Genomic DNA, 90261 nt, shown 5'->3' with positions numbered 1-90261 from the left:
ACCAGGACCTCGTAGAAGACGGCGCGCTTGAACCACTCGGGATCGCGGTCCTTGGCCGGGGTGTCCTCGAACGTATCCGGGACGGGCTCATTGACCATCATGCGGGGGACCCTCCGATCCGCGGTGCCGGGCCGACAGTGAAGACGTGTGCGCCGCCCGGACCCAGGCGCACAAAGTTGGTCCTGCCCCAGTTGTAGGTCTCGCCGGTGAGCTCGTCGCGCACCGGCACGCGCGCGTCCGGGCTCAGACCGAGGCGCGGCATGTCCAAGGACACTGTGGCTTGCCGGGTGTGGTGGGGGTCCAGGTTCGCCACGACGACCACCGTGTCGTCACCCGAACGCTTGCTGTACGCGATCAGGGAGTCCTCGTCGGCCTCGTGGAAGTGGAGGTTGCGCAGTGCGCGCAGGGCCGGGTGGTCGCGCCGGATCCGGTTGAGCCGGGTGATGAGCGGGGCGATGGTACGGCCCTCGCGGTCGGCGGCCGCCCAGTCGCGCGGGCGCAGTTGGTACTTCTCCGAGTGCAGGTACTCCTCACCGCCCTCCTGAGCCGTGGCGTTCTCGCACAACTCGTATCCGGCGTACACGCCCCAGGTGGGGGAGAGGGTCGCGGCGAGCACGGCCCGCACCTCGAAGGCCGGCCGGCCGCCGTGCTGGAGGTAGCCGGGCAGGATGTCCGGGGTGTTGGCGAAGAAGTTGGGCCGCATGTGCGCGGCCGCCTCACCGGAGAGCTCGGTGAGGTACTCCGTCAGCTCCTGCTTGGTGTTGCGCCAGGTGAAGTAGGTGTACGACTGCTGGAAGCCGACCTCCGCGAGGCGCCGCATGACCGCGGGCCGGGTGAACGCCTCGGCCAGGAAGATCACGTCGGGATCGGTCCGGTTGATCTCCCCGATGACCCGCTCCCAGAAGACGACGGGTTTGGTGTGGGGGTTGTCCACGCGGAAGATGCGGACGCCGTGGTCCATCCAGTGCCGCAGCACGCGCACCGTCTCGGTGATGAGGCCGGGCATGTCCTTGTCGAAGGCGATGGGGTAGATGTCCTGGTACTTCTTCGGCGGGTTCTCGGCGTAGGCGATCGTGCCGTCACAGCGGTGGTGGAACCATTCCGGGTGCTTCTCCACCCAGGGGTGGTCCGGGGAGCACTGGAGCGCGAAGTCGAGGGCGATCTCCAGGTTCAGGGAGGCGGCCCGGGCGACGAAGGCGTCGAAGTCCTCCAGGGTGCCCAGGTCGGGGTGGATCGCGTCGTGGCCGCCCTCGGGGGAGCCGATCGCCCAGGGCACGCCCACGTCCTGGGGGGCGGCGGACAGGGTGTTGTCGGGGCCCTTGCGGAAGGTGGTGCCGATGGGGTGGATCGGCGGGAGGTAGACGACGTCGAAGCCCATCTCCGCGATGGCGGGCAGCCGTTCGGCCGCGGTGCGGAACGTGCCGTGCGTCGGCGGGTCCAGCCGGCCGGACTCCGAGCGCGGGAAGAACTCGTACCAGGAGCCGTACAGCGCCCGCTCCCGCTCCACCAGCAACGGCAACGGAAGCGAACGGGTGAGCCGTTCGCGCAGGGGGTGACCGGCGAGAGCTCCGTCCACCTCCGGGCGGAGAGCCGCCGCGAGCCGGTCGGAGGGCGTGCGCGAGTCGTCGCGCAGTGCGTCGGCGGCGGCCCGCACACTGTCCCGGCCCGCGCCCTCGGGGACACCGGCGGCGGCCCGCTCGTACAGCGCGGCGCCCTCCTCCAGGACGAGACCGACGTCGAGGCCGGCGGGAATCTTCACCTCCGCGGCGCGTCGCCAGCCGGTCACCGGGTCGCTCCACGCCTCCACCTGGTAGGTCCAGCGGCCGACGGCCGTGGGGGTGACGTCGGCGCCCCAGCGGTCGGTGCCGGGGGCCAGTTCGCGCATCGGGGTCCAGGGGCCGGGGCGGCCGTCGGGATCGCACAGGACGACATCGGCGCCGACCACGTCATGACCTTCACCGAAGAGGGTGGCGGTGACCTGGAACGTCTCACCGGCGACGGCCTTCGCGGGCCGCCTGCCGCAATCGACGACCGGCCGCACGTCCACGACGGGGATACGGCCGGTGTCCGTGTGCGCGTCCATGGGTCTCGCCTCCGCGGTTTCTGGGCCCGACGCGTCACACTCGCCGCCGATGGTCCCTGTCGTGTGCGGTCCTGGTGACCGTCCTTCAGATCCGTGCCGGAACGTCCTGGATGTAGACCTCGGCGGCGTCGGCCGCCTCGCGCGCGCAGCGCTTCCCCATCAGGACGCACAGGGTGTAGCCGGTGTTCTCGAAATTCCCCCGCACCGCGTGGTCGGCGGGGGTCGCCAGATGCAGGCGTTCCCAGGCCCGGTAACGCTCCAGATGCCGGGCGACCTCGGATTTGGCAGGCAGCAGCATCACGCTGGTCACCTTCCCGATCTCTCGACCGCGCACGGCTCGCCTGGGCGGCGAGTGAGGGCCGTACGCGAAGGGGAGCCGGTCTGTCACGGACCGACACCCTCACTCATGGTGCCTGTGCGGGCACCGAGCGTCTTGTTGGCTCTTCAACTACGCAGAGGCTGCTCTCGGCACCCCCGGCCGCTCTCGAGTTGCACGGATGGAGTAGCACTCCCACTCTGGGAGTGACTCAGGAGCGACAGCCGCTCACGCTTCGTGTTCGGGGCCCGGTCCCGCAGGGATCCGGGAAGGGGCGAGAGCCTCGCCGGTGAGGAGCAAACGACGATGAAAGCCGCAGTTCCCTGCTACTACCACCTCGACGTGGAGCTCAGCCCCGAAAGGGTCGGACAGGTGAAGCGCATTCTGGCCGCGCACCTCCGGTACTGGAACCTGGAGAATCTCGTCGAGTCCGTCTGCCACTGTGCCGAAGCGCTGCTTCGCACGATCGAGCAGCACGCCACGGACAAGAACACGACCATCGAGATGTGGTGGAACGGCCAGCGCCTCATCGCCGCCGTCTCGGACAACAGCCAGGACATCCGCCCGCACGAGGAACCCCAGGGATGTCTGGCCCAGATCGCGGCGCTGAGCGACGGCTGGGGCGGCTGCGCCACCGACGTCGGCGGCAAGATCATCTGGTTCTCGTGGCGGGCCCGCGCCGCCGAACACGCCCCGCTGGACCCGCCGCTGCCGGCGCCCAGCCTGCGCGAAGCGCGCCGGCCCCCGCGGTACTTCGTCCTGCCGGACCCCGTCCTGTCCACCGCCCGCGACGACAGCGAGGCGGTCGCCGCCCGCGGATGAACCCGCCAGGACAGGCGGTCGTGATCACCGTACGGTGATCACGTGCTCACCACCTGGAACGGGCGCCCCTACCCGCTGGGGGCGACATACGACGGCGAAGGAACCAACTTCGCTCTGGTCACCGAAGTCGCCGAGCGCGTCGATCTCGTTCTGATCGACGCGCTCGACGACGTCCGGACGGTCCCGCTCACCGAGGTCGACGGCTTCGTGTGGCATGCCTACCTTCCGGACGTCGGCCCCGGGCAGCGTTACGCCTATCGGGTGCACGGCCCGTGGGACCCGGCCGCCGGGCACCGGTGTAACCCGGCGAAGCTGCTCCTCGACCCGTACGCCAAGGCGGTCGACGGGCAGGCCGACAACGACCCCTCCCTCTTCGAGCACGACCCCGGCGGCCCGTCCCCCGCCGACAGCGCCGGACACATCCCCCTCGGCGTGGTCACGGACCCGGCCTTCGACTGGGGCGACGACCGGCCGCCGCTGCGCCCCTACGCCGAGACGGTGATCTACGAGGCCCATGTCCGCGGCCTCACGCGGACGCACCCGGGGGTGCCCGAGGAACTCCGCGGCACCTACGCGGGCCTGGCCCACCCGGCGGCCATCGAGCACCTGACGACGCTCGGGGTGACGGCGGTCGAGCTGATGCCGGTGCACCAGTTCGCCCAGGACGGCTTCCTGCGCGACCGCGGCCTGTCGAATCACTGGGGCTACAACACGATCGGCTTCTTCGCGCCGCACAACGCGTACGCGGCCCACGGCACCCGCGGTGAGCAGGTCGCCGAGTTCAAGTCGATGGTCAAGGCGCTGCACGCGGCCGGCCTCGAAGTGATCCTCGACGTGGTCTACAACCACACGGCCGAGGGCAACGAGAACGGCCCCACCCTCTCCTTCCGCGGCATCGACAACGCCGCGTACTACCGCCTGGTGGACGGTGATCCGGCGCACTACTACGACACCACCGGCACCGGGAACAGTCTGTTGATGCGGCACCCCAACGTGCTCCAGCTGATCATGGACTCGCTGCGCTACTGGGTGACCGAGATGCACGTGGACGGGTTCCGCTTCGACCTCGCGGCCACCCTCGCCCGTCAGTTCCACGAGGTGGACCGGCTCTCGGCGTTCTTCGACCTGATCCAGCAGGATCCGGTGGTCGGCCGCGTCAAGCTGATCGCCGAGCCCTGGGACGTGGGCGACGGCGGCTACCAGGTCGGGAACTTCCCGCCCCTGTGGTCGGAGTGGAACGGCAAGTACCGCGACTGCGTACGGGACTTCTGGCGCTCCGGCGCCGGAACGCTGGGCGAGTTCGCCTCCCGGCTGACCGGCTCGTCCGATCTCTACCGGCACGACCGCAGACGGCCGCGCGCCGGCATCAACTTCGTCACCGCGCACGACGGGTTCACCCTGCGCGACCTGGTCTCGTACAACGACAAGCACAACGACGCCAACGGCGAGGGCAACCGCGACGGCGACAACGACAACCGCTCCTGGAACTGCGGCGCGGAGGGGCCCACCGACGACGAGGGCGTGCTGGAACTGCGCGGCCGGCAGCAGCGCAACCTCCTCGCCACCCTGCTCCTGTCCCAGGGCGTCCCGATGCTCTCCCACGGCGACGAGCTCGGCCGCACCCAGGGCGGCAACAACAACGCCTACTGCCAGGACAACGAGATCTCCTGGATCGACTGGCACCTCACCGACGAGCAGCGGGAACTCATGGAGTTCACCCGGCGCGCCATCGCCCTGCGCGCCGCCCATCCCGTCCTGCGCCGCCGCCGGTTCTTCCTCGGCGACACGGTGACGCACGACGGCCAGCCGCTGCCCGACCTGATGTGGCTGCGGCCCGACGCCCGCGAGATGACCGACGAGGACTGGACACGTTCCGACGCCCACGCCGTCGCGGCCTTCCTCAACGGCGACGCGATCGCCGAGACCGGCCCGCGCGGCGGCCGGGTGGTCGACGACTCCTTCCTGCTCCTGCTGAACAGCCACTGGGAGCCCGTCGTCTTCCGCCTCCCCGACACCACGTACGGCGAGCGGTGGACGGCACGGATCGACACCGCCGACCCCCGCGGCGAACCGGAGGAGTCGGAACGCAAGGCGGCCACCGACGTCCGGGTCGAGCCCCGCAGCCTCGTGCTCCTGTCCCGACCGCCCCGGACCGGGCGTCAGGCGTAGGCTTGTCGTGAATCGGGCTGGAACGGGCGCATCGGACCCATCGGCGGGACCGGCGACGGGCCCTGGGACCGGCACCGGAACCCCCGAGCGGTCCCCGGATGCGGTGAATCCATATGTCCATGACGTCGGCGGAAGCTGTACGCAAGGAACTCTCCGGTTTCGAGGGGCAGCTGATCGGCCCCGACGACTCCGGTTACGACGAGGCCCGTGCCGTCTACAACGGGATGATCGACCGGCGGCCCGCTCTGGTGGCGCGCTGCACCGGCCCGGAGGACGTCGCCCGGGTGATCGGCCTCGCCCGCGGCCAGGGACTCCCGCTCGCGGTCCGCGGCGGCGGCCACCACGGCGCGGGTCTCGGCACCTGTGACGACGGGGTTGTGCTCGACCTCTCCCCGCTCAAGGACATCGAGGTCGATCCGGCCGCACGCACGGTGCGGGTCGGCGGCGGCTGTGTCTGGGGCGAGGTCGACCGGGCCACCAACGAACACGGCCTGGCCACGCCGAGCGGCATCATCTCCACCACGGGCGTCGGCGGCATCACCCTCGGCGGCGGCCTCGGCCACCTCACCCGCAAGTTCGGGCTGACCATCGACAACCTGCTGGAGGCCGACCTCGTCCTGGCGAGCGGCGAGCGGGTCCGGGCGAGCGCCGACGAGAACCCCGACCTCTTCTGGGCGATCCGGGGCGGAGGCGGCAACTTCGGCGTCGTCACCTCCTTCCTGTTCCGGCTGCACGAGGTCGACACGGTCGTCGCCGGGCCCACCTTCTGGCCCGCCGAACTCGGCGCCGAGGTCCTCGCCGCGTACCGCGACTTCCTCCCCGACGCCCCGCGCGAGCTCGGCGCCTTCTTCCTGTTCGGCTCGGTCCCGCCCGGGCCGCCGTTCCCGGAGGAGATCCATCTGCGGAAGGTCTGCGGCGTGGTGTGGTGCCACATCGGCGAGGACACCGACGCGGCCGCCCGGGCCATGGCGCCGCTGCTCGACGCCCTGCCCGCCCCCCTGCTGCACGGCCCGGCGCCGATGCCGCACCCCGCGCTGCAGTCCGCGTTCGACGGTGTCTACCCGCCCGGCGACCAGTGGTACTGGCGCGCCGACTTCGTCGACGAGATCCCCGACGAGGCCGTCGGTCTGCACGCGCGCTACGGCTCCGAGCTGCCGACCTGGAAGTCGACCATGCACATCTACCCCATCGACGGAGCCGTCCACGACCATGCCGCGGAGGACACCGCCTGGAGCTACCGCGACAGCCGGTGGGCCTCGGTTTTCGCGGGGGTGGACTCCGACCCCGCCAACGCCGGCCTCGTCGAACAGTGGACCGTCGCGTACTCCGACGCGCTCCACCCGTACTCCGCGGGCGGCGCGTACGTGAACATGATGATGAACGAGGGACAGGAGCGGGTGCGGGCCAGCTACCGCGAGAACTACGACCGGCTGGCCCGGGTGAAGGCCGACCGGGACCCGCACAACCTGTTCCGTCTCAACCAGAACATCGAGCCGGCGTGACGCCCGGGAAACGTGATGTGCAGCACGCGCCGGATTAGCCCTCCCGGGTGACGCCGAAAGGTTCTGGCTGGGCACGGCTTGATCGCCGATCAAGGAAAGCGAATTACCTGGCCACAGGGTGTTCGGTCCATTTGACACGTCGTTCGGGGCACAGATAGGAACAGCTCTCTGAAGTGGAGAGGTGAACTGTGCGCGAGCCGAACGTGGTCGGGGACTGGCAGGAGTACGACGAGCAGGCCGGCCTGCGTGTCCGCGTCCACGGGGTGGAGAAGGCGGAGCCCCCGCGGGGGCGGGACGACGCCGCCGACGACCTCACCTATTTCCGGTTCCGGGTGACCGTCGAGAACCGCACCACCGAGCACTTCGGCATTCACCTCGAAGACGGCCAGATCGACATCCGCGTCGGGTCCGACGGCGAGAGTGCTTTCCTCGACTGGCGGAACTCCCAGTTCATCGAGGGCTTCGACATCTATCCGCTGCGCCGGGCCACGGCGGTCCTCTTCGCCGCGGGACCCGACACCGCGCTGCACCGCGTCGACATCCAGGTGGCGCTCAAGGTCGACGACGAGTGGGCCGAGCGCTACCTCTGGGCCGGCGGCGTGGAGAACGACGAGATCCCCGAAGCGGACGCCCGGCCCGACACGGCCAGGGACAGTCTGGCCTGTCAGGTGAGCAACTTCCTCCGGCGCGAAGCGGAGTCCTGAGCCCGCTCCCCGAGGCGGGGCTCCGCTCACCTCGGCCGGGGCGGCCGTCCCGGCGACACGCTGCCGGGCGAAACGTGCGCTTCGTCGTGCCGGGCTAGGGTCGGCGGATGAGCCGAACCGAAGCGCGCTCCGAAGGGGCGGGCCCGTTCACCACCCGGCTGACCTGGCGACTCATGGACGGGCGGACGGCGGTCTGGGAGTCACGCCGGGCGCGCAAGCGGGGCTTGCTCGGCGTCCGTGAACCGGGTGAGACGGCGGCTCGGTACCGGCGGGCGGACACCGTGTCGATCGGCCGGCTGCGGAGACTGAACACCGTCGCCGCCACCGCGTTCACGGTCGGCGGTGCCCTGTTCGCCCTCGGCGCCGGAGTCGCCCAGTACGGATCGCACGGCGCCTCGGGCGCCTGGATCTACTTCGTCGGCGGCCTCTTCTTCAACACCGGCGGCTACGCCTCCCTCCTCCAGGCGGTCAACGCCCCTCGCCAGGACGGCGCGTCAGGTGTCCTCGCCGGGCGGCGCTGGAGATGGTGGAGCTACGAGCCCGGCCGGATCGACTGGCTGAGCACCTTCGTGCTGTTCGTCGGAACGCTCGTGTTCGGCGTCAACCTGCTCGACTCGCTGCTGCGGGGCCTGTCGGTGCAGCAGGTGAACAGGCTGATCTGGGCGCCCGACCTCGTCGGCTGCGCGCTGTTCCTGATCTCCGGGCATCTCGCGCTGGTCGAGGTCTGCCACGGCCGTCCGCGTGTGCTCGCCCACGAGGTGGGCTGGTGGATCGTCGCGGTCAACCAGCTGGGATCGGTGCTCTTCCTCGTCTCGGCACTGGCCGCCTTCACCCGCCCCGAGACGGGCAGCCTCGTGAACATCGACATCGCCAACTGGGGGACCCTCGCCGGAGCGCTGTGTTTCTCGGCCGGGGGAGTGATCCAGTTCTTCGAGCGTCCCTGAGGCAGGGGGCGGCGGGGGCGCGGGTGCTCAGCGGTCGCCGGCCGGGTTGCCCTCGACCCACTGGATGAGCAGTTGCCGTACGTAGGGATTGCCCTCCTGGGCCGCGTTCGCCAGTCGCTCGGCGCCCGCCCGTGCCGTCCGCCAGCCCGTGGGGCTGTCCTCGTCGTGGGCGTGGTCCGCGGCGGACAGGGCGTCGGCCGCGAGAAGGCGCAGTTCCTCCGCCAGGTCGTCGTCCGCGGCGGCCCGGTACGCCTCCAGGCGCAGCGCGGCCAGGTCCGCGGGGGAGGGGGCGGGCCGCACGGGGGGCTGCGCGTAACCGCTCACCGCTATCACCACGCAGAAGGTGGCGACGTCCCGCCGGCTCTCCGACTGGCCCTTCGCGACGGCGGGCGCCAGCCAGGTGGGGGCCCGCAGGTGTGAGACCGCCGTGGCCACGACGAGGGCGACGGCCAGCAGCGTGAACGGGACCCAGCCACCGAGGAACCAGCCGATCGGCCCGAGCACCAGAAAGCAGACGGCACTGCTCATCCATATGCGGCGGCGGCCCAGTCTCAGGTGTCGTGGATCCATGGGCCTCAGTGTCGCAGGGGCGTGCGCGGCGCGAGGAGGGGGCGGGCGATTCGCACGGGCACGTCGTCTTTCGGCCCCCGTCGGGCCAGGTGTGAACGGCGGGCGCCGAATGGCCGGAGATGGTCCTGTCCGCCCCGGCCGGCCCTCCATACGATTCGGTCGCTCCCCGGGCTTCACGGCTCCTTCACAACCGGGGGCGGGCTGCGCCTGCCCGTATGTCATGCGCATGCTCAAGAGAGCCGGACGTGATCCAGCGCAACGGTCCGCGACGGTTCCCCGCACGCCGGGGAACCGCACCCCCCTCTCACCGCGGCGCACATCCGTGCCGCCGCCGGAACACTGACGCAACGGATTGGAACACCATGGCTGGTGGACTGCTTCTGGGCGGCGCGATCGCCGCCCTGTTCGCCGCGGCGCTCCCTCTGTCGGACCCGTCCTCCGGGATCGTCGACCCGCCCCCGGACAAGATCGTCATCAAGGTCGCCACGGTGAACGGCTCGGGCTGTCCCCAGGGGACCGCCGCCGTCGCCGTCTCTCCCGACAACACCGCCTTCACGGTGACCTACAGCGAGTACCTCGCCCAGGTCGGCGGCAACGCCGACCCCACCGCCTTCCGCAGGAACTGTCAGCTCAACCTGATCGTCCATGTCCCGCAGGGATTCACGTACGCCGTCGCCAGCGCCGACTACCGCGGGTTCGCCTCGCTCCAGCGCGGCGCCGCCAGTTCCGAGAAGGCCTCGTACTACTTCCAGGGATCCTCGAGCACGGCCGCGATCACCCATCCGTTCCGCGGCCCCTACGACGACAACTGGCAGACGACGGACACCACGGAGTGGTCCCAACTGGTCTGGGCCCCCTGTGGAGTTCAGCGCAACTTCAACATCAACACGGAACTGCGCGTCAACGCCGGCACCTCCACGCCGGGCAGCAGCAGCTTCATGACCATGGACTCGACGGACGGTGACATCAGCACGGTCTACCACCTGGCCTGGAAGGAGTGCCCCGCCTCCTGACCCGTCGCCCCGACGCGCGGTGGCCCGGCCTCCTCCTTCGTGCCGGAGCAGGCCGGGCCGCCGCGCGCTCACCGGCGCAGCCGGCGGAAGGCGTGCCTAGGGCAGCAGCTTGTCGATCGCCGCGGCCCCCTCCTTCTCGAGCTTGCGCTCCGCCCAGGCGAGGTTCTCCGGTGTGATGTCGCGGCCGGCGGCGAGCACCAGGTCCTCGGCCGTCACCGGTCCCTCGGTCCCGGTGTGCAGCAGCGTGTCGGGGGTCGCCCGGTCCTCGGGGGGTACGGACGCGTCGGGCTGGCTCGTTGACATGGTCTCTCCCTGTTCCGCCTGATCTGTCTCTCACGCTACGGGCATTCCGGACACCCCGCGCGATGCACCCGTACCCCTCCCCACCCGCGGACGGTCGCGAGCGGCGGTGCCCCCGTTCGGCCGAACTGCGATGTCCATCGCCGTCTCCGGAGGTGATGGTGGAGGAGCTCGCACCCCCACCATCGAAGGAGCTTGGAATGCGTATTCGTCTGATGGCAGCTGCCGGACTCGCCAGTGCCGCCCTGCTGGCCACCGCCGGGACCGCCGTCGCCGACCCCGGCCCGGACGTGGTCGGCGTCGCGGCGAACAGCCCCGGCGTCCTGTCCGGCAATGTCGTCCAGATCCCCGTGGACCTCGGTCTCAACGTCTGCGGCAACTCGATCGACGTGGTGGGGCTGCTGAACCCGGCGTTCGGCAACTACTGCGAGAACGGCTGACGATCGTGATCCGCCGGGCAGGGTCCGTCCCTGCCCGGCGTGCGGCAGGAGCCGGCGGGTGCGTCCCGCCGGCTCCTCGTCGTTCCCGGTGAACTCCTCCCGTGCGGTGAGTCGTTGCCCGGCGTCCACCTTCTTGGTCTGTACATGCCTATCCCGGCGGGGTCAGACTGTGCGCCGACCAGTCACCCCCCACCGAGGAGCAGACCTGATGCGCACGACCGCACGGCAACGTTGTCACCCTGTCCTGGCCGGTCTCGTCACACTCGCCACCGCCGCCGTCCTCTCCGTCGTCAGCGGCGGGCCCGCGACGGCCGCCGACACCTGGAACGAGGTGGGATCCGACCGCGCCGACCCGCTGACCGAGAGCCAGGGGCTCGCCTCCGTCGAGGTGCCCGCGAACAGCCCCAACCGCTACACCGGCATCGGCACTATCCCCGTCGGGGTGAGCAGCCGGGGCTGGAACCATGTCGGCGATCCCGACGCCTCCTCGGACGGGCACTACATCGAGCCGTACCAGAGCGACTCCGGCGGTTCGAAGATGTTCCGGGTGCAGGCGCCGGGCGGCGGCTGGTCGGAGTACGTGCACGCGCTGAGCGCGGGAGAGGCCCTGAACAACTCGTTCGTCGCCGTCACCCCGGGCGGCTCGTGGATGGTCTCCGGCGAGTACGGCACGATGGACCGCCTCCTGGTGTTCCCGACCCCCGGGGTCAACCCGGCCACCTCGCCCGGGGCGAACCTCCCGCAGGCCTCCACCGTCCACCTCGACCATGGCGTACGGGACGTACAGGGCTGCGACTTCGTCACGTCGACGCGGCTGCTGTGCTCGTCCGACGACCCGGCCGGCACCCTCTTCGGCATCACCAAGCCGCTCCTGCAGATCGACCTGACCGCCGAGCCGAACGGAACGGCGGACGTCTCCGGCCACGTCACCGCGCTGCGACAACTGCCCCTGCGCAGCTCCTGCTCGGGCACCTTCGAGGCCGAGGGCATCGACTACGACCGGCGGACCGGCACCCTGCGGGTGATCGTCGTGTCGCCGGGCTTCTGTGTTCTGACGGACAGCAAGACCTACCGGTTCACCAGGGGCTGACCCACACTTCGGTGACGGAGCGGGCGCGTACCCCTCGGACGGCTTCGCGAGCGAAGGGGGGCGTACGCGCCCGAGCTGGGTAGGTCTATGGTCAGAGGCAGATTCAGAGTGATGGGGGGTGGCCGGCTGTGGTGGAGGACGAAGCCGTGATCGGCTGCACGGGGGAACTGCTCATCGGCACGCGTGGATCCGCCGGTCCCGGCGAGATCCTGGTGCGAGTGAGAGGCGGATCCGAGACCTTCCTCGCCTGGTCTCGGGAGCCCCTGCCGACAGGGGCAACCGCGTTGGTGATCGAGTCCCGTGGATGCCGTGAGGTCGACGTCATCCGGTGGACGGATCCGCTGGACGCGCTCGACGGCGACGCCGTCGGCGCAGGCTGAGGAGGAGAAGTATGTTCGGTTATCGCGTTCCCGCTCCCGATGAGGCGATGTTGATCTCGGGTGGCAGGCGGGGACTGGGGGGCGCGCCGTTCCGCGTGGTGACGGGGCACGGCAAGTTCGTGCTGCCGGTCTTCCGCAAGACCCGCTTCCTGACCCTGTCGATGTGCGAGTCCGAGGTCACCGAGACCTGTGTGACCAAGCAGGGCATCTCCCTGCACGTGCGCGCCGTGATCGCGTTCAAGGTCGGCAACGACACCGAGAGCATCATCAACGCCGGGCAGCGGTTCCTGTCGGACCAGGACCAGATGTCGATCCTGACGGGCCGGATCTTCGCCGGCCATCTGCGGTCCATCATCGGCTCGATGACGGTCGAGGAGATCGTCACCGAGCGGCAGAAGCTCGCCGCCGAGGTCCTGGACACCTCGAAGCTGGAGATGGCGAAGATCGGCCTGATCGTCGACTCGCTCCAGATCCAGTCGATCGACGACGGTGACACCGGCTACATCGACGCGATGTCCGCGCCGCACAAGGCGGCCATCCAGCGCCAGGCGCAGATCGCCCAGGCGCAGGCCACGCAGGCATCCGTCGAGGCGCAGCAGGTGGCGGCGCGCAACCAGGCCGAGTACGCCCGGCAGACGGCCATCGTTCAGGCGGAGTACTCGGCCGAGGTGGACCGGGCGCAGGCGCAGGCCGCTCAGGCCGGCCCGCTCGCCCAGGCCCACGCCCAGCAGGAGGTGCTCGCGGCGCAGACCGAACTGGCCGAGCGTGCAGCCCAGTTGCGCCAGCAGCAGCTGGTCGCCGAGATCGTCCGGCCGGCCGAGGCCGAGGCCGAGCGCATCAAGGTGCTCGCCATCGCCGACGCCGAGCGCATGAAGATCCAGGCCGAGGCGGCCGCCTCGCACGACCGGGTCGCGCTCGACCGGATGCTGATCGACCAGCTCCCCCTCATCGTGAAGGAGGCGGCGGGCGGTCTCGCCGGAGCGAACGTCAACGTCCTCAACGGCGCCGACGGCCTCGGCGAGATAGCGGCCGGGCTGGTCGCGCAGGGACTGACGATCCTCGACTCGGTCCGTCAGAACCTGAGCGGTCAGAACGGCCAGAACGGCCAGGGTGCCGAGCAGCCGAGTGGCCGGCTCGAACTCCCCGGCTACTCCCGTCCGGAGAAGGAAGACGGTACGGAGGGCGGCTCGTCCTCGGCGAGCTGACCTGGAGTCCGGGCTCCGCCACGGCCGTCACCGCCGTGTCACGGCCCTCCGGGCCACCACAACCCCGTCGGGGCGTCTCGTGTCGAACCGGTCGCGGGTGACGGCACGTCGCTCTTGCGACCTTCACCCGCACGACCGGCATCCGACACGAGCGACGCGTTCCGACGGGGAGGCATCGCGAACAGCAGAGCGCGCACGGCCCGGCCGCCGTCCCTCCCCGGGGCGGCGGCCGCGTCGTTCCCGTCGGACACCCGCGCACCCTGAGCACCCCGAGCACCCCGTGTACCCGGCGCATCGGGGACCACGATCGAATCAAGAGGCTCCTGGGACGCCCAAGTCCCTTACACTCTGCGCAAGTTGATCGTTCGACGCGGCCGCCTCAGGAGTTGCGCATGCCCCGGAAACCCTCGCGACGTACCGCACTGCAGGGCCTCGCCGCCGCCGGCGCCGCCGTCATCGGGTTCGATCCCTTCACCCGGAGCTGGGCGGCCACCGACACCGGAAGGCCGCTCGCCCGCCTGCCCCGGCTCGACGGGAGCGTGCGCAGCGACGACGCCTCGCTCACGTCCGCCTCCGACGACTACGGCCACATCGTCCACCGGCGCCCGCTCGCCGTGCTCCGGCCGGGCTCGGTCCGTGACATCGTCGCGATGGTCCGCTTCTGCAATCAGCACAAGCTGTCCGTCGCCCCGCGCGGCCAGGGGCACGCCACGCAGGGTCAGGCCCAGGTCGACGGCGGACTGGTCATCGAGACGACCCCGCTCGCGGCCGTCGGACCGGTCCGGCGCGGCAGCAGGACGGTGACCGTCGGCGCGGGCGCCAAGTGGAGCGACGTCGTCAAGGCCACGCTGGCCCACGGGCTGACGCCTCCCACCTTCACCGACTACCTCGAACTCTCCGTCGGCGGAACCCTGTCGGTCGGCGGCGTCGGCGGCCAGACCCACCGGCAGGGTGCCCAGGTCGACAACGTGCGCGAGCTCCAGGTCGTCACCGGCGCCGGAGACCTTGTCCGCTGCTCACCGACCGAACACCGGGACCTGTTCCTCGCGGTGCTCAGCGGACTCGGCCAGTGCGCGATAATCGTCGGCGCCACGCTGCGCCTGGTCCCCGCGCCCGGAGCCGTACGCCACTACCTCCTCCCGTACACCGACCTGCGCACCTTCCTGGACGACCAGCGGCTGCTGGTCCAGGAGGGCCGGTTCGACTACGTCGAGGGCCAGGTGACCGCGGACGCCGACGGCGCCTTCAACGGCTATCTCCTCGAAGCGGTCGCCTACGGGCCGCCCGTCGGACCCGCCCCCGACGACGCGGCCCTGCTGCGCGGACTGCGCCACGACCCGTCGGGGGTCCAGGCGAGCGACCTCGCCTACTACGACTTCCTCGACCGGCTCGCGGCCGGCGTCGCCGCGCTCAAGGAGGCCGGCCTCTGGGCTTTCGCCCACCCGTGGCTGAACCTCTGGCTGCCGGGCCGTTCGGCCGCCGCGCTCACCGCGTCGCTGCTGGAGGACCTCACCCCGGCGGACCTCGGACCCGGGGTCGTCCTCGTGTACCCGGTACTGCGGAAGAACCTGCACACCCCGTTGCTGCGCACCTCCGACGACCCGGTGCCCTATCTGCTGGCCGTGCTGCGCACCACCCCGCCCGACGACACCGCGACCGTCGACCGGCTCCTCGCCGCCAACCGCGCCGCGTACGAGACGGTCCACGCGGCCGGCGGCACCCACTACCCGGTCGGTTCCGTCCCCTTCGGCCCGGCGGACTGGCGCGAGCACTTCGGTCCCGAATGGCGCCGGCTCGCCACGGCCCGCCACACCTACGACCCGCGCGGAATCCTCGTTCCCGGACAGGGCGTCTTCTGACGCTCCGCCGTCGCAGTCGAGCCCGGGCTCACCAGCGCCCGGGCTCGCTGCCCACGATCGGCACCGACGGCTTCGAGTCGACGCCCTCGGGGACGTCACCGGCCAGCATCACCCGGTGCATGACCCGGGGGTGGTCGACGTGGGCGGTGTCGCTCGGCGCCAGATGGATGGTCGCCCGGTTGTCCCAGAAGGCCACACTCCCCGGCTCCCACCGGAAGCGCACGGTGTACTCGGGCCTGACCGCCTGCTCCAGCAGCATGTCCAGGATCGCCCGGCTCTCCGGCCGGGACACGTCGAGGATCTGCTCGATGTAGTAGCCGTTCACGAACAGGACCCGCTCACCCGTCTCGGGGTGCACCCGCACCAGCGGATGCTCGGTGGCGATCTGCCGGTCGAGCAGATGGCGGGCGTACGCGTCGTCGCCGGGGCGCGTCTGGTAGCCGACGCCCAGCCGGTGCTCGGCGCGCAGCCCGTCCACGAAGGCACGGACGGGGGCGGACAGCCCCGCGTAGGCGGCGGCCAGGTTCGACCAGGTCGTGTCACCGCCGTACGGGGGCACGGTCTCGGCCCGCAGGATCGTCGCGGCCGGCGGGTCGACGCGGGCGCCGTGGTCGCAGTGCCAGCCGCGCAGCAGCGAGTGGCGGCGCCGGCGCAGCCACTCCTCGTGCTCCATGCCGTACCGCCCGCCCAGTTCGAGACGGTCGGCCGTCGTCTCGACCTCGGGGAAGTCCCCGGGCGAGGCGCTGCCGCGGGAACGCAGGCGCACCGGCTCGCCGAAGCGGCGGGCGAAGGCGACGTGGGTGGTGTGGTCGAGCCGCTGGCCGCGGAAGAACACCACCTTCCAGCGCAGCACGGCCGCCCGGATCGCGGAGACCACCTCGTCCGGCAGCTCCTCCGCCAGGTCGACTCCCGTGATCTCGGCGCCGATGTGCCCCGCCGCCGGCTTCACTTCGAGCGGTGTGACCTGGTGCGTCATGGTGGCTCCGTCGATCGTTTCGTCCGTGTCGGCTCCAGCATGACCGGTGGGCAGGACACCCGACAGGGCGCCTCGTACGGAAGGCGGTCGGCGCACACGGGAGGCGTGCCGCACACACGGGGTGTGCGCCGCGTCGCGCAGCCAGCCCGTCGCACTCCCTGGTGGCGGGGCGTGCCGGGTGTCGAGAATGAGGCACAGTGAACGGGCCCCACCCCCCATCCGCATAGGGGCGGGGTCCGTTCACCCGTCACGACATGCCAGGCGCGGAACGACGGTTCGCCGAACCGGGCCGTGGATCAGGCCTTGTGGTCGCGCAGTGCGGCGAGAGCGCGGTCGGCGTGGGCGCTCATGCGCAGTTCGCTGCGGACCACCTCCAGGACGGTGCGGTCCTGCGCGATGACGAAGGTGACCCGCTTCGTCGGGGCCAGCGAGAAGCCGCGCTTCACGCCGAACCGCTCCCGCACGGTGCCGTCGACGTCGGACAGCAGCGGGAAGCCGAGCGTGTGACGGTCGGTGAACTCCTTCTGCCGGTCGACCGCGTCACCGCTGATGCCGACCGGCCGGGCGCCCGCGCCGGTGAACTCGGTTGCAAGGTCGCGGAAGTGGCAGGCCTCGGCGGTGCAGCCGCTGGTGAGGGCGGCCGGGTAGAAGAACAGCACCACCGGGCCCTCGCCCAGCAGTTCGGACAGACTTCGGCTCGTGCCGGTCTCGTCCGGCAGCGTGAAGTCCTCGACGGTGTCGCCCACGTTCACCCGTGTCGTCATGACCGTCCCTCCCCGGCACGCGCGACGCCGCGTGCCCACATCACCAGCGGCACCTGGAGCGGGAGCCGCGCGAGAGCGGCCGCCTTGAGCGGTGCGGGGCGGTTCCGCCAGTCCACGGCCATCTGGACGTTCGCGGGAAACACCCCGACGAAGAAGGCGGCGGTGGCCAGGGCCGCGACCCGGCGGGTGCGGGGCAGCGCCACTCCGGCCGCGAGGGCGAACTCGACGACGCCGCTCGCCCGCGTCCAGTTCCGCGCCGCTCCCGGCAGAACACGCGGGACGGTGGCGTCGAACTGCCGTGGTACGGCGAAGTGGGCGACGCCCGCGGAGGCCAAGAGGCCTGCGAGCAACAAGGGTGAGCGTTCGGACCGTGGCACGGTTCCTCCTCAGGGGGCCTGTCGCGCGATATTACTGGAGGGTAAGTGTCCGTGGTGCGGGCGGGAAGCATCGATTGCGTGCCACTTGGTGCTGGCATGGCCGCCCGGTGCCGGACGCGCGAACGGCGCGGGAGTGGAGACCGCCCTCGGCGGGGGCGTCATTCGGCCCGTCGGGCGAAGTCCGCGGAATGCGGAGGTCTCCGGGTTTGGGCAATCGATTCACGGTCAGCCGTAGTACTGAATGGCATTGTCGAGCAGTGAGGACGTGAACTGCGATGGCCGAGAACGACAAGACCCGAGCCAGGATCGAGCAGGCGAAGGGCAAGGCCAAGGAGGCCGTCGGACGTGCGGTCGGCAATGATCGCCTGGCGGCCGAGGGCAAGATCGAACAGTCCAAGGGCGATGCCAGGCAGGCCAAGGAAAAGGCCAAGGACGCATTTCGTCACTGATGGCGGCCAATTCCACAGGGCCTGTCGTGTGCATTTCGCGACGGGCCCTGTGACATTCCGGGCAGGAGAGGCGGAGCGAAGAATGTGCGGGGAGTACCAGAGGTCGTCCACCGACACGGTGGCCGTTGCGCGGCACCTGACCTCGACGGGGCCCGACAGCCCGGCCGACGCGCGGCAGGCGGTCCGCCGCGCCCTCGCGGCGCGGCCCGGGAATCCCTCGTGGGCCGATGAGGACGCCGTCGGTGACGCGCTGCTCGTCGCCTCCGAACTGGTCAGCAACGCGATGCTGCACGGTGGCGGTGTCACGGGGTTCGAGGTGACGCCGACCGAGCGGGAGGTGCGGCTGTCGGTGAGCGACCGCAGCGATCAACGCCCCGCTTCCGCCGGACGGTTCGACGACACGGGACGGCTGCGGGTGGGCGGGCACGGCTGGATGATCGTCTGCACGCTCGCCAGCGACGTCGCCATCTCGCCGCTGCGGACGGGAGGCAAGCGGATCACCGCGGTGGTGCCGCTCTCACCGTCCCCCGCACGCCTCTGAACGCCCGCGCACCGCGGGACTATCGGCCCCGGTGTCGACGGCTCAGGCCGTCAGAGCGTGGGAGGACGCGGAGGACCTCCGCGACGGGCTCGTGTCCGCGGCCGAGGAGCGGGCCGCCGCCTGCACCTGGTACGTGGTCTTCGCCGGGTCGACCAGGGGGTTCCCGAGCACGATCCGGCCCGCGGCGTGCAGCGCGTCGCACTCGCCGGTGGGCAGGGCGACATAGCAGCCCCCGCGCCCCGTGGCGGGATCGAGGGGCATCCAATAGCCGTACCGGCGACGGCCGTTCGCGTGCACGGTGAGGCGGACGGCGAACCGCCGCTGGGTTATCAGACGCAGCACTTCGGCCCCGCCGGCGCTGAGCGGGGTGTGGGTCCGGGGGAGCGGCCGCAGCATGGTCACCATCCTCCGATCGGGCCTCGCGGCGCGATGGGGGAGAGCGGGGTGAGCGTCATGAACATGCGGCCTTTCGACGGACGGGTCGGATCACGCATCGCCCGGGGCGGTGACGTTCTCGCTGCTCGGCATTGTTCCGCAGCGCACTGACAACGCGGGCGGAGCGGGTTCAGCGGCGTCGCGCGGACGCCTGCGCACGGTTGGCGCGGGCGGTGAGCTGCCCCTGGACGAAGGGGTCCGCGGCAGGGTCGTACGACCCCGCGTGGTCGGCGAGCGTGTCGGTGATCCGCTCCCACTCGTCCAGTTCCGCCCGTGTCCCGGGCGACTCCCGCCCGTCGGACGCACCGTCCCCGGCCGCCTGCTCGGCCTTCTCGAAGGCCGCCTTCGCCTGGTGGTGATTCATTCCGGTGGCGGCGTCGCGGACCCGGTCCCAGGCGGCGTGCTCCTGTCCGGACGGCTCGTGTTCCGTGCTCAATGCGTCACCTTGATCGTGTGGGGGAACCGGTTCCTTCATCGGACCCGTGTGCCCTGTTCGAAGCAAAGGACACCTGCGGGTCCGTCGATGGTTCCCTCGACGGCCCATCTCACCAGGGCAGGAAGGCGTGGATGTCCTTGCCGTCCGGCCGGACGATCACGCTGACCTGGTCGCACAGAGCGTTGACGAGATGCCACCCGATGCCGCCCCCGCCCTCCGAGGGGCGGAAGCGGCGGGGGGCGGGCCGGGTGGTGCTGCTGTCGCGCACGGTCACGTGCACCCCGTCGAAGGTGGGACGCATGAGCAGTTCGAAGGGGCCGGGAGCGTACTGGATCGTGTTGGCGGCCAGCTCGGTGACCACCAGCAGGATGTCGTCCCAGTGCTCCTCCGCGGAAGGCGGCGTCGTCCGGGCCAGGGCGCGGAGATAGCCGTCCGCGGCCAGCCGCGCGTCGGTCACATTGCGCAGCTCTCCGCCGAACGCGGTGGTCAGCGTCCCGAACTCCTCGTATGACGGCTTCTTGTTCCCGCTCGGATCGATGTGCATCGCGCCCTTCGTTCGGATCTCGTCGGCGGTATCTCTTGCGCTGTGCCGCGACCCGGCCATCTGGATCCGTACCCGGTCCTGCTCCCGGAACCCGGCCTCTCCCCTCTTCCGGTCAGGCCGACGCGTCCTGCGTACGGCGGCGGGCCCGGCGGCGGGCCAGCGAACGGCGCTCGGTCTCACTCGTACCGCCCCAGACACCTACGCTCTGGCCCGATTCCAGTGCCCAGTCCAGGCACGCCTCGCGAACCGGGCAGCCTTCGCACACGGCCTTCGCCTCCTGGATCTGCAGCACGGCGGGACCGGTGTTGCCGATCGGGAAGAACAGGTCGGGGTCGACGCTGCGGCAAGCCGCGGAATCACGCCAGTTGTCCATTTCGGGCCTCCTGTGAGCGAAGCGGATGCGTTCTTCGGTGTTCGGTCCCCTCTCGGGTCACCAGTGATCGCCCCTGTGAAACGGGCCGGGCACGCAAAGATCCCGTGGATTCCGAAAAAGTCGCCCCGGGCGGCACCGGGCCGCCCCGGGGGAAACCGGACGTGGCTTGTCCACTCGCCCCCGATCGGCGCGGGGGCTGCGCCGGGGTGGCAAGATGGAACCCCGGGTGAACGGCGGTTGCGATTCGACGAATGAGCAGGTGGCCCATGGTGCAGGAGTCCGGCGACGTCTGGGAGAAATTTGCCGTCTCCCTGGCCGACATGGCACGCGACCTGCTGGCACAGGAGTCCGTGAAGGACACCCTGGACCGGATCGTGGAGCACGCGAGCGTGCTGATCAACGGCTGTGACGAGGCCGGCATCCTCACCGTGCGCCGCGGCGAGGTCAGCGCGCTGGCCGCGACCAGTGACGTCGTCCGCATGGCGGACCGCATACAGCAGGACCTGCGGGAGGGACCGTGCTTCGACGCGGTCACCGAGCGGCAGCAGCTGTACGCCATCGAGGATCTGCGGCGGCCCCACGAGAAGTGGTCCCGTTTCGCCCCCGAGCTGAGGAAGCTCGGTATGGGCAGCATGATGGGCTTCCTGCTGTTCACCGAGGACGACGAGCTCGGCGCCCTCAACGTGTACTCGCACCGGCCGAACATGTTCGACGAGACGGCCCAGCGCGCCGGCTGGATACTCGCCTCGCACGCGGCGGTGGCGCTCTCGGCCGCCCGGACCCACCAGCAGCTCGCCCACGCCCTGGAGACCCGTCACGAGATCGGCGAGGCGATGGGCATCCTCATGGAGCGCCACGGCCTCAGCGAGGACAACGCCTTCAACGTCCTGAAGAAGGCGTCCCAGGACCACAACATCAAGCTGCGGGAGATCGCCCGCAAGGTCTGCGAGACCGGCGAGCGTCCCACCTGACACCGACGGCCCGGCATCACTGCCGGGCCGTACGGCTCCCACGACCGTGTGCGTGCCCCCCTCCTCGGGGCTGCGCGGCGTCATCGACGGAGAGCGGCTAGAGGAAGCGGCGCAGGGGGGCGACCGCCAGCTCCTTGGCACGCTGGAACGGGGACCGGCGCCGCCAGCGCCCCGGCTCGATGGCCACGGCCTGCTCCCGGTCCTCGTCGAAGTCCCCGTCGAGGGCCGCGGTGAACGTCTCGTCCAGCACCGCGAGCATGACCTCCTCGTCGTGCTCCATCGACCGGCGGTTGAAGTTGGTGGAGCCGATCAGGGACGCCACCCCGTCCACGGTCATGATCTTGGTGTGCAGCATCGTCGGCTGGTACTGGCGGATCTCCACACCGGCGGCGAGCAGCGCGTCGTAGTAGTGCTGGCCGGCGAGCTGGCAGGCCCGCTGGTCGGTGTGCGGACCCGGCAGCAGGATCTCCACCCGCACCCCGCGGCGCGCCGTCGCGCACAGCAGGTCCACGAAGTACTCGTCGGGTGCGAAGTAGGCCGTCGACAGACGGAACCGCTCCTCGGCGGATTCGAGCACCACGCGGACGAGGGTCTGCATGTCCTGCCAGCCGAAACTGGCGGACCCGCGCACCACCTGGACGGTCGCGGTGCCCGGCTGGTCCTGCGCGGTGAACCGGTCACGGTCGTCGAACAGCTCGTCGTGGCACTCGGCCCAGTTCTGCGCGAACGCGGCGGCGATGCCGTCCACCGCCGGTCCCCGCACCTGGACGTGCGTGTCGCGCCACTCGGAGGGTCCGCGCGCGTCCCCGCACCACTCCTCGGCGATGCCCACGCCGCCGGTGAACGCGACGTGCTCGTCGATCACCAGTGCCTTGCGGTGACAGCGGTGGTTCTGCTTGAGGGGCGAGAGCCACAGCGGCTTGCGGAACCACGCCACCTGCACGCCGGCCGAGGTCATGGACTCCAGCAGCTCCCCCTCGATCCGCTTCGCCCCGAAGCCGTCCAGCAGCAGCCGTACGCGCAGCCCCGCGCGGGCCCGGTCGGCGAGGGCGGCCGCGAAGTCGCGGGCTATCTGCCCGCGCCAGTACACGAAGGTCATCATGTCGATGGTGTGCTCGGCGGACCGCACCGCGTCGAGCATCGCGGCGAAGATCCGGTCGCCGTTGCGCAGCGGCAGGAGTTCGTTCCCCTCGGTCGCGGCGATGCCGATGAGCCGCTCCAGTCGTCTTCGGAGCCGCTGCTTGCGCCGCCCCGCCTCCGCCGGATCCACCGGCCCGTTCCCCTCGACGCGTGCCGTGATGGTCTGGGACATCCACCGTCTCCTGTTGTCCGTGCCGTGTGCCGCCTCCTCACCCCGGGCGGTGCGAGGAGGTGTGGGGGAGTGGTGACCCTGTCCGGGACCTGCCCGTACGGGCCACCACCCCTCCCGCTCGACCGTGCCGGTCTTCGGGGTCGCCCGGCCCCTTCGCCCGCCACGGGAGCGACGCCGCGGAACGCCCGTGGGCGTTCGCGACCCGACCACAGGTGCCCCCGAAACGCCGCGCCACTCCTCGGCGGCCCCGACGGCCGGTCCGGCACGCGCCGTCCGGAGAGCCCGGCGACCTGCCACCTGTGATCGCGTTGTGAAGGTGCGTGAAGCCGTGACATGGCCTGCGGGGGTTCGGGAAGAAGGGGGACAGCCCGCCCCACACGCCGGTCAGAAACGGAGTGGCGCCGCGTCCTCGGCGTTCGGACGGGAAGCACGGCCAGAGAGGTGAAGGGATGACCACGGTAGAACAGCCCTCCGACGTCTGTTCCGTGTCCGGTGCGAGTCTGGAGAGAACTCCGGAGGCGGCTGTGCACGCCAGGGGAATGGCCCGGGCGTTTCTCGGCAGTCTGCCCCGGCAGGTGCCGCGCGAGGCAGCCGAGGCCGTCAGTCTCGTGGTCTCGGAACTGGTGACGAACGTGGTGCGCCACGCGCGCGGCCGGGACTGCAGCGTGGACCTGCGGGACATGGGCCACGGAGTCGGGATCTCCGTCTCCGACGACGACCCCGAGCCGCCGCGTCAGCGCCGGTTCGACCTGACCGGGAAGGGCGGCTTCGGCTGGCCGCTGGTGCGCCGCCTGTGCTCCGAGCTGACCGTTCTCTCCCGCCCGGACGGCAAGACCGTGCACGCCGTCGTGCAATTCTGACGATTCCGAGGAACGAGCATCATCCGCGATCCAGCCGCGACCGCCGACCGCGACCGAGTACTCCGTCCCGGCGGCAGGGCTCCCCATCCATGGAGTGGGCGATGCCGTGCGCACAGGACGGCCGACCGTCCGCGCGGCGGGCCCGCCGCGGCCGGGTTCGCAGGGAGCGCGTGATGACCCGTGGTGGATGACGGGGACACGAACCGCACGACGGAGACCGGCGGCCGTCCCGAGGCGGTCGCCGGACGGACGGCCGACGCCGTCGAGGAACTGGTGGAACTGTGGATCTCGGCCGGCCAGACGGTCGTCCCCCGCCTCTCCGCCCACCAGCTGAAAGCACTCAGGACCATCGGGCAGCGGCCCGAACTCACCCTCACCGGCCTGGCCGAACGCGTCGGCACCGCGCTTCCCGCCGCCAGCCGTCTCTGCGACCGGCTGGAGGCCGCGGGCCTGCTGCGACGCGTTCCGCACCCCGGCAACCGGCGCGCCCTGCACCTGCTGCTGACCCCGCTGGGCACCAGGGTCCTCACGGAGATCGGCGAGCGCCGGTCCCAGATCCTCGCGGCCGTGCTCGCGGGCATGACACCGTTCCAGCGGCGGTCGTTCGAGGAGGGACTGCGAGCCTTCCAGGGAGCGCGCGACACATCCTCCGCCGAGTTCCCGCCCGGCGCCTAGCGCTCGAACGCTGCACGCGCGCCGGGGGCCCGGCCGTGGGCGGCGCCGGACGTCAGACCGTCGTCCGTCCGGGATCCGGAAGCGCCCCGGTGTCGCCGACGTGGCACAGCAGCAGACAGACGTCGTCGTCCCGCTGCGAGTCGCGGAGCATCGGGTCCAGGATCCGGTCCGCGGCGCCCTCCAGATCGCGGTCCAGGTCCGCCGCGCGCTGCCCGCCGAGCGCCTCGGCCAGCCGCCGGATGCCCGGGTCGATGCCCTGGGCCCGCCGCTCCACCAGCCCGTCGGTGTAGAGCGCGAGCGTGGACCCCGCAGGGAGCTCGGCCGTGTGGTCGCGGATCTCCTGGTGCAGCGGAATGCCCAGCATCGCGCCGGGCTTGGCGTCCAGCACGCGCACACCTCCGCCGGGAGTGCGCAGCACGGGCGGCGGGTGCCCCGCGGCGGCCCAGGTGACGGTGGACTCGTCGGGGTGGAAGCGGGCGATGACCGCCGTGGCGTACAGGTCGGGCTGGAGATGGTGCAGGAACACGTGCAGCCGGGTGAGGAGCTGGCCCGGTGTGCCGCCGTCCACCGCGTACGCCCGCAGGGCGGTGCGCAGTTGGCTCATCATGACGGCGGCCCGCAGCCCGTGGCCCGTCACGTCGCCCATGACGGCGACCAGCCCCCCGTCCGGCTGCTGGAACGCGTCGTACCAGTCGCCGCCGATGTTCAGCCCGTGGGTGGCCGGGAGGTAGCGGGCGGCCAGGCTGAGCCCCGGTGTCGTGGGCAGGTCGGTGAGCAGCGCGCGCTGCAGGGTCTCGGCGATGTCGCGGTTGTGCTCGAACCGCTGGGCGTGGTCGATCGCGATCCCGGCCCGGCGGGCGAGTTCGACGAGCATGACGGCGTCGTCCGGGCTCCACGGGTCCTCCGGCGGCGTCAGCGTCACCACACCCAGCGGGGCGTGCCGGGTCGGCAGCGGGATGCACAGCAGCGGCAGGTCGGGGTGGAGCGCCGAGGGCGGCAGGTCGTCGACCCCGGGCAGACCGCCCGGACGGCCGGCGGCGTACTGCGGGCGTCCGGTGCGGGCCGCGGCGACGGCGGCGGCCGGACGGGGGGAGCGCTTGCGGGTGTCGTCGTCGGCGAAGAGCCATACGTCGACGCTCCGGGCGTAGGACGGGACGAGCAACTGCGGCAGCCGGCTGAGGATCTCCTCGTGGTTGAGGGAGGCCGTCAGGGCCGCGCTGGCGTCGGCGAGGAACGTCAGCCGCCGCCGTGCGCTCTCGGCCTCCGTGCGGGCCTTGCGCTCGGCGGCGAACAGCTCGCGCTGCACCCGCCCGGCCGCGTCGAGCTCCGCGTGCAGCGCGAGAACACCCTGGTTGGTCTGGTGCAGTTCCTCCCGGTGGAAGGAGACCAGCTGCTCCTGCTCACCGAGCCGGTCCAGGACCCGGGAGGTGTCCTCGTCCGCACTGAGCAGGGCGTCGGCGAACGCCTTGCGGTCGCGCGGCACCCGCACCGCGCCCTCGCCGCGTCCCGGCTCCTCGACGGCGACGCTCGCCTGCCAACTCGGCTCGCCCGCCGACCCGTTGGCCTCCGCGCCCAGCGTGACGGTGATCCTGCCGGGGCCGGACTCCGAGGGCGGGGTGCCGTGCAGGGCCATGACCCAGCCGCCGCCCTTGACCAGGGACTGCCGCAGCTGGGCGCTGAGAGCGGTGACCAGACGGGTGCGCTCCACCGTGGACACGCCGTGCGCGGCGGCGAGCCGGGCGGCGGCGATACGGGCACGCGCGGCGTCGTCGACCGTGGTGATCTGCCAGGTGTCGGTCATCAGCGGCGATCCTGCCGGGTGGGGGTCAGCACGGCCACGGTGGTGTCGTCCCGCACCGGACGGGCGGCACTGCTGGAATCCCGCACGATCACCGCGGCGGTGACCGCGGGGTCCCAGGCGGTCGGCGGAGCGACGGCCGGCGGCGCCCAGCGGCTGGGCAGACCGTCGCTGTGCAGCACGAGGAGGCTGTCGGGCGTCCACGGAACCCGGCACTGCGGCAGCCGCGCCGGCCGGTACGCGCCCACGATGCCCGGGTGGGACAGCAGCGGCCGCCAGGTGTCCCCGGTGAGCAGTCGGGCCCCGATGTTGCCGATGCCCGCGAAGTCGAGCTGGTCGGCGACCAGGTCGAGCCGGGCCACGGCGACCGCCGCCCCCCGCGTGTCGCGCAGCGCCCCGTGCAGCTGCCCGAGCAGCTCCGCGGGAGGCAGGTGCGCGAACAGGTGCAGCTGCTCGACCGCCGCCCCCGACGCCTTCGCGGCGGCCTCGCCGTGTCCGAGCCCGTCCGCGAGGAGCAGCGTGACGTGCTCGCCGGCCCGGACGCAGGCCCAGGCGTCGCCCGAGTGGTCGGCGGCCGCCAGCGGGATGTTGATCCCCCCGGCCCGGACCGCGGCACCGGTGTCGGGAAGCCGGTGTCCCGGCCGGTCCCTGCGCGCGGCGTGGACCCGCGCCAGGGCGACGGTGCCCTGCCCGGGCACGGAGTGCACCTCGAAGTGGTCGGCGATACGGCGGCAGGTGCCGAGCCCCGCGCCGAGCGAGGCCGTCGTCGAGAAGCCGTCACGCGACGCGGAGCCGAGGTCGGCGATGCCCGGCCCGTGGTCGATCGCGGCGATCTGGAGGGCCGGGCCGCGGCCGGTGCCGGGAAGCGCGAGATCGGCGTGCACGGTGTCGATCAGTATCTGTCCGCCGCCCCCGTGCTTGAGCAGGTTGGTCGCCAGCTCCGTCGCCACGAGCGCGGCCACGGCCGTACGGTCGCGGCTGAGCCCGGTGTGGCCGGCGGCCGCCTCGGCGGCCACCCGGACGTCCCGGACCCGGGTGGAGTCGTGGACGGGAACGTCCCAGACACGCGTCATCGGCTCTCCTGGCGGGGCGGTGGGGGACCGGCGGTCCAGCAGATCACGGTCACCGTGGTGCCCTCGCCGGGACGGCTGTCGATGGAGAACTCGTGCACCAGCCGGCGTGCTCCGCCCAGCCCGAGGCCGAGGCCGCCGCCCGAGGTGTAGCCGTCGCCGAGGGCGCGCTCGATGTCGGTGATGCCGGGCCCCTGGTCGGAGAAGGTCAGGCGCAGCCCCCGCGTCGCGCCGGTCCGCAGGACGGTGGACCCGACCTGACCGCCCCCGCCGTGCACCAGCGTGTTGCGGGCGAGTTCACTGGCGGCGGTGACGAGCTTCGTCTGGTCCACGAGTCCGAAGCCGAGCTCCGCGGCGGCCTGGCGCACGTGCTGGCGTACCCACGCGAGATCCATGTCGGAACGGATCGGCAGGCAGTCGGTGACGCGGCCGGAGGTCTCCGTCACAGGCGCTCCCGGCGTGCTGGACCGTGGTGAGGGGTCGTCGGCGCCGTGGTGAGCAGACGCATGGCCTCCTCGGCGTCGAGCGCGGTGCGCAATCCGGGCAGGGTGAGGCCCAGTTCGACCAGGGTGATGGCGACGGCGGGCCGCATGCCGGCGACGACGGTCTGCGCCGCGAGCAGTTTGGCGTGCGCGGCGACCTCCGCGAACACCCGTCCCAGGAACGAGTCGACGATCTCCACGCCGGAGATGTCGATGACGACACCTGTGACCGAACTCGCGGCGATGGCCTCGCCTATGTCCCGCTGCAGCCGCTCGGCCGCCTCGTCGTGCAGGTCGCCCTGCAAGGTGACCAGGAGGACGTCGCCGAGCTTCAGTACGGGGACGTGGGCGCCCGTCGGCCCGGTGATCGGGGCGTTCACCGCGCGCTCTGGCCGCTGCGGTCCTGGTCGACGATCGCGATGCCCTGGCGGTTCAGGGCGTAGGCGAGAGCGTCGGCGAGGCTGGCGCGGGTGACCACTTCGCCGAGGTCGATGCCGAGGTGGACGATGGTCTGCGCGATCGCGGGCCGGATGCCCGAGACGATGCACTCCGCGCCCATCAGACGGGCGGCGGCGACGGTCTTCATGAGGTGCTGGGCCACCAGCGAGTCCACGGTCGGCACGCCCGTGATGTCCAGGATGGCGAAGTGGGCCTGCTGGGAGACGACGGCGTCGAGCAGGCTCTCCATCACGACCTGGCTGCGGGCGCTGTCGAGGGTGCCGATGAGGGGGACGGCGACCACGCCGGTCCACAGCTTGATCACGGGCGTGGCCACCTCCAGCAACTGGAGGCGCTGGCGGTCGATGAGTTCCTGTCCCGCGCTGAGGGTGGTCTCCAGCACGACCAGGCGCAGGGTGCCCAGGAGCGCTGTGAGGGTGACCGCGCACACCTCGGCCCGCTCGCGGGAGCCGTCGGCGAGATCCGCGCTCAGCAGCTCGGAGGCCGCGGGGCGCAGTGCCGCCACCTCGTCCGCGATCTGCGCGGACGAGGCACCGGTCCGGGCCCGGGAGGCCGCCATGCGTCCCAACTGGTCGCGCACGGTGGCGAACCCGGCAGCCCCGAGGTCTTCGACGCGACCCGCGGCGGCGACCGCGGCGAGTGCTTCGACGACGGCCCGGCCGGCCTCCACCGCCTCGTCGCGCGAGACGGTGAAGACGGTGCGGAACAGTGCCTCGTCGGCCCAGCGCTGGGCGATCTGCTCACGGCGCGCGCGCAGGAAGTCACCGACCTCCTGAGCCGCCGAATCCTGTCGCACCGCTGCCTGATGTTCCGCCACGTGTTCTCCTTCGTTCGTGTGCCGCGCCGACGGGCGTGTTCCCGTCCGGGCGCGGTCTCTTGTCGTACGGCAACTGTAGCCATGGCCCGATCGCGTCCCGCACCCGCTCACGGCCAGGGGCCCGCGGCACGGGTGCCGGCCCGGTCGGCCGGGCCCGAAAGCCGTGGGCCCGCTACTCCGTCGCCGCCGGCCCGTGCCAGTCGAGGCACACCACGAGGGCGTCGTCCTCCGGCTTGGGCCTGCCCCGGTGCCCGGTGAGCTCGCGGAGCACGGCACGGGGCACCTCCGTCGCGGGCAGCAGCTGGGTGGAGGTGATCGCCATCGCGAGGGCCTTCTCCCCGTACTCCTCCCCGCCGGGACCGGCGACCGCGTGCACACCGTCACTGACGAACAGGAGCCGGTCACCGGGCTCCACCTGGAACTCCTGTACGAAGTAGTCGGTCTCCTCGAACATCCCGAGGGGCAGCTGGGCCTCGAAGCCGACCCGCTCGACGGACCTGCCCCGCAGCCGCAGCATCTGGGGCGAACCCGCGTCGATCACCCGCAGCCGGCCGGTCGACAGCTCGAAGTCGAGCATCAGCACGGACAGGTGCGAGGCGCCCCGGTACTGGGCGTAGATCGCCTGGTCGGCGAGGGCCGCCTGGTCCTGGAGGGAGATCCCCGCACGGCGCGCGTTGCGCAGCGCGTTGATACCGAGGTTCGTCAGCAGCGAGGCCTCGATCCCCTCGCCCATGCCGTTGGTGATGTACAGCAGCAGCCGGTCGGCGCTCGCGGACCAGTCGAAGTTGTCGCCGAAGATCGCGTAGGCGGGCTCCAGCTGGGCCCCGAGCTCGTACTCGGGGCGGGAGCAGGAACGGCCCGGCAGCAGCTGCCACTGCATCTCGGCGGCCAGCGTCAGCCGGTCCTTGCGACGCGCCTGCAGGTACAGGTCGGTGTCCCGCTCGGCGACGAGCACCTCGTGGGCGAGGACCTCCGCGACCTCGGAGAGCTCGGCGAGCGTCTCCCCGTCGCACGCCTCGGCGGGCAGCGTGACGGACAGGACGCCGAGCCGGTCGCCGCGCACCGTCACCGGGAGGTGCGCCCGCGCCCGCCGGCCGGTGCGCTCCTCGACGAAGGGTTCCTGGGCGCCGAAGGCCCGGCCCGCGGGGCTGCTGTGCACCGGGACCGGTTCCAGGGTGTGCGGAAGCACCGACACGGGCTGGAGCACGGTGAGGCCGTAGTCGGCCATGAAGAGCTCGACGGACTCGGCCGCGTAGCGATCGCACAGCACCGCACGGACGGCGTCGAGCAGTTGGTGGGGTGCCGCGGTGCGCAACGCCCGCTCCGCGGCCACGAATCTGTTCACGATGTCGGATACGCCATTCTTCGACTAGTACGATGCCGGGTCCGAGCTCCGGGAAGCCGGACCGGCATACGTGGGACCCGGTATCTACTGCTTTGTTCCTGTCCCAGCCCCTGACAGGTGTTTTGCTCCTGTCCTTGCCCCCGACAGGCTGACAGTGCCCGAGAAGACTGGGAGAGTGAAACCGTGACTTCCTCCGGCCCGCGTCCACAGCCCGGTGAGGTGGCTCGTGTGACCTCCGAGGCTGCCGAGCTGCTGGAGATTCTGTGGGGGAGGGCCTCGACGGCTCCTGTCTCCGCCTCCCAGCTGCGCGTGCTCTTCATCCTGGAGCACGACGAAGGCATCAACCTGCGCACGCTCGCCGACGCGCTCGGCTCCACGCCGCCTTCGACGAGCAGACTCTGCGACCGCCTCCAGGCCGTGGGATACATCGAGCGGGCGCCGAGTGCCATCAGCCGCCGGGAGCTGCGTCTGTTCCTCAGCGCGCGCGGCCGGATCTTCCTCACCGAGCTGCGCGCACGGCGCGAGCACGCCGTGGAAGCGGTGCTCGCCCAGATGCCGGCGGCGCAGCGGACCGCGCTCGCGGAGGGCCTCGCGGCCTTCTGCGCGACGGCGGCCGCGCAGCTCCACGAGGACGACGCGCCGGCCGTCCGTACGGCCTGAGCCGCGGGGCGGCGCGGACCGGGAGCCGGCGGCCGTGGGGGCCGCGCGGTGTGCGAGCCGTACGGGTCTCGTCTGCCTCACCCACTGCGTCATCTCGGGTCCTCTCCGCTCGTCGGGGCGATCACTTTGTTGTCTCACGTTCACAGTTGTCAAATGGCAACTATCGCTCGCATGATCTTGGTCTCACGTCTTTCCTCGCAGGTCGACGGTGCTCGTGAGGCGGATGGGCCGAGGCTCGCGTCGGGAACCGCGCGCGGTTCGGAACGGATCGGCCCGGCCTAGTGCCGCGAGATCCCGTCGCCCACGTGGGCCAGCGCCGCCTCGACACCGTCCAGCGACGCGATCGTGAGGCTGACGCCGGTGAGATCCAGGACGCGGCGGACCATCGGGGCGGGCGACACGAGGCACAGGCTCCCGCCGGCGCGGCCGGCCTCGTCGTGCGCCTTGAGGAGCGCGTTGATGCCGGAGGAGTCCATGAAGGGAACCTCGGACAGGTCCAGCAGCAGATGCCGCCGGCCGGCGCGTATCTGGTCGGCCAGCCGGTTCCGCAGCTCGGGAGCCGTCTCGACGTCCAGTTCCCCGGCGACGGTGACCAGGGCGATGCCGTCGCCGTACGGGGTCACCTCGATGGACACAGGAGCTGGTTCGGCCGGCACGCTTACCTCCAAAGGACACTGATCCGTCGGGAATCGTCCGGCGCCGGTGACGCCGGTGAGCAGGTCAACGGTTACCCCCCGAATCGGGCTGCACACCTTCGGCTTCCCGGTGGAGGGCGCCTGCGGACGCAGTGTTCCGGGTCACGCGGCGCGCGCTCCGGGGTGCGGCGCCCGCTCCGGCGCACGGGACGCCGGGGCGCCTACTGCTTGCCGCCTCTTGACCCTCCCTTTTCCGAAATACCTCTGACACAGAGCTAATCTCGAAGACGTGGAACCGGAGTCGGAACGCTTCCCCGAGGCACTGTCGGACGCCTTGGCCGGACTGCAGCGGCTGATCAGACGGCGGCTGCGCGGCGGCACGGACGGGCCGCGGCTGCGCGGTGCCGAGGTCGACCTGCTGCGGCTGGTCGCCGAGCGGCCCGGTCTCGGTGTGTCCGAGGCCGCCAAGGAGCTGTACCTGGCGGGCAATTCGGTCTCGACGCTGGTCAACCGGCTGGTCCGGGACGGCTATCTGGTCCGCGCCACGGATCCGGCAGACCGGCGGGCCGCCCGGCTGCTGACCACACCCGCCGCCGACACCCGGCTGCGCGACTGGCGGCGGCGGCGCGCGGTGCTGGTGCGCCGCCAGGTCGGCCGGCTCGACCCCGCCGAGCGCGCGGCCCTCGAAGCCGCCCTGCCGGCCCTGCGCAAGCTGGCGGCGAACCTGCACGAGGAGGCCGAGGAGTCATGAAACGGTACGAGAGCGGACCGGCGGAGCCCGCGCGGCGGGACGGTCCGGTGGCCACGGGGCGAGAGACACCCGCGGAGGCCGCCGGTGCGGAGAGGACGACCGGGGCGGCCGACGCTACGGGTGCCGACGTGACGGCTGCCGCGCCGAACGCGGTGTCGTGCTCCGGGCTCGTCTACGCCTTCGGTGAGACCACCGCGGTCGACGGCCTCGACCTCGACGTGCGCGACGGCGAGGTGTTCGGACTGCTCGGACCCAACGGCGCGGGCAAGACGACGGCGATCCGCTGCATCACCACCCTCCTGCCCGTCCCGGCCGGCAAGGTCCGCGTCTTCGGGCACGACGCCACCCGCGAACAGATGTCCGTACGCCGCCTGTTGGGCTACGTTCCGCAGCAACTGTCCGCCGACTCCGGGCTCACCGGCCGGGAGAACGTCGAACTGTTCGCCCGCGTCTTCGACGTGTCCCGCCGCGAGCGCGCCGCCCGGGTCGCGCAGGCGCTCACCGCGGTCGGCCTGACGGACGCGGCCGACCGGCTGGCCAAGACGTACTCCGGAGGCATGGTCCGCCGCCTGGAGCTCGCCCAGGCGCTGGTCAGCGCACCCCGGCTGCTGATCCTCGACGAGCCGACCATCGGCCTCGACCCGATCGCCCGCACCAGCGTGTGGGAACACATCAACGCCGTGCGCGCCGCCACCGGCATGACCGTCCTCGTGACGACCCACTACATGGACGAGGCCGACCAGTACTGCGACCGGGTCGCGCTGATGCATCACGGATGTGTCCGCGCACTCGGTACGCCGGAGCAGCTCAGGAGGGGCCTCGGCGAGCGGCGCGGGACCACCGGCGACGGTGAACTGCCCACGCTGGAGGACGTGTTCCGCGACATCGCCGGCAGTGGACTCGACGACAGTTCAGGAGAATTCAGGGATGTCCGAAGCACCCGCCGCACCGCTTCCCGTGTCGGCTGAAGCAACCCCGCTCGCGAGCCTCGACCTCCTCGTGGTGCCGCCCCGGGCCCGTACGGGCTGGCGGGTGCTGCCCGCCCGGGTCGCCGCGATGTGCGCGGTCGAACTCCAGAAGCTCCGGCACGACCGGACCGAGCTGTACACGCGGGCGATCCAGCCCGCCCTGTGGCTGCTCATCTTCGGGGAGACCTTCACCCGCATCCGCGCCATCCCCACCGGCGGCATCCCGTACCTCGACTACCTGGCGCCCGGGATCATCGCCCAGTCGGCCATGTTCATCGCCATCTTCTACGGCATCATGATCATCTGGGAGCGGGACGCCGGCATCCTGACCAAGCTCCTCGTCACGCCGACACCCCGCTCGGCGCTCATCACCGGCAAGGCGTTCGCGGCCGGCGTGAAGGCGCTCATCCAGGCCGTGGTGGTCGTGGTGATCGCCGCGCTGCTCGGTGTGGCCATGACCTGGAACCCGCTGCGGCTGCTCGGGGTGGCGGTGGCCGTCGTCCTCGGCTCGGCGTTCTTCTCGTGCCTCTCGATGACGATCGCGGGCATCGTTCTCACCCGCGACCGGCTGATGGGCATCGGCCAGGCCATCACGATGCCCCTGTTCTTCGGCTCCAACGCGCTCTACCCGGTGGCGGTCATGCCGGGCTGGCTCCAGGCCATCAGCAAGGTCAACCCGCTCAGCTACCAGGTCGACGCCCTGCGCGGGCTGCTGCTCGGCACCCACGCGCACCTGGCCCTCGACTACGGCGTCCTCGTCCTGGCCGCGGCCCTCGGCATCCTGTCCGCCTCCTCGCTGCTGGGGCGACTGGCCAGGTGAGAGGGGGTCCGGGGCGGAAGACGATGATCGATTGGTGAGGTCGGGCGCCCGGGCATAACGTCGGTTGGGTGACCATGCACGTTCATCGCCGACCCTAGATGCGGGGCCCTCTCCATGACGGCCGATCACGTGACATCCTCCGAGCCCTCCGACTCTCCGCAGCGGGGCAGAGGAAGCGGCATCGCCCTTCTCGTCATCGCCTCGTGTCAGCTGATGGTGGTTCTCGACATCACCATCGTGAACATCGCGCTGCCGCACATCCAGACGGCTCTCGGGTTCTCGACCGAGAACCTGTCCTGGGTCATCAACGCGTACACGCTGACCTTCGGCGGTCTGCTGCTGCTCGGCGGGCGGTCCGGGGACATCCTCGGCCGCCGCCGCATGTTCATGTTCGGTGTGCTGCTCTTCGTGTTCGCGTCCCTGCTCGGCGGACTCTCCCAGGAGTCCTGGCAGTTGCTCGCCGCACGTTCGCTGCAGGGCGTGGGAGGAGCCATCGCCTCACCGACCGCGCTGTCCCTCATCACCACGACGTTCCGCGAAGGCCCCGAACGCAACCGGGCGTTCGGGGTGTTCGCCGCCGTGTCCGCCGGCGGCAGCGCGATCGGACTGCTCGCGGGCGGCATTCTCGTCGAATGGCTGGACTAGCGGTGGGTCTTCTTCGTCAACATCCCCATCGGCCTGCTGATCGTGCTCGCCACCCCCCGCTTCATCAGGGAGTCCGAGCGCCACCCGGGCCACTTCGACCTCCTCGGCGCGCTCACTTCGACGCTCGGCATGGTGCTGCTCGTCTACGGCTTCATCCGGGCCTCCGAGGAGGGCTGGAGCGACTCCATCACGCTGGGCGCCTTCGGCGCGGCGGTCGTCTTCCTCATCGCGTTCATCGCCGTCGAACGCCGGTCGAGACAGCCCATCACCCCGCTGTGGATGTTCCGCGACCGCAACCGCGCGGGCGTCTACGCGATGATGCTGAGCCTCTCCGCGGCCATCTTCGGCATGTTCTTCTTCCTGACCCTCTTCGTGCAGAACATCCTCGGATTCAGCCCGCTCAAGGCCGGCTTCGCCTTCCTGCCGGTGAGCGTGGTCATCGCGATCGGCGCGGGCTTCGCCTCGAACCTGCTGCCCCGCTGGGGCCCCAAACCCTTCATGGCCGTCGGCGCGATCCTGGCCGCCGCAGGCCTCGGCTGGCTGACGCTCACCGACGTGAACAGCACCTACCTCGGCAGCATCCTCGGCCCCACGATCGTCTTCGGCTTCGGCATGGGCCTCCAGTTCGTGTCGCTGACCCTGATGGCGGTGTCGGGCGTCGCACCCAAGGACGCGGGCGCCGCCTCCGGCATCCTCAACGCCACCCAGCAGGTGGGCGGCTCCCTCGGCCTGTCGGTGCTGGTCACCGTCTTCGGCACGGCGAGCCGCAACGAATCCACGGACCAGGTCAAGAAGTTCCTGTCGACCGCGACCCCGGCGCAGCGGCTGGAGTTCCGCAGAACCGGACAGCTTCCGGCGCCCTTCAGCGACCAGGTGCTGACGTCCGGTATCACGGGCTCCTTCGTCGCCGCTGCCGCCTTCGCCGTCTTCGCGGCCCTGGTCGCCCTGATCGTCATCCAGGTGCGCCCCTCCGACCTGGAACGCCTCCAGGGCGGCGCGGCCTCGCTCACACCGGCTGACGGCTCCGGTGCCGGCGAGGGCGTGAGCGGCTCGGCGCACACACGGGACTCCCGCGAAGGGCCACCTCCGCCCGGTTGACGCGGAGCGCACCCCGGCCGGGCCCGGTCACCCGGGCCCGGTCACCCGGGCCCGGCCTTCACGTGCGCCGCCCGGGTCACCGCCCGCCCTGGTCGAGGCCCTGCCGGCCACGCTCAGGGCAGCGGCTGTTCCGCCCAGATCACCTTGCCCTCGGGGGTGTAGCGGGTGCCCCAGCGGTCGGCCATCTGCGAGACCAGGAACAGGCCGCGCCCGCCCTCGTCCGTGGACGCCGCGTACCGCAGGTGCGGTGAGGTGCTGCTGCCGTCGAGGACCTCGCAGATCAGGGTGCGGTCGTACAGCACACGTACCCCGATGGTGCCGTTGCCGTAGCGGATCGCGTTGGTCACCAGCTCGCTCAGGATCAGCTCCGTGGTGAACGCCATCTCGTCCAGTCCCCACTCCGCCAGCCGACGGGTGACGGCGGCACGCACCTCACCGACGGCGGCCGGCTCGGACGGCACGCTCCACTCCGCGATCCGGTCGGGGCCCAGCGCGTGGGTACGGGCGACGATCACGGCGATGTCGTCGCTCGGACGGGCCGGCAGCATGGCCTCCAGCACGGCCTGGCAGGTGTCCTCCGGGGAACGGTCGGCGCCGGCCAGCGCGGTGCGCAGCATTTCGAGACCGACGTCGATGTCCCGCTCCCGGTCCTCGACCAGGCCGTCCGTGTAGAGCACCAGCCGGCTGCCCTCGGCCAGCTCCAGCTCCGCCGTCTCGAACGGCAGACCGCCGAGACCGAGCGGGGGACCCGCCGGCACGTCCGCGAACTCCACACTCCCGTCGGGGTGGACCACCGCGGGCGGCGGATGCCCGGCCCGGGCGAAGGTGCAGCGCCGGGTGGTCGGGTCGTAGACGGCGTAGAGACAGGTGGCGCCGGTGACCGCGGCCGCGCCGCCCTCCGGCAGCTCGTCCTGGTCGATACGGCCGACCAGCTCGTCCAGAAGGCCCAGCAGCTCGTCCGGCGGCAGGTCGAGCGAGGAGAAGTTGTGCACCGCCGTACGCAGCCGCCCCATCGTGGCCGCGGCGAGCAGGCCGTGTCCGACCACGTCACCGACGACCAGGGCGACCCGCGCGCCGGGCAGCGGCAACACGTCGAACCAGTCACCGCCGACGCCCGCCTGCGCCGGCAGATAGCGGTAGGCGAGGTCGAGGGCGCTCTGCTCGGGCAGGCTGCGCGGCAGCAGACTGCGCTGGAGCGTCACGGCCATCGTGTGCTCGCGGGTGTAGCGGCGTGCGTTGTCGATGGACACCGCGGCGCGGGCCACCAGCTCCTCGGCGAGGGTCACGTCCTCGGAGTCGAAGGGCTCCGGCTTCTCGGATCGCCAGAAGTTCACCACGCCCATGATCATCGGCCCCACCCGCAGCGGGACGGTGATCAGGGAGTGGATCCCGTACTCCAGGATCTGTGCCGTACGCGGGCGGTCCTGGTCCAGCCACCCCGGGGCGCCCTCGAGCTCGGGCTCGACGACGGCCTCGCCGGTGCGCAGGCTGTGGGCCTGCGGCGAGGAGGGGATGAACCCGATGTGCTTGCCGACCGGGTACAGCGGGGCGTCCTCGCGGATGCCGCCGGACGCGGTACGCCGCAGACCGGCGGCCGTGTCCGGGTCCTGTCCGCTCAGCACGGCGTCGGCCAGGTCCACGGTGACGAAGTCCGCGAACCGCGGAACGGCGACCTCCGCCAGTTCCTCGGCGGTGCGCGTGACGTCCAGGCCGGTCCCGATGCCGACGCCGGCGTCGTAGAGGAGCTTGAGACGTTCACGGGCGGTCTCGGCGCGGCCGGAGAGCGCGCGCAGCTCGGTCGAGTCGCGCAGCGTGGCGACGCTGCCCGCCGGGCCGCCCCGCAGGTCCGTCGGGCGCTGGTTGATGGCCAGCAGGCGGTCGCCGACCAAGTGCACCTCGTCGGTGGCGACGCGTCCGGAGGCGAGCAGTTCGGCGGTGTCCGCGTCGAGGCCCAGTTCCTCGACGGACCGCGCCTCGGCGTCCGGGGGCAGGTCCAGCAGACGGTTCGCCTCGTCGTTGGCGAGCAGCAGCTGCCCCTCACCGCCGACGATGATCACACCCTCCCGGACGGAGTGCAGCACCGCGTCGTGGTGTTCGTACATCCGGGTCATCTCGTACGGGCCCAGGCCGTGGGTCTGGCGCAGCAGGCGTCGGGTCACGAGCGCCGTGCTCGTGGTGGCCAGGGCGAGCGCCACGCCGGCCGCGCCCAGCACGAGCGGCAGCTGGCGGTCGGCGGCGCCGCCGACGTTCTCCGTGGTGATGCCCGCCGACACCATGCCGACGACCTTGCCGTCGGGTGCCTTGATGGGGACGGTCGCCTGGACGAGCGGACCGATGGTCCCGTCGACCTGTTCGGTGATGGAGTGCCCGGCGAGGACGGGCGCGGTCGTCCCGACGAACTTCTTCCCGATCCGGTCCGGCTTGGGATGGGTGTAGCGGATGGCGTCGGTGTTCAGGACGACGATGAAGTCCACCTTCGACGCCTTGCGGGCCGCCTCCGCGCTGGGCTGGAGCACCGCGGTCGGGTTCGGGGCGCTGAGCGCCTCCCGGGTGCCCGGCGCGTTGGCGAAGGTCTCGGCCACGGCGAGTGACCGGTTGCGGGCCTCCTGTGTGCTGTCGTGCCGCACCTGGAGCACGAGGGCGACCACGGCGGCGACGACCAGGAGCAGCACGATGACCACTTGCAGCACGAAGACCTGTCCGGCGACGCTGCGCACGCCGAGTGCGGAGCGAAGCCCGTTGGACGGGCCGCGTCGGTGCTTGCCTTCGTGTGACCCACGCTCTTGGTGCGCTGTGCTGTGGCGGCGGGTCGACTGAGCCCGGGTTCGACCCAATAGTCCGACCATGTGCTATGTCTACACTGCCCGGCGGCCGGTGGCGAGGGGCGTCACCCACAGTGAGTGCCTCGTGTTGCGGCCGGGGGCCCTCCCGGAGGCCGGCCCGCGGGGGCGGCGCTGCTGTCACGGACAACTCGCGGCATCATGGACGAGTACCCCTTTTGTCTATTTTGCCGCTTCGGCGCGGGAGGCCTGCATGAAGACCGTGGACCGCTACCGGCTGACCTTCACCCATCCCGGACCGGACGCCAGCATGGTCGCGGACGAGGTGATCGTCGAACGGACGGAGGCCAAGGGTCCGGGCGGTCACCCCGTGTACAGCGATCCCACCGGCATCCTGCGCGCCGAGATCAGCGCGGCGGGCGAGGTACGCATGCTGGCCAGCGGCGCCTATCAGACGACGATCAACCCGGCCGCCGAACCGATGACATGACGCCGTCGCCCGTCCGGGCGGCCCTGTCCGCGGGCGGGAGTTCCAGCGCGAAGCGGAGCGCCGGGCGGCCGTTGAGGACGAGGTCACCGGCGGGCAGGAAGCCTGTGCGGGCCAGTACGGCGCGGGAGGCCGCGTTGTCGAGGGTCGCGGCGGCCCGCAGGGTGCGCAGTCCGTACGCGGTCGCGGCCAGGCGGGAGACCTCCCGGACGGCGGCCGTGGCGAGTCCCCGCCCCGCCGCACGCTCCGCGATCCGGTATCCGAGATCCGCCGTGCCCTCCGTCGCGTCCACCAGGTTCACGCGGCCCAGCACCGCGCCCGCGTCGTCCACCACGAGGTGGAAGAAGCACACGCCGGCCGCCTGCTCGGCCAGCCGTTCGCGGTGGAGGGCGTCGAAGCCGCTGAAGTAGGCGTCGCCGCGGTCGGGGATCGACGCGGCGAAGTAGGCGCGGTTCTCCCGCTCGAACGCGAGCAGCGCGGCGGCGTGGTCCAGGTGGAGCAGTTCGAGGCGGGGCACCGGGCCATGCTAGGGCCGGGTCTCCAGCGCGGCACCAGGGTTTTGCCGCCCCGCCCCGCCCCGCCCCCACCCCGCCATCGGCGCGGAACGGCGTACGGACCGCGTCCGGCGTCAGGGTTCGACGATGTGCCGCAGATAGGCCCGCGGATCGGCGAGATAGTGGCGCCAGTGGTTCACGAGGTCCAGGTCCGCCCAGTCGGCCCTGCGCATGCCGTGCTCGCCCACCTCGACGATGTCCGCGCCCGGCAGCGCCGTCAGCAGAGGGGAGTGGGTGGCGCAGACGACCTGGCCGCCCTCCTTCGCCAACCGGGCGACGTGGCCGATGAGTTCGAGGCACGAGGAGAAGGAGAGCGCGGCCTCCGGCTCGTCCAGGACGTAGAGCCCGGGCTGCGTGAACTTCCCCCGGAACGCCGCGAGGAAGCCCTCCCCGTGGCTGACCGACTCGGGCGCGAACCCTTCCCTGCCGAGCGCGTCCAGCGCGGTCTCGGCTCGCAGGAAGAAGCCTTTGCGGGCCGACCAACTGGCCGCCATGCGCCGCCCTCGGGGCGCCGCGTCGAACCGCAGGCGCTCGCCCAGCACCGACTTCTCGCGCGCCGAGGCGTAGCGCCAGTCGTGCGAACCGCCGTAGGAGTCGAGGCCGAACCCCTCCGCGAGCGCCTCGACCAGCGTCGACTTCCCGGACCCGTTCTCCCCGACCAGGAAGGTCACCGGCGCCGTGAACCGCAGGCCCTCATCGAGCAGTTGCCGGACACAGGGCACCGACCAGGGCCAGCCGGCCGGGTCGGTGCCGTCCTGGGTGCCGTGCGGGCCGTGCGCGGCGGGGAGATGGACGTACGCGCGGTCGACGATCACGCGGCCGGTGTCACCCGTCGGCCGGCGGCCGTACGGGATCCGCGGCGCGCAGGGCGGGGTCGCCCTCCGTGTCGATGTGCGGCATGATCCGGTCGAGCCATCGCGGGGTCCACCAGGCGTGGGAGCCGAGCAGCGTCATCACGGCCGGAACGAGGAGCAGCCGGACGACGGTCGCGTCGATCAGCACGCTCACGGCGAGTCCGAGTCCGAGCATCTTCACGACGATGTTGTCGCTCAGGATGAAGGCGGCGAAGACGCTCACCATGATGAGGGCCGCACAGGAGATCACCCGGGCGGTGATCTCCAGGGCGTGCGCGACGCTCGCCTTGGCGTCAGCGGTGCGCACCCACGCCTCGTGGACCCGCGACAGCAGGAAGATCTCGTAGTCCATGCTCAGCCCGAAGATGATCGCGAACATCATCATCGGCACGTAGCTCTCGATGGGCACCTTGCCCGACACCCCGAGCGACGGCCCGCCCCAGCCCCACTGGAAGACGGCGACGACGACACCGTAGGAGGCGGCGATGGACAGGACGTTGAGGACCGCCGCCTTGAGCGCGACGAGCAGTCCGCGGAAGACGATCAGGATGATGATGAACGCGAGCGCGACGACCACGGCGATGATCAGCGGCAGCCGGCTCGCGACGATGTCGAGGAAGTCGACCTGAGCGGCCGTGGTCCCGGTGACGTAGCCCTTCCCGGCGGTGCCGGACACGGCCTCGGGCAGCGTGTCGTCGACGAGGTGGTTCGTCAGGTCGGTGGTCACCTTGTCCTGCGGGGACTGCTTCGAGAAGACGGTGCCCACCAGCACGTCGCCGTCCTGGGTGGCCGTGAGCGGGGTGACGGCGGCCGCGCCGGGCACGTCGGTGAGCGCCTTCCCCGCCTGCGACGCCAGCGCCGAACGCTGGTCCGACGGCACGTTCGTCTGGTCGATGACCACGGTCAGCGGACCGTTGGAGCCGGGCCCGAAGGCGTTCGACATGATGTCGAACGCCCGTCGGTCCGTGAAGGACGTCGGGTCGGCGCCGTCCCCGATGTGCCCGAGCTGGATGAAGAACACCGGAATGGCCAGGACCACCACCGTCACCAGGCCGCCGGCGAGGAACCACCAGGGACGTCGCTCCACCCGCTGGGCGTAGCGGTGCCAGGTGCCGTGCGCGGGCTGCCCGGGATCGGCGTCGGTCTCTGCGACGGGCCTGCGCACGTGGTAGCGGTCGATGTGCCGCCCGATGAGTCCGAGCAGCGCCGGGACGATGGTGAGCGCGCCGGCGACCGCGGAGACGACCGTGACGGCCGCCGCGAGGCCCAGCTTGCTGATGAAGGAGACACCGGAGACGGACAGCCCCGCCAGGGCGATGATGACGGTGCAGCCCGAGACGAGGACGGCCCGGCCGCTGGTCGCGGTCGCCCGCCCCGCCGCGTGCACCGGATCGACGCCGTCGATGAGATTCTGCCGGTGACGGGTGATCAGGAACAGGGCGTAGTCGATGCCGACGCCGATTCCGATCATGGTGGCGAGGGTCGGCGACACGGTCGCGAAGGTGAACGCGGCGGCCAGCAGTCCCAGGCAGGCCAGCCCGCCGACCACGCTGATCAGCGCGGTCACCAGCGGCAGGCCCGCCGCGATCACACTGCCGAAGCCGACGAGCAGGACGACGATCGCCACCGCGAAGCCGATCGCCTCGCTGAGCCGGTCGTTGGGCGCGGGGCGGGCCAGCTCACCCAGCGGACCGCCGTACTCGACGTCGACGCCGGCCGACCGCAGCGGCTGCACGGCGCTGTCCACTCCGTGGAGGTAGTCGTCACCGAGCGTCGAGGGCTGCACGTCGAAGCGGACGGTGATGTACGCCGTCTTCCCGTCGTCGGACAGCGGCCCGACGTTCGGCTGCTGGGACTGTCCCGAGGACTGCGAACTCGGCGGCGGCAGCGGGTTCTGCGCCGACAGCACGTGCGGCAGCTTCTGCAGGCTGCCGACCGTCTGGTTCACCTGCGAGCTCAGTGACGTCAGCGGCTTCTGGGTGTCCCGCAGGACGACCTGGCTGCTGTAGCCGCCGGCCGCCGGGTCGTGCTCCTTGAGGACGTCGACGCCCTTCGTGGACTGCACTCCGGGGAGTGTGAAGTTGTCCGAGTAGTCTCCGCCGAACGAGCGATTCAGCACCTGAAGCACGGCCAGTACGACCAGCCAGGCCACGATCACGATCACGAAGTGCCGGGCACACCACTCGCCCAGCCGCCGTAGCATCCCGGGCTTGTCCTGCCCGCCCCCTGAAGTGGTGTGTGCCGCCGACATGCGCTGCTCCTGGGGGAAGACGACCCTCCGACGCCCTCATTAAATGACGGGACGATCATCGCGGCCCGGCGAGAGACGGGGCGCGAGGACGCCGTCGGCGTGCGACGGCACGACGGCCGACAGGGTGTTCCCTCACCGCGGCGTAGGGATAACCCTCGATCGGCGACGAGGCGATGTCATGCATCGGTCAACAGTGCAATCCTTCCCCCACCTGTACGGCAGGTCGCGTCCGACCTGCCCACGGTCGCGTTCCCGCACGCCCCTGCTCAGCTCGTCCCGGACAGCACATCCCGTCTGCCCGGTCTGTCACCGGCCGCCGACCGCGGCCGAAGCAGTAGGAGTACGAGTGAGACGTATCCCCCGTCAGGCGACCGCGGCCGGAGCCCTGGTGGCCACCGCCGCTTTCCTGGCCGTCGGCATACAGACGGTCCCGGCAGCCGCCAAGCCCGCCCCCCACACCAGCCCCCTGCGCACCGGGGGACTGGAGACGAAGCTTTCCCCCGCCCAGCACACCGCCCTGCTGAAGAAGGCCTCGCAGCGGACGACGGACACCGCCGGGCTCCTCGGCCTCGGCCCGAAGGAGAAGCTGGTCGTCAAGGACGTCGTCAAGGACAACGACGGCACCCTGCACACCCGTTACGAGCGCACCTACGCCGGGCTGCCGGTGCTCGGCGGCGACGTGGTCGTCCACACTCCGCCCGCCTCCCGGGCCACCGGAACGGTCGGCACGACCTTCAACAACAAGCACACCATCAAGGTCGCGACCACGACCGCGTCGTTCACCAGGACCGCCGCCGGCGCCCAGGCACTGAAGGCGGCCAAGTCGCTGAAGGCGCAGAAGCCCGCCGCGGACAGCGCCCGCAAGGTGATCTGGGCCGGCACGGGCACCCCGCGCCTCGCCTGGGAGACCGTGGTCAGCGGCCTCCAGGACGACGGCACCCCGAGCAAGCTGCACGTCGTCACGGACGCGACCACCGGCAAGGAACTCAGCCGCTACGAGGGCGTCCAGACCGGCACCGGCAACACCCAGTACAGCGGCACCGTGACGCTGAACACCACGCTGTCCGGCTCGACGTACCAGCTGACCGACAGCACGCGCGGCGGCCACAAGACGTACAGCCTGAACAACGCCACGTCAGGGACCGGCACCCTGATGACGGACGCCGACGACACCTGGGGGACCGGCGCCGGTTCCAACACCCAGACCGCCGGCGCCGACGCGGCCTACGGCGCCCAGATGACCTGGGACTTCTACAAGAACACGTTCGGCCGCAGCGGCATCAAGAACAACGGCGTCGCGGCCTACTCCCGCGTCCACTACAGCTCGGCCTACGTCAACGCCTTCTGGGACGACAGCTGCTTCTGCATGACCTACGGCGACGGCTCCGGCGGCACCCACGCGCTGACCTCGCTGGACGTGGCGGGCCACGAGATGAGCCACGGTGTCACCTCCAACACCGCCGGCCTGGAGTACTCCGGGGAGTCCGGCGGCCTGAACGAGGCGACCTCCGACATCTTCGGAACCGGCGTCGAGTTCTACGCGGCGAACTCCTCCGACGTGGGCGACTACCTCATCGGCGAGAAGATCAACATCAACGGTGACGGCACACCGCTGCGCTACATGGACAAGCCCAGCAAGGACGGCGGCTCCGCGGACAGCTGGTACTCCGGCGTCGGCAACCTGGACGTCCACTACTCCTCGGGCCCCGCGAACCACATGTTCTACCTGCTCTCCGAGGGCAGCGGCACCAAGGTCATCAACGGCGTCACCTACAACAGCCCGACCTCCGACGGCGTCGCCGTCGCCGGTATCGGCCGGGCCGCCGCCCTGCAGATCTGGTACAAGGCGCTGACGACGTACATGACGTCCAGCACCAACTACGCCAGCGCCCGCACTGCCGCGCTCAACGCCGCGACGGCGCTGTACGGGGCGAGTTCGGCGCAGTACGCGGGTGTGGCGAACGCCTTCGCCGGCATCAACGTCGGCAGCCACGTCACCCCGCCGAGCAGCGGCGTGACCGTCACCAACCCGGGCAGCCAGTCCGCCACCGTCGGCACCGCGGTGAGCCTGCAGATCGCGGCGAGCAGCACCAACAGCGGCTCGCTCAGCTACGCGGCGTCCGGTCTGCCGGCCGGTCTGTCGATCAACAGCTCGACGGGCGCCGTCACCGGCACCCCGACGACCGCGGGGACGTACAGCACGACCGTCACCGTCACGGACAGCACCGGTGCCACCGGGACCGCGACGTTCACGTGGACGGTCAGCTCCTCGGGCGGCGGGGGCACCTGCACCGCCAAGCAGTTGCTCGGCAACCCCGGCTTCGAGTCCGGCAACACCACCTGGACCGCCAGCAGCGGGGTCATCACGACCGACACCGGTGAGGCCGCGCACGGCGGTTCCTACAAGGCCTGGCTCGACGGCTACGGCTCGACCCACACCGACACGCTGTCCCAGTCGGTGGCCGTACCGAGCGGCTGCAAGGCCACGCTGACGTTCTACCTGCACATCGACACGGCCGAGACGACCACCAGCACCGCGTACGACAAGCTCACGGTCACGGCCGGATCGACCACACTGGCGACCTACTCGAACCTCAACAAGGCCACCGGCTACGTCCAGAAGACGTTCGACCTGTCCTCCTTCGCCGGCTCCACCGTCGCGCTGAAGTTCAGCGGCGTCGAGGACTCCTCGCTCCAGACCAGCTTCGTCGTGGACGACACCGCCCTGACGACCAGCTGACCGGCACCACCCGTACGGCCTGAAGGACAGTGACCGCGCCGTGGGTCCTCCGCGAGGACGACCCACGGCGCGGTTCGGCGTCCCGGCCCACTCGAACCCGACCTACTCGAACCGTGACGGGTCGCCCGCTCCGAGCCGTACGATCTCGGGCTCCCCGGAGGAGAAGTCGACGACGGTCGTCGGCTCCGTACCGCAGTCGCCGGAGTCGATCACGGCGTCCACCACGTGATCGAGCCGGTCCTTGATCTCCCAGCCCTGGGTCAGCGGCTTGTCCTCCTCCGGCAGGAGCAGCGTGCTCGACAGCAGCGGCTCACCGAGCTCGGCGAGGATCGCCTGCGCGACGACGTGGTCCGGGATGCGCACGCCGACCGTCTTCTTCTTCGGGTGCAGCAGCCGGCGCGGGGCCTCCTTCGTCGCGGGCAGGATGAAGGTGTAGCTGCCGGGGGTTGCCGCCTTGACCGTCCGGAAGACCGCGTTGTCGATCCGGACGAAGTGCCCGAGCTGCGCGAAGTCCTCGCACATCAGCGTGAAGTGGTGCCGCTCGTCGAGCTGGCGGATCGAACGGATGCGGTCGATGCCGTCCTTGTTGCCGAGCGCGCAGCCGAGCGCGAAGCAGGAGTCCGTCGGGTAGACGATCAGTCCACCGCCGCGGACGATCTCCACCGCCTGGCTGATGATGCGGCGCTGCGGGTTGTCCGGGTGCACGTCGAAGTACTTGGCCATGCACCCGAGCTTAGGTCCTGCCGGCCGGGACAGACTGGGCTCGCCCGGCCTCCGGGACGGGCCGGTCCCGAGCCGGAATCTTTTCCCCGGTCACGGCTATGGGAACCTCGCGGTCGGCTCGCTACCCTCCGCGCATGATTTCCACGGTGGTCTGGGGTACCGGCAATGTCGGCCGCGCGGCCATCCGCGCCGTCGAGGCCCACCCGAAGCTGACACTCACGGCCGTGCTCGTCCACGATCCGGGGAAGGTCGGCCGCGACGCGGGCGAACTCGCCGGGCTCGGTCACGGCCTCGGCCTCGCCGCGACCGACGACATCGAGGCCGTCCTGGCGCGGGGGCCGGGGGCCGTGGTCTACGCGGCCTCGGGCGACATCCGACCCGACGAGGCACTCGCCGACATCGCGCGGGCCATCCGGGCCGGCGCGGTCGTCGTCACCCCCGCTCTCTATCCGCTCTACGACCAGCGCAACGCGCCGCCGGAGTTCCGGGATCCGATGCTCGCCGCCATCGCGGACGGCGGCGGCTCCCTGTTCGTGTCCGGTGTCGACCCCGGCTGGGGCAACGACGTGCTGCCCCTGCTGATCAGCGGACTCGGCACGACGATCGACGCCATCCGCTGCCAGGAGATCTTCGACTACTCCACCTACGAACAGGAGGAGTCCGTCCGCTACCTGGTCGGCATGGGACAGCCGATGGACTACGAGCCCCTGATGCTCGCCCCGTCGATCCCGACGATGGTGTGGGGCGGGCAGATACGGCTCATGGCGCGGGCCCTCGGCGTCGAACTCGACGACATCCGCGAGACGTTGGAACGGCGTCCGCTCGCGACGACGGTGAACACCCGCACGATGGGGGAGTTCGCGGCCGGCACGCAGGGTGCCGTGCGCTTCGAGGTGCAGGGGATGGTCGGCGGCGAGCCCCTCATCGTCATCGAGCACGTCACCCGCATCCACGCGTCCTGCGCGCCGGACTGGCCGACGCCGCCCGACGGCGACGGCGCCCACCGCGTGATCATCGAGGGCAGCCCGCGGATCGAGGTCACCGTCGAGGCGACGGACGAGGGCGAGAACCGTTCCGCGGGAGGGAACGCCACCGCGGTCGGCCGGCTGGTCGGCGCCGTGGACTGGCTCGTGGACGCGGAGCCGGGCCTCTACGACGCACTCGACGTCCCGCTGCGACCCGCAGTCGGCCGACTCGGAAGGAAGTGACGACCATGACCATGCACATCGACATCCCCGAGGGTCAGGAGCCGATCGGGTACGTGTGGGGGGACATGGTGCCCGGCATCGGTATGGCGGCGGCGAACTTCTCGCTCTCGGTGTACGCCCACACGACGCTGGGGCTGCGCGAGTTCGAGGCGGCGCGGCTGCGTGTCGCGCAGATCAACGGCTGCATGTTCTGTCTCGACTGGCGCACGGAGCGGGACGGGCTGAAGGTCGAGGAGGAGTTCGCGGACGCGGTGACCCAGTGGCGTACCACCGACGCCTTCGACGAGCGGACCAGGCTGGCCGCCGAGTACGCCGAGCGGTACGCCCTGGACCACCACGGTCTGGACGACGAGTTCTGGGGCCGGATGACCGCGTGCTACAGCCAGCGGGAGATCGTGGAGCTGAGCATGAGCGTCGGCTCCTGGCTGGCGTTCGGCCGGCTCAACCACGTACTGGGCCTCGACAGCGTGTGCGTGCTGCCGACGCACTGAGAGGCGACCGACGGACGGAGGGGACCCGGGCCGCTCGGGCGGCCCGGACCGTCTCGGACGTCGACCGCCGGCTGCCGGCTAGAGGTCGGTGGCGATGATCTTCTCGATGTTGCGTTCGGCGAGCGCGGTGATGGTGACGAACGGGTTGACGCTGGTGTTGCCGGGAATGAGCGCGCCGTCGATCACGTACAGGCCCGAATAGCCCTGCAGGCGACCGTAGTTGTCGGTCGCCTTGTTGAGGACCGCGCCACCGAGCGGGTGGTAGGTCAGGTGGTCGCCCCAGATCTTGTACACGCCGAAGAGGTCGGTGCGGTAGATCGTGCCCTCCTTCGAGTTGATCTTGTCGAAGATGGACTTCGCCATGTTGATGGCGGGCTGCTTCCAGGCGGTCTGCCAGTTCAGGTCCACGTTGCCGGTGGCCGCGTTGTAGCTGAACTGGGCGCGGTTGGGGTTCTTGGTGATGGACAGGTAGAACGACGCGAAGGTCTCGATGCCGGTGGGCAGGGGCGCGACCTCGGCGAACGCCCCTCCCGCGGCCCAGTTGTCGATGCCGCCGCACGGAATGCTGGACTGCAGCGAACCGGTCGGGTCCCAGAGGTGGTTGGCCCGGCCGCACATGACGTTGCCGTTGTCGCCCCAGCCCTGGCCGACCTCGGCGTTGAGGGAGGGCAGCGCACCGGTCGCCTTCAACTTGACCAGGAGCTTGCTGGTGCCGACGCTTCCGGCGGCGAAGAACACGCGGTCGGCGGTCACCGTCTTGGAGGCCGTGGCTTCACCGCTGGTGTTCAGTTCGTCGATCAGGACGGTGTAGCCGCCGCCCGCCGCGGGGGAGACCGAAGTGACCTTGTGCAGCGGGGAGATGGTGACCCGTCCGGTCGCCCTGGCCTGGGCGAGGTAGGTCTTCTGCAGTGACTTCTTGCCGTAGTTGTTGCCGTAGAGGATCTCCGCGGCGAGCGCCGACTTGGGCACGGTGCCGGCGGCCTCCTGCTTCATGTAGTCCCAGTCGTACACGTCGGGCACGAACACGAACGGGAAGCCGGAACGCTGGGCCTGCTTACGACCGACCCGGGCGTACTGGTAGCAGTCGGTGGAGTCGAACCACGCCGGGTCCACCAGTCCCACGCCGAGATTCGTGTTGGCGCGCGGGTAGTACGTCGAGTACATCTCGTCGGCGTTCACGGACGGGAGGATGGCGCCGAAGTTCTCCCGCTTGGGTGTGACGGCCATGCCGCCGTTGACCAGCGAGCCGCCGCCCACGCCGCGGCCCTGGTACACGATGATCTGCCCCATCTCCTCGGCGTCCAGGATCCCCGTGTAGCGCGGGATCGACCGGTCGATGGGGAAGCCGAGGAAGTTGCTCAGGGGCTGTTTGGTCTTGGTGCGCAGCCAGTACGAACGGTTGTCCGGGCTGGTGGTGTTGGCGAAGATCTTGCCGTCCGGCCCGGGGGTGTCCCAGGCCATGCCCATCTCGACCATCTGCACGTCGACGCCCGCCTGGGCGAGCCTCAGCGCGGCGACGGAGCCGCCGTATCCGGTGCCGATCACGAGGACGGGGACGTGGGCTCCGGAGGGGATGGAGGCGGCGGCCGTGACGGTCGGCGCCGGGGCCGCGACGGCGCGTCCGGCGAGGCTCACGGCCCCAAGAATAGAACCTGTTCCAGCAATGAATCGTCGACGCGAGACACCTCTGGAATCCTTGCTGGGCTGGTTGATGTCACTCATGTGACGCTCCTCACTCTGAGATGAGTGGGAACACGTTCTACTGTTACTGGCTTGTTAAGTCACTACATACCGGTTGGTAACTTGTGTCCGATCTTGGGTGGTCCGACCGGGCTCGGCCCACTTGCTCTTGACTTCACAAGACCCTTGCGCGAAATTTCTGACGCTGCATCAGAACCGGTACGGCGGGGGCCAGTCGGGCCTCCGGAGCACGCAAGGCCCCCACCTTCCCCCGCCCTGCTGGAGCGACCTGCCATGTCCTCGAACACCGACCCCGCCAGACCTGCCGACTCCGCCCCGGCGCCCCGCCCGTCACGGCGCCGCGTGCTCGGCGCGGCCACCGGAACCGGGCTCGCGCTCGCCACCGGACTCGCCACGGCCACCGGCGCCACGGCGGCCGACCTGCCGGCCCTCGGAACGTACGACGTCGTCGTGGTCGGTTCCGGCGCGGCGGGCATGACCGCCGCCCTGACCGCCGCGAAACAGGGACTGAGCTGCGTCGTCGTGGAGAAGGCGGCCACCTTCGGAGGCTCGGCGGCGCGCTCGGGCGCGGGTATCTGGATCCCCAACAACGAGGTGATCCTCGCCGCCGGGGTCCCCGACACCCCGGCGAAGGCCGCCGCCTATCTCGCCGCCGTCGTCGGCCCGGACGTCTCCGCCGACCGGCAGGCGGCCTTCCTCGGCCAGGGGCCCGCGATGATCTCCTTCGTCCTGGCCAACAGCCCCCTGCGCTTCCGCTGGATGGACGGGTACAGCGACTACTACCCCGAGCTGCCCGGCGGCCTTCCGGGCGGCCGCTCCATGGAGCCCGACCAGCTCGACGGGAACATCCTCGGCGCCGAACTCGCCCGTCTGAACCCGGCGTACATGGCGGTCCCGGCCGGCATGGTCGTCTTCAGCGCCGACTACAAGTGGCTCACCCTCGCCGCCGTGAGCGTGAAGGGCGCGGCGGTCGCCACGGCATGCCTGGCCCGCGGGACGAAGGCCGCGCTGCTCGGCCAGAAGCCGCTCACGATGGGCCAGTCCCTGGCCGCGGGCCTGCGCGCGGGACTGCTCGCGGCCCAGGTCCCGGTGTGGCTGAACACCCCGCTGACCGACCTGTTCATCGAGAACGGCGCCGTCACCGGCGCCGTCGTCACCCGGGACGGCGTGCCCGGACTCGTCCGGGCCAGGCGCGCCGTCGTGGTCGGCTCGGGCGGCTTCGAGCACAACGCCGCGATGCGCGCCCAGTACCAGCGGCAGCCCATCGGGACCGACTGGACGGTTGGGGCCAAGGAGAACACCGGTGACGGCATCCAGGCGGGGCGGCGGGCCGGAGCCGCCCTCGACCTGATGGACGACGCGTGGTGGGGACCCGCGATCCCGCTCCCCGGCGAGCCCTATTTCTGCCTGGCCGAACGCACCCTGCCCGGCGGCCTGTTGGTGAACGCCGCCGGAGCGCGCTTCGTCAACGAGGCCGGGCCCTACAGCGACGTCGTGCACACCATGTACGAGCGGAACGCGAGCGCGCCGGACATCCCGGCCTGGCTGGTGGTCGACCAGAACTACCGCAACCGCTATCTGTTCAAGGACGTCGCGCCCACGTTCCCGTTCCCCGATTCCTGGTACACCTCCGGCGCCGCGCACAAGGAGTGGACCCTCGACGCCCTGGCCGGCCGGATCGGCGTCCCCGCGGCCGCGCTCCGCGCCACGGTCAACCGCTTCAACAGCCAGGCCCTGAACGGCAGGGACCCCGATTTCCACCGGGGCGACAGCGCCTACGACCACTACTACACCGACCCCGCCGTCCACCCCGACTCCTGCCTGGCCCCGCTGTGGCTGCCCCCGTTCCACGCCTTCAGGATCGTCCCCGGCGACCTCGGCACCAAGGGCGGCCTGCGCACGGACGCCCGCGCCCGCGTCCTGCGTCCCGACGGCACACCGATCCCGGGCCTGTACGCCGCGGGCAACGCCAGCGCGGCCGTCATGGGCCACAGCTACGCGGGCGCGGGCTCGACGATCGGGCCCGCGATGACGTTCGGCTACATCGCGGCACGGGACATCGCGGCGAACGCGGCACGCTGACCGGGCGCGGTGCGGGCAGGCGGGTCCGATGGCCGCTGTACGGTCACGTCCCGTCGGGCGGCACCGGTGCCAGTACGAGCATCGTGACGTCGTCGCGGATCGCGGGGCAGAAGGCGGTGAGGTCCTTCCAGACGCGGTCGGGGAGGGCGTTCGTGGTCTCGTCGGCGAACGTGGTGAGGCGGTCCGGCAGGGGATAGAAGGCGCCGGACGGATCGCGGCTCTCGCTCACGCCGTCCGACGCCAGGAACAGCCGGTCGCCGGGCTCCAGGTCGACGGTGCGGCACTCGGGAGGGGCCAGCCCGAAGAATCCCGTGCCGACCGGCGGCCCGGGCTCGCTGTCCAGTTCGAGGGTCTTCGTGCCGCGCAGCAGCAGTGGACGCGGATGCCCGCAGGACACCAGCCGCACCGCGTCCGCCGCGGGCGAGAACTCCAGCAGCAGCACGGTCGCGAACATCTCGGCGTGCTCGGAGGCCGACGAGTCCACGACCAGCCTGCGGTCGAGCCGTGCCGCCGCCTCGACGAGGTCGCGCTGGTCGAGGACGGTCTCCCGGAACGCCCCGAGGAGCGACGCGACCGTCCCCACCGCGGACAGCCCGTGCCCCTGCACGTCACCCATCACGGCCCGGACACCGAAGGGACCGTCACGCACCTCGAAGAAGTCGCCGCCCACCAGCGTCTCCCGTTGCGCGGGCCGGTACAGACCCACACAGCGCACCGGCCCGACCCGGCCGGGCAGTGGGGGCAGCACGGCGAGCTGCGCGGCCTCCGCCACCGACCGCACGGTGACCAGATGCTGTTCCCTGCGTTTGAGGACCAGGGCCACGAGAATGCTGAGCAGCGCGATGAAGATGACGGTGATCAGGTCGGTGTTGCCCGGATGGTTGAGCTGGATGGCGGGGACGTTCAGCAGGATCACGACGACCACGCCGAACACCGCCGTCGCCACCGGCCCGTAGGACAGGACGGCGAGCGAGGGGATGGCGCCCAGCAGGAACCCGATGTCCAGCGCGCGGCTGGTGGCGAGCTCGGCGACGCAGACGCCCACCAGCAGGACGACCGGAAGCAGCCGTAGCCAGCGCGGAGGGGGTGAGCCCCGCAGCCAGCTCCGGTCCCCACCGTCCCGCTCGCCGGGCGCGGCCTTCGTGGCCATGGCACTCCTCCTTACGCCACCACGCTCCTCCATTCCGGAGTGCCGCGCATTCCGGCCGGATCGGGGGACGCTGCCGCCGGGCGGGTGCGCGAAGCCCCGCCACCACGGGGATAGGGGGTGACGGGGCTCCACCCCTCGGGTGCCCGGCTCGGGGTGCTTCACCCGGGTCCGTGAGGAATCGCACACCAATCCGCGGCCGCTTCGGCTGCGGATTACCGGCGATGGGCTGTGTGCCGGGAAAGGACTCCGAATGTCGCGTGGAATTCTCGCAGGTGCATTCCCGGCCGGGACGGAGCCCGATCGCTCCGCGTTCATCGGGCGGTTCCGTTTCACGGCCGTCTCCCGGACGTCGTCATGAGAAACGATCCGCATCTGCTGATGGGTGCCTACGCCCTCGACGCGCTGGACCCCGCCGAACGAACCGCGTTCGAGCGGCACCTGGGGTCCTGCCCGGTCTGTACGACCGAGGCGGAGGAACTCCGGGAGACCGCCGCCCGGCTCGCCGCCGCCGCGACGGTCCGCCCGCGAGGGGAGTTCCGGCAGGACGTGCTGACGCGGATCGAGGGAACACGGCAGGTCCCGGCCCACCTGCGGTGGACGAGGATCCCGGTGCACACCGGACGTTCGCACCGCGCCGGGCGCTGGGCCCTCGCGGCCTGCGTCGCCGCCGCCCTCGCACTCGGCGGCGCGAGCGTGTCGCAGAATCAGCGGGCCGGTGCGGAACAGGCCCGGGCGGAACACCGACTGGCCCTCGTCACCGCGCTGTTGGCCGCCCCGGACTCGGAGACCCGGTCCCTGCCGCTGACCGGCGACGCCACCGCCCGCGTGGTCGTCTCGCACCAGGTGGACCGCGCTCTGTTCGCCGCCGACGCCGTCCCCTCACCGGGGCGGGGCCGTGTGTACGAACTCTGGTTCGACGACGCCGGGGTGATGCGGCCCGCCGGCCTCGTGCACGCCTCCCGCGGCCCCGTCACCGTGGTCCTCGACGGCGACATCGGCGCGGCCTCGGGACTGGGCGTCACCGTCGAGCCCGCCGGGGGTTCGGCCCACCCCACGTCGACCCCCGTGGCACTGCTGGGCTTTCGCGCGTGAGAGGCCGGAACGGGACGACGGAGCCGGACGGACGTGCCCCACCGGTACGGCCGGGAGGGCATGGTCGTACGAGGTGAATTTCCCGTCCGGACCAATCCGCCGGGCCACCGGAATCGGATTCCCACCGTGATGACAGGACAGAAGGACCGGAATGCGCGGAAGAATTGGGTGCGCTACCCGCTCGGTGCGCTGAGCGGATTTCTCGCCGGATTCGCCGCGCTCGCCATGGCCGAACTGGTTTCCGCGCTCGTACGGCCGGAAGCGGGCCCGATCGTCGCCGTCGGGGGCGCCGCCATCGACCGCACGCCGCCCGCCGTCAAGGACTGGGCGATCCGGCACTTCGGCACCAACGACAAGCTCGTCCTCCAGCTCGGCATCCTGGTCGTCCTCGCCCTGTTCGCCGGTGTGCTCGGCGCGTTCGCCGTCCGTCACCGGCGCGCCGGAGCGGCGGGCGTGCTCCTCTTCGGTGTCATCGGCGGTGCCGCCGCGCTCAGCCGTCCCGACTCCACGAGCTGGACCGACGCCCTGCCGTCGGTGGTCGGCGCCCTGTGCGGCGCAGCCCTCCTGTACGTGCTGGTCGGACGGCTCACCGTCGCCCGGCCCGCACCCTCCGCGCCGGACCCCCAGCCGGACGAGAACCACTCCGCGGCGACCGTCGGAGCTGCCGCCCCGGCCGTCGCGTCGAGGGAGTCCGGCTGGGACCGGCGCGGATTCATCATCGCCGCCACCGCGGCGGCCGCCGCCTCGGCCGGAGCGGGGGCTCTGGGCCGGTCGCTGAACGGCAACCGCGGCCAGGACGCGGTCGCCTCGCGCGACAAACTGGTGCTGCCCGTCGCCTCCTCCCGGGCCAGGCCCATCCCCAGGGGCGCGCAGCTCCGCATCCCCGGGATCAGCCCCTTCGTGACGCCGAACGGCGACTTCTACCGCGTCGACACCGCCCTGGTGGTCCCCAAGGTGGACGCGACCGCCTGGCGGCTGAAGATCCACGGCAAGGGCGTGACCCGCCCGAAGACCTTCACGTTCGACGACCTGCTCCGGCGCGAGCTGATCGAGCGGAACATCACGCTGACCTGCGTGTCCAACGAGGTCGGCGGCCCGTACGTGGGCAACGCCCGCTGGATCGGCGTGCGGCTGGCCGACCTTCTCGCCGAATGCGGCGTACGCCCGCCGTCCAAGGGCGGCCCGGCCGATCAGCTGGTGGCCCGCTCGGTCGACGGCATGACCATCGGGAGTCCCGTGGACGACGTGATGGACGGCCGCGACGCGATGCTCGCCGTGGGCATGAACGGGCAGCCGCTGCCGTTCGAGCACGGCTTCCCGGTGCGGATGCTCGTCCCCGGCCTCTACGGCTATGTGTCGGCCTGCAAGTGGATCAAGGACATCGAGCTGACCACCTTCGACGCGTACGACCCGTACTGGGTGAAGCGGAAGTGGGCGCGCAGGGCGCCCATCAAGACCGAGTCCCGCATCGACACCCCGAAGCCCTTCGCGCGGCCCAAGGCGGGCACCGTCATGGTGGCCGGGGTCGCCTGGGCCCAGCACCGGGGGATCGACAAGGTCGAGGTGCGGGTGGACGACGGCGCCTGGCAGGAGGCACGCCTCGGCTCCGAGGACACCGTCGACACCTGGCGTCAGTGGTCGTTCCCCTGGCAGGCCACGAGCGGCGGGCACACCCTCACGGTCCGGGCGACCGACCGCACGGGCCGGGTGCAGACGGCCAAGCGCACCCAGACCATTCCGGACGGTGCCAGCGGCCGGCACTCCGTGGTCGTCACCGTCGACTGACCGCCTCGCGGCCCGCCGACGGCGGGGTGGCCTCCGTCGACTACTGCGGACGGGTGGATTCGCGGACAGACAGTCACATGACCGGGAGTGCGGTTGTCCTACGGTCATGACGATCGACCTCCTCCCGCAGCAGCCGCTGCCCATGCCGTCCCACCCGCGCCGTCGCGACGGCAAGTCCCCTCTCCCGGCGCCCGAGGTCAGGGCCGGGCTGCGCCGCTCCTGGAATCTGTCCGAACAGCAGGTCGCGACCGCGTTCGGGGTGACCCCGGCGACGGTCCGTTCCTGGGAGGCCGGCCGCACCACCCCCACCGGCAGGCGCCGGGCCGCCTACGCCGCGTTCCTCAGCGGCCTGGCCCAGGGCCTCGCCCCCGTGGTGGTCACGGACCCGGCCACGGCGTCGCCGCGAACCCCGGCCATTGCCCCCAGCCCGCCACCGGCGAAGGCGCTCACCCCGTCCCCACGCGGCGCGTCCACGCCCAGCCGGACCCGGCCCACCGCTCCACCGCCTCCGACCGCGATCCCGCGCGTCGCGTCGCCCACGCGGGAGCCGGCACCGCGGACCGTCGGCCTCCCGGTCGCCGGCGCGCCGGATCCGGTGTCGGCGGCCCGCAGACGCGGGCTCCGCCGCGCGGCGGCCGCGGCCGGCCTGTGGCTGGTCTTCGTCCACCTCATGGTCACGACCGGTCCGCAGCGGGCGGCGGGTGCCACCGGCGGGGACCACGGAAGAGCGGCGGCCACGGAGCGCGCCGCCTGCTCCTGCCCCGGTCCCGACCGGCTCTGATCCCTCGGCCGAGCGGCCGCCCGGCCGGTCGGCCCGGGATGCCACGGCCCGCCGTCCCGGGGCATGGTGGAGGGGTGATAGCGCTGGCCGTACTGTTCGCCGTGCTCGGAGCCGCCAGCAACGCCATGGGTACGGCGTTCCAGCGCAAGGCGGCCTCCCGCGTCCCCCAGGGCGGCGGACTGCGGCTCATCCTGCAACTCGCCCGGCAGCCCGCGTGGCTGATCGGCATCGCCGGCGTGGCCGGAGCGGCGCTCTTCCAGGCCCTCGCCCTGGTGAACGGACCGCTGTCCCTGGTCCAGCCCCTGTTCATCCTGGAGCTCCCGTTCGCCCTGATGATCGCCATTCCGCTGCTGCACCGCAGCCTCCCCGGCGCGGGATGGTGGGCCGTCGCCGGCGTGGTGGCAGGCCTCGGTCTCGTCCTCGTCGCCGCCGACCCGTCGGGAGCGGAGACGTCCGCCCCCATGGCCCGCTGGATCCCGATACTGATCCTGTGTCTGTCGGCGGTCGCCGTCGCTGTCGCGGTCTCGCGCCCCGGACGTCCGCCGCTGTTCCGCGCGGCCGTGCTCGGATCGGCCTCGGCCATCAGCAACGCCCTGACGGCCGCGCTTCTGAAGTCGGCCGTGGGCACACTCGAGGACGACGGCCTCGTCGCCTTCCTCACCGTGTGGCAGACGTACGGATTCGTCGTGACGGGCATCGGTGCCGTGCTGCTGCTGGAGAACGCCCTCCAGGCGGGCCCGTTGGCCGCCTCGCAGCCCGCTCTCACGATCGGCGACGCCACCGTGAGCCTGTTCCTCGGCGTCTTCCTCTTCGGCGAGACGATCCGCACCGGCTGGTGGCTGCTCCCCGAACTCGCCGGAGCCGGCCTCGTCCTGTGGGGGGTCCTGGGACTGACCCGCGTGGTGCCGCACGTGGGGGAATCCGCCCACTGACGGGTCGCGACGCGGACCTGCGCGGGGCGCTCACGGTCACGGCGCCCCGGAGGCCGACGGCTGACGCGACCGGGAACCGCTCCGGCCGGCGGCCCCGGTCACGTCAGCCGCCGGCGATGACCTCCGCGAGGAACCCGTCGAGGGAGACCCGCTCCTCGCCGGCGGCGACGATCCGGTGCGTCTCGTCCAGGAACGACAGCACCGCGGGAGCCCAGCCGACGACCACCGCGTGCTGGCGTCCGCCGTCGGAGTGGGGGCGGCCGAAGAACTCCAGCCGCACCTCCCGCCAGCTGCCGGTGGCCCGCGGGCCGATACGCACGTCGCCCTCACCCACCGGACGCTCGATCCCCTCGGCCAGCATCTCGCGGTCGAGCCGCCACCGGGCGAGCACCAGACCGTCGTGGCTGAAGGTCATGGTGACGGCGAACGGGTCGTCGGCGCGATACGCGAGATGCGCCATCACGGGAGAACGGCCCGTGGTCTCGGTCACGAGCTGCATGACGAGCGTTCGGCGCACGGATGTGATCAAGACAGGCCCCTGGGGAAGGACGGACGGAGACCTCCCTAGTACCCGCCCCGGCCCCGTCATGCTGCTCCATCCGGGGGAAAGAAACGCGGAAACTCGTGTGCATGCATCGCTGAGACCGGGGCACCAGCATCCTGAGACAGCTTGAGGACGCCATCCCCCCTGGCGGACCCGAGCTTCGCGGCCCCGCAGGCAGTCACCCCCCCCGGCTGTCGGCGGGGCCGCCTCTCGTTCAAGGTCCCGGACCGGAGCCCGTCAGCCGACGACGCCTCCGGCCCCGCCGCCTCTCATCCCGTCTCCTCGGCCCCGTCCCGGGGTCCGGTCTCCTCCACCTGGATACCGACGATGCAGGTGTCGTCGTCCGTGTCGGACCTGCTGTACGTCAGCAGCCGGTCGAGCTGGTGGTCCAGGGTCCGCGAGGTCGTACGCGCCGCCTGGAGCAGTTGGCGCAACGACACCTCCACCGAGCGGTCGCGCCGCTCGATCAGGCCGTCCGTGAACATCAACAGGGTGTCGTGGACGGCCAGTTGCACCTCGTCCTCCTCGAACGTCGCCTCGGGTACGGCGCCGAGCAGGATGCCCTTGACCAGCGGGAGCGGAGTGGCGTCCGCGTCACGGACCAGCACGGGGGGCAGATGCCCCGCCCGTGCCCAGCGCAGTACGCGGCGGCGCGGATCGTAGATCCCGCAGACCGCGGTGGCGGTGACTCCGCCGGTCAGATGGTGCGCCACGGCGTTGAGCCACGACAGCAGCTGGCCCGGTCCGGCACCCGTCACGGCCAGTCCGCGCAGCGCGTTGCGCAGGACCACCATGCTCGTCGCGGCCTCTATGCCGTGCCCCGCCACGTCCCCGACGCACAGCAGGACCAGACCGGAGGGCAGCACGACGGCGTCGTACCAGTCGCCGCCGACCAGTTGCTCGGTCTCCGCCGGCCGGTAGCGGACCGCCACCCCGAGTCCCGGCGCCCGCAACGGGGCCTGGGTGGGCGGCATGATCGCGTGCTGCAGCTGGAGAGTCAGCCGGTTGCGTTCATGGGCCTGCTGCTCGGTGTGCGCGAGCTGGTCGCGGGTGACGGCCAGCGCGACCTCGGTCCAGTGCTGGGCCGAGATGTCCTGATAGGCGCCGCGGACCACGAACAGCCGGTCCTCGGCGTCGAGCACCGGCTCGGCCACCATCCGGATGTGCCGGGTGACCCCGTCGGGCCGCTGCAGCCGGAACGCCGCCGACGCGGGCCTGCGATGGTGCAGGACCGTACGCAGGAAGCGGCCGATGGTGACGGCGTCGTCCGGATGCGTGTGGGCGGACAACTCCTCCAGCGGCACCGGGCCGACCGAGGGGGAGCGGCCGTACAGGTCGAAGAGGGTGTCGTTCCAGATGATCTCGCCGGTCAGCAGGTTCTCCTCGAACCCGCCGATCCTGCCGAGCCGTTGGGCGTGCTGGAGCAGGCTCGCCAGCCGCGCGGTCTCGTCCTCGATGCGCCAGATGAACAGCAGCGCCCCGCCGTGCCGGCTGACGCTGATGTCGGCCACCGACGACAGCGGTACCTGGTCGACCAGCGCCGTCAGATCCATCCGCCGGGCCCGGAACGGCTCCCCGGTGGCGTGCACACGCTCGATGCACTGGAACAGTTCGCTCTCCCCGGCGGCCATCGGGTAGGCCTCCAGCAGCAGCGCGCCCTGGACGGATCCCCGGCGCCGGCCCGCCGGGTCGAGGAACCGGCTGTTCACGTGGCGGATGCGGAAGTCCGCCAGCCGCCCCTGACCGTCCAGGTGCGGCACCAGGACGAGAGCGGGATCGTGCAGCCCGTCGACCAGGTCGACCAGTTCGGCGACCTCCGCCGTCCCGAGCGCCTCCCGGTCCTCGCCCGCGGGCGCATGCGTCTCCAGCGTGTGCGAGCACAGCTCGGCCAGCGCCTCGACCTGACGGACGACCTGCGGGGGCTGCGGCGCCAGCACCGACGGCCAGGCGATCTCGAGGACGCCGTGGACACGGCCCCCGGAACCGGCCGGGACGGCCACGCGCCCGCCGTCCGGACGGTCCGCGTGCCCGATGGAGGGCAGCCCGGTGCCCGACAGCGAAGCGGCCCACTGCGTCGACCGCTCGGTCAGCGCGCGGCGCGCCATCGTCGCCACCCCCGGCGGTACATAGCGCCAGCGCCTGGCCTCGTCGGCCGGGAACCCGGCGCTGCCCGCCAGCGTCAGCGAACCGTCAGCGCCGGCCGCCCAGACGGCCACGGCGACGGCCCCGAGCGGGGCCAGCGCGTGCTGGAGCAGCGAGTCGGCCACCGCCTGGGTGTCGTTCGCGGCCAGCGCGCCGCTCTCCGCGGCGCGCAGTCGCACGGCGGGGCTGTCGTCCTCGGAGGCGTGAGCCGCCGTGAGGGCGAGGAAGGTGCTCGTCACCTCGGAAAGCCGGTCGTGCGCCGCCTGGTTGATGATCTCGACGGCGAGCTGGAGCTGCGGCACCCTCGCCTGTCCGGCCAACTCGGCGAGCTGGCGGGCCGCTTGGGCGGGACCGCAGCTCAACCGCTCGACCAGGATGCCCTTGGCCAGCTCGATCAGCGCGCGCCCGTCCGCCTCCAGATGGGCCGCCCGCACCTCTCGGCGCAGCCGCTCGACCGTGGCCGCCAGCCGACCGACCGGAGACGTCCGGCCCGTGCCCGCGGGAACCTCGGCCCGTTCCACCTCCGACGCCCCGGACACGTCGTCGTCGCCGGCAGCTTCAGGACTGTTCACCGTGCGATTGCTCCTCGGCGGGGACGCCCGAAGGCGCGGGGGAGAGGTGCCGGCACGGGGGGTTCTCCCGCCGCCCGGCCGCACCTGTCGGTGCCGAACGCCATGTCACTCTCCGAGCCAGCGGTGGACACAGGCGATGAGGTCGTTGGTGTCGACCGGCTTGGTGACGTGGTCGCTGGCCCCCGACAGGAGGCTCTTCTCCCGGTCTCCCGGCATGGCCTTCGCGGTCACCGCGATGATCGGCAGGCCGGCGTACTGGGGCATCTTCCGGATCTCGGCCGTCGCGGTGTACCCGTCCATCTCGGGCATCATCACGTCCATCAGGATCAGCGCGATCTCGGGCCGGGCCAGCAGCGTCTCGATGCCCTTCCTGCCGTTCTCCGCGTGCAGCACCTGGAAGCCGTGCAGCTCCAGAATGCCGCTCAGCGCGAACAGGTTGCGGGCGTCGTCGTCGACGACCAGCACCGTACGGCCCCGGAACGCGTCGTCGATCGGCTGCGCCGGCTGGCGCCTCGCCTCCTCCTCGGCGCGCACCAGCGGCACCACGTCGCCGGGCTGTTCGGCGGACAGGTGCAGGGCGATGCGCTCGCGCAACTCGTCCAGGCTGGACAGGAATTCCAGGGACCGGGCGCCGGAGCGGGACTGCAGCGCCTGTTCCTGCGCGAGGTCCACGCGGCTGCCGTTGTGGACGAGGACCGGCACGGTCGCGAGAGCCGAGTCGCCCTCGACGGCTTCGAGGAACCGGGCCGTCTCCCCGCCCGGCAGGCCGAGTTCGAGGATCACGCAGTGCCACGGCTCGGCGGCCAGCGCACTCGCCGCCTCCTGCGCCCCGACGACCGTGACGACGTCGACGGACTCCCGCGCGTCACCCTCGTCACGGCTGCGCGCCACATCCCCGACCGCGCTCTCCGCGACCAGCGTCAGCAGGCCACGCGGCCGGTCCTCGACGACCAGCAGCCGGCGCCGGCGCGAGCGGTCGGGGCCGGCCGAACCGGCGATCGCGTGCCGGGGCTCCGCGGGCGCCAACGCGTCCGGGCCCCCCTCCGGCTTCCGGCCGCCGGCCAGCAGCGCCTCGAACTCGGGCCGGGCGACCGGCAGGAAGAGCGTGAACGTACTGCCCTGCCCCGGCACGCTGTCGACGGTGACCGCGCCACCCAGCAGATGGGCGATCTCCCGGGTGATGGACAGCCCGAGCCCGGTCCCGCCGTACTTGCGGCTCGTCGTCCCGTCCGCCTGCTGGAACGCGCCGAAGATCGTTTCCAGCTGCTGCTCGGGGATGCCGATGCCGGTGTCCTTGACCCGGAAGGCCGCCACGGTTCCGCCACGCCGGACGCCCGGCGGGATCTCCTGGTCCGCCGCGGGTTCGATCCGCAGCTCGACCTGCCCGCGTTCGGTGAACTTCACCGCGTTCGACAGCAGGTTGCGCAGCACCTGGCGCAGCCGGGAGTCGTCGGTGAGGAGGTCGACCGGGGCTCCGGGAGCGGTGCTGACCGTGAAGTCCAGGCTCTTCTGCGACGTCATGGGACGGAAGGTGGCCTCGACGTACTCCAGGAGCTGGCGCAGCGGGACCCGTTCGGGGGTGACGTCCATCTTTCCGGCCTCGACCTTGGACAGGTCGAGGATGTCGTTGATCAGCTGGAGCAGGTCGGAACCCGCGGAGTGGATGATCCCGGCGTACTCGACCTGCTTCGGCGTGAGGTTGCGCGAGGGGTTCTGCGCCAGCAGCTGGGCCAGGATGAGCAGGCTGTTGAGCGGGGTCCGCAGCTCGTGGCTCATGTTGGCGAGGAACTCGGACTTGTACTTGGAGGCGAGCGACAGCTGCTGCGCCCGCGCCTCCAGTTCCTGCCGGGCCTGCTCGATCTGGAGGTTCTTCGCCTCGATGTCGCGGTTCTGGGTCGCCAGCAGCGAGGCCTTGTCCTCCAGCTCCGCGTTGGACCGCTGGAGTTCGTCCTGCTGGACCTGCAACTCCTCCGAACGGGCCTGGAGCTCGGCGGTCAGCCGCTGCGACTCGCCGAGCAGTTCGTCGGTGCGGGCGTTGGCGACGATCGTGCTGACGTTGACGCCGATGGTCTCCATCAGCTGCTCGAGGAAGGTCCGGTGGCCCTGCGTGAAGCGGACCACCGAGGCCAGCTCGATGACGCCGAGCACCTGCTCCTCGACGACGATGGGGAGCACCACGAGGGCGGTCGGCGCGGTCCGTCCGAGACCGGAGGAGATGGTGACGTAGCCCGGCGGCACGTCGTCGACGGTGATGGCGCGGCGGCTGCGCGCGGCCTGGCCGACGAGTGAACGGCCCAGCGGGATCCGGGTGGGCCGTCCGTCCTCGTCGGGGTAGCCGTACGAGCCGACGAGCCGCAGCTCCGTCCCCTTGGCGGTCTCCTCGGCCAGGTAGAACGCGCCGTACTGCGCGGCGACCAGCGGGGTGAGCTCGTCCATGATGAGGTCGGCGACGACGTCCAGGTCGCGATAGCCCTGCATCAGGCCGGAGATCCGCGCCAGGTTCGTCTTGAGCCAGTCCTGCTCCTGGTTGGCGCGCGTGGTCTCACGCAGCGACTCCACCATGGAGTTGATGTTGTCCTTCAGGTCCGCGACCTCGCCCGAGGCCTCGACGGTGATGGAACGGGTCAGGTCGCCCTCGGCGACGGCGCTGGTGACCTCGGCGATCGCACGGACCTGGCGCGTGAGGTTGCCGGCGAGCTCGTTCACGTTCTCGGTCAGCCGCTTCCAGGTGCCCGAGACGCCCTCCACCTCGGCCTGGCCGCCGAGCCGGCCCTCGCTGCCGACCTCGCGCGCCACCCGGGTGACCTCCGCAGCGAACGCGGAGAGCTGGTCGACCATGGTGTTGATGGTCGTCTTGAGTTCGAGGATCTCGCCGCGGGCGTCGACGTCGATCTTCTTGGACAGGTCGCCCTTGGCCACGGCCGTCGTCACCAGGGCGATGTTGCGCACCTGTCCGGTGAGGTTGTTGGCCATCGAGTTGACGTTGTCGGTGAGGTCCTTCCAGGTGCCCGCCACGTTCGGTACGTGCGCCTGGCCGCCGAGGCGTCCCTCGGTGCCGACCTCGCGGGCGACGCGGGTCACCTCGTCGGCGAACGCGGACAGCGTGTCGACCATCGTGTTGATGACGTCGGCCAGCGCGGCGACCTCGCCCTTCGCCTCCACGGTGATCTTCTGCGACAGGTCGCCGCGGGCCACGGCGGTCGCCACCTGCGCGATGGAGCGGACCTGTCCGGTCAGGTTCGACGCCATCACGTTGACGTTGTCGGTGAGGTCCTTCCACGTGCCGGAGACACCCCGCACGGTGGCCTGCCCGCCCAGGTTGCCGGCCGTGCCGACCTCGCGGGCGACGCGGGTGACCTCGTCGGCGAACGCCGAGAGCTGCTCGACCATCGTGTTGATGGTCTCCTTGAGTTCGAGGATCTCGCCGCGGGCGTCGACGGTGATCTTCTGCGACAGATCGCCCTTGGCCACGGCCGTGGCCACCTGGGCGATCGAGCGGACCTGGGCGGTGAGGTTGCCGGCCATGAAGTTGACGGAGTCGGTGAGGTCGCGCCAGGTGCCCTTGACCCCCTTGACGTCGGCCTGGCCGCCGAGCCGTCCGTCGGTGCCGACCTCGCGGGCGACGCGGGTGACCTCGTCGGCGAAGGCGGAGAGCTGGTCGACCATCGTGTTGATGGTGTTCTTGAGTTCGAGGATCTCGCCGCGGGCGTCGACGGTGATCTTCTGCGACAGATCGCCCTGGGCCACCGCCGTCGTGACCTGCGCGACATTGCGGACCTGGGCGGTGAGGTTGCCGGCCATGAAGTTGACGGAGTCGGTGAGGTCGCGCCAGACGCCTCCGACGCCGGGCACCTGGGCCTGGCCGCCTAGGCGACCGTCGGTGCCGACCTCGCGGGCGACGCGGGTGACCTCGTCGGCGAACGCGGACAGCTGGTCGACCATCGTGTTGACGGTCTCCTTCAGCTGGAGGATCTCGCCGCGCGCCGGAACGTCGATCTTCTGCGACAGGTCACCCTTGGCCACCGCCGTCGCCACCTGCGCGATGTCACGGACCTGGGTGGTGAGGTTGCCGGCCATGGCGTTGACGGAGTCGGTGAGATCGGCCCACGTACCGGAGACACCCGGCACCTCCGCCTGCCCGCCCAGCGTGCCCTCGGTGCCCACCTCGCGGGCCACCCGGGTGACTTCGGAGGTGAACACCGACAGCTGGTCGACCATGCCGTTGAACACGGTCGCGATGTCGCCGAGGAGACCGCCCGCCTCGTCGGGAAGCCGGGTGCCGAAGTCGCCGTCGCGCACGGCGGTGAGGCCGGCCAGCAACTGACGCAACTCCTGCTCGCCCGGGGTCCGTCCGGACGTCCCGCTCGCTGCCCTGGTCATGCCCACCCTCGTTCCGCTCCCCTGGAGTCCCGTGACACGGAACTCGGAACCACGCCGGGCCCACGGCGGCCCCCACACCTGTCCGTGGAAATTCCGGCGGATCGCGGGTCGTCCCGCCAAGAAAATACGCCGCAGGCTAACCCAGAACGCGGGTTGTGAACAAAGCGTGAGAGATAACTCTTCGGCAGCCGGAAAATGTCGGCGCGAGCAGGAATAAGAGCGCGCGAAGGGGACACACAGGACGCTCTGCGTATGAGGGGACGGGCCTGCGTACGGCGAAGTCCCGCCGCCCCACGCCGGACCGGAGTCCTGGCGGGGAACGACGGGACCGTCGAACCGGGTGTGACGAGCGGGCGGGTCAGGCGACCGCGGGGTCCATCAGGCCCGTGCGCAGCCGCTTGATGATGCGGGTGATCAGCCGGGAGACGTGCATCTGGGAGATGCCGAGCTCCTCACCGATCTGGGCCTGGGTGCGCTCCTCGACGAAGCGCATGTGGATGATCCGGCGCTGGCGGTCGTCCAGCTCGGCGATGAGCGGGGCCAGCGAGTTGAAGTCCTCGACCAGTTCCAGCGACGGGTCCTCCTCGCCGAGGAAGTCCGCGAGCACGGCCTCACCGTCGGCGCCACCGTCGGCGGTGAGCGCGGCGTCGAGGGACGAGGAGTTGTAGCCGTTCGACGCCTTGCGGGCCTCGATGACCTCTTCCTCGGACAGCGACATCAGCTCGGACAGCTCACGGGTGGTGGGCGTGCGGCCAAGGCGGGTGCGGAGCTCCTCCGTCGCCTTGGCGAGCTCGACGCGGGCTTCCTGCAGACGGCGCGGCACGTGCACGGCCCAGCTGGTGTCACGGAAGAAGCGCTTGATCTCACCGACGATGTAGGGCACGGCGAAGGAGGTGAACTCGACCTCGCGGGTCAGCTCGAACCGGTCGATGGCCTTGATGAGCCCGATCGTGCCGACCTGGACGATGTCCTCCATCTCGCCCTGGCTGCGGCTGCGGAAGCGCGCCGCCGCGTACCGGACGAGGGAGAGGTTCATCTCGATCAGGGTGTTTCGCGCGTACTGGTACTCGTGCGTGCCCTCTTCGAGCACCGTGAGCCGGTCGAAGAACTGCCGGGACAGTTCACGCGCGTCCTTCGGGCTGACCTTCAGCGGCTCGGCGATCTGCGGGAGCGTGCTCTCCACCGTCGTCGCTGCCAGCTGCGCCGTGTGCGTTGCCTTCGCTGCCGTCACGGCTGCCATGCCGTCCACCCCAAATCGTCCGAAGGAATTGATGCCAGCACCCGTCTGCCCGGCATCACACCGCTCATGCCCCCCGAAGGGAAACTTTTTTCAGATCCGTGTTCGGGGCGTCCGGACGGGGTCCGGGCGGCAGACATTCCAGCCGGTGGAACCGTCCGGATGCGCTCCGACGTGTCAACGTTCGAACGGGGACCCGGACGGTTCCGGCGGGCAAAGCGGGGCAAGTGAGGACCAGGCGCGGCCGATACGGCGCGGGCCACGTGGCGGGACCCGGGGTGGCCGGACCTGCCGCGCAGAACGGTCGGCGAGGTGAGTCGGTGGAGATCGAGTGGCAAGAGGACGGCGCACGGGCGGGATCCGCCGCGGCGCGCCGAAGGACGGGCCCGGCCGTGCGAGCCACCGCGGGGAACCCGGGAGCCGGGTCGTGACGCCGACGGCACCGTGCGACGACCCCTTCGTCCACCCGGCGCTCCTCTATCGCGGCGACCGTGAATACGTGGAGGCGACGACGCGTTTCGTCGCGGAGGGCGTAGCGGCCGCGGAACCGGTGGCGGTGGCCGTGCCGGCCCGGCGGCTGGAACTGATCCGACGCGAACTCGGACCGCTCGGCGACGACGTCCGCTGGATCGACATGACCCGGGACGGCAGGAACCCGGGCCGCATCATCCCCTCGGTACTGCGGCGGTTCACGGACGCCCACCGGGGCAGGCGGGTCCGGATCATCGGCGAGCCCGTGTGGCACGGGCGTACGGCCGCGGAGTACCCGGCCTGTCTCCAGCACGAGGCCCTGATCAACCGGGCGTTCGACGGACATGACGTAACGATTCTCTGCCCGTACGACGCGCGGGCCCTCTCCGACGAGGTGATCGCCGACGCGCACGCCACGCATCCCGTCGTCATCAGCGGCGGGCTGGAGCGTGTCAGCCCCTCCTTCGATCCGGACGCGGTGCTGGAGCGCTGCAACGAGACCCTGCGCCACCCGCCCGGAGCGGCCACCGTCCGGTTCGACGCGGCAGGCCTGCCCGCCGCCCGCGACTTCGCGACGACCGAGGCCCGGGAACGTGGAATGGCACCGGACCGCCTCCAGGACCTGAACCTCGTCGTCGCGGAGCTCACGACCAACAGCGTCGTACACGGCGGCGGTTCGGGAACCCTGCGGATCTGGGCCGAGAGCGAGCAGATCGTGTGCGAGGTGCGGGACGGGGGACGGCTGAGCGACCCGCTGGCCGGCCGGCATTCCCCGCGCCCCGAGCAGATCGGCGGACGTGGCCTGTTCCTCGTGCACGTCGTCTCGGACCTGGTGCGCGTCCACACCGGGAGCTCCGGCACGACCGTACGGAGCTGTATCGCGCGCGGCTGAGCGCCGAGCCGGCGTGGTGACCGCGTCGCCCTCGGGTGCGGGCGGGAGAGAGGCTGCGAGCCCTCGGCCCGACAGGCAAGCCGATGGGACCGTGTCAGGTCCGGGCCCCACCGCTGTGGCCGCTCCGTGCCGCCGTTGGTTCCCGCCGCTACCGCGCGGCCGATCGCGCGGCGTCCTGCTCCGTGTGGGCGTCGCCCTGGGACAGGGAACCGCCGGAGCTCTCCAGGTGAGCGCGGACGAACCACTGGAACTGTTCGAGCGAGCGCAGCTGCTCGATGAGGAGGTCCTCGGTGACCGGGTCGATCTTGCCGACCTCGGAGACGGCCGCACGGTGGTCCTCGACGATGCCGGTGTAGACGAGGTCGAGAGCGCCGAGGTGGGCGATGGCGTCGGCCCGGCCGAGGCTGTAGTCGTCCCAGGACCGCTCGGCGACGAGCGCGCCCGGCGTACCGAGCGGAACGCCGCCCAGCGCCGAGATCCGCTCGGCCGCGTCGTCGGCCATCTCACGGACGCGGTCCACCTGGGGATCGAGCATCTCGTGGACGGCGATGAAATGCGGGCCCACCACATTCCAGTGAATGTGCTTCAGCGTCAGCGAAAGGTCGTTGAGGGCGTGCAGGCGCTTGCCCAGCACATCGATGATCCGGCCGCCGTCGTGCGTGCTGATGCCGGGGACGGTGTACTTCGGTGTCGTGGAAGTCGCCATGTTTCCATTCCTTCCGCACAGGTTTCTCGCGGGTCGTGTCAGAGGTCATGGGGAGTTCGCAGGTGCCCGCCGTCCTGACGGTTCCGGTGCGACTGCCTGCGGTACCAGCGGCCGCGCGGGCCACGGGAATTGCCCGGACTTTCGAGTGCCCGAGTTCCTCCAGGCCACACCTGTGCCATACACCGATCCGGTGCGGGATCGGGTGCGACGCGATGTCGCCACGGAGAAAGCGTTGAGCCAAAGAGGTTGTGTGGGGCCCCTGTTGTGAATGAATCGGCGCTCACCGGGCACACGGTCGGAAAATAGAGAGAGGAACCCTCGCCGTGCTCGTGCCCGACCCGAAGGTTGTCCGGAGACTGCTGACGCGTTACGCGGCTCTGAAGATCGCCTATGCCGAGAGGGAGACGCTGGAGACGGCGCGTCGACTGGAGGACGTCACGTACACCCTGTGCGTGATGACGGGGAAGACCGGTGTCCATGACGCCGTCTTCGCGGCCGACGCCATGCTCGCGGCCGGCGGCAACCGGCGGGAGTCCGAGAAGAGCGCGCTGGTGGGGAGCGGTGGGCCGGCCGCTGTCGCGACGAACGGCCTGACGACGGTCCCCGCACCGATGGCGCGGACGCACACGGAGGCCGGGACGCTGACCGGCCAGGGCGTGGGCGTGCCCGGTCCGCGCGTGTGATGCTCGCCGGACGCGAGGTGGGGCGGACCCGTTCGGGTCCGCCCCACCTCGCGTCGTGTACCGACAGTTCCGCCGAACAGAGAGGGCCGGCCGGATCAGGGCGCCGACGTCCCCGTCCGCTCCTCCTCCGCCTGCCGCGAGTCCACCAGCGCCAGTGCCTCGTCCAGGGTCTCCGACACCGACACCGTGAGGCTGACTCCGGTGAGGTCGAGAACCCGTCGTACGGCAGGCGTCGGTGCGATGACGTGCACGCTGCCCGACACGTTGCGCGCCTCCTGATAGCTCCGTAGCAGGACGTTCATCCCCGAAGAGTCCATGAAGGGCACAGCCGAGAGGTCGATCAGGAACCGGCGGCGCCCGTGATGGAACTGGTTCGCCAAGTGATGCTGCAACTCCGTGGCCGTGTCGATGTCCAGGGAACCCTCGACGGTCAGGAGCACCGCGTCCTCACGGGGCAGGGTGACATCGATGGACAGCGGCTCCAGGTCTGCGGACACGCTTACCTCCTACGTAAAAAATATGGGTATAGGAGGCCTGGCTACCCCGGATGCTCGATTCGACGCACCTCGAACCCCGATCGTCGCAAAGATCGGGGTTCGTCACGGCAGTAGGCGCCGGGGTCAGTGACGTCCGCGCAGCTTGCCGAAGAGCCGCTGCGCCTGGGCCCTGCGCCGGGGATCCGCCGCGGCGCGCCGAATCTCCTCGGCCGTCCGCCGTCCCTGGGGACTCCTGGCGAACTCCTTGAGGCGCTGCACCATTCCTGGCATGGCATTCCTTCCGGTGCGGGGTCGGCTTCCGCAGCCCGCTTACCCCGTCGTCGCCGTGTCAGGCCCGGCGGTGGCCGCGCGGCCCTGTCCTTCGAACGGCTGAACTACCTTGTCGGATCCCGCTCGTTCTTCTCCTGTGAGCATCGTCGAGGCGGAGATGAGGAATCGATGAGCCGACACCGCAAGGGCCGTAGGCACCGCAAGGTGAACATGACGCCGCGTCCGGTCGGACCGAGGAGATCACCGCGCGCAGTGCAGGAGCGGTCCGTCCCCCGGAACGCCGGGACGACCCGGACCAGTGCTCCGATCCCCGGACAGGACAGCACCGGTGGGACGGCCGGGGTCGTGTCGAGGAAGGTCAGCGAGAGCGGCCTGAGCCGGCACGCCGTGCGCACCTGGGAGCGGCTGGCCGAAGCCGGTACGGGCGGAGCCGAGGTGGGTGAGCTGAGTGCGACCGTCGGCTTCCAGCGCTCGACCGTGCTCGGCCACCTGAAGGGCCTGGCCGAACTCGGACTGGCCGAGGACGACGAGAGCGTGTGGCGGGCGACCGGTCCGGTGGAAGGGGCAGTGACGCGTGACGGCGTACGGGCCTCCGCCGGGGCTGCTTCGTAGAGCGGACGTGTGAGAGGGGCGCTTCCCCGGGGTTTTCCGCCCGGGGGAGCGCCCCTCGTCGTGTCGACCGGTCGAGCCGTTCAGCCGGTGCTCTGCCGGCCGGGCGTGCCGGTCCGTCCGTCGAGGGCTGTCCGTGTGCCGCCCGCGGGCAGGGTTCCGGCCGGGGTGGGCTGCCTGCGCCGGGCCAGGGACTCCTGTGCCGCCTCGCGCGGGTGACGCCGCTGCCAGTACGGGTTGTCGTGCGACAGCTTGCTCGACACGCGCCCGTACATGCCGAACGTCAGGATCACCAGCCCCATCACGAAGCTGAAGATGACGTTGGTCATGCCGAAACCGAGGATGTTGGCCGGCCGGTCGAGGATGAAGATGTGCACGAACCCGCTGAGCAGGAACAGCGTTCCGACCACCATGTTGAGGCCGGAGGCGAAGTTCCCGCCGATGACGCCGCCGGCGATCAGCGCGGCTCCGACCAGGACGGAGATCAGGCTGAGGGCGCCGTTGCTGGACAGGCCCGCGACGGTGTTCCCGTCCGTGGTGAAGGGGCTCAGCGCGTCGGCGAAGCCGAGGCTGCCGAAGATGAGCAGCACCACGCCGCAGAAGGCGGCGCCCCAGCGGTACACGGCACCCAGTTGGTGGTCGACGGGCAGTTCGTCCTGGAGCTTCATGGCGCTTCCCTTCGCTACCGGGAGAGGGCACACGTGCGATGCCCGTTACCTGTGCTTTGCCCCTTTATTCTGATGGAGTCGGCCGGTCGGTTGCACCGGTGGCGCGGGAAAACGGGAGCACGCGATCAGCCGGCGGGCCGTCCCGCGGCACCGAGGTGGCCGTCCACCGCCGCCGGCATCCGCCGGACCACCTCGTCCCCCAGCCGCTCGAACTCCTTGCGGAGAAACGGTGACGCCAGCTTGGCCACTCCGCGGAACTCGATACGGGCCCGGTAGGTGAGCCGTGTCCCACCGTCCTCCTCGCGGAAGGTCATGTCGTCCGTCGAGGTGGCCGTCCGGTTCCGCCCGACGAAGGTGAGCCGCCGGTCCTCGCAACGGACCAGCCGGTAGAGGAGTTCGGTGCGCCGGCCGCGGAACTCCGAGACGTTCTGCCATTCGGATCCCTTGGCTACGGGAACACCGGGCCGGGCCGGACGGCAGCTCACCGTTCCCGGATCCCACTCCTGCGTGTGAGCGAAGTCCGCCAGGTACGCCACCACATCGGGCAGGGGGTGGTGCAGCGTGAGCGTGCGCTCGACCTCGATCATCGGATCTCCCTTACGCGGCCATCGGAGGACATGGTGTACAGAACACGGCGCGTCCTCCTGTCTTCCGGGCGGGGCCGCACGGCGGATGCAGCGGAATCGGCACCCGACAGAGTGTCGAGTCGCATCCGCTGGGCATCCGGTCTCCACCACTTCGACACAAGGAGACCTCATGCTCGGCATCGTTGCCGCCGTACTGTTCTTCATCTCGTTCCTCATCAACGCGGCGGACATATCGACGAACGACGTGTTCACCTCGACGAACGTCATGCTCATCGGTCTCGCCCTCCTCGCCCTGCACGTCGCCGGCGTGGGCAGCGGTTGGGCCACGCGCAGCCGTCGCCGGTGACACCTCCGGGCGGGGTCCCGTCGGCGCCGACGCGACGGAACCCCGGCCCGGGTGTCCCCTGTTCGTGTGACTTCGCCCGAGCGGCTTGCCGTGGGCGGGACGGCCGGGAGATGGTTGCCGGACGGAAACAATCTGTCGTCCTGAAAGGTGGTGGGCCCGCAGACGCGGGCCCTTGCTCGTGGACACTCCCCAGCAGCCTCCTGCCAGCCCGCGCGGCGTCGGCCTCGGCGCCACATGGGGTTCCGCCCCCTACCCCGTGGTGGTCGCGGACCCATCCGGCGCGGTGATCGACGTGAACGTCGCGGCGGCCGCGCTCTTCCCGGGCGCCGTCACCGGCGCACCGCTGCGGGACGTCGTCCCCGAGTGGATGGCGGACGCGCACACACGGCTGCGGGCGAACGTCCCGGGCCCCCGGCGTGCCGGCCCCGCTCCACCCGCGGGCGGCCGTGTCGGAGACCGTACGTTCGAGGCGCACCCCACCTGCACCGAGGACGACGACGTCATGTGGTGGCTGGTCGACGACACCGACCGGCGCCTCGCGGAGGACGCCCTCAGGAGCGAGCGCGCACGCACCGCCTTCCTGGCCGGTGCCTCCACTGCCCTCCTCTCTTCGCTGAACGTCGGGCGGTGCATGGAGGTCACGGCCCGCATGGCGGCGGAACACCTCGCCGACGCCGCCGTGATCGTCGCCCCGGCGCTCGGCCGCAAGCTGCCCCTCACCCTCTGCGGTCCGGACGGCTCCCTGGTGCACCGCACCGTGCTGGAGGACGTCGGCCAACTGCCCGGGCTCAGTGACGCCCTGCGGGGATTCCCGCCCGTGCCCTCCCGCTGGATCGACCCGGCCGGTGTCCCCGGATGGATCGTCCCCGACGGCTTCACCGAACCCGTCGGCTCCGCCGTCGTGACGCCGCTGCCCGGTCACGGGGTACCGGCCGGCGCCCTGATCCTGCTCCGCTCCAGCGACCACGCCGCGTTCACGGAGAGCGAGGAGATCTTCGCCCGCCTCTTCGCCGCACGCGCGGGCGCGGCCCTGTCGGCGGCCCGTATGTACGCCGAGCAGGCGGCCATCACCACGACCCTCATGCGCGAACTGCTGCCTCCCCGGCTGCGGAGCGTGCACGGCGTGGAGTTCGCCGGGAAGTACCGTCCCGCGGGCCGGACCGAGCGCGTCGGCGGCGACTTCTACGACGTCCACCCCGGTACCGACGAGGGACAGGAATCCCTCGTCGTCCTCGGCGACGTGTGCGGCAAGGGACTCGAAGCCGCCGTACTGACGGGCAAGATCCGCAACACCGTGCAGGCGCTCCTGCCGCTGGCCGCGGACCACCAGCGCCTGCTCGGCCTGCTCAACGGCGCGTTGATGAACTCCCACCACACCCGCTTCGCCACCCTCGCCCTGGCCTCCGTCGTCCGCCGCGGCGGCATGGTCCACCTGCGCGTCACCAGCGCGGGCCACCCGCCGCCGCTGATCGTGCGCGCCGACGGCCTGGTCGAGCAGGCGAGGACCCGGGGGACACTGGTCGGCGCGTTCTGGGAGATCAGCTCCACCACCGTCCACGTCGAACTGGCGCCGGGCGAGACCTGCCTGTTCTTCACGGACGGCATCACCGAGGCGAGGGGAGGACCGTTGGGAGACGAACTCCTCGGCCTCCAGCGGCTGGAGAGCGCGCTCACCCGGTGCGCGGGCATGCCCGCCGAAGCCGTGGTCGAGCATGTCCAGATACTCGCCGCGCGGTGGGTCGGACACGGACTCCACGACGACATGGCGATGGTCGCGGTCACCGCCCCCCACCACGCGCACCTGAGCGCGGTGAACGGCCACACCAGGGGCAGGTACACGGCATGACCGCTCCTCCCACCTGTACGTACGGAGAACGGCCGCGCGCGGTGGCGCTCTCCTTCTCGACTCCCACCCGACTGCCGGCGGCCTTCGGCCCGGACGGGCGCCACGCCCGCACGCGAGGAACGCCCGCCCGCACGATTCCCCGGCCTGGAAAGCTCGCATGACGACTTCGCGTCCACCGTCCTTCACGCTCACCGTCGAGGGCGGGGCCACCGATCTGGTGGTCCGCGTCGACGGAGATCTCGACCACGAGACCTGCGACGAACTGAGGAGCACCGTCGAACAGAACCTCACCGTCCGGCACTCCGCCGGGGGACGGCTCCTCGACCTTCACCTCGTCTTCGCCGGACTTCGCGGGATCGACTCGATGGGACTGTCCGCCCTGCTGATGATCCGGCGTGGTACGGACGCGGCCCGCGTGCGCCTCCACCTGGACGAGCGCCCGCCGCACCTGGAACGGCTGCTGGAGATCACGGGGACCCTCGACCACCTCACGGCACCCTGCCGGGTGAAGGACGGCGAGCAGCACCCCGGAACGGGCTGAGGGGCCCCGTCCCGCCGGGTGATGGGGCATGCGACTCCAAGGTCCCTGATTCGCAAAGAGATTCCACCGAGTGCAGACCGGATAGCAGGGTATTTGCAGCTCAGAGGGCGGCACGGAGGCGGATTCCCGCCTTCGGGCCTGCTTCCTGCCGCGTACGCGCCATGAGCGTGATGACGGCAGGGCGGACCGGCGAGCTGAAGGAGGACGACATGACCGTCGACAGAATCTGGTCGTACGCACCGGAGTTCAACCACCCCGAGGTGCACGAACTGGCCGGCTACAGCGTCGAGGCCACCGACGGGACCATAGGGCATGTGGACCGGCAGGCGGACGACGCCGGGATGCGGCACCTCGTCGTCGACACCGGGGTGTGGGTGTTCGGGAAGAGCGTGCTGGTTCCCGTAGGCGTGGTCGACGGCATCGACACCGAGACACAGAAGATCACCGTGGCGTGCAGCCGCGAGGAGATCAAGTCGGCGCCCGTGTTCAAGACCGACCGGGAGACGCTCGACCCGACGTACCTCTCGAGCGTCGGGAGCTACTACCGGAGTCTGCCGCCGAGGCAGCCCGCGTGAGTCGCCGTCAGACGTCGGCCGGGGGTGCGGGGGTCGAGGTCCGCGGCCGTGCATCCACGAACGGCTCCCGTGCCGAACGGTACGGGAGCCACGCGCGGACCGCGACACCCGGCTCGAGGGGTGACCTTGCGCGATCAGACGAGAAAGAGTGTTCAGATGCCCGACGGGCTGGAGGCCTCCGTGACGCACAGGGCGGCCCAGGACGCCTTCGTCGTACGGGTGGGTGGCGACATCGATTACGAGAGCGCGAGCCAACTCGAAGAGGCGCTCGACCTCGCGGAGCGCGTGGGCTCGTCCCGTACGGTGGTAGATCTGTCGGAGACGACCTTCGCGGACTCGTCGATCCTGCACGTCCTCCTCGAGGCGCAGCGCGCCCACCGGGCCTGCGGCACCCTCATGGTGGTCTGCGGACCGTTCAGTGACATCGTCCGGAGGTTGTTCGACGTGACAGGGACCGAGGGCTTCTTCGTCCTCGCCGGCAGTGTCCAGGAAGCGCTGGAACTCCGGGTCACGGCGAGCGAGCGATGACTCCCGCCGACCCCCCTCCCGCGGCCGGCCCAAGCGCGGGAGCGGGCGGTTCGGGCGAATCCGACCTCAGGGACACCACCATGACCCACCAGAACGAAGTCCCGCAGCTCGTCTCGCTCACCGGGCCGACCGCCCGTCCGCCCACGGCCCGACTGACTGTCACCAGCGCTGTCACCAGCGCCGCGACCGCACGCCGCCACGTGCAGACGCTGCTGCGCGAGCACCCTGGAGCCCCGGCCCGCGGGGTGAGCCAGGAAGCGGTCATCGACCTGCTGCTCGTCGTCTCGGAACTGGTCACGAACGCGATCCGGCACGGTGACGGGCTCGCCGGATTCGAGGCGGTCCTGACCGACGGCGGCGTACGGCTGGAGGTGCGTGACCGCAGCGACGTCGTTCCCGTCCACGCCTACGGCACCGGGGAGATCCCGCAGCACCGTCAGGCGAACGGGTACGGATGGCCCTTGATCATCCGCCTCTCCGGGGACATCACCATCGAGCCGTGTCCGGGCGGCGGCAAGTCGATCCGGGTGTTCGTCCCCCTGGACTGAACCGTCCTGTCCCCTGTCCCCTGTCCTACGTCCTGTGTCCTGGAGCCGCGGCCACCGTGCCGCGGCTTCGATGCGTTCGGGCCGGTGCGTCGGTGCGTCGGTGCGTCAGGGGGGCGTCGACCCGGGCGTGTTGGAGTCGTGCGGGGAATGCCGGACGCCGGGCCCGGCCGCCGCGGACACGTGTGGGCGCCTTCTCCGAAGCTGCTCGCCTTCCGGATTGGTCACGGAAGGAATTTCCCCCGAATCGGCGATTGCGCGAACTCCGACCAATCCAAGACCGCTCCTGCGCCGGATTCCCCGTGTGAGCCGAGAAACGAGGAGTTCGACAACCGCCCCCGGGCGTACGGCAGGTGCCTCTTCGAGGACCGCCCTTTCGTTCTCCACGGAATTTCCGCTCGAAAACCACGGCATTTGCCGGCCAGCGCCGCGAATGCTGCTTCGTTCCGACAGGAGAACCTCATGAGCATGCGTATCCGTCACGTCGCGGTGGCCTTCGCCACTGCCGCTGTACTGCCGATCGCCCTGACGGCGTGTTCCAGCGACAGCAAGGACAGCGACGCGTCGAGTTCGGCCAAGTCGTCTGCCTCCGCGCCGGCCTCGGACGACGCTTCCGCCGGTTCGTCGGGCATGGCGGGCAGCTCCGACGCTCCGTTCGGACCGGGCTGCGCCTCGGTGCCGAAGAACGGCGCGGGATCCTTCAACGGCATGGCCAAGGACCCGGTGGCGACGGCGGCGTCCAACAACCCGGCGCTGTCGACCCTGGTGACGGCCGTGAAGAAGGCCGGCCTGGTGGACACGCTGAACAATGCCGAGAACATCACCGTGTTCGCGCCGACGAACGACGCGTTCGCGAAGATTCCGAAGGCGACCCTCGACAAGGTTCTGGCCGACAAGGCGCAGCTGACGAAGATTCTCACCTACCACGTCGTGGGCCAGAAGCTGGCGCCGAAGGACCTGGAGAAGGGTTCCTTCGACACGCTGGAGAAGAGCAAGCTGATGACCAGCGGTTCGGGGGAGTCGTACACCGTGAACGACTCCGCCAAGGTGGTGTGCGGCAATGTGAAGACCGCCAACGCCAACGTGTACATCATCGACACGGTCCTGATGCCCAAGAGCTGACGCGGCGCATCGCCGGCCCCGCGGGAGACTGCCGCGGGGCCGCCAGGGGTTTCCTGTGGCGGGCAGGAAAAGGGGAGTGACCGGGACACGCGTCCGTTCCGGGCACTCCCCCTCCCCATGCCGTCATTTCTGAGTGCCGTCATACGTGCCTGGGGCGCGGCAGGCCCGTACGGCTACACGAGTCCCGTGACGGTGACCCGTACCGAGGCCTTGCTGTCCGGGAGCAGCGTCGCCAGTGACTCCTCCAGCGCCTGGCGCGTGGCGCGGGCGACGTCCACGCCGCGACGCTCCTTGCGCACCACGATCCGCACGTCCACCTCCCACGGCTCGGACCCGTCGCCGCGTGTGACCCGGATCCCCGCCGGCTGCCTGCCGGTCCGTCCGGCCCCCGCACCCGTGCGCGAGCGCAGCAGATCGCCGAGGCCCGGCTTCAGGAACGCGACCCCCGGCACCTCGAGGACCGTTCGGGCCAGTGCCTCCGTCAACGTGTCGTGCACGGCGTACCGCGTCATCGGTCCTGGCCTTCCTCGAAGTCGGCCACGGGGCCGGTCAGATCGGTGATGCGGATGTCCACGGCCGTCACGTCCATACCCAGGCGGGTGCGCGCCGCGTCGAGCACCTGGTCCCTCACCCGCTCGGCGAGGTGTTCCAGCGCGGCGCCCACGGGGGCGACGATGTCCAGCCGCACGTCCACCCCGGCGGAATCGCCCGGCGCGGACAGCGCGTGGGGAACGATCCGGCACGACCCGGCCCGGACCCCGGCGACCGTCTCCCCGGCGGTGCGCAGGGTGCGGGCCGCGACCGCTTCCATGATCCAGAGGTCCTCGGCGGGGTCACCCAGCGGGAGGGGCCTGCCGGGCCGCAGCTCGACCCGGACGACGTCCATCACCCGCCGTGTCAGCGGGGTGGCGTCGTACGAGGCCACGGTGTCCGTCTCGTCGCGGAGGCCGCCGACGAGGGACTCCAGCCGGGTCCACTCGTCGCGGGCCCGCCCGCAGTGCGGGCACAGCTCCCCGTGGACGTCGGTACGGGTGGGGTCCTCCGCGGTCTCCCAGACCTCGGAGAGCGGACGTCCGCAGGGCAGCAGTTCGTCGTCCTCGTCGAACCCGGGCCGGCGGTCCGGCGGACCGGAGTGGTGGGTCATCGCCAAGCCCCCATCGCTTGTGTCAGTCGGTGTCGTGCGCGGAAGACACGGGCGCGGACCGCCTGTTGGCTGATCCCGACGGTGTCCGCGATGAACTCGTAGGAGCGGCCGTCCAGTTCGCGCAGCACCCAGCACGTGCGCTGCTCCGCCGACAGGTCCGCGAGAGCGGTCTGCAACTCGCCCAGTGCCGCGCGGGACTCCGCCAGCCGTGCCGGCGAGGCGATGTGCTCGGGAGCGGCGATCTCCGCGACCGTGTCGAGGCCGCTCTCCTGGCGCCGGGCGCGCAGCACGTTCAGGCAGCGGTGGGTGACGATCCGGTACATCCAGGTGCCGAAGGAGGACCGGCCCTGGAACTCGGGCAGCTTGCGCCACGCGCTGACGAAGGCGTCCTGCACGGCGTCCTCGGCCTCCGAACGGCTGCCCAGCAGCCGCGTCGCCAGCCCGACCAGCCGCGGGGCATGGCGTCGTACGAGCGACTCGAAGGCTTCCTCGTCGCCCTCGGCCGCCCGCGTGGCCAGCAGAGCGTCGTCGGTCACGACGTCCTCCGGCTGGGTGATCTGTTCCTGGGCCCCCGGCACTCGGTGGCTCCTCTCGCTTGCCTCTGCGGGTTGGACACGCCTGCGCGCTTCCCTGTTACGCACCCGTGGCGGCCGTGGATGCACCCGTTCCGTCCTCGTCTCCGGCCGCGGAGGACGTACTTCGGAAAGAGAACGTGGTCGGGCCGCGTAACAGAACGGCCCGGGCCGGGTCTGTCGTGGAGAAGGCAGTTCACACCGAGTGAAGTGGGAGATCGTCATGACTACCCAGCAGACGGCACCGGAGTCCCGCCGCGAGACCGTCCCCTCCCGCCCCGAGCCCGCGTCGTCGGCACGAGTGGCAGGCGGCGGCGGGGCCACCGGATCGACCACCCTGAGCGGTGGCCTGTCCGGCGCGGGCGCGCCGGCCGACAGCCGGGGCAGGACGTCCATCGCCGACGTCGTCGTCGTGAAGATCGCCGGAATCGCCGCGCGGGAGATCCCCGGTGTGTACGACATGGGCGGCGGGCTGTCCCGCACCATCGGCGCCGTGCGCGACCGTGTGCCCGGCGGCCGGCCGAACGTGGGCCGCGGGGTGAAGGTCGAGGTCGGCGAGCGGCAGACCGCGATCGACCTCGACCTCGTGGTCGAGTACGGGGTGCCCATCACCGACGTCGCCCGCGACGTGCGCGAGAACGTCGTCTCCGCGGTGGAGCGCATCACCGGCCTGGAGGTCGTGGAGGTGAACGTCACGGTCAACGACGTGCATCTTCCGGAGGACGACGGTGAGGAGGCGTACGGGGACTCGCGCGTGGAATGAGAGCCCCGATCGGCCTTGGACAGACCCGCGGCCGAGGACGCCGGCCCGGCCGGCGGTGAGAGGTGAGGAATGAGCAGAGCAATCGTCGGCATGTTCACGGGCATGGCCCTGGCGTTCGCCGGCTACTTCGGCGGGTTCGGCGCGTTCCTGCTGGTGACGGCGCTCGGCGCGGTCGGCTACGGCGTGGGCCGCTACCTGGAGGGCGGGGTCCGTCGTGAGGACCTCCGGGACCTCTTCGAGCGGAGGAACCGATGACGGACGCGGCGGTGCGCGGCACCACCACCGTCTCGGAGAAGGCCGTACGCAAGATCGCCGAGCGCGCGGCCGCCGAGGCCCTGCCGGGTCAGCTGCGTCCGTCCGCCCGCGGCTCCGCAGCCGTACGCGGCCGGACGGCCGTGGTGTCGCTCGGCGTCACCCTCCCTTACCCGGCGCCGCTCGCGGCGACCGCCGAGCGCGTCGAGCGGCATGTGACGGACCGGACCGGTCGGCTCACCGGCCTGCGGGTACAGCCCGCGAGGCTCACCGTGACCGGACTCACCGCTCCGGCCCGACCGTCCGCATCCGCACCCGCGCTCGCGAAGCCCCCCGCGTCCGGCCGCACACCCCGGCGCCACTGGTCGGCACGCCGCGTCCCCGCCGTGGGACTCGCTCTCGCGGTGGCCCTCGGCTGCGGCGCGGTCGCCGTCGACGTGCTGCGGGTCCATCTCGCCGGGCGCCCGGCCGCCGCCTGGCGGACAGGGCTCCTGGACACGCTGGAACAACGCGGTCCGGCGGATCTGCCGGTCGCGTTCGGGATCGTCCTCGCGGTAGCCGGCCTCTGGCTGTGCGTGCTCGCTCTGACACCGGGCCGCCGAGGCCTGCTGGCCGCTGCCCCACCCGGCCTGAACGCCGCGGTGGACCGCAGGGCGGTGGCCTCGGTGATCCGCGACGCCGTCGCGGACGTACCCGGGACCGAACACGTACGGGTACGCGTCGGACGCGGGCGCGCCCGCGTCCGGGCCGCACTGGCCTTCGGCGAGCGGGACGCCACCGCCGCGGCGGCCGTGGCCGCGGCCCGGCGGGCCCTGGACGACTGCGCGTTGCGCCGGGCTCCGCGCCTGCGCGTCACGGTCCGGCCGACTCCGGCCTGGCAGCCGCCCCGCCCGGAAGCCGGATCGCCCGACCCCCGGCCGGCGGAACCCCGCACGGGTGAACCCGGACCGCACGAACCCGGGGCCCGTGCGCCCCTGACCGTGGGACCCGCGCATGCGGGACCGCGATCCGTGGAACACCCCTCAGCGGAGCCGCGGTTCTCCGGGCCTCGGCCGGCGGACCCGCCGGCCCGTGCCGAAACCGCTCGGCCCGCCGGAAGCGAGGCGTGATGGAACAGCCGTCCGGCACGGTCAACCGTGCCGCACTGGCCACCGCGGGACTCGTCCTGCTGTCGGCCGGCATCTGGTCGGCGACCGCCGGCGCGTCCGTGGCCGACCGGATGCCGGGGTGGTGGCCGAAGGCGGACGCCGACGCCGTGTGGGTCTCCGCCGGCCGGCTGGCCGAACTGCGCGACACCACCTGGTGGGTTCCGGCGGTCGCCGCCGCGACAACCCTCGCCGCGCTCCTCTGCCTCCTCTGGGCGGCGAGCCGGATCGGCGGCGGCACCCGCCCGCGCGTGGCCCTCACCTCCCGGGGTGCCGTCCTGCGGACCCGGGCCCTCGCAGACCTGCTCACCCGGCGTACGTCCGCCGTCCCCGGCGTCGCCCACAGCCGCGTCGCCGTCCGCGCCCGACGTGGACGGCTGTACGTCCGCGCCCACGTCCGGCTCACCGCGGACACAGCACCGAACGGAGTTCTCTTGACCCTGGCCGCGCTCATGGAGGAAGCACGGGCCGCGGCCGCCCCGTGCCGGGTCCTCACCCACGTACGGATCAGCAGCCGTTCGCAAGGGACCGCGCATGTCCGCTGAGTCGGGGCCCAACGGCGCCATCGAGACGGTGCGGCCCACCCGGCTGCCCCGCCCCCGTCCCGGCCTGTGGTGGCCGGCGCTGCGCCGCACCCCGGTGTCGATGTGGAACGACGACATCTCCGACTGGGCCGCCGCGCTGACGTACTACGCGATCCTCGCCGTCCTGCCGGCGATGCTCGTCATGGTCGTCGCCTTCGGCCTGATCAGTCCGGACACCGCGGAGCAGTTCATCGCCCACGTCACGGCGTACGCGCCCGCCCAGTCGGGGGCGGAACTGCACCAGGCGCTGGGGGAGATGCTGCGGCAGCGGTCGGCGGCCTGGACCCTGCTCGTCGCGGGGGCGGCCAGCGCGCTCTGGTCGGCCTCCAGCTATCTCGCCGTGTTCCGCCGAGCCCTGCACCGGATGCACGACGTGGCGGACCGCCGTTCGGCCTGGCGTACCGCGCACCGCCTGGTACTGACCGCGCTGGCGCTGCTCGGACTGCTCGTCGTCAGCGCACTCGTGCTGCTGCTGACGGGCCCGGTGGCCGAGGCCACGGGCCGGGTCTTCGGCCTCGACGGCCAGGTGGCCGTGGCGTGGGGTGTGCTCCGCTGGCCCCTGTTGCTCTGCCTGGTCGCCCTGTTGGTCGTCGTCGTCTTCCACACGGGCCCCGTGGTCGCCCGCCGACGCCGCTACAGCCTGCCCGGCGGCATCCTCGCGGCGTTCCTCTGGCTGGTGGTCTCCGCGGGATTCGCCGTGTACGCCTCCATGTTCGGCACCTACAGCAGGCTCTACGGCTCACTCGCGGGGCTCGTCGTCTTCCTCGTCTGGCTGTGGCTGTCCAACCTCGCGCTGCTGGCGGGAGCGCAGTTCGCGGCCGAGCTGAGCGAGGCCGCGACGGCCGACCAGAAGGCAACGGTTTGAGATTCGAAGGTTTGTGTCGGCCAGTTCGGCGCACACGGACTGAGGAAGTCACATCCTGTACGGACGGTGGAGGAACTGTGGGCATCATCGCTTGGATTCTGATCGGGTTGCTTGCCGGTGCCATCGCCAAGCTGCTCCTGCCGGGCAAGGACCCGGGCGGCATCATCATCACCATGCTGATCGGCATCGCCGGCGGTCTGCTGGGCGGCTGGCTGGGCAAGGTCATCTTCAACGTCGACTCGGTCGACGGCTTCTTCGAGGTGTCGACGTGGATCGCCGCCATCGTCGGATCGCTGATCCTGCTGATTCTGTACCGGGTGCTGACGGGCAACCGTCGTTCGCACCGACACGCCTGAGGAGTCCGTACTCCCGCAGCGCACCGATGACTCACGGCTCGGGGCCGGCACCGGAATTCTCCGGACGCCGGCCCCGAGCCGTTCGTCGCGCACCGGGAGCCCGTCCGGCCCGGCGCCCGCCCCGCCGTGCATCCGCGGTCACGGTCATCCCCGAAGTCCTCGTGACGCCGGCCGGGCAGGACGAGCGCGGCGTCCCGTCCCGGACAGGAGTGGCCATGGCACCGCACGGAAACCGGAGTCCCGAATCGGTGTGGGACTACCCGCGTCCCCCGGCGACGCGGCAGGACGACCGGCTCGTCGTCGTCGAGTGCGCCGGAGTACGGGTCGCGGAGAGCACCCGAGCCCTCCGGGTACTGGAGACCAGCCACCCTCCGGTCTTCTACCTGCCGCCGGACGACGTGCGCACCGACCTGCTCCGCCCCACCACGGAACGCAGTTGGTGCGAGTGGAAAGGCCCCGCCGCGTACTGGGACCTGGCCGTCGGCTCCGACGTCCGGCCGAGCGCCGCGTGGAGCTACCCCGAGCCGGTGCACGCGTACGCCCCCCTCGCCGGGCACTTCGCCTTCTACCCCACGCGGGTCGACCGGTGCACGGTCGACGGCGAGACGGTCACGGCACAGGAGGGCGACTTCTACGGCGGCTGGATCACCGCGGAGATCCGCGGACCGTTCAAGGGAGCCCCCGGAACGCTGGGTTGGTGAGCCCCCCCCGGGACGCCCGCCCAGGCGGCGAAGGCGCCCTCCCCGTCCGGCGGCCGTCCTGCGATGATCGTCGGACACCGTGTGCCCCGTCCGGACACCGGCTCCGGCCCGCCCGAGCGTGTCCTGGGTCCGGCCCGGCGCGGGGTGCGACCCGCCCGTGAGGAGCCCGAGTGACCTTCGACGTCGGTGCGCTGCGCGCCGAGATCCCCGCCCTGCAGTCCGGTGTCGCCCACTTCGACGGCCCGGGCGGAACGCAGACCCCGGCCCGCGTCGCCCGGGCGATCGCCGACGCGCTCACGGGTCCGCTCTCCATCAGGGGACGGCTGACGCCGGGAGAGGCTAACGCGGAGACCTGCGTGCGCGAGTTCCGGGAGGCGATGGCCGATCTGGTGGGCGGTGATCCCTCCGGCGTCGTCTTCGGCCGCAGCGCCACCCAGCTCACGTACGACTTCGCGCACACCCTGGCGAAGGACTGGGCGCCCGGTGACGAGGTCGTGGTCAGCCGGCTCGACCACGACGCGAACATCCGCCCCTGGATCCAGGCGGCGGCGCGCGCCGACGCCGTGGTGCGCTGGGCCGACTTCGACCCGGCGACGGGTGAGCTGCCGCCCGCGGCCGTGGGTGATCTGCTGTCCGACCGCACCCGGCTCGTCGCCGTGACCGCCGCGTCGAACCTGATCGGCACGGTCCCCGACATCGCGGCGATCGCCGAGCTCGTCCACCGCCGCCCCCGGGCCCTGCTCCACGTGGACGGAGTGCACTACGCCGCCCACGCGTTCGTGGACCTCGCCCGGCTCGGCGCGGACCTCTTCGTCTGCTCGCCGTACAAGTTCCTCGGCCCGCACCACGGCGTCCTGGTCGCTTCCCCGCATCTCCTGGAGGAACTGCGGCCGGACAAGCTGCTGCCGTCCACCGAGGCCGTGCCCGAGCGCTTCGAACTGGGCACGCTGCCCTATGAGGTGCTGGCCGGTACCACCGCCGCCGTCGACCTCCTGGCCGGCCTCGGGCCGGACGCGACGGGCGGACGCAGGGACCGGCTCAGGTCCGCCTTCGCGGCCGTCGAGCGTCACGAGGAGGCGCTGCGTGGGGAAGTGGAGGCGGGGCTGGACGCCCTTCCCGGCGTGACCGTCCACTCCCGGGCCGCCGACCGCACGCCCACTCTGCTGCTGACGTTCGAGGACCGGGACGCGGCCGACGCCTACCGGTTCCTGGCGGACCGCGGTGTGCACGCGCCCGCGGGATCGTTCTACGCCCTGGAGGCGTCCCGGCACCTCGGTCTCGGTGACACCGGCGGACTGCGCGTCGGCCTGTCTCCCTACAACGACAAGGACGACGTGGCACGGCTGTTGGAGGGTCTGGCCGCGTTCCTGCGGACGTAGCGGGACGGGGGCCGGGAACGGTGAGCGGGGCGGGGCGGGGGAGCGTACGGCGGCGCGACCCCGACGGTGGTGGTGCCCCGGGAAGGTCAGTTCTCGCGCGCGGCGATCAGGCGCAGCGCGTCGGCCAGGTGGCGGGGGCGCAGCAGGCCCGGCCCCGACTGTCTGCCCCAGCCCGGTCCGCTCAGCAGGACCTGGCTCTGTGTCCGGGCACCCCGGACACCCCAGCGGGTGGCGGCGATGTGCCGGGCCAGCGGCAGGTTCGCCGTGTCCGACGATTGCGACCACAGCACCACCGCCGAGGGGCCGACCCGGTGGAACGCCGTCATCAGTGCCTCCGGCGGCACGGCACCGCCGAGCATGAGGACCGGGATCCCGTGTTCGGCCAGTGCGGCGTTGAGCGCCTCCAGTGGCAGGGTGTGCGGTTCGCCGGGAAGACAGGCGAGCAGGACGGGCGAGGCGCCGTCGTCCCGTCCGTGGCCCGCCGCGGACACGTACACGTGCCGCAGCGTCGCGGAGACGTGCCAGGACAGCAGGTGTTCGACCTCGACGTACCGGTCGCCCGACGACTCCCACTTACGGCCCACCGCGCGCAGGGTGGGCACCATGACCTCCTCCCAGGCCTTGATCAGGCCGTGCACCCGCACCGCCGACGTCAGCTGCTCCTGGATCGCGGAGGCGTCCAGGCGTACGGCGGCCCGCGCGAGGCCCCGGCATTCCTGACGCACGTCCCCGAGCGGGAGACCGGAGGGAGACCGCGAGGCCTTGAGCTCCTTCTCCGGGGGCGCGGCCGACGACCGTTCCGGGAAGCGGACGCCGGCCGGCTGCCGCGCGACCGCGAGAGCGGAGCCGGGACCACCGTCCCGCGCCGTCTCCTTCGCGGCGCGCGCGGCCTCGGCGGGAGGCAGACCGACCGCCGTCAGCCGGCACATCTCCTGCACCATGGCGACGTCTTCCGGGGACCAGCGACGGTGCCGTCCGTCCGGGCGCACCGCTGGACCGAGCCCGTACCGGCGGTCCCAGGACCGCAGTGTGGTCGGCGACACTCCGAGCTTCCGGGCGAGGAAGCCGGTGGTCACTCCCGCGTCGGGGCCCTCGGTGTCCGCGTCCGCGCGAGCACTCAGTCCCATGGGCCGACCTCCCGGGACGCGGCGGGCCCGATGGGCGCGCATCGGTCGGCGGGTGCGGCCCGGTTCGCGGCGGCGGGCTCCGGCGCACGGCGGCAGCAGGTCATGGCAGGGGCTCGCCTCGCTTCCGAAGCCGTCCGGGACCGGCTGGTCCGCCGGGCTCACCCCTCCTTCGGCCGGGGGACGCGGGACGGATGCAGCGACGGCGACCTGTGTGCGGAGAAGAAGCCTTCCACGGGTCCACGGGTCCACGGGTCGACGCGGGATGAGGGACGGCCGACGGGCGGAGGAGGCCGCGCGTCCTGCCATGCCGGGGTCTCGCGCGCCGCTACTGGCACACCGAGGCCGCGTCACCCGTCCGCGCACGGCAGCGCGTCCTCCCCGCGGAGCGCGACGGCTCCGCGGGGAGGACGCGTGCGCGGGGTCAGAGGCCGCTGATCCTGGCCACGAAGAAGGCGGCGACGACCAGCGAGCCGATGACGATCAGTCCGAGCCAGAAATAGGGGTGTTCCCAGATCCCGCCGTCCGGGCGCTCCTGATGCGCTTCCGCGATGGAGCCCTCGGCGGGCGGGGTCTCGCCTGGTGGTACGAGTGGATGTGCCATCTCTCCACCGTCCGCCCGAACGGGTGAGGTCGCATCTTCGGGGCGACGACGCGCCCAGTACCCGGCGGCGCACCGGCCGCCGCCCACGCCGGACCGCGCGGACGCCGGGACGGCACCCCGGACGGCGACCCCGGCCTCAGGATCCCGGGGCGGAACGGTCGAGGAGCTGCCGCAGCACCGTTTCCGGGTCGGAGAGCACCGAGCGCAGGAGTGCCTCCTCGTACCCGTCGTCGCCCAGCAGGGAACGGGCTGTGTCCTCGTAGCGTTCGCGGACCGGACCGAGTTCGGGCGTGCCGCGCTGTGGATGGCCCACCGCGCTCCAGTACGTCTCGCCGGCGCCGAACGCGGCGACCGCCCGTTCTCCCGCGCCCTGCGCGGCCAGTGCGGAGGCGAGCAGGTCGAGGCCGAGCGCGAGACCGAAGCTGTCCCCGATACGGCGCTTGCCGTCCAGCATCGAGAGGGCGTGGGCGGAGGCGTCCTCGGGTCGGTCGGCGAACAGGGCGATGAGCGCCAACTGGTAGTCGGCGTAGGAGCGGGTCCACCACTCACCGCGCTCCACGCAGCCCCGCCGCAGTTCCTCCGCCTCCCGGCGGGCGTCGTCGAGCAGGCCCTCGGCCGTCAGGGCGAAGACCCGCACCAGATGGCACAGGAGGTGCCCCGCCGAGGTGAACGCGGTCCCGCCCGCGCCCAGCAGAGCGCCGTCCACGTGGTGCCGGGCCGTCATGGGGCGGCCCTGGAGGAGATGGGCCAGGCCCAGCAGATACGTGGCGTGCAGCGTTCCCTCCACGTCGTCCTGGAGGTCCGCACGCCGTTGGCAGAACTCGGCGAGCTGCCTGGCCGGTTCGTGCTCACCGCGCAGGACGCGGGTCACGCCCAGTGCCCACAGGGCCCGGGTGCGTTCCGGGCCGGAGGCATCGGACAGGGCCAGGGCGTCCTCCAGGTAGGCCGAGGCATCCCGCAGATGGCCGCAGCAGCTCCACGGGAATCCGAGCAGCCCGATCAGATCGAGGGCCGTGTCGGGCCGGTCGTCGAGGAGGTGGTCGAGCGCCGCGCACAGATCGGTGTGCGCCGCGTCGAGCCGTGCGTACCAGTGGGCCTGCCGATCGCCCAGCCAGCTGTCGTGGGACGCGCGGGCCATCGCCAGGAAGTGGTCCGCGTGCCGCCGCGCCAACTCGGTTTCCTCGCCGAGCTGTTCGAGCCACATGGTGCCGTACTCCCGGACGGTGTCGAGCATCCGGTGGCCGCCGCCGACGCGCGTCAGTACCGATTTCCTCAACAGGCCGTCGAGGGCGCTGTCGACGTCCTCCGCCGCGAGCGGACCACCGGCGCACACGGTGCGTGCCGTGTGCGCGTCCACGTCGTCCCGGAACACCGACATCCGGGCCCACAGGAGGCGTTCGGCGGGCGTGCACAGCTCGTGGCTCCAGCCGATCGTGGTGCGTACCGCGCGGTGCCGCGGCGGCCCGGCGAGGACGGTGTCGGCCGCGATGTCCAGAAGCAGGCCGAGTTCCAGATCGACCTCCGCGACCGTGCGCTGCGTCAGTTGACCGGCGATCAGTTCCACCGCCAGGGGCATCCCTTCGAGCCGCTGGCACAGCCGGGCCACGGTCACCATGTCGGCCGGGGCCGACACCGGGGTGCCCGCGGCCGCGGCCCGTCGGCAGAACATCTCGACGGCGTCCGTCATGGGCGGCAACGGATCGACGGCGACCAGGTGTTCACCGGGTACGCCGAGCGGTTCCCTGCTGGTCGCGAGGACGGTCAGCCGGGGGCAGGAGAGCAGCAGGCGGGCCACCATGCGGCGACACGGTCCGACCAGGTGCTCGCAGGAGTCCAGCACGAGCAGGACGTCCTTGCCGGACAGCCAGTCGACCAGGGAGTCCATCGCCATGCTCGTGGTGTGGTCGGAGAAGTCCACCGCGTCGGCCACGGTGGCGACGAGAAGCCGGTCGTCCCGCAGCGGCCAGAGGTCCGTCCAGGCAGCTCCGCCCCCGCCGCTGCCGAGGTGCCGGTCCGCCGCGTGAAGCGCCAGACGGCTCTTGCCCACACCGCCGGCCCCGGTCAGGGTGACCACGCGATGCTCGTGCAACGCCTTGGCGAGGTGGGCGAGTTCGTCCTCGCGCCCCACGAAGTCAGGAGGTAGGGCCGGCAGGTTTCTCAACACGGGGACAGTCTTTCGGGGTCGGTTCCTCGACGGGACGGACTGCGGCGATTCGGTCCCCGGGTTCGGCAGGGGAGGGAACGGCCGGCCGGGACCCGCGTGCCGTCGTGGCCGCGGTTCACCCGGCGGACGCCGGGGCAGAGGCGGTCGGGCGCGACGGCGCCATGGCCCAGCGGACGACCGAGGTGATGGCGCAGCCGAGCGGCCGGACGCACACGGTGTCGACCAACGGCAGCCGGGGCAGGCGCAGTTCGGCGGCGGCCCAGGGTGGCAGCAGGGACACCGCGTTGGCCGCGAGGACCCCGTACGGGAGGCGCACGGCGAGTGGCACCGGCGGGTTCAGCAGGAGGAACCGCGCCGCTTCCCGTGCCTCCGGCGTGGCACGCACCTCGCCGCGGTAGGAGTCCAGCCGCTCGGCGAGTTCGGCGCGGTTCGTCGGCGGGTCCGCGACGCCCAGCGCGGCGGCGACGCGGGCGGTGTCGGCGACGTAGCCGTCGCATCCCTCCCCGGTCAACGGACGTACGCCGTACCGCTGGTGGGCGCGCAGGAAGCTGTCGACCTCCGCGACGTGGACCCACGCGAGCAGATGCGGATCCGCGGCGCGGTAGGGCGTGCCCTCCGAGGTCGTCCCGCTGACCCGCTCGTGGACGGCGCGGACCCGGGCACAGGCCTCCTGGGCGCTCTCGGCGGTCCCGTACGTCGTCATCGCGAGGAAGGTGCTCGTGCGCTGGAGGCGTCCCCAGGGGTCTCCGCGGAATCCCGAGTGGGCGGAGACGGCTGCCATGGCGAGCGGGTGGAGCGACTGGAGCAGCAGGGCGGAGAGCCCGCCGATGAACATGGAGGCGTCCCCGTGCACCGTGCGGATGGGCCGGTCCGGGCCGAACCAGCGGGGTCCGGGCGTCTCGTGGATACGGGCGCGGTTCTTCGGCCCCTCGGGACCCGCGACGCGGGCGAAGAGCGCGCTGCCCAGCCGTTCCCGCACTCCGGCGGTGTCCGGTCCGGTGAGTCTCATGGGACGGGCGGCCTCCCTCCGTGTCGTCCTCCGGGCGGCCCGCGTCGTACAGCGGACCGGCCCCCGGTGAATTCACCGGCGCGCGACCGGTCGGATGCAGCCCGTGAGGGCGAGTTCCGGCCTGTCGCGCGAAACCGGCCGAGGCACTCTCCAGCATGGCCGAATTCGCCGGGAAAGCCTAGATTGATGCCTACCTCTGCCGGGTCGGGCGGTGCCAGGAGCACCGCGGAGACGACCTGCCCGCGAGCACGCGGCGACCGGCGGAGGACGGGATGAGTCATGAACTGGCGTGAATCGGCTGCCTGTCGCACCGAGGATCCGGAACTCTTCTTCCCCCTCGGTGAGGACGGCCTGTCCAGAGGACAGATCGAGCAGGCCCGCGCGGTCTGTCACCGTTGCCCGGTGCTGCTCGCGTGCGCGAGCTGGGCCCTGCTGAACGCGGAGTACGACGGGGTGTGGGGCGGCATGACGGCGGCGGAGCGCCGCGCCCTGAGACTCCGGGCCGCTTCGGGGCGTCACGACCCGTGACCGGTGCGGCGGCGGGGGCCCGGCAGCCTGAGGCGGCGCGT

The 90261-nt window shown here is 71.6% G+C and carries 88 protein-coding genes and 3 pseudogenes; 49 read left to right on the top strand and 42 right to left on the bottom strand.

Features of this window, described 5'->3' with window-relative positions; all coding sequences use genetic code 11:
* Positions 1–97 precede the first annotated feature (97 nt).
* Both ABZT74_RS18265 and ABZT74_RS18260 read right to left on the bottom strand, forming a co-directional pair.
* Positions 98–2083: an alpha-1,4-glucan--maltose-1-phosphate maltosyltransferase gene (locus tag ABZT74_RS18265; RefSeq protein WP_356436090.1), complete on the bottom strand. Its 1986-nt coding sequence runs from the start codon at positions 2081–2083 to the stop codon at positions 98–100.
* A gap of 106 nt (positions 2084–2189) precedes the next feature.
* Positions 2190–2381: pseudogene (locus tag ABZT74_RS18260) on the bottom strand (DUF5133 domain-containing protein); the annotation flags it as partial.
* 324 nt (positions 2382–2705) lie between these two features.
* Between ABZT74_RS18260 and ABZT74_RS18255 the strand changes: the two are divergent.
* The 5 genes from ABZT74_RS18255 (at position 2706) to ABZT74_RS18235 (ending at position 8540) form a co-directional block, all read left to right on the top strand.
* A complete protein-coding gene (locus tag ABZT74_RS18255) occupies positions 2706–3221 on the top strand; it encodes a pep a2 (RefSeq protein ID WP_356177572.1) in 516 nt (171 codons plus the stop codon).
* 42 nt (positions 3222–3263) lie between these two features.
* Positions 3264–5390 (top strand): glycogen debranching protein GlgX, encoded by a 2127-nt coding sequence (gene glgX / locus ABZT74_RS18250; RefSeq protein WP_356436087.1) that lies wholly within the window; start codon positions 3264–3266, stop codon positions 5388–5390.
* 113 nt (positions 5391–5503) lie between these two features.
* Complete coding sequence (locus tag ABZT74_RS18245; protein WP_356436084.1) at positions 5504–6892, top strand: FAD-binding oxidoreductase; 1389 nt, start codon at positions 5504–5506, stop codon at positions 6890–6892.
* Between the two features lie 188 nt (positions 6893–7080).
* A complete protein-coding gene (locus ABZT74_RS18240) occupies positions 7081–7596 on the top strand; it encodes a hypothetical protein (RefSeq protein ID WP_356177575.1) in 516 nt (171 codons plus the stop codon).
* Positions 7597–7703: 107 nt separating this feature from the next.
* Positions 7704–8540 carry a hypothetical protein gene (locus ABZT74_RS18235; protein ID WP_356177576.1) on the top strand — a complete coding sequence of 279 codons (837 nt, stop codon included), beginning with the start codon at positions 7704–7706 and terminating at the stop codon, positions 8538–8540.
* Between the two features lie 27 nt (positions 8541–8567).
* On the opposite strand, the gene ABZT74_RS18230 is transcribed toward ABZT74_RS18235, so the two are convergent.
* Positions 8568–9110, bottom strand: coding sequence for a hypothetical protein (locus ABZT74_RS18230; protein ID WP_356177577.1), 543 nt, complete (start codon positions 9108–9110; stop codon positions 8568–8570).
* A gap of 362 nt (positions 9111–9472) precedes the next feature.
* On the opposite strand from ABZT74_RS18230, the gene ABZT74_RS18225 reads away from it, so the two are divergent.
* Positions 9473–10123 carry a DUF4360 domain-containing protein gene (locus ABZT74_RS18225; protein WP_356177578.1) on the top strand — a complete coding sequence of 217 codons (651 nt, stop codon included), beginning with the start codon at positions 9473–9475 and terminating at the stop codon, positions 10121–10123.
* A 96-nt stretch (positions 10124–10219) separates the two neighbouring features.
* On the opposite strand, the gene ABZT74_RS18220 is transcribed toward ABZT74_RS18225, so the two are convergent.
* On the bottom strand, positions 10220–10426 hold the full coding sequence (locus ABZT74_RS18220; RefSeq protein WP_355878592.1) for a hypothetical protein: 207 nt from the start codon (positions 10424–10426) through the stop codon (positions 10220–10222).
* Positions 10427–10623: 197 nt separating this feature from the next.
* On the opposite strand from ABZT74_RS18220, the gene ABZT74_RS18215 reads away from it, so the two are divergent.
* The 5 genes from ABZT74_RS18215 to ABZT74_RS18195 all read left to right on the top strand — a co-directional run bounded on the left by ABZT74_RS18215 (position 10624) and on the right by ABZT74_RS18195 (position 15397).
* Positions 10624–10863: a chaplin gene (locus tag ABZT74_RS18215; RefSeq protein ID WP_355878589.1), complete on the top strand. Its 240-nt coding sequence runs from the start codon at positions 10624–10626 to the stop codon at positions 10861–10863.
* Between the two features lie 208 nt (positions 10864–11071).
* Positions 11072–11953, top strand: coding sequence for a hypothetical protein (locus ABZT74_RS18210; protein WP_356436081.1), 882 nt, complete (start codon positions 11072–11074; stop codon positions 11951–11953).
* 128 nt (positions 11954–12081) lie between these two features.
* The gene (locus tag ABZT74_RS18205; protein WP_355878583.1) at positions 12082–12333 is read left to right on the top strand and encodes a hypothetical protein; all 252 of its coding nucleotides are present in this window, start codon (positions 12082–12084) and stop codon (positions 12331–12333) included.
* An 11-nt stretch (positions 12334–12344) separates the two neighbouring features.
* The gene (locus ABZT74_RS18200; RefSeq protein ID WP_356436078.1) at positions 12345–13538 is read left to right on the top strand and encodes an SPFH domain-containing protein; all 1194 of its coding nucleotides are present in this window, start codon (positions 12345–12347) and stop codon (positions 13536–13538) included.
* A 392-nt stretch (positions 13539–13930) separates the two neighbouring features.
* The gene (locus ABZT74_RS18195; RefSeq protein ID WP_356436075.1) at positions 13931–15397 is read left to right on the top strand and encodes an FAD-binding protein; all 1467 of its coding nucleotides are present in this window, start codon (positions 13931–13933) and stop codon (positions 15395–15397) included.
* A 28-nt stretch (positions 15398–15425) separates the two neighbouring features.
* On the opposite strand, the gene ABZT74_RS18190 is transcribed toward ABZT74_RS18195, so the two are convergent.
* From ABZT74_RS18190 to ABZT74_RS18180, 3 genes are all read right to left on the bottom strand, one after another.
* Positions 15426–16373 carry a TauD/TfdA family dioxygenase gene (locus tag ABZT74_RS18190; RefSeq protein WP_356436073.1) on the bottom strand — a complete coding sequence of 316 codons (948 nt, stop codon included), beginning with the start codon at positions 16371–16373 and terminating at the stop codon, positions 15426–15428.
* A 296-nt stretch (positions 16374–16669) separates the two neighbouring features.
* A complete protein-coding gene (locus tag ABZT74_RS18185; RefSeq protein ID WP_356177583.1) occupies positions 16670–17137 on the bottom strand; it encodes a peroxiredoxin in 468 nt (155 codons plus the stop codon).
* On the bottom strand, positions 17134–17514 hold the full coding sequence (locus tag ABZT74_RS18180; protein ID WP_356177584.1) for a hypothetical protein: 381 nt from the start codon (positions 17512–17514) through the stop codon (positions 17134–17136). Before ABZT74_RS18180 ends, ABZT74_RS18185 begins: the two co-directional genes overlap by 4 nt.
* Positions 17515–17789: 275 nt before the next feature.
* On the opposite strand from ABZT74_RS18180, the gene ABZT74_RS18175 reads away from it, so the two are divergent.
* Both ABZT74_RS18175 and ABZT74_RS18170 read left to right on the top strand, forming a co-directional pair.
* Entirely contained in the window at positions 17790–17963 is a 174-nt protein-coding gene (locus tag ABZT74_RS18175; protein ID WP_355878561.1) for a CsbD family protein, read from the top strand.
* A gap of 82 nt (positions 17964–18045) precedes the next feature.
* Positions 18046–18504, top strand: coding sequence for an ATP-binding protein (locus ABZT74_RS18170; protein ID WP_356177585.1), 459 nt, complete (start codon positions 18046–18048; stop codon positions 18502–18504).
* Between the two features lie 42 nt (positions 18505–18546).
* Here ABZT74_RS18170 and ABZT74_RS18165 read toward each other — a convergent pair whose 3' ends face one another.
* The 4 genes from ABZT74_RS18165 to ABZT74_RS18150 form a co-directional block, all read right to left on the bottom strand.
* Entirely contained in the window at positions 18547–18900 is a 354-nt protein-coding gene (locus ABZT74_RS18165) for a hypothetical protein (protein ID WP_356436070.1), read from the bottom strand.
* A gap of 169 nt (positions 18901–19069) precedes the next feature.
* Positions 19070–19375, bottom strand: a complete 306-nt coding sequence (locus ABZT74_RS18160) for a hypothetical protein (RefSeq protein ID WP_356177586.1) — start codon at positions 19373–19375, stop codon at positions 19070–19072.
* Between the two features lie 109 nt (positions 19376–19484).
* On the bottom strand, positions 19485–19919 hold the full coding sequence (locus tag ABZT74_RS18155; RefSeq protein ID WP_356436067.1) for an ATP-binding protein: 435 nt from the start codon (positions 19917–19919) through the stop codon (positions 19485–19487).
* 112 nt (positions 19920–20031) lie between these two features.
* A complete protein-coding gene (locus ABZT74_RS18150) occupies positions 20032–20292 on the bottom strand; it encodes a WhiB family transcriptional regulator (protein WP_081222660.1) in 261 nt (86 codons plus the stop codon).
* Positions 20293–20543: 251 nt separating this feature from the next.
* Here ABZT74_RS18150 and ABZT74_RS18145 point away from each other — a divergent pair, with 251 nt between their 5' ends.
* Positions 20544–21263: a GAF and ANTAR domain-containing protein gene (locus tag ABZT74_RS18145; RefSeq protein WP_356177588.1), complete on the top strand. Its 720-nt coding sequence runs from the start codon at positions 20544–20546 to the stop codon at positions 21261–21263.
* Between the two features lie 97 nt (positions 21264–21360).
* Here ABZT74_RS18145 and ABZT74_RS18140 read toward each other — a convergent pair whose 3' ends face one another.
* Positions 21361–22575, bottom strand: a complete 1215-nt coding sequence (locus ABZT74_RS18140; RefSeq protein WP_356177589.1) for a phospholipase D-like domain-containing protein — start codon at positions 22573–22575, stop codon at positions 21361–21363.
* Positions 22576–23024: 449 nt separating this feature from the next.
* Here ABZT74_RS18140 and ABZT74_RS18135 point away from each other — a divergent pair, with 449 nt between their 5' ends.
* Both ABZT74_RS18135 and ABZT74_RS18130 read left to right on the top strand, forming a co-directional pair.
* The gene (locus ABZT74_RS18135) at positions 23025–23435 is read left to right on the top strand and encodes an ATP-binding protein (RefSeq protein WP_356177590.1); all 411 of its coding nucleotides are present in this window, start codon (positions 23025–23027) and stop codon (positions 23433–23435) included.
* Between the two features lie 180 nt (positions 23436–23615).
* Complete coding sequence (locus tag ABZT74_RS18130; RefSeq protein ID WP_356436064.1) at positions 23616–24110, top strand: MarR family transcriptional regulator; 495 nt, start codon at positions 23616–23618, stop codon at positions 24108–24110.
* 52 nt (positions 24111–24162) lie between these two features.
* Here ABZT74_RS18130 and ABZT74_RS18125 read toward each other — a convergent pair whose 3' ends face one another.
* The 6 genes from ABZT74_RS18125 to ABZT74_RS18100 all read right to left on the bottom strand — a co-directional run bounded on the left by ABZT74_RS18125 (position 24163) and on the right by ABZT74_RS18100 (position 30081).
* A complete protein-coding gene (locus ABZT74_RS18125) occupies positions 24163–25911 on the bottom strand; it encodes a SpoIIE family protein phosphatase (RefSeq protein WP_356436061.1) in 1749 nt (582 codons plus the stop codon).
* The gene (locus ABZT74_RS18120; protein ID WP_356436058.1) at positions 25911–26981 is read right to left on the bottom strand and encodes an ATP-binding SpoIIE family protein phosphatase; all 1071 of its coding nucleotides are present in this window, start codon (positions 26979–26981) and stop codon (positions 25911–25913) included. The genes ABZT74_RS18125 and ABZT74_RS18120 overlap by 1 nt, the downstream gene beginning before the upstream one ends.
* Positions 26978–27373, bottom strand: a complete 396-nt coding sequence (locus ABZT74_RS18115; RefSeq protein WP_356177603.1) for an anti-sigma regulatory factor — start codon at positions 27371–27373, stop codon at positions 26978–26980. The genes ABZT74_RS18120 and ABZT74_RS18115 overlap by 4 nt, the downstream gene beginning before the upstream one ends.
* A gap of 47 nt (positions 27374–27420) precedes the next feature.
* Positions 27421–27840, bottom strand: a complete 420-nt coding sequence (locus ABZT74_RS18110) for an STAS domain-containing protein (protein ID WP_356177594.1) — start codon at positions 27838–27840, stop codon at positions 27421–27423.
* The gene (locus ABZT74_RS18105) at positions 27837–28736 is read right to left on the bottom strand and encodes an STAS domain-containing protein (RefSeq protein ID WP_356436054.1); all 900 of its coding nucleotides are present in this window, start codon (positions 28734–28736) and stop codon (positions 27837–27839) included. The genes ABZT74_RS18110 and ABZT74_RS18105 overlap by 4 nt, the downstream gene beginning before the upstream one ends.
* A 172-nt stretch (positions 28737–28908) precedes the next feature.
* Positions 28909–30081 (bottom strand): PP2C family protein-serine/threonine phosphatase, encoded by a 1173-nt coding sequence (locus ABZT74_RS18100; RefSeq protein WP_355878523.1) that lies wholly within the window; start codon positions 30079–30081, stop codon positions 28909–28911.
* A 228-nt stretch (positions 30082–30309) separates the two neighbouring features.
* Between ABZT74_RS18100 and ABZT74_RS18095 the strand changes: the two genes are divergently transcribed.
* The gene (locus tag ABZT74_RS18095; protein WP_355878520.1) at positions 30310–30741 is read left to right on the top strand and encodes a MarR family transcriptional regulator; all 432 of its coding nucleotides are present in this window, start codon (positions 30310–30312) and stop codon (positions 30739–30741) included.
* A gap of 278 nt (positions 30742–31019) precedes the next feature.
* Here the strand turns inward: ABZT74_RS18095 and ABZT74_RS18090 are convergent, their stop codons facing one another.
* Positions 31020–31397, bottom strand: a complete 378-nt coding sequence (locus tag ABZT74_RS18090) for an STAS domain-containing protein (RefSeq protein ID WP_356177596.1) — start codon at positions 31395–31397, stop codon at positions 31020–31022.
* Positions 31398–31665: 268 nt separating this feature from the next.
* Here ABZT74_RS18090 and ABZT74_RS18085 point away from each other — a divergent pair, with 268 nt between their 5' ends.
* The 4 genes and pseudogenes from ABZT74_RS18085 (at position 31666) to ABZT74_RS18070 (ending at position 35658) form a co-directional block, all read left to right on the top strand.
* Positions 31666–32127 carry a helix-turn-helix domain-containing protein gene (locus ABZT74_RS18085; protein ID WP_356436051.1) on the top strand — a complete coding sequence of 154 codons (462 nt, stop codon included), beginning with the start codon at positions 31666–31668 and terminating at the stop codon, positions 32125–32127.
* A complete protein-coding gene (locus ABZT74_RS18080) occupies positions 32124–33095 on the top strand; it encodes an ATP-binding cassette domain-containing protein (RefSeq protein WP_356436047.1) in 972 nt (323 codons plus the stop codon). Before ABZT74_RS18085 ends, ABZT74_RS18080 begins: the two co-directional genes overlap by 4 nt.
* Positions 33055–33915 carry an ABC transporter permease gene (locus ABZT74_RS18075; protein WP_356436045.1) on the top strand — a complete coding sequence of 287 codons (861 nt, stop codon included), beginning with the start codon at positions 33055–33057 and terminating at the stop codon, positions 33913–33915. Before ABZT74_RS18080 ends, ABZT74_RS18075 begins: the two co-directional genes overlap by 41 nt.
* A gap of 114 nt (positions 33916–34029) precedes the next feature.
* Positions 34030–35658 (top strand): annotated as a pseudogene (locus ABZT74_RS18070) (MFS transporter).
* 113 nt (positions 35659–35771) lie between these two features.
* Here the strand turns inward: ABZT74_RS18070 and ABZT74_RS18065 are convergent.
* Entirely contained in the window at positions 35772–38504 is a 2733-nt protein-coding gene (locus ABZT74_RS18065; RefSeq protein ID WP_356177600.1) for a SpoIIE family protein phosphatase, read from the bottom strand.
* 187 nt (positions 38505–38691) lie between these two features.
* Here ABZT74_RS18065 and ABZT74_RS18060 point away from each other — a divergent pair, with 187 nt between their 5' ends.
* Positions 38692–38928 (top strand): DUF6296 family protein, encoded by a 237-nt coding sequence (locus ABZT74_RS18060; RefSeq protein ID WP_356177601.1) that lies wholly within the window; start codon positions 38692–38694, stop codon positions 38926–38928.
* Here the strand turns inward: ABZT74_RS18060 and ABZT74_RS18055 are convergent.
* The 3 genes from ABZT74_RS18055 to ABZT74_RS18045 all read right to left on the bottom strand — a co-directional run bounded on the left by ABZT74_RS18055 (position 38900) and on the right by ABZT74_RS18045 (position 42584).
* Positions 38900–39442: a GNAT family N-acetyltransferase gene (locus ABZT74_RS18055; protein WP_356436043.1), complete on the bottom strand. Its 543-nt coding sequence runs from the start codon at positions 39440–39442 to the stop codon at positions 38900–38902. The genes ABZT74_RS18060 and ABZT74_RS18055 overlap by 29 nt on opposite strands.
* A gap of 111 nt (positions 39443–39553) precedes the next feature.
* Positions 39554–40201 carry an AAA family ATPase gene (locus ABZT74_RS18050; RefSeq protein ID WP_356436128.1) on the bottom strand — a complete coding sequence of 216 codons (648 nt, stop codon included), beginning with the start codon at positions 40199–40201 and terminating at the stop codon, positions 39554–39556.
* Positions 40202–40304: 103 nt separating this feature from the next.
* The gene (locus ABZT74_RS18045; protein WP_356436041.1) at positions 40305–42584 is read right to left on the bottom strand and encodes an MMPL family transporter; all 2280 of its coding nucleotides are present in this window, start codon (positions 42582–42584) and stop codon (positions 40305–40307) included.
* A gap of 346 nt (positions 42585–42930) precedes the next feature.
* On the opposite strand from ABZT74_RS18045, the gene ABZT74_RS18040 reads away from it, so the two are divergent.
* On the top strand, positions 42931–45324 hold the full coding sequence (locus tag ABZT74_RS18040; protein ID WP_355878482.1) for a M4 family metallopeptidase: 2394 nt from the start codon (positions 42931–42933) through the stop codon (positions 45322–45324).
* A 102-nt stretch (positions 45325–45426) separates the two neighbouring features.
* Here ABZT74_RS18040 and ABZT74_RS18035 read toward each other — a convergent pair whose 3' ends face one another.
* Positions 45427–46047, bottom strand: coding sequence for an L-threonylcarbamoyladenylate synthase (locus ABZT74_RS18035; RefSeq protein WP_355878479.1), 621 nt, complete (start codon positions 46045–46047; stop codon positions 45427–45429).
* Between the two features lie 134 nt (positions 46048–46181).
* Here ABZT74_RS18035 and ABZT74_RS18030 point away from each other — a divergent pair, with 134 nt between their 5' ends.
* Both ABZT74_RS18030 and ABZT74_RS18025 read left to right on the top strand, forming a co-directional pair.
* Entirely contained in the window at positions 46182–47255 is a 1074-nt protein-coding gene (locus tag ABZT74_RS18030; protein ID WP_356171281.1) for a dihydrodipicolinate reductase, read from the top strand.
* A gap of 11 nt (positions 47256–47266) precedes the next feature.
* The gene (locus tag ABZT74_RS18025; protein WP_356436125.1) at positions 47267–47746 is read left to right on the top strand and encodes a carboxymuconolactone decarboxylase family protein; all 480 of its coding nucleotides are present in this window, start codon (positions 47267–47269) and stop codon (positions 47744–47746) included.
* 78 nt (positions 47747–47824) lie between these two features.
* On the opposite strand, the gene ABZT74_RS18020 is transcribed toward ABZT74_RS18025, so the two are convergent.
* Complete coding sequence (locus tag ABZT74_RS18020; RefSeq protein ID WP_356436039.1) at positions 47825–49468, bottom strand: GMC oxidoreductase; 1644 nt, start codon at positions 49466–49468, stop codon at positions 47825–47827.
* 252 nt (positions 49469–49720) lie between these two features.
* Here ABZT74_RS18020 and kstD point away from each other — a divergent pair, with 252 nt between their 5' ends.
* Positions 49721–51529, top strand: a complete 1809-nt coding sequence (gene kstD / locus ABZT74_RS18015) for a 3-oxosteroid 1-dehydrogenase (protein WP_356436037.1) — start codon at positions 49721–49723, stop codon at positions 51527–51529.
* 43 nt (positions 51530–51572) lie between these two features.
* Here kstD and ABZT74_RS18010 read toward each other — a convergent pair whose 3' ends face one another.
* Entirely contained in the window at positions 51573–52679 is a 1107-nt protein-coding gene (locus ABZT74_RS18010) for a PP2C family protein-serine/threonine phosphatase (RefSeq protein WP_356171290.1), read from the bottom strand.
* Positions 52680–53033: 354 nt separating this feature from the next.
* On the opposite strand from ABZT74_RS18010, the gene ABZT74_RS18005 reads away from it, so the two are divergent.
* The 4 genes from ABZT74_RS18005 (at position 53034) to ABZT74_RS17990 (ending at position 57269) form a co-directional block, all read left to right on the top strand.
* Positions 53034–53771, top strand: a complete 738-nt coding sequence (locus ABZT74_RS18005) for an anti-sigma factor (protein WP_356436034.1) — start codon at positions 53034–53036, stop codon at positions 53769–53771.
* Positions 53772–53900: 129 nt separating this feature from the next.
* Positions 53901–55556: a sulfite oxidase gene (locus tag ABZT74_RS18000; protein ID WP_356436122.1), complete on the top strand. Its 1656-nt coding sequence runs from the start codon at positions 53901–53903 to the stop codon at positions 55554–55556.
* Between the two features lie 106 nt (positions 55557–55662).
* On the top strand, positions 55663–56337 hold the full coding sequence (locus ABZT74_RS17995) for a helix-turn-helix domain-containing protein (protein WP_356436031.1): 675 nt from the start codon (positions 55663–55665) through the stop codon (positions 56335–56337).
* Between the two features lie 74 nt (positions 56338–56411).
* Positions 56412–57269 (top strand): DMT family transporter, encoded by an 858-nt coding sequence (locus ABZT74_RS17990; RefSeq protein ID WP_356436028.1) that lies wholly within the window; start codon positions 56412–56414, stop codon positions 57267–57269.
* Positions 57270–57372: 103 nt separating this feature from the next.
* Here ABZT74_RS17990 and ABZT74_RS17985 read toward each other — a convergent pair whose 3' ends face one another.
* From ABZT74_RS17985 to ABZT74_RS17970, 4 genes are all read right to left on the bottom strand, one after another.
* Complete coding sequence (locus ABZT74_RS17985; protein ID WP_356171302.1) at positions 57373–57798, bottom strand: SsgA family sporulation/cell division regulator; 426 nt, start codon at positions 57796–57798, stop codon at positions 57373–57375.
* Positions 57799–58082: 284 nt separating this feature from the next.
* Positions 58083–60476 carry a SpoIIE family protein phosphatase gene (locus ABZT74_RS17980; RefSeq protein ID WP_356436120.1) on the bottom strand — a complete coding sequence of 798 codons (2394 nt, stop codon included), beginning with the start codon at positions 60474–60476 and terminating at the stop codon, positions 58083–58085.
* A gap of 156 nt (positions 60477–60632) precedes the next feature.
* Positions 60633–64907: a HAMP domain-containing protein gene (locus tag ABZT74_RS17975; RefSeq protein ID WP_356436025.1), complete on the bottom strand. Its 4275-nt coding sequence runs from the start codon at positions 64905–64907 to the stop codon at positions 60633–60635.
* A gap of 358 nt (positions 64908–65265) precedes the next feature.
* On the bottom strand, positions 65266–66147 hold the full coding sequence (locus ABZT74_RS17970) for an RNA polymerase sigma factor SigF (RefSeq protein ID WP_355878450.1): 882 nt from the start codon (positions 66145–66147) through the stop codon (positions 65266–65268).
* Positions 66148–66571: 424 nt separating this feature from the next.
* Between ABZT74_RS17970 and ABZT74_RS17965 the strand changes: the two genes are divergently transcribed.
* Entirely contained in the window at positions 66572–67507 is a 936-nt protein-coding gene (locus ABZT74_RS17965) for a sensor histidine kinase (RefSeq protein ID WP_356436022.1), read from the top strand.
* 148 nt (positions 67508–67655) lie between these two features.
* Here the strand turns inward: ABZT74_RS17965 and ABZT74_RS17960 are convergent, their stop codons facing one another.
* Positions 67656–68213, bottom strand: a complete 558-nt coding sequence (locus ABZT74_RS17960) for a DNA starvation/stationary phase protection protein (RefSeq protein WP_356436019.1) — start codon at positions 68211–68213, stop codon at positions 67656–67658.
* A 323-nt stretch (positions 68214–68536) separates the two neighbouring features.
* Here ABZT74_RS17960 and ABZT74_RS17955 point away from each other — a divergent pair.
* Positions 68537–68728 (top strand): annotated as a pseudogene (locus tag ABZT74_RS17955) (DUF5133 domain-containing protein); the annotation flags it as partial.
* Between the two features lie 263 nt (positions 68729–68991).
* On the opposite strand, the gene ABZT74_RS17950 reads toward ABZT74_RS17955, so the two are convergent.
* Together ABZT74_RS17950 and ABZT74_RS17945 are read right to left on the bottom strand one after the other, a co-directional pair.
* The gene (locus tag ABZT74_RS17950; RefSeq protein WP_356171311.1) at positions 68992–69393 is read right to left on the bottom strand and encodes an STAS domain-containing protein; all 402 of its coding nucleotides are present in this window, start codon (positions 69391–69393) and stop codon (positions 68992–68994) included.
* A gap of 123 nt (positions 69394–69516) precedes the next feature.
* Entirely contained in the window at positions 69517–69663 is a 147-nt protein-coding gene (locus ABZT74_RS17945) for a hypothetical protein (protein WP_266610552.1), read from the bottom strand.
* Between the two features lie 345 nt (positions 69664–70008).
* Between ABZT74_RS17945 and ABZT74_RS17940 the strand changes: the two genes are divergently transcribed.
* Positions 70009–70275, top strand: a complete 267-nt coding sequence (locus ABZT74_RS17940; protein WP_356436016.1) for a hypothetical protein — start codon at positions 70009–70011, stop codon at positions 70273–70275.
* A gap of 80 nt (positions 70276–70355) precedes the next feature.
* Here the strand turns inward: ABZT74_RS17940 and ABZT74_RS17935 are convergent, their stop codons facing one another.
* A complete protein-coding gene (locus ABZT74_RS17935) occupies positions 70356–70940 on the bottom strand; it encodes a DUF4383 domain-containing protein (RefSeq protein ID WP_356171317.1) in 585 nt (194 codons plus the stop codon).
* Positions 70941–71065: 125 nt separating this feature from the next.
* Positions 71066–71527, bottom strand: a complete 462-nt coding sequence (locus ABZT74_RS17930; RefSeq protein WP_356436013.1) for an SRPBCC family protein — start codon at positions 71525–71527, stop codon at positions 71066–71068.
* 169 nt (positions 71528–71696) lie between these two features.
* On the opposite strand from ABZT74_RS17930, the gene ABZT74_RS17925 reads away from it, so the two are divergent.
* The 7 genes from ABZT74_RS17925 (at position 71697) to ABZT74_RS17895 (ending at position 77030) form a co-directional block, all read left to right on the top strand.
* Positions 71697–71873, top strand: coding sequence for a hypothetical protein (locus ABZT74_RS17925; RefSeq protein WP_203659033.1), 177 nt, complete (start codon positions 71697–71699; stop codon positions 71871–71873).
* Between the two features lie 178 nt (positions 71874–72051).
* Positions 72052–73719, top strand: coding sequence for a PP2C family protein-serine/threonine phosphatase (locus tag ABZT74_RS17920; RefSeq protein WP_356436010.1), 1668 nt, complete (start codon positions 72052–72054; stop codon positions 73717–73719).
* 157 nt (positions 73720–73876) lie between these two features.
* Positions 73877–74260, top strand: coding sequence for an STAS domain-containing protein (locus ABZT74_RS17915; RefSeq protein ID WP_356171326.1), 384 nt, complete (start codon positions 73877–73879; stop codon positions 74258–74260).
* Positions 74261–74469: 209 nt separating this feature from the next.
* On the top strand, positions 74470–74835 hold the full coding sequence (locus ABZT74_RS17910; RefSeq protein ID WP_355878421.1) for a PRC-barrel domain containing protein: 366 nt from the start codon (positions 74470–74472) through the stop codon (positions 74833–74835).
* A gap of 156 nt (positions 74836–74991) precedes the next feature.
* Positions 74992–75363 (top strand): STAS domain-containing protein, encoded by a 372-nt coding sequence (locus ABZT74_RS17905; protein WP_356171329.1) that lies wholly within the window; start codon positions 74992–74994, stop codon positions 75361–75363.
* Between the two features lie 80 nt (positions 75364–75443).
* Entirely contained in the window at positions 75444–75911 is a 468-nt protein-coding gene (locus ABZT74_RS17900; protein WP_356171332.1) for an ATP-binding protein, read from the top strand.
* A gap of 459 nt (positions 75912–76370) precedes the next feature.
* A complete protein-coding gene (locus ABZT74_RS17895; protein ID WP_355878412.1) occupies positions 76371–77030 on the top strand; it encodes a fasciclin domain-containing protein in 660 nt (219 codons plus the stop codon).
* 173 nt (positions 77031–77203) lie between these two features.
* On the opposite strand, the gene ABZT74_RS17890 is transcribed toward ABZT74_RS17895, so the two are convergent.
* The 3 genes from ABZT74_RS17890 to ABZT74_RS17880 are packed head-to-tail and all read right to left on the bottom strand — an operon-like array spanning position 77204 to position 78752.
* Complete coding sequence (locus tag ABZT74_RS17890; protein ID WP_356171337.1) at positions 77204–77542, bottom strand: Asp23/Gls24 family envelope stress response protein; 339 nt, start codon at positions 77540–77542, stop codon at positions 77204–77206.
* Positions 77539–78174 (bottom strand): Asp23/Gls24 family envelope stress response protein, encoded by a 636-nt coding sequence (locus tag ABZT74_RS17885; RefSeq protein ID WP_356436006.1) that lies wholly within the window; start codon positions 78172–78174, stop codon positions 77539–77541. Before ABZT74_RS17885 ends, ABZT74_RS17890 begins: the two co-directional genes overlap by 4 nt.
* Positions 78171–78752 carry a sigma-70 family RNA polymerase sigma factor gene (locus ABZT74_RS17880; RefSeq protein WP_356436003.1) on the bottom strand — a complete coding sequence of 194 codons (582 nt, stop codon included), beginning with the start codon at positions 78750–78752 and terminating at the stop codon, positions 78171–78173. Before ABZT74_RS17880 ends, ABZT74_RS17885 begins: the two co-directional genes overlap by 4 nt.
* A 217-nt stretch (positions 78753–78969) precedes the next feature.
* Between ABZT74_RS17880 and ABZT74_RS17875 the strand changes: the two genes are divergently transcribed.
* The 8 genes from ABZT74_RS17875 to ABZT74_RS17840 all read left to right on the top strand — a co-directional run bounded on the left by ABZT74_RS17875 (position 78970) and on the right by ABZT74_RS17840 (position 84791).
* On the top strand, positions 78970–79509 hold the full coding sequence (locus tag ABZT74_RS17875) for an Asp23/Gls24 family envelope stress response protein (RefSeq protein WP_356171341.1): 540 nt from the start codon (positions 78970–78972) through the stop codon (positions 79507–79509).
* 69 nt (positions 79510–79578) lie between these two features.
* Positions 79579–79764, top strand: coding sequence for a hypothetical protein (locus tag ABZT74_RS17870; protein WP_356436000.1), 186 nt, complete (start codon positions 79579–79581; stop codon positions 79762–79764).
* Entirely contained in the window at positions 79761–80870 is a 1110-nt protein-coding gene (locus tag ABZT74_RS17865; RefSeq protein WP_356435996.1) for a DUF6286 domain-containing protein, read from the top strand. The genes ABZT74_RS17870 and ABZT74_RS17865 overlap by 4 nt, the downstream gene beginning before the upstream one ends.
* Positions 80870–81451, top strand: coding sequence for a hypothetical protein (locus ABZT74_RS17860; protein WP_356435993.1), 582 nt, complete (start codon positions 80870–80872; stop codon positions 81449–81451). Before ABZT74_RS17865 ends, ABZT74_RS17860 begins: the two co-directional genes overlap by 1 nt.
* Positions 81441–82355 (top strand): YihY/virulence factor BrkB family protein, encoded by a 915-nt coding sequence (locus ABZT74_RS17855; protein WP_356171352.1) that lies wholly within the window; start codon positions 81441–81443, stop codon positions 82353–82355. Before ABZT74_RS17860 ends, ABZT74_RS17855 begins: the two co-directional genes overlap by 11 nt.
* 77 nt (positions 82356–82432) lie before the next feature.
* Positions 82433–82711 carry a GlsB/YeaQ/YmgE family stress response membrane protein gene (locus ABZT74_RS17850; RefSeq protein WP_081222608.1) on the top strand — a complete coding sequence of 93 codons (279 nt, stop codon included), beginning with the start codon at positions 82433–82435 and terminating at the stop codon, positions 82709–82711.
* Positions 82712–82926: 215 nt separating this feature from the next.
* A complete protein-coding gene (locus ABZT74_RS17845) occupies positions 82927–83412 on the top strand; it encodes a DUF427 domain-containing protein (protein WP_356435990.1) in 486 nt (161 codons plus the stop codon).
* 170 nt (positions 83413–83582) lie between these two features.
* Positions 83583–84791 (top strand): cysteine desulfurase-like protein, encoded by a 1209-nt coding sequence (locus ABZT74_RS17840; protein ID WP_356435987.1) that lies wholly within the window; start codon positions 83583–83585, stop codon positions 84789–84791.
* 86 nt (positions 84792–84877) lie between these two features.
* Here the strand turns inward: ABZT74_RS17840 and ABZT74_RS17835 are convergent, their stop codons facing one another.
* The 4 genes from ABZT74_RS17835 to ABZT74_RS17820 all read right to left on the bottom strand — a co-directional run bounded on the left by ABZT74_RS17835 (position 84878) and on the right by ABZT74_RS17820 (position 89692).
* Positions 84878–85918: a MerR family transcriptional regulator gene (locus tag ABZT74_RS17835; RefSeq protein ID WP_356435984.1), complete on the bottom strand. Its 1041-nt coding sequence runs from the start codon at positions 85916–85918 to the stop codon at positions 84878–84880.
* A 421-nt stretch (positions 85919–86339) separates the two neighbouring features.
* On the bottom strand, positions 86340–86519 hold the full coding sequence (locus tag ABZT74_RS17830; RefSeq protein WP_356435981.1) for a DUF6480 family protein: 180 nt from the start codon (positions 86517–86519) through the stop codon (positions 86340–86342).
* A gap of 136 nt (positions 86520–86655) precedes the next feature.
* Positions 86656–88683 (bottom strand): regulator, encoded by a 2028-nt coding sequence (locus tag ABZT74_RS17825; RefSeq protein ID WP_356435978.1) that lies wholly within the window; start codon positions 88681–88683, stop codon positions 86656–86658.
* A gap of 115 nt (positions 88684–88798) precedes the next feature.
* A complete protein-coding gene (locus ABZT74_RS17820) occupies positions 88799–89692 on the bottom strand; it encodes an oxygenase MpaB family protein (protein WP_356435975.1) in 894 nt (297 codons plus the stop codon).
* Positions 89693–89971: 279 nt separating this feature from the next.
* Between ABZT74_RS17820 and ABZT74_RS17815 the strand changes: the two genes are divergently transcribed.
* Positions 89972–90220 carry a WhiB family transcriptional regulator gene (locus tag ABZT74_RS17815; protein WP_356171369.1) on the top strand — a complete coding sequence of 83 codons (249 nt, stop codon included), beginning with the start codon at positions 89972–89974 and terminating at the stop codon, positions 90218–90220.
* Positions 90221–90261 lie beyond the last annotated feature (41 nt).

Origin of the sequence: Streptomyces sp. NPDC005302, from assembly GCF_040607345.1 — a bacterium.
Taxonomy (GTDB): Bacteria; Actinomycetota; Actinomycetes; order Streptomycetales; family Streptomycetaceae; genus Streptomyces.
This window is presented reverse-complemented; position numbering and strand designations above follow the sequence as displayed.

Bases quoted from the DNA above. Each gene is read 5' to 3' on its own strand.
- ABZT74_RS18255 (WP_356177572.1), top strand. From the start codon at position 2,706: ATGAAAGCCGCAGTTCCCTGCTACTACCACCTCGACGTGGAGCTCAGC.
- ABZT74_RS18075 (WP_356436045.1), top strand. From the start codon at position 33,055: ATGTCCGAAGCACCCGCCGCACCGCTTCCCGTGTCGGCTGAAGCAACC.
- ABZT74_RS17900 (WP_356171332.1), top strand. From the start codon at position 75,444: ATGACCCACCAGAACGAAGTCCCGCAGCTCGTCTCGCTCACCGGGCCG.
- ABZT74_RS17815 (WP_356171369.1), top strand. From the start codon at position 89,972: ATGAACTGGCGTGAATCGGCTGCCTGTCGCACCGAGGATCCGGAACTC.
- ABZT74_RS18065 (WP_356177600.1), bottom strand. From the start codon at position 38,504: ATGGTCGGACTATTGGGTCGAACCCGGGCTCAGTCGACCCGCCGCCAC.
- ABZT74_RS17830 (WP_356435981.1), bottom strand. From the start codon at position 86,519: ATGGCACATCCACTCGTACCACCAGGCGAGACCCCGCCCGCCGAGGGC.
- ABZT74_RS17875 (WP_356171341.1), top strand. From the start codon at position 78,970: ATGACTACCCAGCAGACGGCACCGGAGTCCCGCCGCGAGACCGTCCCC.
- ABZT74_RS18125 (WP_356436061.1), bottom strand. From the start codon at position 25,911: ATGACCGACACCTGGCAGATCACCACGGTCGACGACGCCGCGCGTGCC.
- ABZT74_RS17855 (WP_356171352.1), top strand. From the start codon at position 81,441: ATGTCCGCTGAGTCGGGGCCCAACGGCGCCATCGAGACGGTGCGGCCC.
- ABZT74_RS17970 (WP_355878450.1), bottom strand. From the start codon at position 66,147: ATGGCAGCCGTGACGGCAGCGAAGGCAACGCACACGGCGCAGCTGGCA.
- ABZT74_RS17845 (WP_356435990.1), top strand. From the start codon at position 82,927: ATGGCACCGCACGGAAACCGGAGTCCCGAATCGGTGTGGGACTACCCG.
- ABZT74_RS18150 (WP_081222660.1), bottom strand. From the start codon at position 20,292: ATGGACAACTGGCGTGATTCCGCGGCTTGCCGCAGCGTCGACCCCGAC.
- ABZT74_RS18000 (WP_356436122.1), top strand. From the start codon at position 53,901: ATGACAGGACAGAAGGACCGGAATGCGCGGAAGAATTGGGTGCGCTAC.
- ABZT74_RS18025 (WP_356436125.1), top strand. From the start codon at position 47,267: ATGCACATCGACATCCCCGAGGGTCAGGAGCCGATCGGGTACGTGTGG.
- ABZT74_RS17865 (WP_356435996.1), top strand. From the start codon at position 79,761: ATGACGGACGCGGCGGTGCGCGGCACCACCACCGTCTCGGAGAAGGCC.
- ABZT74_RS18030 (WP_356171281.1), top strand. From the start codon at position 46,182: ATGATTTCCACGGTGGTCTGGGGTACCGGCAATGTCGGCCGCGCGGCC.
- ABZT74_RS18010 (WP_356171290.1), bottom strand. From the start codon at position 52,679: ATGGCCACGAAGGCCGCGCCCGGCGAGCGGGACGGTGGGGACCGGAGC.
- ABZT74_RS18045 (WP_356436041.1), bottom strand. From the start codon at position 42,584: ATGTCGGCGGCACACACCACTTCAGGGGGCGGGCAGGACAAGCCCGGG.
- ABZT74_RS18170 (WP_356177585.1), top strand. From the start codon at position 18,046: ATGTGCGGGGAGTACCAGAGGTCGTCCACCGACACGGTGGCCGTTGCG.
- ABZT74_RS17935 (WP_356171317.1), bottom strand. From the start codon at position 70,940: ATGAAGCTCCAGGACGAACTGCCCGTCGACCACCAACTGGGTGCCGTG.
- kstD (WP_356436037.1), top strand. From the start codon at position 49,721: ATGTCCTCGAACACCGACCCCGCCAGACCTGCCGACTCCGCCCCGGCG.
- ABZT74_RS18175 (WP_355878561.1), top strand. From the start codon at position 17,790: ATGGCCGAGAACGACAAGACCCGAGCCAGGATCGAGCAGGCGAAGGGC.
- ABZT74_RS17860 (WP_356435993.1), top strand. From the start codon at position 80,870: ATGGAACAGCCGTCCGGCACGGTCAACCGTGCCGCACTGGCCACCGCG.
- ABZT74_RS18245 (WP_356436084.1), top strand. From the start codon at position 5,504: ATGTCCATGACGTCGGCGGAAGCTGTACGCAAGGAACTCTCCGGTTTC.
- ABZT74_RS18185 (WP_356177583.1), bottom strand. From the start codon at position 17,137: ATGACGACACGGGTGAACGTGGGCGACACCGTCGAGGACTTCACGCTG.
- ABZT74_RS18135 (WP_356177590.1), top strand. From the start codon at position 23,025: ATGACCACGGTAGAACAGCCCTCCGACGTCTGTTCCGTGTCCGGTGCG.
- ABZT74_RS18235 (WP_356177576.1), top strand. From the start codon at position 7,704: ATGAGCCGAACCGAAGCGCGCTCCGAAGGGGCGGGCCCGTTCACCACC.
- ABZT74_RS18155 (WP_356436067.1), bottom strand. From the start codon at position 19,919: ATGCACATCGATCCGAGCGGGAACAAGAAGCCGTCATACGAGGAGTTC.
- ABZT74_RS18265 (WP_356436090.1), bottom strand. From the start codon at position 2,083: ATGGACGCGCACACGGACACCGGCCGTATCCCCGTCGTGGACGTGCGG.
- ABZT74_RS18165 (WP_356436070.1), bottom strand. From the start codon at position 18,900: ATGCTGCGGCCGCTCCCCCGGACCCACACCCCGCTCAGCGCCGGCGGG.
- ABZT74_RS17925 (WP_203659033.1), top strand. From the start codon at position 71,697: ATGCTCGGCATCGTTGCCGCCGTACTGTTCTTCATCTCGTTCCTCATC.
- ABZT74_RS18210 (WP_356436081.1), top strand. From the start codon at position 11,072: ATGCGCACGACCGCACGGCAACGTTGTCACCCTGTCCTGGCCGGTCTC.
- ABZT74_RS17820 (WP_356435975.1), bottom strand. From the start codon at position 89,692: ATGAGACTCACCGGACCGGACACCGCCGGAGTGCGGGAACGGCTGGGC.
- ABZT74_RS18120 (WP_356436058.1), bottom strand. From the start codon at position 26,981: ATGACGCGTGTCTGGGACGTTCCCGTCCACGACTCCACCCGGGTCCGG.
- ABZT74_RS17835 (WP_356435984.1), bottom strand. From the start codon at position 85,918: ATGGGACTGAGTGCTCGCGCGGACGCGGACACCGAGGGCCCCGACGCG.
- ABZT74_RS17885 (WP_356436006.1), bottom strand. From the start codon at position 78,174: ATGACCCACCACTCCGGTCCGCCGGACCGCCGGCCCGGGTTCGACGAG.
- ABZT74_RS17945 (WP_266610552.1), bottom strand. From the start codon at position 69,663: ATGCCAGGAATGGTGCAGCGCCTCAAGGAGTTCGCCAGGAGTCCCCAG.
- ABZT74_RS17905 (WP_356171329.1), top strand. From the start codon at position 74,992: ATGCCCGACGGGCTGGAGGCCTCCGTGACGCACAGGGCGGCCCAGGAC.
- ABZT74_RS18035 (WP_355878479.1), bottom strand. From the start codon at position 46,047: ATGGCCAAGTACTTCGACGTGCACCCGGACAACCCGCAGCGCCGCATC.
- ABZT74_RS18195 (WP_356436075.1), top strand. From the start codon at position 13,931: ATGCCCCGGAAACCCTCGCGACGTACCGCACTGCAGGGCCTCGCCGCC.
- ABZT74_RS17890 (WP_356171337.1), bottom strand. From the start codon at position 77,542: ATGACGCGGTACGCCGTGCACGACACGTTGACGGAGGCACTGGCCCGA.
- ABZT74_RS17975 (WP_356436025.1), bottom strand. From the start codon at position 64,907: ATGACCAGGGCAGCGAGCGGGACGTCCGGACGGACCCCGGGCGAGCAG.
- ABZT74_RS17915 (WP_356171326.1), top strand. From the start codon at position 73,877: ATGACGACTTCGCGTCCACCGTCCTTCACGCTCACCGTCGAGGGCGGG.
- ABZT74_RS18230 (WP_356177577.1), bottom strand. From the start codon at position 9,110: ATGGATCCACGACACCTGAGACTGGGCCGCCGCCGCATATGGATGAGC.
- ABZT74_RS18220 (WP_355878592.1), bottom strand. From the start codon at position 10,426: ATGTCAACGAGCCAGCCCGACGCGTCCGTACCCCCCGAGGACCGGGCG.
- ABZT74_RS17910 (WP_355878421.1), top strand. From the start codon at position 74,470: ATGACCGTCGACAGAATCTGGTCGTACGCACCGGAGTTCAACCACCCC.
- ABZT74_RS18145 (WP_356177588.1), top strand. From the start codon at position 20,544: ATGAGCAGGTGGCCCATGGTGCAGGAGTCCGGCGACGTCTGGGAGAAA.
- ABZT74_RS18140 (WP_356177589.1), bottom strand. From the start codon at position 22,575: ATGTCCCAGACCATCACGGCACGCGTCGAGGGGAACGGGCCGGTGGAT.
- ABZT74_RS17895 (WP_355878412.1), top strand. From the start codon at position 76,371: ATGAGCATGCGTATCCGTCACGTCGCGGTGGCCTTCGCCACTGCCGCT.
- ABZT74_RS18215 (WP_355878589.1), top strand. From the start codon at position 10,624: ATGCGTATTCGTCTGATGGCAGCTGCCGGACTCGCCAGTGCCGCCCTG.
- ABZT74_RS18115 (WP_356177603.1), bottom strand. From the start codon at position 27,373: ATGGATCTCGCGTGGGTACGCCAGCACGTGCGCCAGGCCGCCGCGGAG.
- ABZT74_RS18080 (WP_356436047.1), top strand. From the start codon at position 32,124: ATGAAACGGTACGAGAGCGGACCGGCGGAGCCCGCGCGGCGGGACGGT.
- ABZT74_RS18190 (WP_356436073.1), bottom strand. From the start codon at position 16,373: ATGACGCACCAGGTCACACCGCTCGAAGTGAAGCCGGCGGCGGGGCAC.
- ABZT74_RS17930 (WP_356436013.1), bottom strand. From the start codon at position 71,527: ATGATCGAGGTCGAGCGCACGCTCACGCTGCACCACCCCCTGCCCGAT.
- ABZT74_RS18200 (WP_356436078.1), top strand. From the start codon at position 12,345: ATGTTCGGTTATCGCGTTCCCGCTCCCGATGAGGCGATGTTGATCTCG.
- ABZT74_RS17870 (WP_356436000.1), top strand. From the start codon at position 79,579: ATGAGCAGAGCAATCGTCGGCATGTTCACGGGCATGGCCCTGGCGTTC.
- ABZT74_RS17995 (WP_356436031.1), top strand. From the start codon at position 55,663: ATGACGATCGACCTCCTCCCGCAGCAGCCGCTGCCCATGCCGTCCCAC.
- ABZT74_RS17960 (WP_356436019.1), bottom strand. From the start codon at position 68,213: ATGGCGACTTCCACGACACCGAAGTACACCGTCCCCGGCATCAGCACG.
- ABZT74_RS18060 (WP_356177601.1), top strand. From the start codon at position 38,692: ATGAAGACCGTGGACCGCTACCGGCTGACCTTCACCCATCCCGGACCG.
- ABZT74_RS18020 (WP_356436039.1), bottom strand. From the start codon at position 49,468: ATGAGTGACATCAACCAGCCCAGCAAGGATTCCAGAGGTGTCTCGCGT.
- ABZT74_RS18225 (WP_356177578.1), top strand. From the start codon at position 9,473: ATGGCTGGTGGACTGCTTCTGGGCGGCGCGATCGCCGCCCTGTTCGCC.
- ABZT74_RS18005 (WP_356436034.1), top strand. From the start codon at position 53,034: ATGAGAAACGATCCGCATCTGCTGATGGGTGCCTACGCCCTCGACGCG.